Raw genomic sequence first — 105,876 nt, 5'->3', positions numbered from 1 at the left:
AAACGGGCAGCTTCTTAGAGTCGATGTAGTAGTGACTGGTTTTCTCAGAGAGGCTGGCCCGGCACTGGGCCAGCAGGAAGGCGTGGAAGCAGGCCTGGCGGGAGAGGGAGAGGAACTGCGTGTAAGAAACAGCCTTGGGGAAAGAAGCTTTTGAGCTCTCCTAGCACCAGGCGCTCATAGTAGTACTCGAAGCACTTGAAGCCCGAGAGGTGGTAGAGGGTCAAAATGGTGAGCACCTCGCTCTCAGAAAGGGAGGGCCTGCGTCCGGCCAGATGCTTGGGGGCCAGTCCTTTGGGCAAGGGGTGGGAAGCGAAATAAGCCTTTACTTCCTGGCAGAAATCATCGATGAAACAAAACACTTCTACGACCTTGGTAGTATCTATGATAAAGTGCATAAGGCTAAAGGATTAGGTGAAACATCAGACAATATTTCTACCTGGCCTTTAGCCTTCTTGTTTACCTAAAACAGCCTTTTTAAACTCTCGTAATTCCCGAGTTCACGTTAATTATCAAAGGTGTCATATATAGATAGTAAGGCTTTCGCAGAGGAATTCCAGGTGAATTCAGCAGCTCTTTTCAACCCTTTCTCAACAAGACTACTGTAGTATATACTATCAGATAATAGCTTTTGGATGCCTTCCGCAATGTCCTTTTCCTGATAAGGATCTACTAGTAGGGCTGCACCACCGGCTACTTCTGGCATAGAGGAAGAGGTTGAAGAAATAACAGGCGTACCACATGCCATAGCTTCTAAAATAGGCAAGCCAAAGCTTTCACGAAGTGAAGGGTACAGGAAAATGGTGGCAGCATTATACATCATAGGCATCTGCTGAGGCGCTATATACCCAGGAAACACAAAATGTGATATAAGATGCTTTTTATTTATTTCAGTTAAAAAAGTTAATACATATGCCCTGTCATGATCAAGGATAACCATGGGCACGGGTTCATCAGTGCATTGGCAATATTCGACATAGGCTGTAAGTACACCTTTAGTGTTCTTTTTAGGAGCGGTATTGCCCAAAAAGAGCACGAACTTTTCAGGGATTTCGTGCTTCAATCTAAAATTATTCACTTGCTCAACAGGGTAGTTGGAGTGGAATATATCACTTACAGCGTTATAAACTACCTGAACCTTTTCTTCAGGCAAGTGCAGTCTTTCTAGAATGGTATCTCTTTCAAAATGAGAAACAGTTATGATAGAGGTGCTTTTATTTATCACTTTTGGAACCACAAACCTTCTGTACAGGTTGCCAAAATTCTGATACGCAGTACCATTAAAATCTACCTTTTCCAGGTAAATAATATCGTGCAACGTGAGTAGGAGCGGATTAGATTGCCATAGTGCAGAAGTGTTACAGGTAGAGTGCAGAAAATCAATTTTGCTTTTCTTTAACGCTTTGGGTAACTGAATTTGCTCCCAATCTGCGTAACTATAAGCTGGTATGGTTTCTATCTTAAAATTTTCAGTTTCTTTTAAACAATTTATATCAGCGTCTTCTTTTGCAAATATGATGTATTCATTTTTTTTATCAGACTTCTGTAACTGGCGAATTAGTTCCAGGGCCACGACTTCCATTCCGTGCTTTTTGGGCCGGAAGATTCGTTGAGCTTCAATTCCTATTCTCATTGGTACTACTTGACTATAGTTGTCAACCGTTACGGTAATTTGCGATATGAAGTTTGTATACAGAGATCTCTTACAGCTTAGTGATTGGAGAGAGATGTTTCTTTGTTCTTGTTTTACAAGCACTTTTCAGGCTTCTATAGCAGAGCGTTTTTCTGCAAAACGCTGACTACCCTAAATGTGCAGCCCCAGTTCTTGTACTAATGCTATGAGAAGGGGTGGGGAAAGTGTTCTGGCTTACGAAGAGTTGGCTGTTGTTCTGAGTACTTACTCCTTAAAGAGCTTACTTGATGAAAACAATATGCTTTTTTGTAAGGTAGTTGAATACTGCTACCAGGCCTATGGCTAACACTTTGCCAGCATATACCTGTAGTTCCACCTGCTCTACAAAGAGCCATACAAGGTATTGGTTCAGGGCAACACCAACAGCTGAGAAAATAACAAAAGCAATGAACTCCACTCTGCCAGAATATCTCCCTTTCATAAAGACAAACCTGCGTGAAATCAGGTAGTTGAGTACCACGGCTACCAAAAGAGAAGAAAAGTTGGCATGAAGGTATTCAAATTCAAAGCGGTGTACCAGCAGGGCAAAAACCATAAACTCCAGACCTGCGCAGAAACCTCCTACTAATATAAACCGGATGACCTGACTTTGATGAACTCTGCTAAATAAGGACATGTAAGAAGCATTTACTTTTAAAAGTAAAAATATCATTATAATCCGATAGGTACGGATAGAAGGCAAATTAAGATAGGCTTTGTTCTTGATTGAGATAAAAACTATTAAATTATATATATTAATATAATAAATATTATATTAAATAATTTGCCTGTGAGTGGAAAGCAGGGTTAACATAAATTTTATCTAAAATGTAAACTTATATCATCATGCCCCCGTACTTGAACTCCATGTATGTTGATTTGGACTCAAATAAGACAAATATACCCTTATTAGGTTATTAGAGCAGTTTAAATGAGAAAGAATAGGAGAGGGTAGTCCAAGAAACAAAGTTCCTTATGCAAGGTGAGAAGAACAATATAATAGATTGGAAGGGTGTGAAAGCAATCATTTTCGATGTAGACGGAACGCTATACGACCAGTCTAAACTGAGGAAGAAAATGCTGGCTGCTCTGTTGAGCTATTATGTTTTGCGGCCGTGGCGGTTAAAAGAAATGCTGATGCTCTCATACTTCAGAGAGGAGCGGGAAAGAAGAGCAGGACAGGGAGTTGCGGATTTGGAAAATGCCCAGTATCTCTGGTGCGCGGAAGAAAAGGGCTATCCGGTTGCTGAAATAAGAAGGATTGTAGAACGCTGGATTTTTCAACATCCAGTCCGGTATTTGGCTGGCTGCACTTATCCCGGAACACAGGATTTGTTTAGGTTGCTACGGCAGAAAGGCATCAAAATAGGCATCTATTCTGACTATAAGGCACATGAAAAGCTAAAGGCAATGAATCTTGAAGCCGATCTGGTAGTATGTTCTACTGACCCTGAGGTGAATCAACTGAAACCAAACCCCAAAGGCTTGCTCTATGCTGCGAATCAATTGGGTTTTGCTCCGGAGGACTGCCTGTTTATTGGAGATCGGCAGGAGATGGACGGAGATTGTGCTATTCGTGCACATATGCCATACCTGATAATTGATAAGAAACCTTTCAGCCAGTTTGATTTTTACCAGCAGCTAATAAATAATTCTAAATTAAGTTCATATCTATATGGAGCACAACCTGCCTCATTCTAATTCTGCTTCGCAGGCCCCTTTTGTAGCACAGGAGCAAGCTGTGATTCCTGCATCCTTACCTGACTATATCGCCATTGCACGTCCGGATAACTGGATTAAGAATGTGTTCATGGTGCCAGGAATGCTTTTTGCCATGATCGTCTACAATATACCTTTTGATCTGACATTGGTCTCCAGAATCTTTATTGGTATAGGCAGCACCTGCCTGATTGCTTCTGCCAATTATGTAATTAATGAGTATCTGGACGCTGAATTCGATAAATTCCACCCTCTGAAGAAGAAGCGTACCTCTGTTGTGCGGGTCGTAAACCCGGTGTTGGTTTATATAGAGTATGCTGCGCTGGCCGCCATAGGTCTTTCGCTGGCCTACGTTATTTCCACACAGTTCCTTATTATCGCTGCCTTTCTTCTTTTTATGGGCATTATATACAATGTAAAGCCTTTCCGAAGCAAAGACAGGGTTTACCTTGATGTGCTGTCAGAATCTGTGAACAACCCTATCCGCTTCGTATTGGGCTGGTTCATCTTTACGCCGGTAGTGGCGCTGCCACAGAGCGTCTGGGATGTTGAGTGGCTCACATTTCCCCCCTCCAGCATTATTATAGCCTACTGGATGGGTGGCGCCTTCTTAATGGCTACCAAACGTTTTGCAGAATACCGCCTCATTGCAGACTCGAATCTGGCAGGGCTCTACCGCAAGTCTTTCAGGTATTATACAGAAAACAGCCTGTTGATTTCAATGTTCTTCTATGCGCTAACTTCTGCTTTTTTCTTAGGCATATTCTTAGTTAAGAACCGACTTGAACTGCTCATCAGCTTTCCATTTTTCGCTCTTCTTTTTTCCTGGTACCTTCGATTAGGCCTGCTAAAGGACTCGCCGGTGCAAGGTTCTGAGAAACTCTACACCCGAAAGTGGTTTATGCTTTACGTTGTTTTTTTTGCTGTATTACTAGTTACACTAATGTTCATTGACATTCCATGGCTGAAATGGTTTTTACAGCGCACCACTTTTAGTTGATTCTAAATGTTGAGTGATGAGTATTTACCACAATTCTTAAGCTACGCCTACTATTAAATCCTTACACCACACGTGTGATAGAAACATCCTTTTTGAATGAGTGGCTTGCTTTGCTATAGCAGTTTTAAAAGAAGGTTTATTTTCTCTGAGTTCAAAACCTTCATGAAAACAAGTTTTTTGGACTGATTCGTAGACCTTTATCTTTTCAATCCTAAAGTTTGGCGACTAAAGAAGTGTTGAAATAAAGTTGTTTCATTCTGTTTTATATAATACCAATCTATGTCTAAGCTGTCGCTGTTGCTCAGGAACCTGCTGCCTCAAAAGATTGAAAGAACTCTTAGAACTTTTAGAGATACTAGATTAAGGAAGTACCATGTTACCGCACTTCCCGCAGAAATTTATAACCAGAGCCATTATTATTCTATTTCGTTCTGTTCAACCTGTATGAACCGGCTTTTTCACCTGAAGCATACACTGGAAAAGAATATTATAGACAATATGAGTTATCCTAAAGTGGAATTTGTTCTGATTGACTATAACTCACAAGATGGTTTAGAAAATTACGCTAAGAAAAATTTTTCCAGATATATTGAGGCGGGGCTTCTTAATTACTATAAGACGTTTCAGCCTCAGTCTTTTCATGCCTCTAAAGCAAAAAACTTGTCTCATGCCTTAGCGAAAGGGGAGATAGTGTGTAATGTAGATGGCGATAACTTTACAGGTAAAGACTTTTCCTTTTATATCAACTACTTATATAACAGACATGGTGAAGAGACAATCTTTCAGTTTCACAAACCTCCTTATTGGGGCACCGTTGGGAGGTTGAGCTTTCAGAAGAAGGTGTTTATGAAATTGGGTGGCTACAATGAGGCATTTCTTCCTATTGGCCATGAAGACATTGACCTTGTTAACAGAGGTAGTGAAATGGGTTTTCTGTTTAAGCAGGAACAACTGGAAAATTTTCAGCGATACTTAAGTAACACTACTTTTGAAAAATCTGTTAACTGCGTAGAGGAATTAAGAGACTATTATGAACTTGAGGGTTCAAATAGAGTGATTTCTGATGCCAATATCGAAAATGGCATACTGACCGCAAATGCAAGTGGGATGGAAAATTTTACTATCTATAAAAACTTCGGCAGAGACGCCCTCTCTTCAAAAGAGTTAATTATGAAGTACAATGATACTGTGTCATTATAAAAGGTCATTTAAAGCAACCTGCCTTCATCTAGGTTAATTTCGGCAACAAGCAATTAATTTTATGGCGTCGAATTCGATTTGGTTTTCTGGAAAAGCAGTTTGGCTTTAAGACTAGTTTTCTGCTTCTTGCCCTCAGACAAAGGTTCAATCCTGCAATATTCTATGTATAGGATTTGCCAATCGAATGCTTTCCCTCATGGTAGCACCTGTGATAGCCGCCTCCTATTGATGCACATAGGCTAAACTGCAGCTAGAGTTTAGCTTGATAGCTATTTCGCACAGAACACTCTATGAATACTTTTAGAACTGTGCTTTCGTGGCAGGGAAATTAAAATTCTACTTTGTTAGTTACTTAATATTGGAAAAGCGAGATTTTGATGCAGTTGTAGTAGGTTCTGGTCCAAACGGACTTGCAGCTGCCATAACAATGCAGGAGGCAGGGCTATATGTATTACTGCTGGAAGCGAAGGGCACCATAGGAGGAGGTTTACGAACAGCGGAGCTCACCTTACCGGGCTATCTGCACGACATCTGCTCTGCTATTCATCCACTGGCAGCAGAGTCCCCTTATTTCAAAACGCTTCCTTTGGCAGCGCATGGCTTGGAGTATTTTTATCCTCCAGTGTCGGCTGCCCACCCGTTTGATAACGGAACAGCTGCTGTTTTAAGCAAATCAATAGAAGAAACGGCACAGTTGCTCGGCGACGATGAAATGTCATACCTGCGGCTGATGAAGCCTTTAGTAAATGACTGGCCTGATATTGCGAAAGCAGCTTTGGGCCCACTACGTATCCCGAACCACCCAGTAGCCATGGGCAAGTTTGGCTTGAATGCACTTCAATCAGCCGTTTTCCTGGCAAATCATCGCTTTAAAACTAAGAAAGCACGAGGCTTGTGGGCTGGTATGGCGGCACATTCTATTCAGCCCTTAACTAATACTGCTACCTCAGCCATTGGACTGGTGCTGATGGCTATGGGGCACATCAAAGGGTGGCCTATGCCTAAAGGCGGCTCGCAGGGCATTGCCACTGCGCTGGCTTCTTATTTTGTTTCGTTAGGCGGGCAGATAGAAACGGGATTTACGGTGAGCTCCTTAAAACAGCTTCCTTCCTCGCATGCCGTTTTATTTGATGTGACACCGAAACAGCTGTTACAGATTGCAGGGCATAAGTTCTCCTCCCTCTATAAGTGGCAACTGGAGCGTTACCGCTATGGTATGGGGGTATTTAAATTAGATTGGGCACTTGATGGCCCTATACCCTTTACAGCGGCTGAATGTAAGCGTGCAGGCACTGTGCACCTGGGTAATACACTGGAAGAGATTGCTGGCTCAGAGCATAGGACGTCAAAAGGCGGCCACCCTGAAAAGCCTTTTGTTTTGCTGGCGCAGCAAAGCCTCTTTGACCCCACGCGGGCACCTGCCGGTAAACACACTGCCTGGGCTTACTGCCATGTACCAAATGGTTCAGAGTTGGATATGACGGAAGCTATTGAAAAACAGGTGGAGCGGTTTGCGCCTGGTTTTCGTAACAGGATTCTGGCGAGGCATATCATGAATACCACTGAAATGGAAGTATATAATGCTAACTATATTGGTGGAGACATTAACGGGGGAATTATAGATGTGGGACAGCTCTTTACAAGGCCCGCAATACGGCTGTCTCCATACAGAACGTCAGCCAAAGGCCTCTATATCTGTTCCTCTTCCACGCCTCCCGGAGGTGGTGTGCATGGCATGTGTGGGTATCATGCTGCCCGACGCGCTTTGGCTGACGTGTTCAGTCTCCGCGCAAAGAGTCTATGATAACAGGTCATCACAGCAGCCTCTACTCGTCTAAGACGTACTTATCAAAAAACTTAATAAGGTGCTCCCGGGCTTCAGAATGACATCAAATTCAACCTTCTCAGAAATGTTCTTCAAGATACCTGAAAATATCTGCTTCTGTTTTAGCGTGTAGAATAGTTGCCCCCGAAAGAGCCGGGAAGATAGTGGAATACTCTTGAAAATACTGTTCAATCCCTTTTTTGGATAGAATAATATTGGTGCCTCCGAAATAGCTAGCTAGTGCAGCAGTTCCTCCATGCACAGATATAAAATGGCTGCAATTAGCATATACCAGCAGTTGAAGATGATTGAAGTTTTTCAGCGACGCGCTATGGCGCTTGTACAAGTCCTTCAAAACAATCACCTCGGGATGTGTTTCCTGAAGCCATTTGTATTCATTTAAATCCAGTATTTCACTATTGTCAGGTACAATATGTGCGTACAAAGGACGATTGTAGACAATTTGGTACTTGTTCTTGTATTTCGAAATAATCTTGTTTAGAAGCGCTATACTTAGGAAATTCACCGGTGACTCATCCCACTCAACATTATACTTATTGGCAATTACCAATAGGGGCTTATCATATAAGAAAGTCGTGTTTTGATAACGCTCCTTTAACGGCACCCGGGTCCATTTAGCATAACTGAACGAAATGTTATGGGTCATGTTAGGTACCTCAAAGTTTCCATAGTTAGATACCGCGTCTCTTTCAGAATATCTCTCCTCATGATTATCACTAAAGAAGTAAAATTCTTTCGTGTTTTTACAGGAGACTGTTTGTTTCAGGGTGCCATTTAAATGATGCCAGTACGCGAAAGGAAGAATAAAGGATAATTCCTGCTGAAACTCTCCATAATAGTCAACGATCTTATACTTCTCTTTAAGAATATAATCTTTAATGAGGTATTTGGTCTGAAGTAATCTGCTGTAGTAATTATCCCTGATAAAATATCGGTAGCTCTTTTTGATAGAAGGATATTTCAGGAGCGTAACTAATGATAAAATACTGAAAATAAGGCTTCGCATGCATGTACTTAATTGATCATCCTCTCATACAGTTAAGCAATAAGTTCCCAAATAAACTTCGGCGGTAGTTTTTGCTTTCTAATACAGTGATTGATCAATATATGAAAAGATGTATAAAAGGTTGTGCAGTATTATTTAAATTTATTAGTTAGTACATGTCTTATTTCTAGTACCTGTTTGGCTCTTTCTCTGCTTGCTCTACTGGTAAACCAGAGCAAAAGATAAAGTACGGCACCGATGAAAAATCCTGAAGCACAGAGAATTATTTCGTGCAGGCTTTCGAAATAGTAGCGGAAGAAATACATAGCAACTCCACAGGTAATAGAAAACAGAGCAGGAAGAGAAATTTCTTTCAGGAACAAAGGCACCGGAACAGGTGAACCTTGCAAACTATAATATAAAGAAGGAAAAAGGAGGAGGTAAGTTACGGCTACGTAAGCCTTGGCTACACCATCGACGCCCCACTGTACGCCAATAAAAAACGCCGTGACTACTAGAACTGCGTTTATACAACCCCAGATAAAGTATCTTTTGGTGTCTCCGGTGGTTATCATCACCAAACCTATTGTCCCTAAGGTGGGTTGTATAAAAGCGGCAAGGGCTAAAATTTGAAAAATAGAACTTGCTGCTATCCATTGGTCTCCTAAAACTATCAGTATCAGTTCTTCTGAAAACACCGCCATAAAAACAACGGCAGGCATAGAGAAGAAAGCCAGTATAAATAAGAATCTCTTGTAATAGCTCTTATACTTTTCTCTATCATTTTGCAAAGTACTTAGCGCCGGAAGGGCAACACTATTCAAGGGGTTCCTTAACTGGGTTATAGGTAATAAGAGTAATTGGTAAGCCTTTGTGTACAAACCCAAGGCTACAGAACCTATGTATTTACCAATTAACACGTTGTCCATGTTTCTGGAGAAGTAGTTGATCAGATCAAAACCAGTTATTCCCGCTCCGAACTTTACAAATGATTTTACATTATACGCTTTAAAAGTGAAACTCGGCCTCCAGTCGCACGCAATCCAAAATGCAAGTGTATTAAAGGAGGGGAAAAGAACCATTATAGCGACAATAGCCCAGTAACCAAAGCCAAACCAGGCCAACAAAACACCGCATAGTATACTTAAAAATGAATTTATTGCTTGGATCAGTGCCAGGTTCTGAAATTTCATTTGCCGCTTCAAGAGGGCACTGTGCTGAAGGGATAAGCCTGAAATAAAAATGCCGACAGAGAAAACAATTGTCATGTAAAAAAGCCTTTCTTCATCGTAAAAGTGCACTAAAAAAGGAGCAAGCAAGGCCACTATGATAGCTATACCTAAGCTAATAATCACATTAATCCAGAACACGGCACTCACCTGTTGCTGGTTAATGTTCTCCTTCTGGATTACAGCGGATGATAAACCCAGATCGTTGAAAATGGTAATAAAGCCTGTAACAGCGGTAACCATGGCAACAAGCCCATAATCATCCGGTGTAAGAAGCCTTGCTAAGATAATGGTGGAGGAAATATTGATAACAAACGAAAACACCTGTCCGGCAATGGTACTGAAACCACCTTTCACAGACCGGGACTTTAAGTCGGCATGAAGGTGTTTTGTTTCAAACCAACGGGACTGGTTGTTATCTACTACAGTTTCTTTATCTTCTTCTTTAAGGGGAATAAAATTCATTTTATGTTCAAGTAGACGTCAGGTAGAGACTGGTGCTGGTCTTTTAGACTGTACACTTTCGATGGATTTTAGTAGGGCAGAGGCAGCATTCTGCCAACTGAAGTTAGCAGCAAACTCTTTTCTGCGCTGTATGCAGGATGGCTTTTCGTCCCGGAGAGCTTTATCAATTAGTTCAATAAATGTACTTGTGCTATCGGCAAGGTAGGTGTAGCCTCCAAATATTTCGTGCATGGTAGGGGTCGCAGTGGCAACTACCGGTCTTCCCATAGCCAGGTATTCTACGATCTTTAATGGGAAGTTACCACTGGTAATTTTGTTCAGGATCTGAGGATTGATGCACACATCAAAATGTTTAATATAAGCAGGCACCTCTCTGGTATGCTTTTTACCTAAATAGTATATATTGGGTAACGTGTGAAGGGAGCTATTTTCAAATTCTTTATCCTGCCACCCAATGAGAACGAAGCTTAGATCGGGCCTTGCCTGAGCCATCTCTATCATCATTTCTAAATTCAATCGTAGGGTTATCAGTGCTCCCACATAACCTACAATAGGGCCAGGAATATCCTGCAGGTCATCCGGCACAGGAAAATATTCATCATGGTTATACTGCTCCATGTTGAACCCGTTGCCTATATAAAAGCTATTCAAATTATACTTTTTGGCCCTTTTGGTAAAATCGTAAGAGTTACAGACTACAGCATCTGATTTCTGCATGAGTTGGGGCTCCAGTACTACACCATGCTTTTTCCAGTAGTCCATCCCAATCGTATAGTCCCGATCCAGGTAAATGTATTTTGCTGGCTTCAGTATTTCTTTAAGATAGAAGCTTCTGAAAATATCTTTGTCGTTAATCAGGATGTAGTTATCAAGGCCAAGTTCTTCTATTGCTTCTTTTATTTCTTTTGCAAAGCGCAGGTTGTTTTTCCTGTTAAAAAAAGAGAAGATAGAGGTGAAAGGTATCCAGTTAATGGATTCTATTATATTTGAGGGATTCAGTACCCAAAGGTTTTCATCCAGTTTCCTTAGCTTTTCCTCTCCTTGCTTTATGCTGTTAATGTGTGACTTCGTGAAATTATCTATGTTGTTGGAGTAATAGGTCTTTCTATCAATGGGAGAATTGACATATAGTACCCTATGGTTCTTTGCCAACTCCTTTGCCAGACTGGTAGATGTGGAGTCTCTATCGGTGTTTATACGTTGCAGACTGACAAATACAAAATTCATTTAGTTTGCTATAGATTAAAGTACGATCAATAACTTGCTTGCTATTTCCAAAGCTCGGCTCAGCCTATGGGGTAGACTAACTTAAGGTGACGCCACAAATAGGCTTAGGCTTGCATGTTTATTCATTAGTTGATGTTTTTGTATCATGAAGAGGAAGAGGCTTTAGCATAGTGGTAGCCCGCTTCAGTTCTTTATAAGTTCTTGTACGCAAGGCTTCACCAAAGCTACCATCCTGCTGTAGCGTACGGGGTGAGGTCCATATTCGTGCGCGACTGGCTTTCACTTGCTTGACTTTGCCAAATTGCATCAGGTCATAACACATTCTGCCGTCTTCTCCTCTAATCTTATGCATCACATAGCCGACCTTGAGGCCATACTCTTTTACGTATCCCATACTCATTCCATAAGCATTCAGATATGGCCTTTTCAGGTGACGGACTTCTGCTATGGTGTCTTTAAGTCTTTCCATCAGAAAAAGCTTCCAGCGCGGAAAACCAGGCTCCGGAATAAAAGAATACCTTCCGTATACGCAAACTATTCCCGGGCGCTGCAGCTCTTTCATCATTTCGTCTACCCAACATGCAGGATATAAGCAATCTGCATCTGCAAGCAAAACGTATTTTCCTTTTGCATTCTCGAGACCTGCTTGTCTTGCCGGTCCCCAACCTTGTATGTCTTGAAAGGTGCTCTTTACATGTAATCTATCCAGGACCTCCTGCGTTTTATCTGTTGAGTTATTATTAACCACTATAATCTCAAAAGGAATGGAAGTTTTAGTCTTTGATAAACTTGCCAGGCAATGCAGGATATTGGTCTCTTCGTTCCAGGCGGTAATTATGATACTCACTAAAGGATCGTTGCTTTGTACCCGGATCAGGTCACGGTTGATTGCTTCGAATACAGCGGATGGTATCTCCTCAAACCTTTTATAAGGATATCTGAACTGATTTACCCAGGAGGGAAAATTGAAGACATGCATGGTTTTTATTATTGTCAGAAGTATTTTTTAGTTGTCTACAGCTTCTGTGAGTAGATACATTGATATTCAATAGACACAACGTTTGATTAAAGATTACCGGTCGATGACAGGTATGTTTCTCTCTCTGCCTTTTCCCATGTTGCTGGCTGGCTACCGCGGGTGTACCGTATAAAACCCTTGAACACGGCAATATTCATCATAGAGAAGTAGAGAGGTACAAGCAGCAACTTTAGCTTTTTACCTTTCGCCTCTGCATTCCACCCTGCCCAGGCCATCAGGTAAAAAAGGACTTGCATGGCAAAAACAAGTGTATAAATGCCGCCTTGGAACCAGGCCAGTACCGTACTCAGGGGCACTAACAAAGCAAGCAAAGCAGGAGTGAGGCTCCAGCGCAGCACCCGGTGAGACAGGTAAAGAAACGTAACAACCGGCTGGCGGAATGGATTCAGAAGTGAGGTCAGCCGCGCCATAGACTGCCATCCTCCGGCACAGATGCGTATTTTTCTTTTCATTTCCTCCGCCATAGATGCCGAAGGCGCTTCCATGGCATATGCATCAGGCTCATAGACCACTTTATACCCTTTGTCTACAATCCTTAGCGATTGCATAAAGTCATCTAGAATCGTGTCAGCTTCTAGTGGTTGAAACAGGCTTGACCTGAAAGAGACCAGCTCACCAGCAGCGCCCATCAGACTGTGTATCTGCGAATCGCAGCGCTTTAAAAAGGATTCATACTTCCAATAAAGACCTTCTCCTGAACCAGATGATGAACCTTCTGAAAGTATCTTTTTTTCACCGGATACAGCGCCTACTGCTGGGTTTTGGTAGTGTTTTACCAATTCCCGTACTGCGTCCCTGTTCAGGAAGGTGTTGCAATCAGTAAATATGACATAAGAGGTATGCACATATTCCATAGCCCGGTTTTCAGCCAAAGATTTGCCGCCCCTGACAGGTGAGTGCAGGTGGGTTACCTGAGGATAGCACGACAAAACTTCTTCTGAGTTATCAGTAGACCCGTCGGTAATAAAAGTAATCAGTAGCTTGTCTGCAGGATAATCTAACGCTAAACAGTCTGCAATTTTGCTTTCAAGAATACTCCCTTCGTTATAGGCAGGCACCACTAATGTAACTTCAGGCTCATAGGTATCTGAATAGCTCATTTTGTTGTCACTCAGCAAGTTTTTTGCCTTTGCCCATATCCAAACTATCAGTCCATACCCTATATAGGTGTATAGAACAACCGCAAGGGAAAACCAGAAAACAACTTTCAGTATCAGCATAAAGAAAAAGGGGTTAGAGACGTAACTGGCAGGTTTACCCTTCAGTACGTTTGTTCAAGCATAAAACAGTAATCTGCGACTCAATCTATTTACCGGTTTTCAGTCCCCTGATGAAGCCTATAAGCAGGCAAACGAGCGCCGGGAAAGCAAATATTTCAAAAGGCATATTTGTTGTTTTTAGTAAAGCTTATTATTGACATCTGACGTAACGGCTTTGGCTTTATGTGGTGTTGGCAGAAAGGATGACTTTGCGGTATTGATTTTCAAGAGCGCCGCACACATACAAAATAAAGCATAAGGCAACCGAAGCATAGCCGCAAACAGATTGCTATTGTAGAGCCTGCCTGGCAGGGCAAGAAACATGGCAGCGCAGAAAGCTAACAGCAGTGCTGCCCAGAAAGGGCTGGCTGGAGCATAAGGGACAAACCAGGATATAACGAAAAAGAAACCTAAGACACCCGCAAGTAAGGTGCGGGGCAGGATGATAGATTGCAGAATCTTGTCTAAGTAATCCAGATTTTTTAACGCTAGAAGCTGCTTTAAGCCTTCAACAGCATACTTCTGAACGAATTCTACCTGTGTTGCTATCCATCTGGTTCTTTGCTTAGTGAATACCTGTGCGTTTTCAATTTTCTCATCGTACACATACACTTTATCCAGGTAGCAGACCTTTACCTGATCTCTTGCAATGCGGAGGTCTATTTCTTTGTCTTCCCCTACTGTTTCCCCTATACCCACTAATATCTTTTTAAAGTAACCGTATTCGAAGGCCATGCCTGATCCGATGAGGGAGGAGGACATACCCATGGCGAAATGTCCTTTCCGGAAAATGTGGTTGTTTATTTCTTCGTTGCATGCGTCTAGCACGGCAAAGGCTGAATCCATGTTTTTAGCAGTTCTGTGTGCCTGCACCACATAGTACCCGGCTGCAAAGGCTTTATTTACCTCCCCCATAAAATTGGCACCCATCAAGTTGTCTACATCCAGCACTACGGCGATGTCGTACGCGTTAGGAGGCAGCGTATTCATTGCTGTCTCGAGCGCCTTTCCTTTCGTGCTTTTCTCAAAGCTTACTTCAATCACTTCCGCACCTTGGCTTTTCAGTGTTCGGATAGTTTCGGGCTGTAGTCCGTCAGCAATAACAAATACATCAAATTCTCCCAGATAAGTATGGTGTAAGGCAGCTTTAGTGGTTTCAAGTATTACATTGTCTTCTTTAAAGGCAGGAATCAGTATACAGAATCTACGATGGCCTTCCTTAATATCCGGGCGGGGTAAGCTTTTTATACTTTTATGGCCAGCAAGTGAAAAGAATAAGAGATAGGCGCAATTAAACAGCAGGTAAGCACCTATCAAGTAAAAGACTGACTGTAAAAGAAACTGTATTACAAGCATAGTGTAATTAAAGTTAGTTCTGACAAAGGCATGGTGAAAAGCTAGTTCTGCTTTACGTGATACGGTTAATTAGGTAATGTTCTATTCTGGTTCTGCAAATTCCACCATAAGCCGCGCCCAAGGGCAAGCAGGTGTTTCCATTCCCTGCGTAAAGAATGGCTCAAGGCCTTCTTCGGAATGGCAGCCATCAGAAAAATAGTTGTACTGGTCAGAAATGCCCATCCATTAACATTTCTTCTGATAAAGAGCAACCGGTTCCGGTTCATGTAATACGTTTTCAGAACGGAGAATTTTCCCACAGAAACCGACTCTTTGTGATAGACAGTAGCGTCAGCTACATAGTGGCATGTAAAGCCGGCTCTTTTTATCATTTCGCACCAGTCCAGTTCTTCGTAGTACAGGAAATACAGCTCCGGCATCATGCCTACCTGGTCGATAACTTTTTTAGGCACCAGCATGGCAGCACCATCGGCCAGCGCAGTTTTAGTGGAGACATTATATTGCCCCTTGTCTCTTTCCTGATAGCCAATACCTTTACTGCGACCCGTCCACGGGTTCACGCCCATAGAACCGGCATACTGAATAAGGTTATCGGTTCCGTAGAAGATTATTTTGGGAGATGCAATGCCGGCCTGGGGGGTGTTTTCGAATAGTTGCACCAGAGGCTCCAGAAAACCCGGATCCACTTCGGTGTCATTGTTCAGGAAAAGCAAGTATTTACCTTTTGCCTGTAAGATACCGAGGTTATTACCTCCCGCATACCCTAGATTTGATGATGACCTGATCAACTTTACCTCAGGATATGTCTCTAGGATAAGTGAGGGGTTATCGGTAGGCGAGGCATTATCCACTACAATAATTTCCAGGTTCGGATATGTTACCTGGCGCAGAGATGCCACCATCTCACAGGTAACCCCAGCCTGGTTATAATTTACTGAAATGATAGATACTAAAGGCCTATGCATAAGATTCTGCTAACGCTGCTTCTTGTTTTTTGCTGTCTAGCTTTGGACCGAGGAAAATGAAAACCCACGATATATAAACTATCATGGCTGATGGCATGGCGTTGATAATCTCGTTACCATAGCTGCAGAAGAGTATACCTGCCGTGCCTGCCGTAAGGGCCATGAGTTTTATTCTCAGCCGTTTGTCTCTTATCATCCAAACAATGCCACAGCACTTGCCTAATATGTACATCATAATGCCAAACCAGATAATAAAACCCACGATGCCATACATGGCCCAAACTTTTACCCAGTAACTATCGGGCGGTATGGAGGCAAGGTATTTATCTGAGTTGTACTTTGCTCCCCAGAAACCAATCACGCCCATGCCACCACCAAATGGGCTTGTATCAAGGTATTCGGCTAGCCTTTCCTGGTTATAGAGTCTTACACCCAAAGAAGCATCTTCAGGATTAAGTGCCGTTCGAAGCCTTTGAATGTGATAAGAGCCACTGCCTACGGATGTAAACTTCAAAAGGAACAAACCACTGAGAGCAATGGCTGTACCTATGATCATTATTTTGAAACTCTTACTCAGAAAGATGGCAACAGCAACTCCTACTACAAGCGCATACAAGGCTCCCCTTGTTCCGGAAATAAGCATACCATAGAACAAAAGCCCCGCAGCTATAACAAGTAAAATCCTTTTCCAAAGCTTGAACGGGCCTAAAGCCAATATAAGTGCTACCAAACCAATGTGGGCCTGTGAGGCTCCGAAATTTCCTGCATCGCTATAGAAGGAAAACACCCGCAGTTTCCCAAACAATATGTGTGTCTTTTGAGAAGGACCGTTAAGAAACGCCTGCTCACCAGGCCAGGGCCCTATATACAATTGCTTTATACCATTAATAGCGGCAAGTATAGATAAGCCAATGATGAGGTATAGAAAAATGTTCAGGTCTTTGTGTTTGTTGAAGACAACCAAGGTTAAAGGCACCACAAAAAACCAGACTAAGCTGGTGCCCCTAATTTCCTGTAGCCACCCTCTCATACTTACATCAGCGGGATGGAACACTTCTACCAAGTTTATTAGAAACCAGAACAGGGTTAGGAACATAAGGTCGTTCTTGAGATTGCCCCATTCAAACCTGTTAGATGTGTTTGTGAGAACTGCTACCCAAGTAAGCAGTAGCAATGCTTCTCCTGCTATTCCGTATGGGATGCTACTCCCAATTTCTCTTAAGAATATTTGAAGTGTAAAGCAGAAAATAATAAAGGCAACAACGCCGTATTTAGGTTCATAGAAAACAGCCACAACAAACGGAATAGCGAAGGCTAATACCACTAAGAGGGCAGGAGCTGCTATACCCATCAGAGTGGTTAACCAGCCTATACCTATAGCAGCTAGTATTCCAAGAGGTAAAAGAATAGCCTTCGGCCTGTTTGCAGAAGGGTTAATAAATTGACTCATAATAGTTGTTAATGAGTGTTTGTGCAGCTAGTACTTATTAGTGGTTACCATCCAGCTTTTAGCTTAAGCCAGCCCTGTAGTAATACCTAGAAAAGGGCTTAATGGAAAGCACTCTTACGCCTTGCACATAAGCAAGCAGTTAATACGCACAATGCTATATCACTTCCCTTGCTTCTGCTAAAAAGAACTATAACGTATCAGGTGTTTAACACGGCAGGTTCATTTTCCCACTTTCCCACCTGCTTCGGTGCGTCAACCGGGTTAGAAGCTACTGATCTGGCAGGCTTAACCCGCCCACCTACAAAGTCTTCCACATAATCAGGGTATACGCCATTTAATACCAACTCAATTGGTGCTTTGGTAACCTTCTGTATGTTGTCGAACATAACCCTGTCTGCATTCTCCCACGTTCTGTCTGCTTTTACAGCCACCAGAATCATATCAAGGTATTGCAGCAGCGACACCGGGTATGTTTCTTCGAGCAAGGCAGGGAACTCCACGATAATAACTGCATAGTTAAACACTCGGTTTCCGGCAAGGTCGGCCACCGTAGCGCTGGAGCTGACACCCTGCATTGGAGAGTAGAAGGAACTTGTACTACCAGTATACTCTGCTACGTGGTCTGGGCTATTGGGAAGCAGGCTCAAAGTTTTAATCCCCTTACTTGCTAACCTATTCGATAGGGAGTTACTTAAGGTACTCTTTCCTTCGCCATTGTGGCTGCTTAGCACACCTAGCACGAAAGGCCCCTGAGAGTCTTTTTTCTGCTGTATCTTTAAGAGTAGCTGTCTTACAAGCTGTTCTTCAGCCTGGTTTGCTTTATGCCTGTCTTGGGCTTTTAATGCTGCCATGTCAGGCAACACACCCATTACCGGGAAGTTCGTTTCCTTGGCTGCATATTCAGGCTTCCTGAGGGTGCCGTCTACCATATCTGCTGTGAACACACCCGCTCCTGTAAGTAGTAAAGCACCAAAGAAACCAAACAACAGTAGAAGCACCAGACTGGTACTGGAAGAACTGATAGGATAGTAAGGCGGGTCAATGACTCTTAGCTGAGATGACAGCTCAATGTTTTGCTGGCTCAGCTTACTCTTTTTCAAGCCGTCCAGCTGCGCCATGTACTCCTGTTCTGCCACCTGCACTTCTCTTCGTATCTTCCTGATTTCAGCACCTAGAGGAACTAATTTTTCATATTCTCCGCCAAGGTTTTCTTTTTGCTGGCGCAGTAAATCAAGCTGACTTTTCAATTCCTCTACCAGCACAGTGTTTCTTACATAATCATCCAGCAGCGAGGCAATAGGAGCGCCCTGAATAGAGTGGGTATTGGCATAGTAGTTATCTACTGACGCTTTTATCTTATCAGACACTTCAGCAGACTCTCTTTTCAGACGCGCAATTTTTTCAGCATTTCCGCTCTTGTCTGACATCTCAAGCTCCAGTGCCTGATTGTTTATATTAGACAGCCTCGCGCGAAGACTCATGATTTCCTGGCTTTTCAGGTTGGCAGCTCCACGCATTTTCATTGATTCTTCCACTGATTTTAATGCGGAGAATGCGCCAGCGTACTGCATCTCCAATGTGCTCAGCTTATCTAACACCTGAGATTTATTTGTAGATGTAGACGATATCTGTTGATCATAGTCAATGATGTTGTTTGTTTTGTTAAACTCGTATAACTTTTGCTCTGCTTGCTGCAGCCTGTCATATGCGCTCTGAGTTGCCTCGTCAAAATACACCATCACATCCTGATTCTGACCGGAGAAAAGCTCCTTGTTTTTGCGTGTGAACACATCAGTCATTATCTGAAGCGTATGATAACAAACTCCAGGATCGTTCGTCACATAATCCACCTGGACAAGGTCGCTGGTGCCAATGCGAAAAGGCTGTATATAGGAGAGCGCCTCTAATGAATATGCGGGGTCATAAGAATTGATCGTTTCGTAGATAATGTTGTCATTGTCGGATCTGTACAGTTTCACAATGTTTGCAGTGGTCTCTTCTACTGTGGCTCCTCTTAAGGCTGCTTTCAGCGAATCAGAGAACAGTTCGTTCAGCCGCTCATAAGTGTCTTCGCTCATCAGGGCCGGGTCATGTTGCTTCATCATCAAATGAGAAGCCAGTAAACGCATGATTACCTCTTCTTTAGTATCCCTAGACTTGATGAGTGTGATTAGGTTCTCATAGGCGCCTTCAGATCCCCTGCTGTCGGTTTCTTCCCCTGTAACTTTATAACCAGATGTAATACCGGTATAGATGATAGTTTTAGATTTATATTCTTTGTCCTGCCCCAAATTAAAGATGAAAATAGACACTACCGTTAACAAAGGGATTACCAGTAACAAAAGCCAGTTACGGCGCATTAGCTTTATAAATTCTCTGAGTGTCATTTGCCAGATATTAAGGTGTTAATGGTCATTCCTATTCTCTCCTCAAGTAGAAGTAAGTTTGTTGCATATGTGTTTTTTGCTTCCTGTAGCGCTAAGCTTGATGCGTTATAATACTCCATGGCTTCGATTTGCTCAGCTACCTGAATCTCTCCTTCCCTGAATCTTTTATCAGAAATTTCTTTGTTGATGCTGGCAGATTGGTAGGCATCCTGGTAATTCTGAAGAACTGTTCTGGAAAGGGTGAGTTGTTGGTACAAAGCGATAACTTCCTTTCTGATTTCCATTTCAGCAAGCTTACGGTTTGATTCCGCTTGTTTAAGTCCCATCTGGCGAATAGTTATTTCATTACCACGGTTTAAGATATTGAGCAAAGAAAAGCTCATACCCAGGCCCACATTCCAGTTTGAGCGTACCGGCTGACTAAATGCATTCCATTGACTTGGGGTTGTTTCTCCTGCACCAGCAAATTGAAACCAGGTTCCATAACTATAGCCAGAGTTTAAGCTAATACCGCTCAGAATGAGCCTTTTACCAATCTGTATTTCTTCACTGGCGATCCTCTTTGCAGCTTCCGTGTTTTCTATCTCTGCTGAGTGTTGAATGGCAGCATCATATAAAAGCGGGAGAGCATAATCGGAGAAAGAGAAAAATTTTTCCTGCGGACTTAATTGCTGCTCCGTTTGTACCGGATTTACCTGCGCTATTACCATAAGCACATGCATGGTGAAAAGGAGGGTAGTAATTAATTTTTTCATCAAACGTTTTCTTTTTGAAATAAAGCTGGAAGTGTTTTAAGGATTATCTGTAAGTCTTTGAAGAGCGAGTAAGTCTGCGCATATTCTATGTCCAGGGCTTTGCGTTCATCCTCAGACATGTCTTTTTTCCCGCGTTTGCTAATCTGCCAAAGACCCGTGATACCAGCCGGTGCAACAAATCTGGCAGCAAATTGATCTGTCGTTATTTTCTCAGCCTCATAGAGAGGGAGTGGGCGGTTTCCTACAATGGACATATCACCCCGGAGTACGTTGAAGAGTTGTGGTAGCTCATCTATGCTGGTGTTTCTGAGAAACAAACCGATACGCGTTACCCGCGGGTCGTTGGAGATTTTGATGAAGGCAGAGCCGAGCTGCATTTTCCGCGCTTGCTGAAATTGTTTTTCGCATATCATCTGCCCCTTCATATCCACAAGCTCATTCTGACATCCGTTTCCAGCGGCAGCGCATGTATCACATAAGGTGTTTTCCAGGTTGTAAGTCTGGCCCGAAGAAGACTGGTACTGGTTCAGCTCTTTTATAGAGTTGAGTAAATGTTCTGCATCCTGCCGCATCGAACGGAATTTCCAGAACTTGAAGATGCGATAGCCTGTGCCAACCCGATAAGAATAGTAAAAAACAGGTCCTTTGGACTCCATCTTGATTAGGAGCGCAACTACCAGAAACAGCGGTAACAGACAAATGAGGGCTGTTAAAGAAAATACAATATCAAAAAACCGTTTGCCAGTGCGGTTCCGGTAGGTTCCAGCATTTTTCTTAATATCCAAAACAGGTTCTTCTATTTGTATCGAGAAGTAGCGCAATCTGGTGAGCAGCTTCCCTCTAACTGTTGCGCGCTCAAAAATGTCGGAAACACCAGCATTTAATAGTAAAGTCTGCAGCGCAGGACTAACAGGGGCGTCTGATACCCAGAAAACGGGTTTTTGCACGCTTAAATCCTTCTTAATCGCTTTTATCAAGTTGAGGCCCAATTGTGAAGACGGGTTAACCAAGCTAAAAATAATAGCGTCAAAAGCTTCTCCTTTCGACAGCCACGTGAGGAAATGAGATGGATTATCGAAGCCTTGAACCTCTAGATCGTTCTTTAATTCCCTACTGAAGCTGTCAATTTCTTCAGTGTCAGTTGTCAGGTACAGAACTTTTCTAACCATGGCAAAGATTTCTAAATCTTAACTCTTTTAAGCATATTCTTTAGCCTGATATCAAGTTCTTCCGGATTGAAAGGCTTAACCATATAATCGTCGGCTCCATTCTTGAGGCAAAGAATTTTGTTGTTGGTGTCATCTTTTCCTGATAACATGACCAGGGGGATGTCTTTATATAAGGTACTGGAACGGAGCTGCATTATAAATTCAAGCCCGTTCATATAGGGCATATCGTAATCTGCTACTATACCATCTGTAAAGTGACCATCCTGCAGCCACAGCATGGCAGCATGTCCATTTTCTTTTACTACCACTTCGTATTCTTTTGAGAAGAAGTGTTCTAGAATTAAGCCTATAGATGGTTCATCGTCAACTATCAGTAATCGTTTTTTCATAATAAAAGGTATTTAATTGCCTTAAAGATGATATCTATAAAGCAACTTTAAATAGTTATATATATAGATTCATTAGTATTATTAAATATACTTTATTTTATCTTTATATATTTATATTTATGTTGATTCCCATGCTTGGATATGTTATTTCTTTGCCGGGAAATTTTTTCATTGATGCTATACGTACTTATCGACTTGGAAAAAGGTTTTTAAAATAAGACAGGCTACTCCAGAACCTTACAAATCGCATAAGTTTTAAGAAGTTCTTTTGTTGAAACTTAATTAAGTGAAAAAAGGCCACAGCAATTTCTAAACCTGAAAATCATGCACATAATTGATTAAGTACTTTTTCTGTTCGCGAAGCCAGATTGTAATTTTGTTATTTTTATGCCTTTTGACTCAGCGCTGTCGTAAGGTGTTTGAGATCAATCATAAATTTATTACTGTTAAATGTGTAGCTGATTTGAAAAAACCCTTATCACTTTATTAACTTCTTCACGCACAATTTGCATTAGACGTAACATTTCATCCATTTTCGTTTTACTATTAGCATGTTCTTCTATCCTTTTCACAGCTTCTGTAGCTATCATAATCTTAATGTTTCCAAATGTGGACTTCAGCTTATGCGCAATGTGGGCTGCAGTACTAAGTTCCTTTCTTTCAATAGCTTCTTCTAACTCGTCCAGCTGCAGGGGAACGGTTTCAACAAACATTTGCTGCATCCTCCGGATAAAAAGTGCATCGTCCTTAAGATTGCCCAGGCCAGAGAAATCATATAAAGTTGATTCCTCATTTGGAGCCTTATGCGGTGTTGGGTTCTGAGGTGCTGTTTTGCGGCCAGCGTAGCATGCAATAATTTGCAGCAGCTTTGATTCAGGGTAAGGCTTCAGCATACAATCTGTAAAGCCATAGTACTTGTAGCGATCCTCATCAATCTCATGAAAATCAGCTGTGAGCGCTATAATAGGGGTATATTCATTCAGGCTTTGTTTATTTCGAATTTCATAAGTGGCTTTGATGCCGTCGAGCTTTGGCATCTGTATGTCCATGAGAATCAAATCATACTTCGTTTCGTTGGCCTTTACCAGGGCTTGCTCACCGTTATAGGCTATGTCAGTGTCTATGCCGAATGGCTTTAGTTGAGATGTTAACAGCAGCTCATTTAGGTGGTTATCTTCTGCTATTAAAATTCTAAGCCCGTTCAGCTGGTCGGATTTTGTATGAGACGCTACTTTATTTAAAGAACTGTCACTTTTAGAAAGGGTATAGGGGATACTAAAGTAAAAACAATTACCCTGACCAGGTTTATTTTCCAGCCATAACTTTCCTTTCTGCAGTTCAAGCAGCTTCTTAGCGATAGTTAGTCCTAGTCCTGTGCCGTTATAGAGTTGGTTAAGAATACTTTGTTCTTCTATTAATGTATCATGTACTGTTTTGAAATTAGCAGCACTAAAGCCAACATCCGTTTCCTTTAAACAGCAGGATATATGAAGCATGTCATCTGAAATTTCAAGACGCTCTACCGAGACGGTCATTTCGCCATGCCTCATGTATTTGATGGCGTTGTTAATCAGTTTAATCAAGACCTGGCTTAAAAGAAAAGGATCCCCTTCCACCATTGGTATTTTTTCCACCGTTTCGTTATAATGGATTTTCACACCTTGCTCCTTGCAGGCCACTGCCCGCACCGTCTCACCGATAACAGTTGAAATTTCGAAAGGTACAGTGACAGTCTTCACTTCACCTGCCTCCAATTTTGCAACTTCCAGTAGTTCGCTTGGAGGTACTAACAAGTTATCAGCAATGGAAGTGATGGTATCCAGGTACCCTTCCTGGTCCTTATTAAGTAAGCTCTTTTTCATTAGCTTTACGATGCCTGAAATAGCGCTCACAGATATACTAATCTCATTGCTTAAACTGGCAAGAAAACTCTCCTTCGACCTGGCGGATTCTTCTGCCGCCTGCACTGCACTTTTCAGCAAAGTGATATCTGATGAAACAGATAATAAGTAGCGTGTGCCGTCAGGCTGAGTGAATGTTTTTTTTATGGTATTAAACCATTTTTTTTCGCCGTTTTTTAGTTTATATAACTCCTCGATGCTTAATGCCTCATTTTTCCTGAGCAGTTCAAGATCCCTTTCGTAAGAGTAATCAAAAAAATTGGTATCCTTTGTCAGCATTTCTTCTACAGTAAGGCCATGTAAGTCTGCATAGGCAGCATTAGCAAGTACGAACTTGCCATGTTCATTTTTAACATAGGTGGGGTTGGGGTCGGTTTGAATAACCTGCTTGGCGAATTCCATTTTTGATTCTTAAGCTTGTTTTGTGGTATAAGTATCTTATGAGATTCCTTTAAAGGCTAATATGAGTGAAGCAGGTTACTTGCCTATAGCATCCTGCCCCAGTGACAAAAAATAATAGAAGGTGTATCAGTGTTGTTATACATCGCTATTCCCCAAATGTTCGCTGGAAAGCATAACAGGAGTGTAACAGTAAGTTGCTTCTACACTCCTTGTGCAAAAATCAGGACCTTTAACACGATTTATTTGAGACTTCTACAAGAGGGCATTCTAAGGGTAATGCTAATAGCACATCGGCTGCAAATGCTTCAGCATTTTATCTTGCAGTTCCTGCGGTGCAAATGGTTTTGTGATGTAATCATTGCCGCCAAGGGCTAGTATTATTTTCTTTTCATCTTCACAGGCATTGGCAGTCAGGGCGATGATAGGCAAGGTGTAGCCAAGGCTTCGTATTTCCGCCATAGCTTCAAACCCATTCATAACAGGCATATGCAGGTCCATTAAAACAAGATCATAAGCAGTTGTCTTCATTTTTTCAATTGCGGCAAAGCCATCTCCCGCAGTGTCTACTTCTGCCTGCCAACTAATGAGAAGTTTGCTGGCCACCATGTTATTGAAGATATTATCGTCTATCACCAGAACTTTTGCGTCTTTTAAGGTAGATGCTGACTTTTGTGCCGGTTCTATTGCCTTTAGGGACTCAAGGGATATATCCGGTTTCAGGAAACGTAGCCGCACAGCAAATTCTGAGCCTGCTCCCGGCGTGCTAATAAGGTGAATACTTCCGTTTTGCAGTTCTACAATTTTCTTAGTGATGGCCAGGCCCAATCCACTGCCACCGTACTGGCGGTGTGTCGCCGCACTGGCTTGCACAAAGCTTTCAAAAATTTTCTGCTGTTTGTCTACAGGTATGCCTACACCGGTATCCGTTACCATGAATTCCAGTACCCAATCATCGTTTGACTGATACACAACCTCTACAGATAGCGTAACACTTCCAGAGATTGTGAACTTAATGGCGTTGCTTATCAGGTTGTTCAGGATTTGTGTCAGCCTTGCCGGATCTCCCGCAACTTCAGATGGTGTGTCTTCACCCAAATTCAACACGAGATTCAGGTGTTTTTCCGAGGCTCGTGTGGAAAGTGCTCGGATTATTTTTTTTAATAAGTCTGTTAATTGAAAGTTAACCTTCTCAAGTTCAATTTTGCCGGCTTCAATTCTTGAAAAATCAAGGGTATTGTTGATCAGTGTCAGCATGTTTTGCGAAGAGAAGTGGATGGACTGGAGGTTCTCTTTGTGCTCCTGAGCCACGTTCTCTTCTTGTAGAAGCAGGTACGTATGTCCCATGATGGCATTTAAAGGGGTACGAATTTCGTGGCTCATCAGCGAGACAAACTCTGATTTTGCTTTTGTGCTTTGTTCAGCCTTTTCTTTTTCTGCTAAGAGCTGCATTTGAGTCTCTATGCAATCCGTCACATCCTGCAAGGTGCCTATAACTTTCAACAGCCTGTTATCTTTGTAAACCGGCTTCATTATAACTCTAACCCAGGTGTTTTCCTGCAAATGCCCTAAACGGGTAACGCAGTTTAACGCTTTCCCATTACTTAAAGCCTGGCTCCAGCCATGAGTAAGTTTGGGTCGGTCCTCCTCAATAAAATACTGAAGAAAGGAAAGAAAGCTGCTTACTGTTTTTTTTGTCGGGATCCTCAGCAGCGTATACACAAAATCAGTGCAGAAAAAGTTATGTGCTTCTACAGTATACTCCCAACTGCCGATTCTGGCGATCTGCTCAGTTTCTGCCAGTAGTGCTCCCGCTTCACTGTGTTTAGGTTTGGACGTTTCTTCTGCTTTTAGTCTGTGAGGCTCGACAGTTTTTCTATCCTTGTCACGTTGTGTGTAAATGCCTGTTCTAAGCCTTTGATCCTTTTTTCTGGTATCGTGCAAACTACCCGCACCGGCACTTTTCTCGTCAGACGCTTTCAAAGGAAACAGGTGGTTGAACTTTACATTAGCGCCTTTGCTTATTGCTGTGTTAAAGCTTGAATCAAAAGACATAGTCTCATCTGTGTCACTTTCTTTAACAGCCTTCATATTACCTACGCCCGTTGATAGTGAGCGGCTAGAGGCAGTGTCTTTTGTGGTAAAACCGAGGATTAGTTTAAGCCACTGCTTGCAGTAGGCAGCAAAGCATTTGATCCGAACAGAAGGAGAGGTGATCTCAGAAGGTAGTTCTATTGCGTTATGATGATTCCGCTCACTACCAGGTTCACCTATTTTATGAGATAGAGACTTCTTTATATGTGAAGATTCCTCTATAGGGAGAGTTATTATTTTCATAGACAGGTTATGCATGGATACGGCTGTAGCCTTACCTCAAGCCTAATTACTACCTAATCCTAGTTTTTGTTACTTATTACCAGAGGTGTTATTAATATTATAATATATAGATTTTCTTATTTTGGCTATGTTATTCCTATGCGTCTTTATCGCTGTTTTATGCTTCAGGAAGCTGAAAGAGACAAAATTGCTTCAATCTTGCTTTAGTTTGTAGATTATCTTTTTAATTTGTTTAGCAGATGTTATATCCTGTTGCATTAGCACTGGCAAATAACTTTTATATGCAAAAGAGCGGTTTAACATGGCTTTCTTTGCGTTTACCTTACTATTCGATCGCTTCTCAGAGGATAAGAATTTACCTTCGGTCATCCGACAGCACTCTCAGAAGGTGTTGCCGCTGAAATAAGTATATCTATAAAAATCAGTCGGTTTACCGAAATCATTGAAAACAACATGGATAGTTTGATTGCTGCTTAAACGGGTACAGTAGTGTCTTTTTGCCGCTCAATCGTTCTTTCTCTCCTGGTTGTTCGAGCTGCACCTATGCTTCCTAATTCGGAACTCGTACATCTATACTATATCTTTGTAGGCATATAAAACATAGATCATGGCGAAGGCAAAACCAAACGGCAATTTTAATATAACGGTTACTACATTAGCAGGCTTAGAGGAAGTACTGGCAGAAGAGCTCCGCTCCCTGGACATGGAATACATCAAAGTAGGGACACGCGCAGTGACTTGCTCTGGTAATCTCCGGCAGCTGTATGAGGCTAATTTGTGGTGCCGTACCGCCATTCGGGTGCTAAAGCCATTTCGCAACTTTAAGGCCCGCGATGAGAAGGATTTGTATGAACAGGTGCAGAAAATAGATTGGTCTCAGTACCTGAACCTGGACCAGACGTTCGCTATCAGTGCCGCCGTAAGTCATTCTACCTTTGAGCACTCGCTGTATGTAGCGCAATTAACAAAAGACGCTATCGTGGACCAGTTCCGAAAGGCTACTGGCAAGCGTCCATCCGTAGATAAGGTTCATGCAGATGTACGCTTTAACCTGCACATGCACGAGAACATGGTCACCATGTCTATGGATTCATCCGGTGATTCATTGCACCGCCGCGGATACCGCCTGCAGACCAACGTTGCGCCCCTGAACGAGGTGCTGGCAGCCGGCATTATTAAGCTAACAGGCTGGGACAAAAAATCCCCGTTTATAGATCCTATGTGCGGCTCTGGTACATTTCTGATAGAAGCTGCCATGATGGCGCAGAATATAGCTCCCGGCCTTTACCGCCGCGACCCCTATGGCTTTGAGAGCTGGAAGGACTATGATGCCGGTCTGTTTGAAATGCTTTGGAAAACGGCGGAAGCGAAAGCCAGCTTTGACCCCAAAGCAACTATCATGGGCTATGATATTGACCCGGATTATGTGCAGGCGGCACAGAATAATATAGAAAATGCTGGTCTGGAGAATGTCATTAAAGTAGAGGAGGCTGACTTTTTTAAGACAGAGGCACCAGCTGCGCCAGGAGTGGTGGTGATGAATCCGCCGTATAACGAACGTATCGTTTCAGAAGACATCGAATTACTTTACAAAAACATTGGCGATGCACTGAAGAACAATTATCAAGGCTATGATGCCTTTGTGTTCACAGGAAATTTGGAGGCTGCCAAGAATGTAGGTTTGCGTGCCTCCCGCCGTACTCCTTTATACAATGGCCCCATCGATTGCCGTTTACTAAAGTATGAACTTTACAGAGGAAGCCGCAGGAGCGGAGCAGAGAATAATGCATAGGCCTCAATAAAGATGAAATATATCCACCGTTGAGGGTCAACAAGCGTTATGTTGGTAGTTCTCTGATGATACGGCATGGATTGCCAGCGGCAAATACATAAGGCGGCACATCTTTTGTAACCACGCTGCCTGCACCAATGGTGGTGTTGACACCAATGGTTACACCGGGGCAGACAATGGTGCCGCCTCCCAGCCAGACGTTATTGCCGATGGTGATAGGGTATGCCAACTCGGGACCCTTGATGCGCTCTGAAGCCAGAAGCGGATGCGTGGCAGTGTAGATTTGAACGTTAGGACCAAACTGTACATTATCGCCAATTTTAACTGTGGCACAGTCTAGCACCACGCAATTAAAGTTCATGTAGAGGTTATCACCAGCGTGAATGTGGCAGCCATAGTCGCAGTAGAAGGGGGGCTGGATCTCTGCGTTCTGCCCGACCTGCCCGAACATCTGGCTAATTAACTCACGGCGCTTGTCTGTCTGCCCAAAAGGAAGAGCATTGTACTGCGCCAGGAGGGTACGTGCTTTTACACGCATCTCTGTTAGCTGTGGATCTGCGGCAACATAAAGTTCTCCGCTCAGCATTTTTTCAAGTTCAGATGGCATAGCATTTCAGCATGTTGGTTGCATAAACATACGTGTAAAACAAAAGGAGCACCAAGACCGGTGCTCCTTTTGTTTTACTATTAAGTGATAAGACTTTAAATTCTTCTAATCTGTGCGCCAATAGCATTCAAGCGGCCATCAATGTTCTGATAGCCACGGTCAATCTGCTCCACGTTATCGATGATGCTGCGTCCTTCTGCTGAAAGGGCGGCAATAAGTAGCGCTACACCGGCACGAATGTCAGGAGAAGTCATCCGGATGCCACGAAGCGGTATCTGGTTGTTCTGGCCGATGACAGTGGCTCTGTGCGGGTCGCAGAGAATAATCTGAGCACCCATGTCAATGAGTTTATCTACAAAGAACAGGCGGCTCTCAAACATCTTCTGGTGAATGAGCACAGTGCCTTTGGCCTGTGTGGCTGTTACCAGCGCTACACTCAGCAAGTCAGGGGTAAGGCCGGGCCAGGTGTGGTCAGATATATTCAGGATACTGCCATCAATATATGTGTCCACCTCATAATGGTCCTGCTCCGGAATATAGATGTCGTCACCGCGGAACTCCATCTTTACGCCCAGGCGCTGGAAAGTCTCAGGAATAAGGCCTAATTCCGGAATTCTGCAGTTCTTAATTGTTATCTCAGAGGCCGTCATGGCTGCCAGCCCCATAAAAGAACCAATCTCAATCATGTCGGGCAACATCACGTGCTCAGTGCCCTGAAGTTTCTCCACACCATCAATCACAAGAAGGTTAGAACCAACGCCATTTATTTTCGCGCCCATGCGAATCAGCATCCGGCAGAGCTGTTGTATATAAGGCTCGCAGGCAGCGTTGTAGATGGTAGTGGTGCCCTCCGCTAAAACAGCTCCCATCAGGATGTTGGCTGTACCGGTTACAGATGCTTCGTCGAGCAGCATGTAAGCGCCTTTTAGGCGGTCGGCAGTGGCGCTGTAAAAAATATCCGGCGTGTCATAGTTAAAGCGCGCGCCCAGTTTCTCGAGACCTGCGAAGTGCGTATCAAGGCGGCGGCGACCGATTTTGTCTCCACCCGGCTTCGGCATTTTAGCCTGGCCAAAGCGCGCTAGTAAAGGTCCCACAATCATGACAGAGCCACGAATAGAACGTCCTAACTCCACAAACTGCTCTGACTCCAGGTAATCAAGGTTGATGTCGTCAGCACGGAAGAGGTACGTGTCCGGAGCCAATTGCTCCACATGCACTCCTAAGTCGCGCAGCAGTTCTATCAGTTTATTTACGTCCCGGATGTCAGGGATATTAGAAATGGTGACAGGTTCTGCGGTGAGCAATACTGCACATAGTATCTGGAGCGCTTCGTTTTTCGCTCCCTGTGGGTATATATCGCCTTTTAGTTTGTTTCCGCCAATTACTTCAAATGAAGCCATTTAGTATATTTATTTATTTCTTTGATTAGAAGAGGATCTTGTATTTTTTCGGCCACGGTTGTTATCGCCACGGCTTTGTTGCTGGCTGCGCTGGTTTTGGTTATCCTGCTGTGGTCTTACATTTGACTCGAACAGGTTATTCTTTTCAATATAGCTCAGGTCCATGTTTAGCTTGCCTTTTGACAGCTGGCGGATATCGCTTAAAATGACACCGTCTGTAATACTGTCTTTATTGTAAGACCTGTACAGCGTCTTCATCAGTTTACCAATAGAGATGATAGCCGCTTCACGTTCCTGCTCATCTTCCAGTTCTGTTGCACGCTCCACCAGCAGCTCAACATTCTTGCCGTAGTGCTTGTAGCTGGGTGTGTCGAGCGGGTATTCGATTTTCTGGGGCTTGTCGTTCAGGTACTCCATAGCGCTGAGCCTGTAAGGCGCATCAACGTCCAGTGTGGAACCAGACATCACATACAGGTGGTTCCAAAGCTTTTGCTGGTAATCCTGTGCCTCGCGCAGCTGAGGGTTCAGCTTAGCCATCAGGTTAATGAGCAGTTGTGAGAGACGTGTGCGTTCGGCACGATCCTCAACTTTTGTGATATAGTTTACCAGATCCTGCACATTACGGCCGTATTCACGCAGCAACAGGTCTTGTTTAAAAGTGGTACTAGCTTCCATTATCTCTTTTATATGGATTCAAAATTAGAAATTTGAGCGCACAATGGCTCAAAGCTTAAGGAAAAATCTTTCCATACCTCCCGGTTTAGGTGTACGAAAGTTTAGAATAGTAAGATCAGGTTTCTCTCGTATTCCATTTGTGCTATACGGAAGCCCTTACTTTAGTTTGGCACCGTTTGGTACAAGGGTTGCCGGTTGCGCCAGCACTATATCGCCGTTCTCGTTTTCAAAACCTGTCACCAGCACCTCTGACATGAATTTGCCAATCTGCTTTTTACCCAGATTCGTCACACAAATCACCTGCCGGCCAATTAGTTCTTCCCGCTTATACAAAGCCGTAACCTGTGCGCTGGATTTCTTTACCCCTATAGGACCAAGGTCAACAAGTAGCTGATAGGCAGGGCGACGAGCCTCCGGAAAGTCACTGGCCTCTACTATGGTGCCTACGCGAAGGTCTGTCTGTTCAAAGTGCTGCCACGATATTATGTCTGGCTGTTCAGGCTGTGTATGCATTAAAACAACGCGCTGTGTATAGATGATGTTATAAAATAAAGTACAATATAAAGCTTTATTCCAAACATTGTATACTGTGCCGGAACTTGCGCCCTATACATACGGGTAAAGCCGCTTCATGTAGAGCGACTTTAACTGTATGGAAGAACAATTGTCGATGTTTTACTCGCTTTTCAAAGAAATAACAGGGTTAGCCAGTGCTGCCTGAACAGCTTTCGTGCTCATTGTGAGGAGCGCAATCAAAAGCGTGGCAATACCGGCAAGTACAAAAGGCCAGTACCCTATGCTCACGCGGTAGGTGAAATCCTCCAGCCACAGACTGATGATGTAGTAGGCAATAGGAGCGGCCAGCACAAACGCAATCAGCACCAGTTTGATAAACTCTTTCGAGAAAAGCACTGCAATATTAAATATGGACGCCCCCATGACTTTGCGTATGCCCACTTCTTTGGTTCGCTGCGCCGCCATGAAGGCCACCAAACCATACAGCCCCAGGCAGCCGATAAAAATAGCAATAAAAGAGAAAACCTTAAACAGCTTGTTCTGCCTTGCCTCATCGCGGTAAAAATCAGCGATTGTTTCATCCAGGAACTCATAATTGAACACGTCATCCGGATAGGCCATTCCCCACACTTTCTCAAGGTGGCTGAGCGCTTCCTGCTTCTGATTCATGTCTATCTTAGCAGAAAGAAAAAGGTAATGTTCAGGATTGGCAAGCAGTATGCTGGGGTCAATAGGGACATGCAGCGAGTTCTGGTGAAAATCCTCCACTACTCCAACAATGGGCGCTTTAAACGCGCCACCGCCAAGCGTGATGGTTTTACCGATGGCATCTGCTGCACTTTCTATCCCTAGCTTGCGTCGCATGGTTTCGTTGATGAGCACAGCAGCTGAGTCACTGTTTGTGTAGGCACGGCCTTCAGCCAATTGAATATCATATAAGTCCAGATAACTTCCGTCCGCATACTTCATGTTCGCCCCAAATGAAGCATCTTCGCTGGAGTTGTTGAAGGAGAAGTTAGAGCCAAAGGTAAAATTACCAGAGGGTGGCGTACCTGCAAAGCTCACCTGGCGCACGGCAGGGTTGCTGAGCAGTTCCTCCCGCAGTGGTATCAATTTCTGCCCCGCCTGGTTCGGCAGGAAAACCGTTACCACAGCATCTTTATCGAAACCCAGCGGTTTGCTTCTGAAGTACTGCATTTGCTCGTTTACCAGGACGGTGCAAATAATGAGCACCTGGCAGATAGTGAACTGCAGCACTACGAGCCCCTGGCGTATCGGCAGACCAGCCACCTGCTGCGTGTTAATCCTGCTTTTGAGGGCTGCAATGGGCTGGAAGTGTGCCAGTATCATAGCCGGGTATAAGCCTGCAAACAAAGTTACCAGCAACACTTCCGCCGCCAGGAACAGCAGCAGCACCGGGTCTTGCAGAATGCTGAAGTTTATCTTCAACTCCATCAGTTCGTTGAGGTAGGGCAGGGCCAGTTCAACTAATATAATAGAGAAAAATGTTGCCAGCAGCGTAATAAGAAATGTTTCGCCGATGAACTGCAATACCAGCTGCCCTTTGCTGCTGCCCAGCACCTTCCGCACACCTACTTCTTTTGCCCGCTTCATGGCCTGTGCCGTCGCTAAGTTCACGAAGTTAATACACGCTACCAGGACCAGGAATATGCCTATGATCGCCATAGACCAGATGATCTCCTTTGTGATGGTGCGCTGACCATAGTTGCCATAGTCCGGGTTAAAGTGCAGGTCGCTCAGTGGCTGTAGGTTAAATGTTTCTGTTCCCCGTCTGTCCTCTTTCCTGTGTCTGTCAACAAATGCGCTTAATTCTGCAGCTTTGGTTTCCGGCGATGCTCCTTCCGGAAGCAGCACATACAGCTGGTGGTTGCTGTGCAGCATATCAAAACTATTTAAATCCAGCTTGCTGTAGTTCTTGTAAGACGCGTAGGAAATAAACATCACAAACGGAAAGTCTGTGTTAGAAGGTGGGTCTGGTATAACAGAGGTCACCTTCAGATTGAGGATATTGTTGAACCTGATTACCTTACCGAGGGCGTTCCTGTCCGGAAAGTATTTATCGGCGGTGCTTTGCGTGAGCACCACATTATTTGGTTCTGCCAATCCGGGACGGGGATCAGTGGCACCAAATTCATAGTCAAACAAGTCAAAGAACTCTGGCTCCACAAACGCTAGCGGGTTGTCCTCCAGTAAGCGTTTCGGAGCCTCACCATTATCACTGAGGATGTTGATTTGGGCAGTTTCCTCTCCATACAGCTGTGTGAGGTTTTCCAGACCCTGCTTCCCGTTGCTGCGGATGAGCGTGGCAATCGGGAAGCGGATACCTGTATGTTTCTCCACCCCATCTCCATGACCGTAGTTTGTGTTCATACGGTAAATGCGATCTGCCTTGCTGTGAAAGGTGTCGTAACTCAACTCATACTTTATCACCAGAAAGAGCAGGATGCTGCAGGTAATGCCGAGCGTAAGGCCGGCAATGTTCAGAAGGCTGTAGCTCTTGTTGCGCAGCAGCGATCGGAAAGCTGTGAGAAAATATAGCTTTAGCATAGTTTTAAGTTAGGTGGTAAGAACAGCATATGGAAGTATTGATTTTAATTTTTCTTTTACCAAGCCTGTGCCAAAGCCACAAAACCTCTTTTACTCCCCGATTTGGCTTCTTACCGAATGTAGCAGTGTCCAGGAGTGGACATATTTCGTCCATGTATGGACACCTGATATTCCTAATTTGTAAGGAATCCTTTAAATTAAGGCAATATCATACTGGCACAATATTTCGCTATCTGTTTTGCTGAAACCCAAGCCACATAACCGCTCATGGAAGAACAAAATTTAGGTCGTATACTCGTGATTGATGACAATGAGGATGTGCTGTTCTCTGCTAAAATGCTCCTGCGCAAGCACGCTAAAGAGGTGGTAATGGAGAAAAACCCGAAGAAGATCCCGTTTCTTGTCTCCAACGAGGACTTTGATCTGATCCTGTTGGACATGAACTTCAGCCAGGACATTACGAGCGGGCAGGAGGGGTATTACTGGCTGAAGGAGATACTGAAGTATGACCCCTCGGCAGTCGTGATCATGATTACCGCCTACGGTGATGTGGAGATGGCGGTAAGGGCGCTGAAAGAAGGCGCCACCGACTTTGTGCTGAAGCCATGGCAGAACGAAAAGCTGTTGGCTACACTGTCAGCTGCGGCCAGGCTGCGCAACTCCTATAGAGAGGTAAACCAGCTGAAGGAAGTAAACCGCACGCTCACGACGCAGTTAAACTCGCCGCAGAACATTATCCAGGGCCTGAGTGCCTCCATGCGCCAACTCTTTTCCATTATTGATAAAGTAGCCAGAACAGACGCTGACATTCTGCTGCTGGGCGAGAACGGAACCGGTAAGGAAGTGATTGCCCGTACTATCCACCAGCGCTCTTCGCGTGCCGATAAAGTATTTGTAACTGTAGACATGGGCGCCGTAACAGAGTCGCTTTTTGAAAGTGAGCTGTTCGGCCATAAAAAGGGCGCCTTTACTGATGCCAAAGAAGATAGGATAGGGCGGATAGAGGCGGCTAACGGTGGAACGCTTTTCCTGGATGAAATCGGGAACCTGTCGCTGGCCATGCAGGCCAAGTTGCTGACGGTACTGCAGCGCCGCGAGGTAATACGGGTAGGCACAAACAAACCCATTTCAGTAAACGTGCGCCTGATTAGTGCCACCAATATGCCGCTGAAAGAAATGGTGCAGCGGAATGAGTTCCGGCAGGATTTGATGTACCGTATCAATACAGTAGAACTCAACCTGCCTCCACTGCGTGATCGCCTGGATGATATACCGCTGTTTGCGGAGCATTTCCTGGCGGAATACGCGCAGAAGTACAGGCAACCGGTAAAGCGCCTTTCTGATTCCGGACTGGCACGCCTGCGTCGTTACAGCTGGCCAGGTAACGTGCGGGAGCTACAGCATGCCTTGGAGCGAGCCTCCATTATGAGCGAAAACCGGGAACTGCAGGCTGACGATTTCTTCTTTTTAGCTGAGTCAGAACCTGCCCCTGCGGCAACACAATTGGAGGCGTCGAGCCTGGACCTGGATGAGCTGGAGCGTGAGGCGGTGAAACGGGCCCTGCAAAAGCACGATGGCAACATTTCAAAGGCCGCAAAAGAGTTAGGCCTATCGCGCGGTGCCCTGTATCGAAGACTGGAAAAGTATGAGCTTTAAAAATTATAAGCTGCAGTTACTCCTGCGCATACTTCTGCTGGCTGTTTCCATTTATGCCTTTTCGAGAGTAGGTTTCAATCCTGATTATCGTAGCACCCTTATTGGCCTAGCTGTGTTCATCCTACTGCAGATAGGGTTGCTGATCCGGCTCTATGATCGCACGAACAAGTTCTTTCTCCGCTTTCTGAACTCCATCAAGTATGATGATTTTACAGAGCAGTTTTATATTAGCGGAGAGGGCAAAACGCTGCGGGAGCTGTCGCTGCGCCTGAATGAGGTGATGGATAAGTTCCGGGAGGTACGGGCAGAGAAGGAGGCGCACATGCAGTACTTCGAAGTGATTGTGCAGCATATCGGCATCGGCATTATTACGCTTAAACCAGACGGCTCTATACTATTACTGAACAACGCGGCAAAAAAGCTGCTGAAAGTGGGCCAGCTGCGGCATGTGCAGGAACTTAAAGCCGTGAGCCCTGAACTGGCTTTGGGCCTGCAGCAGTTGGAGAATGGCGAGAAAGTGCTGGTGCCTGTGCGGCAGGAGGCTGAGCAGGCAAACCTGTCGGTGCACGTGATAGAGCTATCGGTGCTGGGGGAACGTATACGCCTGGCCTCGCTGCAGAATATTCAGAGTGAGCTGGAGGAGAAGGAGATGGAGGCATGGCACAACCTAATCAAGGTGCTGACCCATGAAATCATGAATTCTGTTACCCCCATTGCTTCACTGTCGGCAAGCGCCTATGAGGAAGTAAATAGTTATACAGACACAGCAGCTGAGGAGGTGACGCTGCTGCGCGAAGAGCTGGCGGATATCGGGCAGTGCCTGCAGACCATCAACCGCCGGTCAGATGGGCTTATTTATTTTGTAAACGACTTCCGCAACCTGACAACTATCTCCGTGCCGCAGCTAACACATTTTAATGTAACGGAGCTGCTGCAGGAAATAAAGATGCTGCTGCGCGGGCAATTTACCGCAAAACACGTAGCACTGCAGCTGGAGGTGCCGCCTGAAGGTCTGATTCTGTCTGCTGACAGAGCCATGATAGAGCAGGTGCTGATTAATCTCGTGAAAAATGCCATGGAGGCAGTGCAGGACCAACCGGAGGGCAAGGTGCTTGTACGCGCTTACCACGACGAGCGAAGCCGCATCAGCATAGAAGTGATAGACAATGGACACGGCATGACGTCCGAAGCCATGGCGAAAATATTCATTCCTTTTTTCACGACAAAAAAGTCAGGCTCTGGTATCGGCTTAAGCCTTTCGCGGCAAATCATGCGCCTGCACAAGGGAACGATATCAGTGCAGTCTGAACTGGAGAAAGGCACTACCTTTATATTGCGGTTTTAGACCACTCCGGAAGGTTTGCTGTTAAATGCTGCTCTTCCCCGTATAACCTGCTTCAACTGCTACAACCTTTCAAGGCGAAATGCTTATAGTATATCAGAAACAACTGAAAAAGGATATGACAAGCAACGAGCTGGAAGAGGGGGTACGGGTGAGCGCAGACAGCACGGCACCGATGGTAGCGAACATCAGGGCAGGTGCCCAGGACATGGTGATGGATGAAACAAGTGTACTGACAGGTATGAAAATAGGGCCTGATCCTTATGATTATATCTTAAGTGCCCTCGGTGCCTGCACTGTAATCACGCTGCACATGTATGCCCAGCGCAAAGGGTGGCCGCTGCAGCGGGCCGAGGTGATCCTGCGCCACGGGCGCGTGCATTCAAAAGACTGTGAGAACTGTGAAGACGATGTATCCAAGCTGACCCAGGTGACAAAGCAACTGCGCTTAGTGGGAGACCTGACACCAGATCAGCGGAAGCGACTGAAATTGATTTCAACAAAGTGCCCGGTGCAAAAAACACTGGAGGCGGGTATACTAATTGTCACTGAAATGGAGGAAGTATAAATCAGGCTGATTTTTCTGTAGCAAGGCCAAAATATTCCTCCAGCGTATATTCGCCCACAAAAGGAGCTACACAATCTTCTGACGAAACGGCTACCAGAAACGCCACTTTATCAAACAGGTTCCGGCTGAATAGCCTGAGCATTGGCAGCATCGTGTTCACTACGCCAAGCGGTACGGACCGTATAGCACCCGGGTAATCAGCTGCCTTACAAGCCAGTTGAATCAATTCCAGGCGGCTGTAGAGGCTTTTGCCTCCGATTGGTATTGTTGCGGCTGCTTGCCCTATACATTGCACGGCTACTTTTGCAAGGTCTCCTTCAAATACCGGGTTTGTTTTATAATGCCCATCTCCCAAAGAGCCAATCAGTCCTTTACGGGCCATGGCCACCACCTCATCGAAGGCAGAAAACAGCGCTGTTGGCTGCAGAATCCTGTAGCTGATGCCAGACTTCCGCAATTCTTCTGAAAAATCAGCATGGGCTTTAAAGTAGGCCAGTTTCGGATACTGTTCCGCTTTAAATGCCGAGATATAAATAAACTGCTGCACGCCCGCCTGTTTTGCCTCTTGAAGCAGACTGTAATTGGCGCAGAAGTCGATGTCGTGAAAACTGCCCCGGCTCTTATCTTCCAAGCTAATGCTTTTGCCTAGCGCTGATACGACCACATCTATACCCTCGCAGCAACCTTTTAGCTGCTCCGACAGGGTGGCATCGGCCAGCAACACAGCATGTGGAGTTGAAGAGAGCGCTGCGGCCCTGGCGGCAGAACGTGCGAGCACTGTTACAGTATATCCCCGCAACTGTAGCTCCCGCAGCAGGTGCTGCCCCAAGTGGCCTGTAGCACCTGCCAATAATACTTTTTTCATAGCTCAATATTATCAAGTATGGTGATAAATATATGTGCTACAGGCTGTTTTTACAATTCACTTTCTGGCAGATTTAATGCAGCAGGGTAAAGAAATTTATTTTGCTATCTTCGTTCAGAAAGAAGTCTGCCATACATCGTGGCTCTTTAGCTTTAAAACTACTATATGCTGAAAAAAATATCCCACACCTACTTTATCGCCTGCCTGCTTGCCTGCGGACTTGTAGCCTGTGTGCCCCTGGAACAGCAGGGCACCACTACCATCGGTGGCACTACCCCGAGTGCGCTACGCTACGAAGATTATGTTTATGATGAAACTGTTACTTCAGTGCAGGCTTATCTGGCCACTGGGCTGGAAGATGAAGTGCTGAACCCAGCAATAACACCTCTTGCGCAGCAGCAGCCCATTGTGCTGGAGTTCGACAGGCTAAATGCACGGCAACAGCGCCTCCTGGTAAAGCTGCAGCATTGCGATGCCAACTGGACACCATCCACTCTCATTGACACGCAGTTTCTGTATGACTTCAATGAGTTCATCATCACTGATGCCCGGATCTCTGTTAATACGCGCATCCCTTACGTGCATTACCGATTTGTGGTGCCCAAGGTAAGATTAAGCGGGAACTACCTGCTGGTGGTGCAGGAGGAGGGAGGCAACCCGCTGCTGACGCAACGACTGATGGTGTACCAGAACGCGCTGACTGTTACTGCAAGACTAGGCGCACCACTCGGGCCGGGCGGCAGGGAAACCCGGCAGCCGCTTGAGTTTAACATCATGTACCCGGACTATGAGCTGGTGAACCCGGCGATGGAGGTAAAGACAATCGTGAGGCAGAACTACCGCTGGGACAATGCCAAAGTCATCAGCAAGCCAACGTTTATTCATGATGCGCAGCGCCGCCTGGAGTATGTGTTCTTTGAGCCGAAAGACCTTTATAAAGGGCTGAGCGAGTTCAGGGCTTTTGACACCCGTAGCCTGAACTTCCGCAGCATTGGTGTACAGAGCATTAACCTGCAGTCTAATCCTGTTGAAGTGAACCTGGAGCCAGACAGGAACCGGCAAACCTTGGCCTATTCGCAGGACCCGGATATTAACGGCATGCGGATTTTTGGGAATAAGCAGTTTGGCAATGGCGACATAAATGGAGATTATACCTGGGTAGATTTCGAGTTACAGGTGGCAGACAAGGCGCCGGGTGAAGTATACATACAGGGAGAGCTAACGAACTGGCAACAGATTGATGAGTCGCGTATGATTTTTGACCCGGAGCGTAACGTGTATGTAGGCCGGATGCTGCTTAAGCAGGGTTATTATAACTACTATTATGCCCTGCAGCAAAATGCTGCTACTCCTCCGGATGCCAGCTATTTTGAAGGGAGCCATTTCGAAACCGATAACATATACGACATCCTGGTATACTACCGCCCACCCGGCACAAGAGCCGACCTGCTGGTAGGTTATGAGCAATTGTTCTTTAACAGGAAGTAAGGAGAGGAGTGCCTAATGTGTACATAGCACCAATAACCGTATGTTTAAGCATATCCGATAGTTGGCAGAAATAAATAATAGAAATATGTTTCAGGCAATCTTTAGTGGTTTTTTTATCGAATTCACTGGGTTATTTGTCCGATGGATTATCATCTTTATAGTTGACACTATGAAGGGGGAAGAGCCAAAATCCTTTAACGCCATAAAGAATATGTATAGAGAGATAAATGCTGATAGCGTGGCTTATAGTCTTGGTAATAAAATAGTCGGGATTGCCTTTTTATTAGCTGTTGTTTTGACAATACTAAAAATAGAAGGCTCTTTTGGGGGTTAAGGTTAAACAGACACACTGTTAACTTGGATAAAATATAATAATTACTTCTGCCAACAAAGCACATGCCCCAGCATGTTGTGCCACATTGAAAAAGGATCCATCCAAAGGTTAGAGAATAGTCTTTTTTTGATCAAAAATGCCGGAAATATCGAGGTTCTACGGAATAGTAATTTACATGTTCTATAATGACCATAATCCACCTCATTTTCATGTGGAATATGGAGAATTTAAAGCAGTAGTCAGTTTTGACGAAGAAATTGTTAAAGGTAATATGCCAAAGCGTGCTCTTAAGTTAGTATTTGAATGGATGGACCTTCATAATGGAGAGCTGATGAAGAACTGGGAACTTGCACGCAGTGGAGAACCGTTAAATAAAATCGAACCATTAAATTAACTAAAATGGAAAATATTTGGATAACTAAGGCTGAATATATAAGAGATTATCACATTGAACTGGAATTCAATGATGGATCCTCTGGGATAGTTGATTTAACGAATGAACTTAATAAGCCTATCTACAAACCTCTTAATGACATCAACTATTTCAAGAATTTTACATTAAACTCTTGGACTATAGAATGGGAAAATGGTGCTGATTTTGCTCCTGAATTCCTTTATGCACGAACAATTAAAAACGTGGCACAACAAACCCTATAAATTAGCTGCGCCACCTTATAACAGACCCGTTAAAACGATCATAGAATCAAAATGAAAATAAAATTAACCCTAACAGCCTTGGCACTTATAGGCTGCAGCTTTATAGCAAACGCCCAATCAGTAAAAGAACATGGCCAGCTCACTGTTGACGGTACACAGTTGAAAGATGAAAACGGAGAGGCCATCGTATTGCGTGGCATGAGCTATGGCTGGCACAACTTCTGGCCCCGGTTCTACAATGCCGGTTCGGTTAAATGGCTGCAGGAAGATTGGAACAGCACAGTTGTGCGTGCTGCGATGGGCATAGAGCCCCGAAACGGATACCTCGAAAAGCCTGAATGGTCAAAGGAGAAAATTAAAGCTGTGGTGGACGCGGCCATTAAAGAAGATATGTATGTCATCATCGACTGGCACAGCCACAACATTAACCTGAAGGAGGCCAAGGCTTTTTTTACAGAGATGGCGCTGACCTATGGCAAACACCCGCATGTGATATATGAAATTTTCAACGAGCCGGATGAGGAGTCGTGGGAGGAGGTTAAGGAATATTCTACTGAAGTAATCGCAGCCATTCGGGCCATTGATCCGGACAACATCATTCTGGTAGGCTCACCGCATTGGGACCAAGACATTCATCTTGTGGCCGATGCACCTATAACAGGCTATGACAACCTGATGTACACGTTACACTACTATGCTGCCACACATAAGCAGTCCCTCCGTGACCGTGGCGACTATGCTCTGAGTAAAGGCCTGCCACTTTTCATCTCCGAATCGGCAGGTATGGAAGCGACCGGCGATGGTCCGCTTAATGTTGAGGAATGGCAGCGGTGGATTGACTGGTCTGAGAAAAACAAAGTGAGTTGGATTACCTGGTCTGTGTCGGATAAAGACGAAACCTGCTCTGTTTTACTACCCACCGCAAATGCGGAAGGTGGATGGAAAGAGAAAGACCTGAAGGAGTCTGGTAAGAAGAGCCGGTCTCTTTTGAGAAGCTATAATGCGAAGCAAAAGTAAGCTTTTAAACGCGTGCATGAATGAAAACCATCCCTAATCTGATGGTCGGCACAGAATCAAAAAGCGGCACAGGAATAGTCCTGTGCCGCTTTTTGATTTAATCTTCTTCTCATCTTTTCGCTACCGGAGGATGACTCTCTTCGTGAAGATTTGGCCCTGCTTCATTGCTTTCAGTAAATATAAACCTGGAGGCAAGGCAGACACATCTATTTGATGAACATTCTGTGTATCAAACTCTGCCTGTAGCACCTGCTTCCCTTTGCTGTTCATGATGCTGTAGGAAGCAAGGGTGGTATTAGCTGAAGGCCAGGCCACTCTTACAAAGCCACTAGCTGGATTTGGGAAAACAATTAAGGCGCCTTTTGGTAAGTCATCTTTAACAGAAAGAACTGTTTTTTTGAGAGGCAGCTTATCCACAAGGGTATTAAAAGTTACATTGGTCTCAATAGCAGGATTATAATCAAAATAAATGAAGGCTTGATTCTCCACTATGGTACTGTCGGGCATTCCGCTCTTGGGCTTTATACTGTACAGAATATAGCCGTGGCTGCCTGGTTCATCGGTCTTGTCATCCGGTAGCTGTATGTTGTTGAAGTGGAAGCTTACCTGGTTTCCATTTACAACAGTGTACATATCATGGCTACTACCAATAACGCTAAAGCTGCTTAAGTCGAATTCCTGTTGTAGTTTGTTCTGCACTACAATGTTAAAAGCTTTATCAGTGCCCATGTTCTGAAATCGTATAAGGTACTGCAGCTCCTGGTTTTTAAGTGTCAGGTGCTTTTCACCTATGCCTGCAGGATTCGCCTGAATGTCGTTTGGATCATAAGAACAGGTAAGTATCTGCTGTAATGTAGTGGTGTCAGCGTATGACGTATGGTTGTCAGGAGATTTAAAGCTTGTGAACAGGTTTGAAATCAATGTATCACCAATATGTTCTACGCCCGGCATAGTAAAGTGGAGAGTGATAGTTCCTTTCTTCCCTACTTCCAGGTCATTTATTTGCCAGATGAGCGTGTCTCCACTAATCCTGGTTGGGGCCGGGGAAGCAGATTCGAAGTTAAACTTTGCCTCTTGCTTCACCTTGATAGTACCGTTTGCTTTGGTAAAGCCGCTGTTACTGTAGTGTAAAGTATAGGGAGTTGGGAAGCCGCAACGTGTTGCATCTGACATGAGGGAAGCATTTACTTTAGTTAAACGCTGCTGAGGAGTAAAACCAAAACTGTAGCTATTCCCATTGTCCTCAGGCAGGTTAACAGTTATCTGCTGCTCCGTTGAAGTAGGAAGCCAGCCTTCCTTGACAACCGGGGTTATGGTATAGGTGCCGTGTTCCAGGTTAACATTGTTTATCTTGTCGCTGGTGTAAATGAGATGGTTTTGTGTTGTCAGGTTGTATGTCATATTGGAGATGTAAGGCTCATCCGGATCTTTCACCCCATTACTATTATAGTCAGCAAAACTGTTTAGCTTTATTTCAGATGCAGTATCAGAAAGCTTGTAAAGATCTATTCTGTTAGTTTCTTCTGTGTGCCGTGCAGTAAAATATAGTTTGTCCTGATAAATGAAGAACTGAGGTTTAAAAAGTCCTGCTGCGCCAGGTATAATGTCCTCAACCAGATAGGCTTTATTTCCATCGTAGCGCCACAATTCTCGCCCATTTACAGCATCATATTTAAAGAAATATAAATACCCCTTATATTCTTTAACAGATTTATTATTAAAAAAGGCGTCCACATTATCGGCAATCAGGTTTGTGCCGGTTGAAGTACCGTTTGTCTCAAACAAGGTCACCAAAGAATCTCCGGATGCAATGGAACTGCTGTTTGCAGAGAAGACTACATTGGAAAAAAACTCTCCTTGAAAAGAAATAAAATTATCTACCTCAAAGAAATTACTGTAGCTGCCATCTTGTGTTTTGACTAATGTTCTAGAGTGCCTATCAAATCCATAAAACACATTATTCCTGCCGTATGTCTGGCCCTCGTAGAGACCTATGTTTGTAACGGCTTCAATCGGTGTGAAGCGTGACTCTCCAAGTTTGTAAAACTGTGTAGCGGTTGGGGTGTGGCCAGCTCTTTCCTGGTCAACACTCACATAGAAAACCTCTTCATTATTGTTCATTAAATAGCCGTAGGTATTGTCGCTATAATCTATTGGTTTTACATCACCCATAAATATTGTACCTTCTCTGCTACCATCAGTCTGAAAAATTTCTACACGTTTTTCCTCCATTTGAATAGTGAAAAACATACGATCTCCCGATTCTAGATAGCTTAATTTTGTGCCATAAACCCACACGTTTCTTTCGAATAAAGTAGTTACTTCCTTCGATACTCTATCAATTGCCACTATTTTCAGTACAGTATCAATAGGGGCTACTATGGCCAGTGTATAGTTCTGTCCTGTACTAATCGAGTAGCTGCGATGGAAGGGAAGAATTTCCTGGCTTTGTGTGCCTTCCGTGAGGTTGATGTTGCCGTTCTCCGTGTTATATACTATTTCATTTCCCACCCTTCCCATTGTTCTGTCTACAAATAACTCAGAGGTTCTAACTTTGGGTATATGAAAGGTATGGCCATCCGATAAGTTGTATACTTCAAAGCTGGAGCTCTTGCTCAGGAAGAGTTTTTCCTCCGCAAGCACAAAATCAGAAAAGCTGTTGGCATCTTCAAAACTATGCAACAGCACTGCCCTTTGAGCATTTGCGGTAATAGAGAATAAAGCCAGAAAAAAGAGTAGGGTAAATGTTTGTCTCATAAGAGCAGGAGGTTATATATTGATAACCAAATATAGCACTAAAACAAAAAGAGACCAGCTGCTAGCCGGTCTCTTTTTGTTTTAGTGCTATATTTAATCTGGAGTGTTACACGTTAAAGCGGAAGTGCATAATGTCACCGTCCTGCACCACGTAGTCTTTTCCTTCTACAGCCATTTTACCGGCTTCTTTTATCTTCGCCTCCGTTTTATACTCCTGGTAGTCCTTTAACTTAATAACTTCTGCACGGATAAAACCTTTTTCAAAATCAGAGTGAATCACACCGGCAGCAGCAGGGGCTTTCCAGCCACGGCCAATCGTCCAGGCACGTACTTCTTTCGGACCGGCAGTAAAGTATGTTATAAGGTTCAGTAACTGGTAAGAAGCGCGGATGAGTTTGTTCAGGCCAGACTCTTTCAGGCCATACTCTGCCAGGAACATTTCTTTCTCTTCCGGGTCTGTCAGTTCAGCAATCTGCGCTTCAATAGAGGCAGAAATCAATACCACCTGCGCATTCTCGTTTTTCACGTGATCTTCCAGCGTCTTAGAGAACTCATTGCCGTCATTCATGGAGTCTTCATCTACGTTGGCAGCATATATTACAGGCTTGGCCGTAAGCAGGTTCAGGTCTTCAACTGCTTCCAAATCCTCCTCCGTTACCTCCAGGCTTCGCGCATTCAGGCCTGCCTCCAGGTGGTTTTTATACTTCTCCAAGCTGGCATGCTCTTTTCTTGCCTTGGCATCACCGGACTTGGCAGCGCGAACAACTTTCAACAGTTTCTTTTCAACCGAATCAAGGTCTTTTAACTGAAGCTCTGTATCGATGATTTCTTTGTCAGAGATAGGATCCACTTTTCCGGCTACGTGCACAATGTTCGGGTCCTCGAAGCAGCGCACCACGTGTATGATGGCATCTACCTCGCGAATGTTGGCCAAGAACTTGTTGCCGAGGCCTTCCCCTTTGCTGGCTCCTTTCACTAGGCCGGCTATATCCACGAACTCGATTACGGTTGGCAGTACCCGCTCCGGGTGCACCAGTTCTTCCAGTGTCTGCAGGCGCTCGTCAGGCACCGTAATCACGCCCACGTTTGGCTCAATTGTACAGAAAGGGTAATTGGCAGATTCTGCCTTGGCATTAGAAATAGCGTTGAACAACGTAGACTTGCCCACATTTGGCAGTCCGACAATTCCGCATCTGAGTCCCATTATAAATATCTTTTAAATCAGGCCGCAAAGATACAAAAAATTGCCAGCATTTCAGATGCAGAAGAATAGAAGGGGCATAAAATGAGATAGCCCATGGCGTTACCATGGGCTCAGTCTGTTTTCTATAAAAGTGAAGGAAGAATTATTCCCACTTCAATTCATTGCTTAAAGAAGGTTCTGCCGCTGCTTCTGTTTCTGCAATAGCAACAGGAGTTTCCTCGAGAGAGGCCAGGGCTTCTTCTGTCAAAAGCTCAGATTTAACGTGATCGATTGTTCCCTGGAGCGCCTCCATAAATTTTGCGAAGTCTTCTTTGTACAGGAAAATTTTGTGCTTCTCGTATGAAAAACTCTCCTCGTTAAACTTTCTCTTGCTTTCCGTGATGGTCACGTAGTAATCATTCGAACGAGTTGATTTCACATCAAAGAAATACGTTCTTTTCCCGGCTCTTACCCTCTGGGAATAAATTTCTGCTTTTTCGTTGTTCTCTTCCACCGTTATAAACGTTAAATTCAACTTTGTGAACCTAAAAGTAAAATTTATTTGTGATATATAAAAGTTTTCGAATTTAAAATTTAAGATAATTTTTTCCCGTTATATTTGCAGTTGGACCAAAATTAATTACTATGAATTTCTGTTCAATAGTGTTCTTAATTTTCCTTTCGCTTCATAATGGCCTGGCAATCTACACTGCGGAGGGCAAAGCCTCTTACTATGCCGACCGCCTGCATGGCCACCGCACTGCCAGTGGGGAGCGTTATGATAAGGAAAAATTTACTGCTGCACATGCTACACTGCCTTTTAACACCGTGGTGCGGGTAACAAACCTTAAAAACGGTAAAGCAGTGGTAGTGACGGTGAACGACCGCATGGCCCGCAGCCGTCATAACATCATCGATGTATCCAGGGCTGCTGCCCTTCAGATTGATTTAATCCGGGAGGGGAGTACCAGGGTGCGGCTCGATGAAGTGAAAAAGGAGGCATTAGAGCAACAAGAGCGGTTGACTGACGTTTCAGAAGCAGAAGCCATCCCGAAAAAATAACGCATCATGAAGAAGCCACTAACTCTTGCCGACGTTCAGAAATTTGAGAACATGGAATTTCTGGCTAAACAACTGGTGGAGGGTTTTATCACAGGGCTTCACCAGTCTCCATACCATGGCTTTTCGGTAGAGTTCTCAGAGCACCGGCTTTACAACAATGGCGACAGCACCCGCCACATCGACTGGAAAGTTTTTGCCCGCACCGATAAACTTTTTGTGAAGCGATACGAGGAAGAAACGAACCTGCGCTGCCACATGCTCCTGGATGTGTCGCCGTCTATGTATTACCCCACCGAAAATAACGGTAAAATCACGTTTTCCGCTCTCTGTGCTGCTGCCCTGGCTACGCTGCTCCGCAAGCAGCGAGATGCTGTTGGCCTGGTTACTTTTTCTGATAAAATAGAGATGCAGACCCCTGTGCGCTCCACAGGTTCGCACCTGCACACGCTGCTGCTGCTCCTTCAAAAGCAACTGGAGCAGAAGCCTGCAGCAAACGACACCAACGTGGCAGAAGTCGTGCACCAGATAGCACAGCAGATACCCAAGCGCTCATTGGTGGTTATCTTCAGCGATATGCTCAGCCGACAGGACGACCTGGAGTTTACTTTTGCTGCCCTGCAGCACCTGAAGCACCAGAACCACGAAGTGCTGATTTTCCATGTGATGGACCGGAAAACAGAGGAGGAGTTTGACTTTGCCGAGCGCCCATATGTGTTCGTTGACGTGGAGACAGGTCAGGAACTGAAACTGCAGCCTTCTCAGGTGCGGGAGCATTACCGCATCGCCGTAGAAAGCTATAAGCGCGAGCTGGAACTAAAATGCGGGCAGTATAGGATAGACTTTGTGCCGGTTGATATCAGCGAACCTTTTGATAAGGTGCTTTACGCCTACCTCGTGAAGCGGGGTAAGGTGAGGTAGTATTATGATTCTTTTTACAGACTTTTCGGCCAGTGCATTACCGCTTTACTTTAGTGTATAGCGCACCAATTCATGGCGCTGCATTACCTTATCTGAGTCTGCATAATGCTTGTCTGTACGTACTAATCCAACGCCGGGGGCAACATAATCTTCCTGGTTGAGCGTGTGCGTAGTACCGTCGAACTGAGATTTATATTGATTTTCTATTCTGAAAACATAGCTGGGATAAGTATCCGAAGCAGTTGTGACAGTGTCCAGCTGCTGGCTTCGTGTGGTCATCACCCTCAAGTCGTAGTCGTGGTGCTTATACATGTAGCCAATGCCGCCGTAGTCGGTGCTCTGATAAATCATGACGGCCTCGCTGCCGGCTTTATTAAAATGAACGTAGCCGTCGCGGCTGTTCTGCACTATCTGTCCGTTGTTTAAAATGTACCAGGTGCTGTTATGGATAATCGTATCTCTCTGAACAGTGTTTTTATAGGAAGATTTGGTTAAAGGCTTTCCGTTGGTGTCATAGTCTGTTACCTCGTACACCCACTCATTTCCTACCTGTAGCGGAACAACTTCTTCTATGGGGGCTATGTCGCTGTCTCTCTCGCAGGACGCGAGTGAAAAGAAAATTGAAATAGATAGTGAGTAAAGAAATCCTTTGTTCATAAGCTGTTTTACATAGGTGCTATAACAAGAAGAGCATTTTGGTATGCAAAGCGTTGCATCCTGAATATCGGTTTTTAGTGTATTTTCTTTGTCAGCCTGTTTTGTTCATCACAAGGAAGCAGGCTGGAAAGAAGAGCCTTGAAACAAATAAAGCCCCATACTTTATTTCGGCATGTTGTCCAGCGACTGCCAAAGGTACTTGCTGGCAATGGTGCGGTAGGGGCGCCAGTCTTCTGCTATTTCCTGCATCCGCAGCTTCAGTGCCTTGCCTGTTTCTTCTATTCCATAATGCCGCTTCATGGCATTCTGTATGCCCAGGTCATCCACCGGAAACACATCAGGCCGCTCCAGGGCAAACATCAGCAGCATCTCCACCGTCCAACGCCCAACGCCCTTTATTTGCGTCAGGTGTTTTATCAGGTTTTCGCTTTCCATGGCGTCAATTGTAGCATGGTTTAGGTTCCCCGCTGCTGCAAAAGCAGCTACGTTACGCACATAGCCAATCTTCTGAAAGGATAGCCCAACGCCTCGCAATGCCTCATCCTGCGCCTCCAGCACCAGCTGTGGCTGCGGGTACTCTTCCGGAAACAAGGCTGTAAACCGTCTGAATATCACGGCCGCCACTTTAGTGCTCAGTTGCTGCGACACAATAGAACTAAGTAACTTATAGTATAGATCCTCAGACTTTGATGATTTGAGTGGCTGCCCCTGCCTAACTATAGCGGCCATAACAGGGTCTTTCTCCAGCACAGCCATTACTTCAGAAGAAGGGGAATCGGGAAACATAGCTTATTTGTATATTAATACAAGTAGCTAAATTTTTCAGACTCTGCCAATATAAAGTGGATGTTCTGTGTTTATCTATATTCGTTCCCGGATTCCTTTAAAGGCGAGCTTACACCCTTTTATAAAAAGAAAAGTGAGCAGCGAAATGCCTGGGAAACCAAGCCTGCTGCTCACTCTAGAAGTCTGCTTACTAGCAGGGGAGGTATAAGTAGGTGTTCTACTTAATTTGTGCTGAACGAATAAATGAATGCAGCTCCGACTGTTGTCTGGCTCTTCTTCGTATTCAATCCGTTTGAATTTTCGAAGAAAGCATCTTTAGACTTGTCGAAACGGACTTCTGGTTTGATGTTCAGGTTGCCGTCGGCTAATTTTAAATCACCTGTTAATGTTAAGGAGGCAACTTCCATGGGGCCAAAGTAACGGACACCTTCCGGATCGGAGAAATACTCAGTGCGCAGGCCCAGCCCAAAGGTAGAACTGGTGGCATAGTTTATATACAATGCGCCACCTCCCCAACTAGCATCATCAGACCATGGATCGGCAGGGTCCGTTTCCGGGCTTCCGGAATAAAAGGCACCGTACGCGGCATTGATGCCCACCTTTAGTGCATCGTTTAGCTGATAGGAAGAGGTGAAATCGTATAGGCTGGTATAACAGCCCCTGGTGCTACCGAAATTCGACAAGGTGTTATACTCATCACCGCCTATCCAGTTTAGGTACATGTCTAAACCGGGCACTGGGGCAATATGCGCCTGCGCCGTAATTGACTTCTTATTGTTGAAATCTGACAGGCAGTCCCAACCGTTCACTACGCCCAGCATCAGGCCAAGTTTCTCGTTGAATGCGCAGTTTAGCTTGGCGCCCGTGTGGTAAAAAGGGCCATTGCCGAAGAGGTAAGAGAGGCTATAGTTATAATTCAGTGGTGCGTCTATCAGTTCATACCCGATGTGTGTGCCGTACTGCCCGATAGTGAAGTTGAGCTTAGGAGTAAGGTCGTAAGAGAGGTAAGCCTGCTTGATAAAACGCGCCGTTCCATCGTTGCCGAAGTTGCCCAGTTCTGCATTAGGCCCAAAGGTGAGGTCTGCCACCACATGTGCGCGGCCCTTGGTGTAGGTAAACATGGTTTGCACCAGGCCCAGTGCAAAATTGTTATGCTTTGTGTCAAATATTCTGCCCTGGTTTAAACCAGACTCCGGTTTGTTCAGGTTATACTGATAATAAGCGTCTACGTAACCGCTTATGTTAAGAGAGCCCTTGGTCTCTTCCGTTGCTATTTCCTGTGCATTTGCTAAATTTGTACCTGCAAGGCATGTAGCTGCGATGAGTGATAAAAATCTTTTCATGTTCTTGACTTTTGGTTTTGGGAGTATTTTTAAGAGAAGTATATGTCCGCTCAATCCTGCTTTTGCCACTTCTCAAATTGCCGTTTTTGAAGTGGTAGCTAATATTTAAAGGAAAGAGTGGTGTCCTGACACCGGAATTATAGACGTGAAAGCTTTGCTTGTTCAGCTTTTCTTGCTTTGGTAAAACAGTGGTAATGCCTGACCGCATTACCACTTGTTTTTTCCATGTCATGCAGGGGAGGAAGTTTATTCGGCCACTACTGGTTTTTCTTTTTCTTTATGATTGCGTGAGTTTGAGGCTATCATCATCTCCTTTTCGTCCAGGCTCATTTCGAAGCCGGTTCCATTGAAATCAGGATAAGCATGCATTTTGTGCTCGTGAATATCGAGGCCTTCAATTTCTTCTCTTGCACTCACACGTATGCCAATCGTTAGCTTCAGCACGTACCACACAGCAAAAGCAAATACAAAACTGAAAACACCGATAGCCCCGATTCCGATAAGCTGGCTTATGAGCTGGTCTATACCTGCCAATGCCCCGAAAATGCCCACGGCCAAAGTTCCCCATATGCCACACACCAGGTGCACAGAAAGTGCGCCCACCGGATCGTCGATGCGAATGCGGTCGAAGAAGGCCACCGCAAGAACCACCAGCGCACCTGCAACCAAGCCTATGATAATGGAATCTGTTACACCCATTTGATCGGCGCCAGCCGTGATACCTACAAGGCCAGCGAGTATGCCGTTCAGTACCATGGTAATATCACTTGCTTTGAACATTATCAGGGAGAACAAGCAACCTCCAATAGCACCTGCAGCGGCAGCTAAGCTCGTCATAACCAACACGCGCGATACAGCGCCAGGGTCTGCAGACAGCACAGAGCCTCCGTTGAAGCCAAACCAGCCTAACCATAAAATGAACACCCCTATGGTAGCCAGCGGAATGCTATGCCCTGGGATTGGCTTTATCTTTCCATCCACGTACTTGCCAATTCTTGAACCGAGCAGCATAATGCCCGCCAATGCGCCCCAGCCACCCACAGAGTGTACAAGGGTAGAGCCAGCGAAATCATAGAATGGGATAGACAGTGTGTTCAGGAAGCCGCCTCCCCACTTCCACATACCTACAATCGGGTAGCAAAGTCCTACAAACAGGATGGAGAAGATAATGAACGCAGAAAGCTTGATGCGCTCTGCCACTGCACCGGAAACAATAGTGGCGGCTGTGGCGGCAAACATGCCCTGGAACAGGAAGTCTGTCCAGAAGGTGTAGCCTTCGTTATAGGCGGATGTCTCACCGCCTTCCGGCAGTGGAATGCCAAAGTTTGAGAAGCCAAAGAAGCCTCCAGCGAAGCTCTCTCCAGGGTACATCATAGAGAAGCCCCAGAGGGCATACGTAATTAGACCGATGGCTGGGATCATGCTGTTCTTAAAAAGCACGTTTACAGTGTTCTTCGATCTGGCCAGACCGGACTCCAGTGTGGCAAACCCGAGGTGCATAACGAAAACCAGGAAAATAGAGACCATCATCCAGACGTTGTTCGTGACAAATAATTCTTGTGACATGGCTTAAAGATTAGAGTTAAAATTGATTTCGTTGTTTGAAGTGAAAGATGGAGTGCGACACTAAAGGGCGAGTTCATCGACATCCCCGGTCCGGATGCGGATGACTGCTTCTACATCCATGATAAAAATTTTACCGTCACCTACTTTGCCAGTGTTGGCAACCTTCAGAATTGTTTCCACCACTTCGTCCACATGGTCTTCGGTTACGGTCATCTCAATCTTCGTTCTGGGTATGAACCCGACATTGTAAGTCGCGCCTCTGTACACCTGCGACGAGCTGTGTTCTAAACCGAATCCCTTTACATCATATGTCGTCATAAAGGCAATACCGATTTCGGTGAGGGCTTCATAAACATCCTCAAATTTGGATGTTCTGATGATGGCTTCAATCTTTTTCATAAAGTTAATATTTATGATTAGGGTATGTTTTTAATGGGGGTGTTGGTTATTTTTTTACTAAAGTATGAATTTACCCCTATATGTCAATAGGGGGTGTGAAAAATATTTGTTAAATATTCAAAATATAGGTGTGATTGATATCAGGGTGTTAGTGAAAGTATAAATTTCTTGAAAAATTGTATTTAGCTAAAGATGTGCATGAGGTGCCAGGCCGATAGCTAGCACAAAGGCACAGAAGTGTCTTTGGGAATTTTGTATAGCTTGTTTTCCCGCTTTAGGTAAAGTGGATAAGGATTATTAAATAGAATGATTAATAGATGCCGGGGGATATTTATTCCGGAAGTGGAAAAGCAGTACTAAGGGTAGCGGGAGCAAAGCTTTTATGTAGTTGTATTCAAAATTACCTGCTCAGAAAAGGGGGGTATGACTTTGAAACACCTGATACAGTTGCTGTCGGGCACCAATGCCTGTTTTATTTGAAGGAGTGGGTGTATTGAGGAGGACTGATAAAAAAATAGCGCGGGAAGAATCCCGCGCTACCACTGTTTAAGCTTCATGTTGTATTTAAGTTGTGGCCACTGGTGCCTGACTCAGGGCTTTGAGTACCTGCAGCGTATGCTGCAGCATTTCCTCTGTTACATCCAGGTGCGTCACAAACCGTATCATCTGCGGGCCAAAGCTGGAAGCGCGGATCCCTACCTTCGCCAAAGCTTCCACAAAAGCTTTATCGCTGTACTTGCTGTTCAGTTTAAAGATAACGATGTTGGTTTCTACAGGCAGCACGCTCTCTACATAATCCGTTTGCAGCAATGTTTCTTCCATGGCTTTCGCCTTACGGTGATCCTCCTGCAAACGCGCTACATGGTTATCCAGCGCATAGATGCAGGCAGCAGCCAGGTAGCCTGCTTGGCGCATGCCGCCACCTAAAACCTTTCGGACTCTGCGCGACCTTTTGATGAAGTCCTTGCTGCCTAAAAGAACGGAGCCAACAGGTGCCCCCAAGCCTTTAGAGAGACAAACGGAGATGCTGTCGAAATAAGTGCTGTAGTCCTGCGCCTTGTCACCGGAGGCAGCCAGCGCGTTAAAAACACGGGCACCGTCCAGGTGCAGGGCCAGGTCGTGGCGCTTACAAACTTCTGAGATGGCTGCAATCTCCTCCAGGGTATAAAAGGTGCCGCCGCCTTTGTTGCAAGTGTTCTCGAGGGCTACCAGCTTTGTTTCCGGGAAGTGCACGTTGTCCAGGGGACGTATGTTCGCTTCTACTTGTTGTGGCGTCATCTTGCCGCGGGTGCCGTGTACCAAGGCTACCGAGGCACCGGAGTTAAAGGAGATGCCGCCGCCCTCATACTGGTAAATGTGTGCTGTCACGTCACAGATTACCTCCGTAAGCGGCTGTGTATGCATTTTAATGGCTATTTGGTTGGTCATGGTGCCGGAAGGGCAGAAGAGGCCGGCCTCCATGCCAAACATGGCGGCAGTTTTAGCCTCCAAGGTGTTGATAGTCTTGTCTTCTCCGTACACGTCGTCGCCCACTTCTGCGCTAAACATGGCCTGCAACATGGCCGGAGTTGGTCTGGTAACAGTGTCAGAGCGTAAATCTGTTATTTGCATGTCAATTTGGTTCTGGAAATACTTTACTTTGTAAAATTAATAACTTACTTTTGCCGTTCAAATTAAATTATTGCAACGATGGGAGTTACTAGATTAAAAAGAAAAGACCGTAAGAATAAGGCAAGAGCAAACAACAGAGTAGCAAGGATTAAGCAACTGTTGGCGACACCTGTTATCAAGAACGTTGACATGGACGAGTTGAGAACTCAGTTCGGTGAGGCTCCGAAAAACAAGAAAGAGGACAACACTGAGGCGCCTGCTGCACAGACAGAAGAAAATTCTACAGAAGAAGAAACTCCTGCTGAGTAGTTCTTTTTAGGGGTACGTAAGCCCATCTGCCTGCCGCTGCTATTTCAGCAAATGGCGGCGGCTTACTAAAAAGATTTCAGAGTGTGTTTGCCGCGGCAGACACACTTTTTTTATGCCCTTTTGCCGAGCTCAATTACCTGCAGGTCCCGCACCTGGCCTTCCTTCACAGCAAAGCGTACCATAGTTCTTATTTTGTGGAAGCCATGCCTGCCTGCTGCCCCCGGGTTAATGTGCAGCAGGTTGTTCAGGTTCTTGTCTGTCATTACCTTCAGGATGTGTGAGTGCCCTGTGATAAACAACTTCGGCGGGTTTTCCTTGATCATGCTTCGCACGTCCGGATGGTACTTCCCTGGGTACCCGCCGATGTGCGTCATCAGCACATCAAGGTCATTCACCTCAAAGCGCTCTACCTTAGGGTGCAGCTTCCGGACGTCCTGTCCATCAATGTTGCCATATACTCCCCGCAGCGGCGCTACCTCACGCAATCGCTCTGATACCTCTGCCGTTCCAAAGTCACCGGCATGCCAAATCTCATCACAGCCAGCGAGCAGGCGCAGTATCTGGTCGTCAAGGTAGGAGTGGGTGTCGGAAAGGAGGCCTATTTTCATGTGTGTTAAGTCAAGCTTTATTTTACTGCAGAAAGGAAAGAGTGGAGTTGTTATGTACCAACTGTACATATAGCTTACAAAGCTGTAGCTACAAGTGAGGAATTAGCGAACGCAACAGCGGACTCCCCTCCTTGGAAAAGGAGGGGCAGGGGTGGTTTGACCCGGAGTTGCTATTCCAAACTTTAATAGAACTATCGAATGTAAAACATATAAGGATGGAGTGGTTTCACTTAGGTTACGTAGCCAGTATAACAAACACTGTCATTTTATATATAGCTTAAGGCTAAGCCTGCCTACTTCCCCCACGTCTCCGGAGACTCCCGCCACTGTGCCAGGGCTTCCATGGCAGAGGCCTGGATGTAGCCATTGGACACTGCGGCCTCTATAAGCGCATTGTAATTACAGAGGCAAAAGAGTGGGATGCCTGCCTGCCGGAAGTTGTCATCAGCCACAGAAAAGCCATAAGTAAAAATGGCAGCCATACCAATTACCTCGGCACCGGCGGCTTTTACTGCTTCAGCGGCTTTCAGGGAACTGCCACCTGTCGAAATAAGGTCTTCTACCAGCACCACTTTCTGGCCTTCCAGAAGCCGTCCTTCTATCTGGTTGCCCATACCATGCTTCTTTGTCTCTGGGCGTACATAGAGAAAGGGCATTTCCAAGAGGTCGGCAACAAGCGCGCCCTGGGCAATACCAGCCGTGGCGACACCGGCAATGGCTTCTGCCTCCGGGTAGTGCTGCTTGATGAGCTCAGCCAGTTGTTGCTTGATATAGCTGCGGATGTACGGAAAAGAGAGGGTCACGCGGTTATCGCAGTAAATGGGGGAGTTCCAGCCGCTGCTCCACTTAAAAGGCTGCGCCGGACTTAGTTTTACTGCCTCGGTTTCCAGCAGGAAAGAGGCTACTTGATGTGCTGTGTTCGTAGAATCCATGGCCGAAATTACATAAATATTCTTCCTTTTTATGCCTGCAAATTTTGTTTCAGGTTATTTATTAATTGATTTGTGTAAATTTAGAATTCTTCATCAGAAGCAGCTAAGCGCATGAATGTTTTCATCAACGATATTCCCCTGATTCTCAAAAAGGCAAACGAAAAGGTGTACAAGCATGAGTACGACCTTATTCTGAAGGCTTCTGATCACTTCACTTCCAAAGATTTGGTCGGGGATGTGCTGGTAAAAGATACCGATGCACTGCTGATTGATCGTATTGTGCGGTTAATGGAGGTAAAGAAGCTGAAAAAGCTGCGCTCGCTTACGCTGGTAACCGACAAAAAGAAGAAACTGATCGCGCATCTCAAAGATCAGTTTAAAATTGTGAAGGCAGCCGGAGGTTTGGTACTGAAGGACGGTAAGATCCTGATGATTTACCGCTTAGGGGTATGGGACCTTCCGAAAGGGAAGCTGAACAAGAAAGAGAAAGTACAAGACGGGGCACTGCGGGAAGTAGAGGAGGAGTGCAACATTCAGGTAGAAGTGGTAGACAAGCTGCCGAAAACCTGGCACTCCTACGCCTTCAAAGGCAAAAAGATCCTTAAGAAGACCAACTGGTACGTGATGAACTGCACCGACGACAGTCTGATAAAGCCGCAGGCCGAGGAGTTTATTGAGGAAGTGCGCTGGATGACTCCGGAGGAGGTGGAGGAAGTGTTACCAAAAGCGTATACTTCCATTGCCTTTATTGTCCGGCACTATCTGCAATCTCTGAAAACTGGAAAGGTATAAACTGATCCACATTGCCCCCGAAGCGGTGAATCTCACGGATAATAGAGGAACTGATGGCGGCAAGCAGCGGTGAGGTAATCAGAAACACACTCTCCAGGTCGTTATTTACCTGACGGTTCGCCTGCGCAATGGTGTTTTCATACTCAAAGTCGGTGGTGTTGCGCAAGCCACGCAGCAGAAACTGGGCTCCTACCTCGCGCGCAAACTCTGCTGTCAGGCCTTTAAACGTCTGCACCTTAATGTTGGGCTGATCGGCAAATAACCGCGTCATGACCTCATACATCTTCTCGACGGGTATATAGCGCTGCTTGCTGCTATTGTTCCCTATGGCCACTATCACCTCGTCAAAAAGCTTCGCTCCGCGCATCACCACATCGTAGTGCCCATTGGTAAAAGGGTCGAAGGAGCCGGGGAACAGGGCAATTCTTTTCATTTATCTAATTGTAAAATTGTTGTAAGTGATGATGTTGTGAAACAGGTATACTCTCCGGTAACCTCATACGCTTACATCCTTTTCTTTGATATAAAGCCTGTGTTGCTTAGGGTTATGATTTAACTATGCAGCCTATAACAATCTAGCAATATAACAATAAATTTTACTCACACAGGTGCAGGCTATAAAGTTCGAAATACCGATGCTCGAACATATCATGGAATTTGTAGCTGTATTCTACATCAGCCGGTTTCTTGCCTAATTTGATATGGCGTACGTATTTCTGCAAGATGTTGAACAGTGAGGAATCATGTGTTATATCGCCCCATGCGGTAAGTGTTTCCTGCTCCGGATTTAACTTCTGTTCCTGCATCACAAAGATGATGTAATAGATGAAGTCTTCCGGGCTATGGTAGTGGAACACATTGCAAAACTCCAGTCCGTTTTGGCTTATTACGAGTATTGTGACATAGTTGCGCTCCACAAAAATATTTATGTTGCGGGCAGAAGTGCGATCCGTGTGGTGCAGCACGCTTCGGATCAGAGCACTGGTCTGGTGCACAATCTGAACAGGTTGTCGGGGGAAAAGCTCCTGAAGTATTCCATAAGATGCTACATCTACCGAGAAAATATTCAGGGCCTCCAGGCCACCGTGGCGGTACGAGAGCACCACATCCTGCAGTGGGTTCAGCTCACTGTGCAGGCGCAGGTAGTCTTCTTTATGGGTAGGGTCGTAAAGTGTTTCCGGAACTAGGGTGAAGTGCAGGTTACTGAAAGACACACGTACCGTGTTCCAGTGCTGCTCCTGAAACAGCAGGTTTTCAGCGGCTATCAGGCGCAGTTGTTCAGCTACCTGCAGCGGCGTAAAGATAGTAATCAGCTCATAATCCTCCAGCACCACAAACTTGTTCCGGACAGTATCGACCACAGCCAGCCTAATTGCCTTCTGGCTAAGCGACAAGTATAAATTACAGTAAGAGGCTTGCGAGAGGCCGAAGGCCTCGTCTTCTATCTTGTGGGAGAGCCGGTAATGAGTGTTGATGGTGTTCAAAATATATAGCTGTAGGAAAGAAGCTGCTTTGCGTATTGGTGCACTTCTGCAAGTATAAAAAAAATATAGCAGAAGGCAGCAAAGCAGCCGCTATGGTATAAAATAATGGTCCATACCCAGCAGATCGTCCAGAGAAAGCAGAAGCTGCAGCACCCTGTGCTTGTCGTTGTAAGGAATGGCCTGCAACTCTTTTAAAGTCAGCCACTGTACCTGCTCAATGAGCTGTTCGCCGGCAGCTGCCTCGGGATCTGAGCCTGTGCCTAAAGTACCTCCAGAAATTTTTGCCTCGAAGAAGAACTCAATCGCGTGCAGGGGAGGCTGCAGGAATTCATTCACAAACAGGAAGCGCTCCACCTGTACTTCCAGTCCTGTTTCTTCCTGTATTTCGCGCTTCAGGCAGGACTGCATTGTTTCAGCATATTGAAGGCCACCTCCCGGTGGCGCCCAGAAGTCTCGATTATCTACGGTGCCGCCGTGGCGCACCAGCAGGAGTTTGTCGTTGTGGATGCAGATGCCACACACGCGCACGCGGGTTTTCCCGGCGTAGGCAGCGGCTTTGGGATTCAGTTCAGGCATATTTTGTGTGCTACAGGTATAGGCAGTACTTTTACTGCATGATCAAAACTTTTAACCCTGACTTTAAGCAGGACATACGTGAAAAATTAGCGCGACAGGGTTTTATGAAGCTCACGGGCTTTAATATTACAAAGATAGAAGTTGGCAGCATAGAAGGCGAATTAACTATGGAAGACCAGCACTTGCAGCAAATGGGCTTTGCGCATGGAGGCCTCATTGCCACAGTCGCTGATATTGTGGCGGGTTTTGCTGCTGCCAGCCTGGTGCCAAAAGGCCATAGTGTGGTAACGGCTGAGCTAAAAGTTTCCTATCTAAATCCGGGGGTAGGAGAGAAACTGTGGGCAAAAGGCTATGTTATCAAGTCTGGCCGCAGGCTAAGCTTCTGCGAGGCTGAAGTCTATGTAATAAAAGAAGATCATGAGCCTTTGCTTATCGCAAAAGCCACTACCACAATGGCTACCATAACCCCAGGCGATATAAAGCGTAGAGATTAAAATTCAATATTTATGTTGTTTCCTTTACCTGAAATTCATAGTTTAGAGCAATGTTTATCATTTAAAAAGACAACAAAGTAAAGAATTAAGAAAATTGTAGTGCTTGGCATTACATTATTATGTACTTTTGAGGAAAATAAAAAAATTATCATGAACAAAGGAGTAGTAAAGTTCTTTAATGAGACAAAAGGATTTGGTTTTATTAAGGATGAAAGCACAGGACAAGAGTATTTCGTACATGTTAGCGGTCTTGTTGACGAGATCAGAGAAAATGACGAAGTAACGTATGAACTTCAGGAAGGAAGAAAAGGACTAAATGCTGTTAATGTTAAAAGAGCTTAGTTCTTAGACTATACATCATTTCAAAACCGAAAAAGCCTTACCACAGCGTAAGGCTTTTTTTTGTGCATAATTTTCTGCTTCCGTACCTTTACTTGTACCCGGGAGCGAAGAAGCAGCACGTGCTTTTGGAATGGGAGTAGTGACAGAAAAAAATCCCTTCTCAATTAAAGTGAATGATTGCTTTTATCGTTCTGTCAGCCTCAAATTATAAGATTAAGCATGCGCCCCTTAGAAGCCTTAAAAAATAATTTTCCATTTGAACCGACCGAAGACCAAGCCAAACTTTTCACGAAGCTTGATGAATTTATCCTGTCAAAGCAGGAGGAGCGGCAGGTTTTTTTACTGAAAGGCTATGCCGGTACAGGTAAGACAACGGTGGTCAGCTCGCTGGTGAAAATCCTGAATACCTTTGGCTATAAGTATGTGCTGCTTGCACCAACAGGCCGAGCGGCCAAAGTAATGGCCAGTTACAGCGGCAAACCGGCCCACACCATACATAAGAAGATATACCGCCAGACGGCGAATCCTTTCTCTGAAGGGCTTTCCTTCACCCGCCAGCCTAATAAATCTGACAATACCATCTACATTGTGGATGAGTCGTCAATGATTTCAGATGAGAGCGGGTATGGTGAAAACGGTCTGTTAGAAGACCTGCTGAACTATGTTTTTGATAAAAAGAACAACAAGCTTTTGCTGATTGGCGATACGGCTCAGCTGCCACCGGTAGGGCAGGCGCTTAGCCCTTCACTGGACGCGGAGTACCTGAAGCAAAACTTCTGGTGCAATGTGCAGCAGGTAGAGCTTCGTAACGTTATGCGGCAGGCAGAGGCCTCTGGCATATTGATGAATGCCACGCAACTGCGTGATCAAATGAAACAGGAGCCGCTTGAGATAAAGCTGTTTACCAAAGGCTGGCGCGATATTTTCCGGATGACAGGCGAGAAACTGGAGGATGGCTTGCGCTACGCTTACGATAAGTTCGGCATCGAGAATACTATCATTATCTGCCGCTCAAACAAATCAGCCAACCTGTATAACCAGCATGTGCGCCGGAACATCTTTTTTTCCGAAGATGAGTTGAACGTGGGAGATTACCTGATGATTGTGCGCAACAACTATTTCTGGCTTGACAAAGATTCTGACATCGGTTTTATGGCCAACGGAGACTTTGTGGAGGTAACTAAAATCATCAGTTACGAGGATATGTACGGCTTCCGCTTTGCCGATGTCCGCGTCCGATTCATCGATTACCCGGAAGCGCAGGAGGAGGAGGTGAAGATTATGCTGGATACCTTGTACACGGATACACCCGCCCTGCCAACTGATCAGAACAAGAAGCTTTACGAAGCCGTGCTGCAGGATTACGCGGACATAAAAACAAAGAAAGAGCGAAGCAAGGAGCTTAAAAAGAACCCTTACCTGAATGCGCTGCAGGTAAAATTTGCTTATGCCTTGACCTGCCATAAGGCACAGGGTGGCCAGTGGAAAGCGGTGTTTGTTGACCAGGGATTCCTGAAAGATGACATGGTGAATGAGGAATTCGCACGCTGGCTGTATACGGCTCTTACCCGCTCGTCGGAAGAACTGTACCTGCTGAACTTTAATCAGCATTTATTAGTTGATTGATATAAGAAAAACCTATATTGTAACGTTTTTCAAAAAAAACAGTATCATAGCTATTGCTTTAACCTTAACCCTAAATTCAGATGAAAAAAGTACTTCTTTCTTTTGCTTTTGCAGCTTTAGTAGCTGGTAGCACTATGGCGCAGGAACAACCAAAAGCCAAGGCAACAGCTCCGCAAGAGCAGGCAAAGAATGGCCCGGCGCTAACTTTTGAGGAAACGGAGCATAACTTTGGTGACATTACCCAAGGTGATGTAGTGGAACACACATTCAAGTTTACGAATACAGGCACACAGCCACTTGTTATTGAGCGCGTGGATGTAACCTGCGGGTGTACTACTCCAAACTGGACAAAAGAGCCTGTAATGCCAGGTAAAACAGGTTTTGTAACAGCTAAATTCAACAGTGCCGGTAAAATGGGGCAGCAGAAAAAAGCTATCACCGTGCACTCTAACGCAGCTGAAGGTGCGAAATATGTGTACATCGTGACAAACATTAAAGATAAATCTACTGCCAGCGCTGCAAAGCAGTAGACATAGCTGTAGTAGTTCAATAGACATAAAAAAAGCCCTCCGAAAGAGGGCTTTTTTTATGCGCAGGCATAGCGCTTCTGTTAATTTTTCTAAATAGTGCACATAAGTTGACCAGCGTATCAGAAGCAGCCACGTTTAAAGTGGCTGCTTCTTCTAATTATAGTGCTTTCAGGATAGCGTAAAACAAAGCACCCCAACCTACTATAAGGGCTGTGCCTCCAATAGGAGTGATGGCCCCCAACCAGGTAATGCCCGTTATACATAGCGTGTAAAGGGAGCCTGAGAAAATAAGAATGCCAAGGAAAAAACACCATGCGGCAACCTGTAGTGCCGGCTGCTCTACTCTGAACAACAGCAGCCCTACCGCCAGCAGGGCCAGCGTGTGGTACATCTGGTACTTTACAGCAGTTTCAAACGTGTCTATGCGGTTTGTTTCCCTTAGCATGGGCCCCAGCGCGTGTGCTCCAAAGGCTCCGATAGCCACAGTCAGGGCTCCAAAAGCAGTGGCTATAAGCAGTATTGATTTTTGAGTCACTGTTATGTAAATTAAGAATGATGATTTTCTTTGTGTCGGGACAAAGGTAAGCCACGAGGCTTAAAGTCTGAACCCATTCATAATTTATAATTCTTCATTCATCATCCACAATAACTATTTGTTGCCATCCAGGGCTTCGAGCACCTGCTCTTCAAATTCATCCTGGCTGTCGTATTGGGTAAACTCAAGTTTTTTACCTTTTGCTTTTAGCTCGTTCACAACATCTAAGGCAACCACTAGCGGTTCTGCTTCTTTGCCGTTGAGGTCTGTGTCCCAATCGGCACCTACCAGTAATTCATCCCCGTACATGCCCACGCACCAGTTCTCCAGAAATTCAACCAATGTAATGCTTTCCGGTGTATAGGTGGCCCACTCATCTTCGGCACAGGCTGCGGCACCTTCCTTTCCGGACCAGAACAGGATAACCTCAGTGTCTTCAAATTCTTGGGAGCTTGACGTTGCCCACGTTTCGTCTTTTGTCAACCCCCATACAGCATTTGTAGCAACAATGCGTTCTACAAACTCCTTGTACTTCTGTTCAACGGTAGATGCATGTTGTGGTGTCATGGTTATCTGTGGCTTTTGATGTTTTTTGTGAGTCTTACTATTTTCTACAATACCTGATTAGTATCAGCTATAAAAAAACAAATCTGATACAGCTTGTCTAGGGTAAGTGGGGCAGGCCTTTACTGCCTTTACGCATGAAACAGTGGATGAGGATAAAACTTGTGGTAATCTTTATAATTTATTGAACAAATCTGGATAATCAGAGATAAGGCCATCCACACCCATCTGCTTTAGCTGCCGCATTTTAACAGGTTCATTTACTGTCCAGGGAATCAGCTTCATCCCTTGGTTATGAGTGGCTTCTACCAGTTCTGGTGTTACTAACTCATAGTCAGGGCTGTAAATGATAGGAGTAAAGCCTAGCTTTTCTATATTTTGCTCCAGGTTCTCCTCGTTTTCCACCAGCAGGGATGTCTTCATATAAGGATGAGTTTTACGCAGCACCTGTAGCGTCCGCACATCAAAAGACTGGATGATTACCCACTCCTTTATTTCTTTCTCTTTTACGACCGTCATTAACAGCTGCACAAACTCTTCCGGGGCTGGGTGATATAGGCCGTCTGTTTCAGGCTTAGACTTGGTTTCAATGTTATAAAAAACCTGCGGCAAACGATGTTTGTTGAGGTAAGCCTGCACTGCGTCAATGACTTCAGAAAGCAGTGGCTTGTGTGCCTTCATGCGCTGCTGTTCCGGGAAACGTCTATAAAATTTTGTACCTACATCATACCTGCGAATATCGCTGTAGTTCATGTTGTACCACACATGCTTTTCAGCGTCTGCTGCAGGTATTTCACTGCCATCGGGCAACAGTTCGTGTTCCGGGTTAATGTGCGGGTCATGGGAGAGCAACACCTCTTTATCCCTGCTGATGTGTGCATCCATTTCCAGGGTAGTAACACTCAGCGAAAGGGCCTTAAGCATGGCGGGTACAGTATTCTCCGGCATCAGACCCCGCGCCCCGCGATGTCCTTGCTTATCGAAGGTAGGTATAGTGTTCGAAACCGCAGAATTTGCCATAGTTGAATCTGGGGTACAGGTGGAGAAATTCAGAGGCTGCTACTTATTATAGTTTCGAGTACCAAAAATGCCGCTGCCTACACGAATAATTGTACTTCCTTCTGCTACCGCTAATTGCCAATCTGAGGTCATTCCCATTGAAATTTCTTTGAAATAGTCGCTGGCAAAGAAGAAAGTGTCCTTCAGGTTCTGGAAGCATTCGCGCAGGTACCTGAACTCCTGGCGCAGCTTCTGCTCGTCTTCTGTGTTGGTAGCAATTCCCATTACGCCGGTGATGCTAACGTATTTCATCTGCCGGTACTCCTCAGACTGCAGTAAGGCCACCGCTTCGTCGTAGTTCATTCCGAATTTTGTTTCCTCATCGGCAATGGAAATCTGAAGCATGCAGTTAATGGGCAGGGTGCGGGCAAACTGCTCGGCGCGCTTGTTTATTTCCTGCAGCAATTTCAGGCTATCCACGGATTGAATGGTATCAATAAACTGGGCGATATACTTGACTTTGTTTCGTTGCAGGTGGCCGATGAGGTGCCAGGCAATGTCATGCGGCAGCATATCCCTTTTATCTACCAACTCCTGTACTTTGTTCTCCCCAAAGAGCCGGTGACCCGCGTCATATGCTTCTTTTATTTTTTCAGGAGAATGTGTTTTAGAGACAGCCACCAAACGGCAGGGCGTGTTTCTCAGTTGCTCATCAAAGTATAGAATGTTATCGGCTATAGACATGGCAGTTTTTTTAGCGTATCACGTAGTTCGTATCATGTATTATGACAATGGCGTTAAAAATCATGATACTCATAGCAAGATCGGACAAAATAATTTTTCTTTCTTACAGCTGTCTTGTCTGCAATGATAAACAAGTAGGCTGGCAAATTTAAGGTGATTATCTAGAGTTACAATATATACCCAAACACTCAGAAGCTGTTTTAAAACCTATTTGACAGTTATTTTAGAAACAGAGATTATAGCCGTAAAGGCGATTTCTACAGTATATAACCTATTCAAGCGAAATATGCTTTTTCCGCTTGAATAGGTTTTAAAACAGTTTCTCAGAACATTTAAGTATAACCCTTAAAGTAGCTCCCAAACTTATTTTTGTCGAAATACCTGATATGGAATACGTGCTTCGGAATTCGTAATACCTGATACGAACTTCGTGATACGTATCTCAATCTTCCAGCACATTGGTGATAAACGTATTTTTCAGGAACATCCAAAGCAGCAGGATCAGGAGTGACCATTTAAGGTATACCTGGTAATAATCCTGGGTATCGCGGAAGCGCTTTTCTGTTACTTCGGTACGTTCCAGTCGGTTAATGTTACGGAAGATTTCCTGTAAGGCATCTTTACTATCTGCCCTGTAAAAGTTTCCTTCACCTATCTGGGCGATCCGGCGCAGGCTGGTCTCATCCATCTGCGTTTCCACAAAAATTGTATTGCCCGTTTCCACCTCTTCGTAAGGCACCTGCCCATCTTTACCTATCCCGATGGTATAAAGTTTTATGGCGTAGGCATATGCCAGTTGTGCCGCCAGTTCAGGATCCAAACTGCCGGCAGTGTTTTCCCCGTCGCTGATAAGAATGACCACTTTACTTTTAGCGTCAGAATCACGCATTCGATTGATGGCCACAGCCAGCGCACTGCCAATAGCGGTGCCATCGTTGGGGATCATTTTATGGTCGATGGAGTTTAGGTGATCCCGCAATAACTGGTAGTCTGTGGTGAGGGGGGAGAGGGAGTAGGCGTCTCCGGCAAAAACTACCAAGCCAATACGGTCTTGCACACGTCCGCGTATAAAATCTAGCGCTACTTCCCTGGCTGCCGCCAACCGGTTTGGTTTAATGTCCTGCAGTTCCATGGATCCTGATACATCCAGCACCAGTACAATGTCAATGCCTTCTGCTGTTTGCTCTACCTGCTCATTTGCCCGCTGTGGCCTTGCCAGGGCCACCAGCACCAGCATCATGAAGAGCATAAAGAGCAGGTTCGGAATGTGCCGCAGTAAACTACTCCACTGCCAGTGCACTTTCCCCTCAAACATCGCCAGATCCAGCTTGTTCCGGGTATTAATAGTAAACAGCCACTTTAACAGGAACAGCAGGGGCACCACAAGCAAAGCATATAGCACCAGCGGGTACACCCAATCAAAAGAGCGCAGGGTGCTGTAGCTGAACCACTCCAGGCTTAGCCAATCCCACAGGTTATCGCTTGTACTTAGCATTCTTTATGAGTTCACGTTGAGTTTTATGTCGGCTTTTGGCAAAGCGGCGGAGCATGCCAAGAGCCAGGTTCGTTTCGCCCTCAGTTTCCGTTTGCACGTTGCCGTAAATGGCTTTATCGCAGATGCGGAGCGCGGTGTTTACTTCCTCGTCATTTTCGTAATACTCTACAATTTCTTTTGTAGTGAAGGAGTTAATGGCGCTTCGCTCCAGTTTTGTCAAGTAATTTTTCCATAGTGATACAGCCTTTTCTAGGCTTTGCATAGCGCCTGTTTTCTTGAAACGGTCTTCATGGGAGTTATAGCGGGAAGCAAAGTACAGGTGGTCCTTCCGCAGGCGATACAGTTTATACTTGCGCTGGATGGCCTGTCCGAAAATAAGCCCTATCAGACTCAGAAAAGTGGCTACAGCAGCGATCCATAACACCATTTCAGGCCAGTTAAAACGCTCTTCCACCGTGGCAAGATTGGTATCTGCCTGTACCTGCAGTGGTTCCTGCACTGTTTTCACCAGTTGGTGCAGCACAATGGCGTCGGCCGCTGCGAACACTTCGGTGGTATCCTGATCTCCCAGCACGTATACCGGAAGCGCCAGCTGCTGTACAGGCTCAACTTCGAAGCTGCGCAAGGTATATACGGCACTGTCCGTGCTGATTCCTGCTTTGGTGGTGGTAGGGAAAAAGTCTTTGCGCACCAGTTCAAAAGGAGCGAAGTTATAGTTCTCTGGGGGTAGTACTACCTCCTGCGCCGCTGGATGATGATGCACCAAAGTATATTGCAGCAACTCACCCAGCCTGGCGGTGTCGCGGCTGAAGGAGCCTTCGGGCCTCGGTACTTGCTGCCCCCACGCGGCCACCGCCTGCAGGAAACACAGCAGTATAGTAAACGGTTTAGACACTTTTCTTCGTCGATTTATTTCTTAGCCTAAATAGGTTTATCAGTTGCGGCACGTAATCTTCGTTTGTCTGGATGGTCAGGTAATTTGCCTGGTACTTCTGGCAGAGCCGCACCAGGCTTTCCTGGTTTTCCTTGTACTGCGCTAAGTAATGCTTCTGGAATTCATCACCGGAAGTGTTGAGCCAGACGGTACGGCCTGTTTCCTTGTCCAGCACAGGCACAATTCCCATTGGCGGCAGCTCATGTTCCCGGACATCCAGCAGGTGCAGCACAATCAGGTCGTGGCGCCTGGCCAGCATGGAGAGCTCCTTCTCATAATTATTATCTATAAAATCGGACAGAAGCAGGATAATGCTGCGCCGCTTGATTATGTCCAGTGTTAGTTTAATACCTGCCGGCAGGCTTGTTCTGGTAGATTTTGGCTGCAGTTCGCTCAGTGCTTTAATGATGCTGTATGCCTGCTGTATGCCTTTGGCTGGCTTAATGTATTTTTCCTTCTGATCTGAGAAACATATCATCCCGATCTGGCTTTGCTGCCTCGCAGCTGATAATGCCAGCACCCCACAGATCTCTTTGCCCACATCTATTTTCTGCTGGGCACCTGTACCAATAGTTTGGGAGGCGCTTACATCCAGCATCAGGAACACAGACTGCTCTTTTTCTTCCCGATAAGTTTTCACAAAAGTACCATGGCCCTTGGCAGATACGTTCCAATCTATAGAACGCACGTCGTCACCATACTGGTATGCGCGCACATCGTCAAACTCCAGTCCTGTTCCTTTGAAAACAGAGTGAAAGTCACCCTGCATTTGGGTGGTGATGGCTTTACGTATCCGTATTTCGTACTTGCGTAGCTTCTTTACAAGCTCTTTCATAGGCTGTGGCCTTCTTGCGTAATTTTAAAATTATCACATATTCTCGTAATTTACACCCGTGAAAAGACTTTTCTATATCCTTATTTGCCTCTTTTTGCTGGGGTGCCAGCAAAATAACGGGGATAAGCCTGATAATATGATACCACAGCCTAAGATGGTGCGCATCCTGGCGGACATTCATACGGTGGAGGCACTGATAGAGCAACATGTTTCATACCCCGATACAGCTTTGATGGTATTCAACAAGGAGCAGGCCGATATCCTGGAAAAACACGGGGTGAAGCAGGAGGAGTTTAAGGCGACTTACGATTACTACCTCAACCATATCGTGGAGATGGATAAGCTGTATGAAATTGTGGTGGATACTCTCAGTGTCAGAGAGTCCAAAGAGCAGGCAGCACAGGGTATACAGCCGCAGGAACAGGAGCCAGCACCTTCTGGACCTGTTCCTGCGACTATCAACTAAGAGTTTAATCTAAAACCTAATTCTTTTGAGCTATGCGTGGATTTTTAACTTCGCGAAACTCAGCAATAGCGTTTTTTCTCCCACCTCTTCAAAATTGATGATCGCCTTGGTGCTGTTACCTTGTGTGTCCATCTTTGTTACGGTTCCAAAGCCAAATTTCGGGTGCTCCACCTTCATACCCGCTGCGAGGCTGGAGGTATCGCTTGCTTTAAAATCGGCTGGGGGGGTGTAGTTGCTGGCAACCTGCTTGCGTGGCGCTGGTGCTACCAGGTTGCTCTTTCGCTGCAACACGCGGTCAAACACATTGCCGCCACTTACTCCACTATCCCCATACTTAAAGTTGATGTACTTCGGGTCAATCTCATCGAGGAAACGGCTCTTCTCACAGGCCCTCAGGTTTCCCCACTGGTAGCGGCTGGTGGCATAGGTGAGGTACAATCGCTTCTCAGCGCGCGTAATAGCCACGTAAAACAGCCGGCGTTCTTCCTCCAGGTCGGCGCGGGAGTTCAGCATCATCTGGCTCGGAAACAGGTTTTCTTCCATGCCCACGATAAACACGTTCTTGAACTCCAGTCCTTTGGCTGAGTGAATGGTCATCAGGGTCACAAATTCCCCATCGTCGTCCGCTTTGGTATCCGCGTCTGTGATCAAGGCAATGTCCTGTAGGAAAGCGGAGAGGCTTTTGTCTTCTTTCTCCGGGTCGTCTACATATTCTTTTATACCATTGAGCAGTTCCTGGATGTTCTCATAGCGCGCCAGTCCTTCCACAGTTTTGTCCTGGTACAGGTCGTCCACAAGGCCGGAGTGCTTGGCTACGTGCTTGGCTACCTCGAAAGCATCGCTGTTTTCAGCAATTCTGGCGAAGTCCCGGATCATAATAGAGAAATTCTCTATGGCTGTGCCCACACGGTTGCCCAGAAATTCGCCCGCGTTCATCACCACTTCCCAAACGGCATGGTTGGTGTCGTTGGCGATTACGAAGATCTTCTGCTCGGTTGTTTCGCCTATACCGCGCTTTGGGTAATTAATGACACGGCGCAGGGCCTGCTCATCGTTGGGGTTCACTGTTAAGCGCAGGTAAGCAATCAGGTCCTTTATCTCTTTGCGCTGGTAGAAAGACAGACCGCCGATAATCTTGTACTTGATGTTCATGCGGCGCAAGGCCTCTTCCATGGCACGCGACTGGGCGTTGGTGCGGTACAGAATGGCAAAGTCGTCGTAGGAGAGGTGGTTGCTCATCTTCTCCTCAAAAATGGTAGTAGCCACCAACTTGCCTTCCTCGTTGTCGGAGTTGGCTTTAATGACCTCAATCAGCGGTCCCTGCTCGTTATCCGTAAAAACATCCTTGCGCAACTGTGCCTGGTTGTTCTTGATAACAGAGTTCGCCGCGTGTACAATGTTTTTGGTGGAGCGGTAGTTCTGCTCCAGTTTAAATACCTGCAGTTCAGGGTAATCGCGCTCAAAGTTGAGGATGTTCTGGATATCAGCCCCACGAAAGGCGTATATGGACTGCGCATCGTCACCCACTACCACAATGTTACGGTTCTGGGCGGCCAGTTTGCGGGTGATGAGGTACTGGGAGTAGTTTGTATCCTGGTACTCATCCACCATTACGTACTTGAAAATATTCTGGTATTTGTTCAGCGCATCAGGATGATCTTTAAAGAGCACGTTTGTATTGAACAGCAAATCATCAAAGTCCATGGCACCGGCCCGGAAGCAGCGGCTCTGATACATCTCGTAGATCTTACCGATCTTTGGGCGCATGGCGGCGTCATCGTCTGCCTGTATCACGGCATCGTTCAGGTACTGCTTTACAGAGATGAGTTTATTTTTTGCAGAAGATATCCTGCCCAGCACCACGTTTGGCTTGTAGAGCTTATCGTCCAGGTTCATCTCCTTCACAATGTTGCGAATGAGTGTTTTAGAATCGTCGGTATCGTAAATGGTGAAGCTTTTCGGATAGCCAATTTTCTCTGCCTCAGAGCGAAGGATGCGGGAGAACACCGAGTGAAAGGTACCCATCCAGATGTTCTTGGCTTCGTTGCCGATCACCTTCTCAATACGGTGGCGCATTTCTTTAGCCGCCTTGTTAGTAAAGGTAAGGGCCAGTATGTTGAACGGATCCACCTTCTGGCTGATCAGATGGGCAATCCTATAGGTTAGTACTCTTGTTTTGCCGGAGCCGGCACCCGCAATGATCATGGCAGGTCCTTCTGTGTGAAGCACTGCTGCGCGTTGCGACTCGTTTAATAAGCTTAAATGATCCATTTCTTCTCTTCCGCGTGCGTCTTAAAATCTACCGCAATTTACGAATACAATTTCGTTTTCTGAACCGGCTTTCCTTTTTTGGCATGGCACGTGCTCTAATACAAAAGATAAATGCCTTCAGATGAACAGGAACAAACTCTAAAGCGTTACATGTAAGCTTTTGTATTGTAAATTTAAATTTCTTTAACTTCAGGGCTGGCATGTTTTTGATTTACAGCCGCAGAGTTGGTTTCTTTGCATGAAGTTTGCTAGTGAAGAATATTAACATCGCACATATACTACCTCACATACCTATTATGAAGCACTTGCTACTCATCTTGTTATTAGGCGGCGCAAGCCAGGTTGGGTTTGCACAAAGTGTGCCTGAGAAGACTATAGACAAAGCCGATTCGACAGATGCACCCAAAGTAACTGTTACTGCATCTGCTAAAGCTGCAGCTGCCCCTGCACCCATTGTAGTTACCAAGAAGATATGGCGTACACCGGCAATGGACGAGGCGATGGCTTATTACAAGCTGCTGCGTTATGAGGAGGCTTACAATAAGTTTAAGGAAGCCATTGCACAGGGCGACAACGATGCCTATTACTTTATTGGCCGCATGCACCAGTTCCGGGAGCTGAAGTATGATTCGGTGCAGATAGATACAGTTCAGCAACTGCAGAATGCGGAGAAGTACTTTGCTGCCAACAGTGATTCAGCCTACCATTATTATAAACTGGCGGTGGATGAAGGAAGCCTTCTTGGCCACTTAGGCATGGCTGAGACAATGGTGTTGCGTAATAAAGACGATGAGCGTCGGTTCGTGCAGCGTATGCGCACAGCAGGTATAGAAATTCGAGAGAAAGCTGTGGCGGGTGATGCTTTTAGCAACCGGATGCTGGGGAGTATGTACTATACCGGTTTTGGCGAGATGGTAGACAAGGGCTTAGCCTTTAACTATCTTATCCGTGCTGCAGAGGCGAACGATGTGGCAGCCTATGCGTCTCTGGCTAACCTGTACCTGAACGGTGAAGGCGTAGCCAAAGACAATGAAAAAGCCTTATACTGGCTTAATAAGGGAGTGGAAGCAGGGGATAGGCAGGCGTCTTATACCCTGGCGCTGCTTTATGAAGAAGGCACCCTGGGCGAAGTGAAAATAGACAAGGCGCGCCAGTTATACCGCAAGGCAGTAGAAAAAGGCAGCATCAGTGCCTACGAGCAGCTACTGTACATCAACCAGACACCAGATCAGAAAGTAGTAATTGCAGCCATCACCCGTGACCCGGAGATGTTGCAGCGTGCTATTGCGGCGGGAGGTAACGTAAACTCGCTGGCAGTTCCGGAAGAATATACCGCAAACTTACATGGCCGTACACCACTGATGCATACGGTGTATGTGCCCATGCTGCTGGAGGATTATGGCGTGTCATACGAGCCGGAAGTACGCTTTAAAACAGTGGCGCAGCTCCTGAAGAATGGTGCCGAGGTAAATGCGCAGGACAAAGATGGCAAAACAGCCCTTCATTACGTGGTTAGCAGTTCCCGAATCAGATCTGAGTACTATGAAATGGAGCAGGTAATGTTGCTGGATACTCTCCTTAATAATGGTGCTGACCCGAATATACAGGATAAAGAAGGCAACACTGTGCTGACGCAGGCCCTGCAGTCCACGATTGGGCAGCACATTGGTATTATGGAGCTGGAAAAACTGCTGCAGGCAGGCGCCAATCCGAACATCAAAAACAACGAGGGAAAGACTCCGCTCATGCTGGCCTGTGAAATAAACGCTAACTTCGAAATCATCCTTGCGCTGCTGCAGGCTGGGGCAGATGCCAAATTAGTAGATAATAAAGGCAAAGCAGCCATAGATTACACAAAACAGCATAACGTGAAGAACATCCTGATGGCTTCGGGCTCACCAAAGAGGCAGGAGTAGAGCATCTGTTATGGCGAGAGGTAGCCGCTTTACATTTTTCTAAGTTTAAACCAATTTGTCTCTACCGTTTATAAGCTGGGTTGGAGATGAATCTTGCCGATTACCTGTTGGTCATCGAAATTGCTTATCCAAATCAAGTGCATGCCTTCTTGCAGCCGCTTTAAACTATTTTATGGCTACCTTTGTCTTCCATTAATATTGGCAATTGGATTAGATTCTACATCTATATCTATTTTATCCATTGCCGTAAGTCCTTTTAAAAATGATAGTCCTACAGAATACAGTCATCAGTGATGACGTACGTGATCAGTTTTTTGTTTGTAACCTTGAGAAATGCAAAGGAGCCTGCTGTGTAGAAGGTGATCTGGGAGCCCCCTTAGAAGAGGAAGAATTAGCTATTCTGCAGGACAGCTATGAGCAAATAAAGCCTTACATGACGGGTGCCGGAAAGCACGCTGTGGGGGAGCAGGGGCTTTACATCAAAGACTGGGAAGGTGATTTCTCTACCCCAACCATCAACAACCGGGAATGTGCCTTTGCCATTTACGACGAAGACAAAACGCTGAAATGTGCCATAGAACAGGCTTACAACGATGGCAAAATTAACTGGAAGAAACCGATCTCCTGCCATCTATACCCGATTCGCGTGACAAAGTATGACGATTTCGAAGCACTGAATTATGATAGGTGGAGCATCTGTGCCCAAGCCTGTAGCTTTGGTGTGGATTTAGGTGTGCGTGTATACCAGTTTCTGAAAGAGCCGCTCATCCGGAAGTATGGCGAAAGCTGGTATAATGAATTGGAGCAGGTGATAGCAGAAGAGGAGAAGCCTGCTAAAGTTTAGCATTGAACGAATTATACAACAAGAGCCCTTTACCTATACCAGGTGGGGCTCTTATTATTTTATGAGAGCTTATAGGTAAAATCTCAATACAGATCTAAGTCAGAAAGCAACAGCAGCGCAAACTTGTTGTTTTTGCCTGAAGCTATGTTAGCCCAATATTTCGCCTCTTCTATCTGGCCCATGGCTTCATAAACTACGGCCAGGTTATAGGCAGCCTTGGCGGCTTCTTTCTTTTTTTGAATTTCAGTCAGCGGCTTTAGTAAAGTTATAGCTTCCGTCCAGTTACCTGCAGCCATTTGAGATGCCGCGGGCGCAAAGGCTTTGTTTGAGTAGTAGGGACGAATGAAAGAAACTGACTGAGGTGATAGGCGCTGCCAGTAATCCATGCCGGTCTGGTATGCTAGGTCATTTACTACGGGACCTGCATTACTAATGGCGGGGCCCACAGCCAGCAAACCACTGATGACGCCTCTGGAGTCATACAACTCATCCCGTTTTAGCGACACACGATCCAGCACTATACCAGTGCTATCATACAGGGTCCAGCTGGATTTGGAGAATAAAGTATAGTATGCTGTTTTGGTAACATCTCCATCTTCTTCTTGTACCCGTTCTACTTCCTGCTCCATATAAGTATCGAAGATGTCGAGAGTTAGGAGAAGGTGGTGTGGGTGCTTATAATATATATGCTGTACCTGTGTGGTAGACAGAACCGTTCCACTGCCATAAGTAGTATAGGCTGCTGTATCTGTAGCAACGATGCTATAGGTCATGTCACTGTCTATGGCATCCAACACACCGGCAAAGGCATGCATGGCTCCATCAGCGTATACATCTACCTTTTTCTCCCGCTTGTAGGGCAATAAGTCAGCATTATAACGGTTCAGGACCACCACCTTCCATTGGTTCGCTGTAACCGGAACCTCTGCCGGCAAAGTACGCTCAATAAAGAGCTGTGAAACACAGCTTGCCTGCGTGAGAAGAATGACAAGCCACAGGCACCATATAGCTTTTATCGATTTCATATAGTAACAAGATGCAAAACAGAGTATATTGATTACACACATAAACAAAAAAGCCCCAACTCAAAAGTTGGGGCCTGTAATTTATAAAGATTGCGTTTAGTCCAGAGACTTAAAGTCAAAATTATCAAGATAAGCTGTCGTGAAGTTACCTTCTTTGAAGCCTTTATCATCCATTAACTTAAGATGGAAAGGCACGGTTGTCTTGATGCCTTCAATTACAAACTCGCTCAGCGCCCGCTTCATTTTTACCAATGCCTCCTCACGTGTCTGCGCACTTACAATCAGCTTCGCAATCATGGAGTCGTAGTTTGGCGGAATGGTATAACCAGAGTAAACGTGTGAATCCACGCGCACGCCATGGCCTCCAGGCAAGTGCAGGTTCACGATTTTGCCTGGAGAAGGACGGAAGCCGTTTTTAGGGTCTTCCGCGTTAATGCGGCACTCGATAGCATGCTTCTTAGGGAAGTAGTTCTTACCAGATATTCTTTCACCGGCAGCTACTTTTATTTGCTCCTTTATCAGGTCGTAGTCAATTACTTCTTCTGTAATAGGGTGCTCTACCTGGATACGCGTGTTCATCTCCATAAAGTAAAACTCGCGGTCTTTGTCTACCAGGAACTCAATAGTACCCACGCCTTCGTAGTTGATGGCTTTGGCACCTGCAATGGCTGCCGCACCCATTCGTTCGCGCAGATCGTCGGTAATGAACGGAGAAGGTGTTTCTTCCACCAGTTTCTGGTGGCGGCGCTGAATAGAGCAGTCACGCTCTGAAAGGTGCGCTGCGTTTCCGTACTGGTCACCGATCAGCTGAATCTCGATATGGCGCGGCTCTACCACAAACTTCTCCAGATAGATGCCGTCGTTACCGAAAGCAGCCTTCGCCTCGGCGCGGGCATCGTTCCAGCCCTTCTCGAATTCGGCATCATTCTTGGCAATGCGCATACCCTTGCCACCACCACCGGCAGTTGCTTTCAGAATAACCGGGTACTTAATCTTGTTTGCTAACCTGATGCCTTCTTCCATCGACTTCAGCAGTCCTTCTGAGCCTGGTATAGTAGGCACGCCAGCTTTTCTCATGGTTGCCTTTGCCGAAGCTTTGTCGCCCATGGAGTTAATCATCTCAGGAGAGGCACCTATGAATTTGATATGGTTCTCGGCACAGATACGGGAGAATTCTGCGTTCTCAGACAAGAAGCCATAGCCAGGGTGAATGGCATCCGCATTTGTGATTTCTGCAGCAGCTATAATATTAGGGATGTTCAGGTAAGATTGCGCGCTGGCAGGAGGTCCGATACATACAGCCTCATCAGCAAAGCGCACATGCAGGCTTTCCTTGTCGGCGGTAGAATACACGGCCACCGTTTTAATGCCCATCTCTTTGCAGGTACGAATGATGCGTAATGCAATCTCGCCACGGTTGGCGATTAGTATCTTCTTAAACATGGTGTTAGTGTGCTAATTAGTAAATGTGTTAATGTGCTGATTTAAAAGTCACTAAAACAAAGTGCTAATATTGAAATTATTTAAGCAGTTTAACTAAGTAAGCTGCAAATAATTAGAACATTAGCACATCAAGTAATTAGCACATTAGCTAGGGTCCACCAGGAACAGTGGCTGATCATATTCTACCGGGGAGGCATTGTCTACCAGCACCTTCACGATTTTACCTGATACTTCAGATTCAATCTCGTTGAATAACTTCATAGCTTCGATGATGCAGATCACTTGGCCTTTTTTCACTTCGTCGCCTACATTCGCAAAAATAGGAGACTCCGGGCCTGATGCACGGTAGAAGGTACCAATCATAGGGGCCTTAATGGCCACGTACTTGCTCTCTTCGTTGGCTGGTGCAGCGGCGGCGGCAAGTGCCGGAGCTGCAACGGCTGCCGGGGCAGCGGCCTGAGGAGAAGGTAGTGGAGCGGCAGGTGCAGCAGCATGCGATGCGCCTGAGTCTTTCACATACTTAATCTTCTGGTCCGGATCACGTTTTACCGAGATTTTGAACTCCTCTGTTTCAATGTTTACTTTGTTCAGGCCGGATTTGGCGATGAAGTCGATTAGTTCCTGAATTTCTTTAGCTTTCATGTGTTATTTAACTCTCTCTGCGTATGAATATGTACGAGTGTCCACTTTAATTTTTTCATCCTGACCAATGAAAAGGGGCACCTGAATGGTAGCGCCTGTTTCTACAATGGCTGGCTTGGAAGCATTGGTTGCTGTATCTCCTTTCAGGCCCGGCTCAGTGTAGGTAATCATCAACTCCACAAAAGGAGGAATTTCGCAAGTTAGCGGCGACTCAGTTTCTGCATGGAAAAGGATGGTTACTTCCTGACCTTCTTTCATCAGGTCAGCAAAAGGCACCATGTGCTCTTCTAGTGAAACCTGCTCAAAAGTATTCATGTCCATAAAATTATAGCCCAGGTCGTCTTTATAAATAAACTGGTGTGGGCGTTGCTCTACACGGGCTGTAACAATCTTATGGCCGGAAGAGAAAGTGTTGTCAATCACTTTGCCGGTTTTGATGTTTTTAAGCTTTGTTCTAACAAAAGCAGGGCCTTTGCCAGGCTTTACGTGCTGGAACTCTGTTACAACATAAAGGTCATTGTTGAACTCCATGCAAACTCCGTTTTTAATATCAGCTGTGGTTGCCATACAGATTAACTCTTTAGCGTGTCGTGAATTCGGGGTAAAAGTAATTTTGTTTTAGTTGTCTTGCAAAGCAAAGTTAGTGATTCTGATGGAAATATAGCGAAAGAATATAGCAGCTATATGATTGTTAGGGTCTTTCTCAGGAGCATATCCAACTGTTATGCTCTGTGCCTGCCTGCATTTTTACGCAACCAATAAGGCCTTGTTTTTACTGCCAGGCAGCTGCTGCTTTTACCTTAAAAAAGCTAAACTCTTATCCATCAGTTGGGTAGGAAAAGGTAAATAAGTAGGATAAACTTTACTGTTAAAACATTAAACAAAAACGTTAAAAGGTGGTTGTTCGTCAATTAAAGTACTATTTACGCTAAATAAAAAATGCAGAATAAAACGATATTATTAGGCAGTCGCCCGAAAGGAATGCCTGCGGAGGATAACTTTGAGTTCACACAAACTGATGTGGCTGCTATACAAGAGGAAGAGGTGCTGCTAAAAGCACTATACATATCTGTTGACCCTTACATGCGTGGCCGTATGAGCGATGCTAAGTCATATGTAGCGCCTTATGAGGTAGGCAAACCCATTATGGGTGGTGTTGTGGCTGAAGTAGTGGAAAGCAAAAACGAAGGGCTGCAAAAAGGAGCTGTGGTTGTGGGCAACCTGCCATGGCAGCAGTATGTAGTGCACAATGGCAAAGGCCTGAATGTGATTGACCCGGATATGGCGCCGCTGAGTTACCACTTAGGTATTTTAGGTATGCCCGGCCTTACTGCTTACTTCGGACTCCTGCATATCGGGCAGCCAAAAAAGGGCGAAACAGTGGTAGTATCTGGTGCAGCAGGAGCGGTGGGCACTTTGGTGGGGCAAATAGCCAAATTAAAAGGTTGCCGTGTAGTGGGCATTGCCGGTTCAGACGATAAAATAGATTATCTCAAAAATGAACTGGGCTTCGATGAAGGCATTAACTATAAAACTACCGGTAACATAAACGAAGCAGTAGCAAAGGCTTGTCCGGATGGCGTTGACATATATTTTGATAATGTGGGCGGTGAGATTTCTGATGCTGTGTATCATTCGCTGAATAAGTTCGGTCGCATTGCCATCTGTGGTCAGATTGCTTTTTACAATAATACCAGTCCGGCTACAGGGCTGCGGGTAGAGCCGATTCTGCTGAAGAAAAGCGCTCAGATTAAAGGCTTTATTGTAAATGATTATGCCAGCGAGTTCGGCCATGCGGCAAAAGAACTGGCTAACTGGCTGCAGGAAAGTAAACTGCAGTACCAGGAAACCGTGAAAGAAGGCTTTGAGCAGCTGCCAAAAGCATTCTTAGGGCTCTTTTCAGGTGAAAACACAGGCAAACAGTTGGTAAAAGTTGCGGAGCGGAAAGCCTGAATTTTGCCAAATTGCAGCATCGTCTCCTTTTTACTATCTGCGCATCGGTTTAAGCAAATTGCTGTTGCCGTTCACCACTTTTACTTATAAAATTACTTAACATTAAAATGAATAACTTCACTTTTTATAATCCGGTTAAAATAATTTTCGGCAAAGGACAAATCAGTACAATAGCCAAAGAAATATCTGCCGACGCACGCGTAATGGTGACGTACGGCGGGGGCAGTATCAGGAAAAACGGTGTATACGAACAGGTGATGAAAGCCCTGGAAGGCCACACTGTCATCGAATTCAGTAACATTGAACCTAACCCACACTACGAAACACTGATGCAGGCGGTGGAAATAGCAAAACGCCAGGAAATAGATTTTGTACTGGCAGTAGGTGGTGGTTCTGTGATTGACGGAACAAAATTCATTGTGGCCGCGATGTCATATGAAGGAGAAGATCCCTGGGATATACTTGCAAAGCGTGAACAGGTTAAAGGAGCAGTTCCTTTTGGATCAGTGCTGACATTGCCTGGTACAGGCTCGGAGATGAACTCAGGTGCCGTGATTACAAGAGTATCAACGAAAGAGAAGTTATCCTTTGGCAGCCCTTATACTTTCCCGAAATTTTCAATATTAGACCCGGAAACAACCTTTACGTTGCCATTACGACAGATAAGTAACGGTGTGGTGGATGCCTTTACGCATGTGCTGGAACAATACCTGACCTATCCGGTAAATGCGCCGCTTCAGGACCGTATGGCAGAAGCCATTCTACTGACTCTGAAAGAAGAAGGACCGAAGGCGTTGCTAAACCCACAGGACTACGACACGATGGCCAACATTATGTGGAGTGCTACGATGGCGCTCAACGGAGTAATTCGGGTAGGAGTGCCTACCGACTGGGCCACGCATATGATAGGCCATGAACTAACGGCGCTGCATGGCATTGACCATGCCCGAACCCTGGCTATTGTGCTGCCATCTTTGCTCCGTTACAAGAGCGAATCTAAAAAAGAAAAGCTGCTCCAGTACGGCAGGCGAGTATGGGGTGTAGATGCCGGAACAGAAGATGAATGCTTAGAAGCCACGCTACAGGCTACCATCTCTTTCTTTGAATCTATGGAAATTAGTACCAGCCTGTCAGATTACGAAGTAGGGGAAGACACTATTCAAAACATTGTGCAGCGTTTTCAGGACCGGGGCGTGAAGAACCTGGGTGAGCGTGCCGATATACAGGTGGATGACGTAAAAGAAATTCTGATGATGAGCCTCTAGGTAGCATCTTTAGACTAAGAGCAAAAGCCCGCTACACTTCATCGTGAAGCGGGCTTTTGCTCTATAAAGTTCTGATGTTTTACGCTTATTCATTTAAATGTATTGAACACCTTTAGTTTGTTAGCAAAATAAGAGAGAATAGATGCTGCACCTGCTGGGGTAAGATTTCTAATGGTCTGTAGAAAGTGGCTTTCAACGTGCTGTTGACACTTCATTTTAAAAGCTGGAGTGAAATGAGTAGTTAAAAATTGCACTGTTCTTATCAAACTCTCTATGCTTTTTGTTTTTCTATAGAGTAAAGCATGCTTGTCTAAAACATTTAAGGCGAGAGCGGACTAATAGATTTTTTGCAGCTATGAGAAGAAATGGGAGGGAAAAATTAAATATTTTTCCTGTTTTATGATTTATTTTCAAAGGCTAATGATAAAATAATATTTTGTTAACAAAGCTTGCGATTTATGTGCTGGCCTCTTAAATTGCACTAAGCTGTTTTGTTAAAAGAAAGATTTTAAAAGAACAATCAGGTTCATCGTGAGGTTGGCTTTTAACATTAAAGCTTTAAAAGCTTACTTGTACTAAACAACCTGACTATACCTTTTAGCCAATGTTAGATATTATCAACTTCGTAGCGCTTTCCGGCATATTCAATGTCTTGTTTTTCTGGTATGCCTCCACCAAAATGAGTTCTAAGCCCGATCCGGTGAAGACACTTATTATATCCTTCATTTTTTCTGTCCCGCTAAGCTTTCTTCTGATTGGAGTATACACTACCATGTTGATTTACGCAGCAAAGACAGGCGCAAGCGAAGATGCCATGTGGGAGTACATGGAGCAGGAAGAGCTTCAGTAAGCCATTTGCAACTGAAACAGGAAAGCCACCTTACATAAGGTGGCTTTCCTGTTTCAGTTGCAAAAAACTGTAAGATTCATTTGAGTCTGGAAGAGAGCCAGAAACACTCTAATTTATTTTAATGACTTCCGGCGCTGCTTCCAACATCTTCGCCACCGTCCTGTACGTCAGCGCTACCCCGGCTACCGCTTTTCTGCGATGGGGCTCCACCAACTTTACCTTTCATAACCTCTTCGTTGTCAACTATCTCTCGATCCTTGCCGGTAGGGTGGATGTTGGGCACGCTGTTGCCTTCGTTCACGGTTTTGTTAAGGTTTTCATTTTTCAGTTGATCTTTACTGCTGTAGTTATCTTTCTTTTCCTCTTTATTCTTATCGTTCGTGCTCATCGTTTTTAGTTTTAGGTTTTAAAAAGGGTAGAAAGGGCAAAGCCCTTCTACCATAAAGTGTAATTTATTTTACCGGTTGCTAATACCAACCACTATCATTTTCGGTATTTCTTTTACGGCTTGTGCTGCCTCTGTACTGGCTGCGATCAAGTTGCCTGCTTTGATAGTCGCCATGATAGCTGCGGCGCTCTCCGCTGAGCGGGTCATAATGTCTGTTCCGGTCAGGGTCGGAGTTTCTGTCGCCGTCGTAGCCGTAGCTTAAAGAACCCGCCATGTTTCCTTCGTTAGCGCCACTTCTTCTGCCTCCGTAATTGTCGGGGCTGTAATCCGTGTTAAAGTTGTCCCAGCCGGAACGATCTCTCTCATCTATACGGCTGCGGACACTGTCGTGTCTGTTTTCTCTGTCATATCCACCACTGTTGCCGCTTTGGTTACCACCGAAGCGGGAGTTGTAACCACCGCTGGTTGACTGGTACCGCTCGCCCATGTTGCGGGTGCTGCCTCCGCGGTCCTGCTGTTGGTAACGGTTGTCGCGGTCATAATCGAAGTTTCCGGCAGTGCTGCCGCCACGGTTATCTTGCTGGCCACTGTTGTAATTCCGGTTATAGTCGTTGTTATAGTTTCGGTTATAGTCGTTGTTGTAATTGCGGTTGAAGTCGGTGCCCTGGTCGCGGTTTTCTTCGCCTCTGTCAAATCCGTTCCAGGTGCTTACATTTCGGTGGTCGCTGGAGGTGTCCAGGCGATAGGCACCACGATAGCTGTCCACGTCTGCACGGCGCTGGTTGCTGCGGTTCTGGTTTCTGTCGTTGCTGTATTTGTTCCTATTATTCCAATTGTCTCTTTCCATAGTCATTTTATGTTTGGTGTTATACATTTTTAACGCATCAAAAGGCCTGAGGTTTACTTATAGTCGGCCCTGTTGCTAACCTCTAGGCCCCTTGCACCCGTAATAAGATGTATAATAGATAGTCAAATCAAACCTAAAAAAGCTATGAGAGACGATAGAAGTGACAATAACAGAGGAAGAGATAACAACAGAGAAAGAGGTAATATTAGAGATACCTACAGAGACGATAGAGGGAGTGGACCACGCCCACTGCATGGCCATCACCATGGGCAGAACTCAGACCGTGGTAACTACGCCAGAGACAGCCACTTTAACCGTGGCTACGGCGACAATTCTTTTAGCCAGTACGGGGACGACTCCAGCTTTAACAGCAATGCAGACCATAGCCAGATGTACCCGCAGGGGCGCTTCCAGTCTGGGGGAGCTCAATATAGCGGAGAGGACTATACCAATCGCGGCAACTTCAGCCAGGATAATCCATACGGAATGACGTTTATTGAAGACGAGGACCGGAATTCGCACCGCCAGTACGATGACCGTGGCGACTACAGCAACCAGGATTATAGCGACAGGGCCTTAGGCAACAATGACAATTCGGATTACCGTTATGGAATGGCGGATGAGAAGTTTGGTCACGATGTGCGCCGTGGCAATGATGATGGCAACTGGGATCGCGGTTCACGCGGAGACTACGAGTCTTATCGCCGCTACGAGCATGGCAACAGAATGTATGATAATGACTACAGCACCGGTTTTGCCGGCCGCAACTATGCCCGTGGCGAAGATCACTACGGTGAAGATACCCGATACAGCAACCTGGAGCGCTGGCAAGGTGAAAGCAACCAGCGCCGCGACCGTTACGATGACTACATGCGCGACAGAGACAGACGTTAGTCACTGGGAAACACTTCTGAGTAAACACACAAAAAATAAAAGAAATCAAAGCAGCACCAGTTGTGAAACCGGTGCTGCTTAAAACTTAAAAATTTAAAGCTATGAGAGACGAAAGAGAAAAAAACTACGGCAACTTTAGCCGTAATTACAGACAAGAAGGCCATGGAGGCCACCGCCACGGGCGTTTCCACGGGCGCGAGAATGCGCATCTAGGTGACACCCGGAATGAAGAAGGACAGAACTACAGGCTGCAGCAAAGTCCTGAGTATGGCCGCGAAGGAGGACGGGAAGGTACACGGGATGATAAGTACCAGGAAATGTACGGCATTTCAAACTATAGCGGTCAGTCCAGGCAAATGGATTACGGTCTTCCGTATGGCGCAGAAAATGATTTAGACAGGGTAGAGCGTTTCCCATACGGTGAAGGACCCTATGCGAGACAGCCTAGACACTACAGCTATAGCCAGGGATACAACCCGAACTATGATAACCCTGAGGAGGGGGACCGTTACCGCGATTTTGACAGCCGTGGTAACCATGGCTTTCGTCACGATACAGGCTACGGCAACTCAGACTCCTTCCGCGAGTTTGGAAATGACCGGTTTGGTGACAGAAACAGAGATGATAACAATTACTATGGGCACTTCGGGGGATACAACCGCTAAGCGCTATTTTTAAAAAGCATATACGTATACAGGAAGGTACATTAGTATCCTTTATACCATCAGAGAAAAGGCCGCAGCATTTAGTTGTGGCCTTTTCTCTTGAGGTGGAAACGGTATTGCAACAAGTCTCATTTTCTTACTATACCATAAGTGTTTCAGGGGTTGTGTAATAATTTGCCTGAAGGCAAAAACAAACAGCCCCTGCAACCAATGAAGCAGGGGCTGTTTGTGCATACAATGAGAAAGGTCATGGCTAAAAGCCGTGGCTTTTACTATCTATTTTCAACTAACTATTTCTCTTATAAATGGAGGCACTGAAGCCTTTAAGGCATAGCAGTACTGAACCTTCCCACAAGTTTCTCATATTGTTGCACTCTTTTATTTAACATAAAATATCAACTGGTTGCTTGTGACAGGAATGGAAAAATCTACCTCAGTTTTTACGAGCTCAACTATACAGCTACCGGGGCGGCAGGTTTATTTAATTTACTGTTACGGTACCCGTAAAAGAAGTATATGACTAAGCCCAATACCAGCCATGCCATAAAGCGACTCCAGTTGGTGATGCCAAGTTCAGTCATCAGGTATAGGTTTGTCAGGAGGCCGAGCACCGGTATCAGCGAAAGGTTGCGGGTGAAGGTGAGCAGTGTTAGTGCGATGGCCACCAATATAAAACCCAGCAGCGGCAGTTTGTGCTGAAGATTTCCCCAACCGCCTTCCATACTGAAAAACTGCGTCAGGCCCTCCTGGTTGTAAACATAAAGCAGTGAAAGGCAGCACAGCAGAAGCAAAGGTAGAATAAACTTTCCGTTGATATAAGGCACTCGAAACCCTTTATTTGTGGCAGGCACACCTTGCTGCTGCTCCATAAGTAGTATACCGCCGCACACAAGCACAAAAGCAAATAAAGTACCGATACTCGTCAGGTCCGTTACCTCTGTCAGGTTCATGAAAAGGGCAGGAACCGCCACTACGAAGCCTGTCACAATGGTGGCAAAGGAAGGGGTTCTGTGCTTTGGGTGAATGCGGGAAAAAGCCTGCGGCAGCAGGCCGTCACGGCTCATACTCATCCAGATACGAGGCTGCCCGTACTGGAACACCAGTAACACACTAGCCATCGCCACAATCGCACTAACGGCTACTATACCCGCAATGGCATCCAAGTTTACTCTTGAAAACACAAATGCCAGCGGGTCGCCCACAGCTAACTCCTGGTAAGGTACCATGCCGGTTAAAATCAGTGCCAGAATCACATACAGGACGGTACAGATGATGAGCGCAAAAATCATGGCTCGCGGCAAATCGCGTTGCGGGTTTTCGCACTCTTCGGCGGTAGTGGAAATGGCATCAAAACCGATGTAGGCAAAAAACACGGCCGATACACCTTTCATGATGCCGGATATACCATTCGGAGCAAACGGCGTCCAGTTGTCAGTGTTTACATAGAAGGCTCCCACCGTTATCACCAGCAGGATAACCAGCAGCTTAAGCAACACCAGCAGGTTCGCTGTTCGCTTCGACTCTTTAATACCAATGTAAACGAGGTACGTAATCAGCACCGTAATGCCTAAAGCAGGGACATCCGCAACCAATCGGATTCCCGCTATAGAAGGAGCCTGCTGCCAGGCCAGGTATGCTTCCTGCATGTTCGCTGGTAACGTTGCCAACAGATTGCCTTGCGCCAGTAGAGCAGAGGCTGCCTCAAAGCCCCGGGAGGCGCTTAAGTAGTCCATTGTCAAGTACTCCGGCAGGCCAAGACCTACGCCATGCATCACAGCCGTAAAGTAATCGGACCAGGAGATAGCCACGGCAATATTCCCGATGGCGTACTCCATGAGCAGGTCCCAGCCGATAATCCAGGCAACTAACTCTCCAAAAGAAGCATAGGCATAGGTGTAAGCGCTCCCTGAAACAGGTATGGTGGAGGCAAATTGGGCATAGCAAAGGGCCGAAAAGCCGCATGCTATCGCTGTAAATATAAAAAGCAGTGATACTCCTGCTCCGCCAGCCGCGCTGGCGTTCCCGATAGTACTAAAAATGCCCGCCCCGATAATGGCGGCAATCCCAAATGATATTAAATCCTTCAGACGAAGGGTGCGCACCAGGTCAGTGCCATGGATGTTACCATCTCGTTCGTAATCAGCCAGTAGCGCCGTAGCACTTTTGCGGCGGGTAAGGTTCTTCAGCAAATTGCTCATAAAGCGGCTGCTATACAGCCATAGGTTGGGTGTTTAAAGATTCAGGTTGTTCTGGTATTAAAAGCTTTGCCTCATCAGCGGACTCACTGCCACTGAAAACGCGTGCTGCCCAGCGCGGGAAAATAATGGCTCCCAACACGAGGTACAGGTAATGCGTCAGGAGACGGTACAACAGCACAACAATGGTGGTAAAGCTTCCCAGGTATGCTCCGAAGAAGGCCGGGAAAGCGATTTCAGCTATGCCTGCCGCCCCCGGTGTTACCGACATAAACAGGACAATCTTATAAATAAGGTTGCGTGAGAAGATAAGCAGGTGGTCGTGCAGGTTTAGTTGTGTGAAAGCGGCAATCAGGCAGCCGATGATAATGTAGCGGGCAGTCCAGACAAAAGCGGTGGAAATACCGGCATGTAACCAGTAAGTGGATTTTTTGCTGCGCAGGTGCTGCGACGCGATCAGGAGTTCATTGGCATGGCGGAACATTTGCTCCCGCCACTTTCTGAATGGCCTTAACTGGCCTAGCCGGATGAACAGGTGTTTTACAGCTTTTGGGTTAATGATGAGCGCATAAAACATAGTGAAAGCATACAAGGAAATCAGCAGATAACTGATGATAAAGGCAATAGCGAGGCTTTCGCGTAACGTTTCGCTCAGGCCGAGCATCTCGGGCAGCACATTTTCTTTTGTAAAGTAAAGCACCAGTGGTACAGCCAGCACAAAGTACAGGTTGTCGAGCAGCGACGTCACCATAACCTGTGCAATGGCTTTGCCCAGCGGAATCTTTTCTTTGAAAAGAATATAAGCGACCACCGTAGTACCACCCATTACAGAAGGCAGAGCACAGGAAGCGAACTCCCACAGCATGATAATGTTAAAGCTCTGCTTCCAACTCAGTACTTTATCTGTGATATAACGCATACGGTAGATGTACCCGAAATCCCTTACAAGGAGCACCAGCAGGGCCATGCTCACCCAGAAAGGGCTTACCTGCAGCAGCGTGTTCAGTTGCCCCGGCTCATAGCTGGTGTACAGCATATAGCCTATCACCCCAAAGCCCAGCAACATCGGCAGTACGAGCTTTCGGGTAGAGAAATTTTCCTGTAGTTTCTGTTTAGTTAAGGCCATGGTTGCTGTGAGTCTACTGTCATACCATCACTCTTTTCATCTGCGGCAATTGTGCAGAGAGGTACTTTTCTGCTTTTACTGAGCTGGTGTCGAGGCCAGGCCACTTGCTTTCGGAGCTGGTAAATTCTTTTGCTATTTAAAGCCTTGTACTTTGGCCTGCCTTCTTGTCGCCAGGCGCTGCTTTGCCACCGTGATAACTGGCGGGAGCATTGACACCCCGATAATGCCCAGCACCAGCAAAGAAAAGTTTTCCTTTACCGTTGGCATGTTACCAAACATGTAACCAATCAGCACGAAGAACAACACCCAGACAAAGGCACCTGCTATGTTGTAATACAGGAACCTGCTGTAGTTCATCTTACTCATACCTGCCACGAAAGGAGCGAAAGTGCGCACAATAGGTATAAAGCGGGCGTAAATGATTGTGCGGCCACCATAGCGGGTGTAAAAGCGCTCCGCCTGCTGCAGGTGTTCCTGCTTCAGAAACCAGTAGTTCTTTCTGTATACCCTGCTTCCCAACTTCATACCTGTAAGGTAATTGAAAGAGTCTCCTAAAATAGCAGCAATGCAGAGTAGTGCTAACAGCAGCAAAAGATTTAGGCCCGACGCCGGTATGGCGGCCAGCGCTCCCAAGGCAAATAGAAGTGAGTCTCCCGGCAGGAAAGGCGTCACCACCAGGCCCGTCTCGCAGAAGATGATAAGAAAAAGGATCAGGTATATCCAGCTTTCATACTGCTGTAGCAAGCTGACCAGGTGCAGGTCTATGTGCAGTATAAAGTCAATCAGGTGCTGTAGTAGCTCCATAAATGTAATCGATAAGAAATGTAAAAGAGGCAAGAATGAACGGAGTGCTTCTTTATATTTCCAGAACAGGAAATACAGAGCGCATCATCTAATACTATAGATGGGTTCAGAAGAAGGAGGGCAAACTAAGGTCCTTTGGAGAGGATGGAGTGGAGTATGTTAGCTCCAGAATGGAAGGAAAGGTGCGAAGGTACTGCTTCTGTAATTGGAGGCTGCGGGTATAGGAGTTGTAAAAATACTTTTGTGAATGGAGGCCACAGCGTTTTTTGGGCCTTCTGAAGTATGCCTTCAGAATCACCGGCGCTAACCTCACCAGCTACAACTGGAAAAGCCGCTTCATCAGAAGTGTAAGCACTGTAACTGTAATCTACAGTTGAGGGAGGAGTAGCCGTAGCAGGCACCGCAAAGGCGAAAGCACTGCATAGCAGCATTGCCAGCAGAAGGCTCAGCTTCTCAAAAATCGATACCATTGTCGCTTTCACAGCAGCAAAGGAATGCAGTTGTAGCATCCAAAACAATAGGGGAGAGCAATTATATTTTTTTAAGGTTCGGGAAGTGTGCTTGTGTCAGCCTATCACCTCAAACACAGCTAGTTTCTGGTATAGCATACCTTGTTCTGTCTCAAGTTAAGTGAGGGTGTAGCGGGCTTTAATATGATTGTTTTTCAGTCTGGCAGCAGATTCGCTACATTGTTTCATCTATATGGCTGAAGACAGAAAAGGCTGGCATCAAGCCAGCCTTTTCTGCTGTACTATCAATATCTATAACAGCTTGAAAAGCTTATCACGTAAGCCAGCCGATGCTTCCACTAGCGGGAGCCGTACACTGGCAGCACATACACCAAAACGCTCCAACAACACTTTAACTCCTACAGGGTTGCCCTCTTCATACATGAGTGGGTTGATATCCACGAAGCTAAACAACAATTCAGTGGCTTTTTTAAAGTTTCCGTCCAGTGCCTGCTGCACCATTGTACTGAATTTATCTGGGAAGGCATTGGCAAGAACAGAAATAGAGCCCTCTGCACCAAACGAAATCATCGGCACTGTCAGCATATCATCACCGCTAATCAGCATGAAATCTTCCGGTTTATGTTTGGCTATCGCCATACATTGCTCCATGCTTCCGGAGGCTTCTTTTATACCAATAATGTTCTCGTGTAGCGCGAGGTTCAGGGTAGTTTCGGTTGTCATGTTACTGCCTGTACGGCCGGGCACATTATACAGTACCACCGGCACCGGCGAAGCATCGGCTATCTGCAAAAAGTGCTGGTAGATGCCCTGCTGCGAAGGTTTGTTATACGCCGGGCTTACGGAAAGTATGGCCGTGATGCCTTCCAAATCAGTTGCAGCAAAGTTTTCAATAACCTGTTGTGTGTTGTTGCCACCTAAGCCATAGACCATGGGCACCTGGTCTTTTACATGTTCCTTAACAAATTGGAGTATAGCTGCTTTCTCAGCAGTTGTTGTTGTTGAAGATTCAGCAGTAGTGCCGTTTATTACAATATAATTTACTTCACCCTCCAGTACGAAATCCAAAAGCTTTTGAAGTCCGTCGTAATCTATAGCCAGTTCTTTTGTAAAAGGCGTCACCAGGGCTACCCCTGTTCCACTTAATTTCTCTCTTACCATGTTCATTCTTTACAACGCACGAAGTTCGAATTAAGAATCCTTTTCTGCAAATGCATTATATGAAAAAGGATTATCGAGAAAAGAAGAAGGACGAAAGAAACGGTCTGTAATATATTTCTTTCTGAAACTGCGGAAGAAGAGAAGCAGCTGTAGCAAAAGCATAGCCTTGTTTGGCTGTTCTCATATCTTTTATTGGATGTTGTTTTCCTCTACCCATTTCAGGAACTGCTCTTTGTATACTTCTCCAATTGGGATTTCTTTGTTACCAATGCGGATGCGGCTTTTCTCAATGCTGTCAATCTTCTGGAGCGATACGATGAAAGACCGGTGCACGCGCAGGAATTTAGCATCTGAGAGTTTCTCCATCATCTTGTTCATGGAGAGCAGCGTAATAATCTTCTGGTCCTTTGTCTGTATGATGATATAGTCTTTGAGTCCCTCAATCCAGAGGATGTCTTTAAAATCTACCCGTATGGTTTTATAGTCGGCCTTCACGAACATAAAATCATGCTCCTGTGGTGCGTGGGCAACCGGGGCAGCAGGAGTCGCTTCCGAGGCCTTGCCATTGCGCTGCAGCCGTTCCTGCGCTTTGGTTACGGCCTTCAGAAAGCGGTCGAAGGGGATGGGCTTGAGCAGGTAGTCTACAGCGTCCTGGTTAAAGCCTTCCAAAGCGTAGTCTGGGTAAGCGGTGGTGAAAATGATGAGCGGCTGGTTCTTCAGGATATTCAGAAACTGTATACCTGTCAGTTCCGGCATTTCGATATCCAAGAACATCAGGTCAACCTTTTCCTCCTGCAGCACCTGCATGGCCTCCGTGGCGCTGGAGCAGGTTCTGATGAGTTGAAGAAAAGGCAGTTTACTGATATAGCTCTCTATAATATCCAAAGCCAAAGGTTCGTCGTCGACGGCGATGCAGCGTAAATTCATAGTTTTATTTAGGGTTAGAACTGAAGTAAATTTTTAAAGTAGCGTAAAACGTCCCTTCCTTTTCCTCAAAAGAAAGCTGGTGCTGATTATGATACAGCAGGTTCAGACGGCGCTTCAGGTTTTCAAGGCCGATGCCGCCAAACTCCCGCTTTTTGTGCGTACTGGTATTGTTTATGGTGCTAAAGAGCAGTGAATTATTTTTTACGACCAGGTTCATGATGATGCCGATTTCATTTTTACTCACAAGGCCATGTTTGAAGGCGTTCTCCACCAGTGTCATCAGCAGCATGGGAGCAATCTGCTTGCCCTTTAAATCGCCTTCGATGTTAAACTTTATACCTGTCTGCTCCCGCAGGCGCAGTTTCTGAAGGTCTATAAAGTTCCTGATGTGCTCCACTTCTTTCTCCAGGCTCACTAGCGTATCGTTGCTCTCGTACAGCATGTAGCGCATCAGCAGCGAGAGTTTCATAATGGCATCAGGCGTCTCCGGGTGTTGTTTATAAGCCAGTGAGTATATGTTGTTTAGAGTGTTAAACAGAAAGTGAGGGTTGACCTGTGATTTGAGGTAAGCCAGCTCCGCCATCAGCTTCTGCGTTTCCAGTTCTTTGTTGCGCCGCTCGTTGCGTATGTAGTTGCCTGTTACCTTCAGTGCTGAACTGATAAAGGTGGTTACCAAGCCTCCCAGTACGTATTGCAGCAGGCGCTCATAGCTAAAGAGCATTGTCATGCCCGGGTTATACTGCCTGAACAAATAGTAATCGAAAGGGGCCTGTAAAACAGCTACTGCTATCAACATGGTTAGTACAGAGGCCACATACAGCAGAATACGGTTGCGGGCCAGGTAGTTTGGTATGAGCACATACCAGTTAAAGTAAAAGATTAGCAGATGGAATAACAGCCCAAATGTAATATCAAGCCCTTTGCCAAATGTAAGCGTGCGGTTGGCATATACAAAATAAAAAATCCAGGCGATGAATATTAACCAACCGGCAATATGCAGCGCTATTTGGTAGCGCTTTTTCATAGTCACCTCTGGTAGCGTTAGATTCATGATGTACGGGGTGCAGCTAAGGTGTAGGGTGTAAAGAGACAATTACGGCAGCGTGTTTCATTCTCTTAACTATAAAGTTAAGGAATTTGTGGCATTTTATCCCGCTGAACATCCTAAGTATATACAAAGGACTATTTTGTGCCTATGAAGCGCCTATTTTAAATGATAAACCCCTGATGAAGCGTGTATTGGGCTTGGTCTATTTTATCCCGCAGTTAGTATAGTTTACTTTTCAATAGCAAAAATTAAGTGCAGCTTAGCGTAAGGTTTTCAATAGACACTGTCTATACAGGTAAACATCATCGGCACACTCGGGCTGAGTTAGAGTTTTAGGAGGCGGGAAGTGCGGTTGTGGGATGATATCAGTTTGAACTATTTGTTTTAAGTTAGCTGATAAATGATTGGTTACAAACCTTATATGTTGTGAGTATAAACCAGTTCTTACTTATAAAAGTGACTCGCGGAAAATTCCTTTCTTCCGCTATCTGCTGTCATAGCTAACAAAAGCAGCGACGGAGGAATTTGGGTAATAGTACTGGGTGAATTACTATCTCTAAACAAAGAATTGCCTGATGAAGATACGTTTGTTGTTTGTTTGAGTGTTTGTAGAAAAGGCGCCGCTGTTTTGCAGTCGGCGCCTTTACACTTTTAATTGTTTAGTATTGTGGCTACTCCTGGATTAGAGCCAGAAACTCATCCTCCGTCAGAATTTTTATACCCAGCTTACCTGCTTTCTCTAGCTTGGCAGGTCCCATTTTGTCTCCGGCCACCAGGTAAGAGAGCTTGGCCGATATAGAAGATACCACTTTGCCGCCGTGGCTCTGGATAAGCTGTTGCAATTCTTCCCGGCTCACGCTCTGGAAAACGCCTGAGATAACAAAGGTGCTGCCTGCAAGCTTCTCGCTTTCCATTTCAGGAGCAGTGTTCTCTGCTTTAAAATTCAGTTCTGATGCCTTCAGGCGCTCCACCAACTGCACATGCTCAGGGTTTTGGAAGTACTGCATAATGGAGTTGGCAATTCGGTCGCCGATTTCATTAATGGCGAGCAGTTCTTCATAAGTTGCCCCACGTAGCGCCTCTAAATCCGGTAATTGTTCTGCTAACTTCTTGGCCACTGTGCTGCCCACAAACCTGATGCCCAGCGCAAACAGTACACGGGCATAAGGCGTCTCTTTTGATTTTTCGAGACTAGCCAGGATGTTGTTAGCCGATTTCTCGCCCATTCGCTCCAGGCCCACCAGTTGCTCGAAGGTCAGGTCGTAGAGGTCTGCTGCGTTGCGTACCAGATTCGTTTTGTATAGCTGCTCGATAGTCTCAGGCCCCAGGCCATCAATGTTCATGGCTTTGCGCGAGATAAAGTGCTCCAGCTTTGCTTTTATCTGTGGCGGGCAACCTTCATCGTTCGGGCAATAAAAATGCGCTTCGCCTTCTGTGCGCACAAGCGGTGTTCCACAGGCAGGGCATTCGGTAGGGTATACGATTGGCTGGCTGTCTGCTGGACGTTTATCAAAATCCACCCCGGTGATCTTCGGGATAATCTCGCCTCCTTTTTCAACAAATACAGTGTCTCCCAGGCGCAGGTCCAGCCGCTGTATTTCGTTGGCGTTGTGCACCGAGGCGCGCTTCACAACAGTACCGGCCAGGAGTACTGGTTCTAAGAGGGCTACGGGTGTTACAGCGCCCGTACGGCCCACCTGGTACTGGATGCCCTGCAGTTGCGTGGCCGCGCTCATGGCGGCATACTTATACGCGATAGCCCAGCGGGGGCTTTTGGCAGTATAACCAAGCTCCTCCTGCAGGGCATAGCTGTTCACTTTCACCACCACGCCATCTGTGGCAATCGGTAAATCAAAGCGCTTTGTCTCCCATTCGTTGATGTATGCCAGCACAGCCTCAATGCCGCTGCACTTCCGCCAGGTATCGGAAACCTGGAAGCCCCATTTCTGCACAGCCTGCAGGCTCTCAGAGTGCGTGTCGAAGGGATTGGAGGCGGAATGGAAGGAGTAGGAGAAGCATCCAAGTTTCCGGTTGGCTACGATAGCTGAATCCTGTTGTTTCAACGTGCCGGAGGCGGCATTCCGCGGATTTGCCAGCAACTGCTCGCCGGCTTCCTCGCGATCTGTGTTTAGCTGTTCGAATACCTGCAGCGGCAAAAACACCTCTCCCCGCACTTCAAACATATCCGGGTAGTCCTTCCCTTGTACTTGTAGTGGCACGTCATGTATGGTGCGTACGTTAGGAGTAATATCGTCACCTCTGGTACCATCGCCCCGGGTGGCGCCTTGTATAAACTGTCCGTTCTCATAGGTCAGGCTGATGGCTACGCCATCGAACTTCTGCTCGCACACGTACTCGATTTCTTCGCCTATCGCTTTGCGCACGCGCTGGTCGAACTCACGCAGGTCTTCCTCTGAGTAAGTATTGCTGAGCGAGAGCATCGGCCATTTGTGGTAAACGGTTTTAAAGTTCTTGGTGATGGTGCCTCCCACGCGCAGGGTAGGGGAGTTGGGCTGGCGCAGGTCCGGGTGCTTTTCCTCCAGCTCCTGCAGTTGCTTCAGCATCCTGTCAAATTCAACGTCCGGTACTTCTGAAATGCTGTTCTGATAGTATTGGTAGTTGAGGTAGTTTATGCGTTCTGTCAGCTGCTGCATCTGCTGCGCTGTATCTTTTTCTGGTGTCATGCCGGGGCTTTTGGTCTATCCGTAAAAATAGGAAAGAGAAATCAGATTAAGAGACGCAACGGAGGGGAAATTAAGCGCCTGTAATGTATGGCCGCAGGCAACGCCAACGAAAAAAAAGCCTGACATAATCGTATCAGGCTATAGGTATAAATGAAGTGAATTGTCCTATCAGGTTCTTTTTTAATGTATTGAGAGCTATTTAAGAATCACGCCATCTGCAACAAAGCGCAGTTCTTCTTTAGGTGTAGTGATGGCTGCTATTTCCGCTTCCGGCTTGCCTGCGTCTGTAGCGTAATGGCGTTGGTCTTCTACGGATATCACTTCGCGTTTCGCTATACCAGTAAATATAACCTGCCTGCCTTTGAGGTCTTCCACCGGCACAAAGAAACCATAGTCGCGGAAAGTTACCTTCATGGTGCTGTTATCGTCCAACTTCACATCCATCCAGCAGCCTTTCGCCTGGCAACTTTCTACTACCTCAGCGGCAACTGTAGCCTGAACAGAGTCTTTGCCGGCGACTTCTTCAGATAGTTGAGTGGCTGGTATAGTCTCTGCCTCCGGAACTGCTGCGCCATACGTAGTTCCGGTTGTGGCCGGTGTGGTAGCAGAGCCAGTACCGGGAGCCTCGGTAGCTGGTTTTGTTTGGTTACAGCTTAACGACGCAGCTGCTAAAAACAGTAAAAGGAAAGCTTTATTCATGACTCCAATATTATGTTAGCCTACGCAAATATAGATATTACGACAGCTTTATCTACAGGTCATCCCCTGATAAAGAGATAGAAACCCTAAAGTCACTAGAAGTGCTATAGGTTTGGGAGGGCGGTTATGAAATTTCTGTATTGTGTATAATGTGTGTAATTATGTATCATAACAATTTAATAACCAGTTGATAAGATGGTGTTGTTAAAGATATTGTTTAAAATATTTACCTTTGTGCTATTGCTGTCTTAGATTGTACCACTGGGCACGCTCAATACTGAAAAGGACCCTACCTGTAAGCAGAGGTAGATACTTGGCCGGCATAGAGGCCTGAAAGTTTCCTAACATCAGATCAAAATTTGTAGAAAAGAAGAATGTGTCTTTGTCTGGCTGGAAAGCAACTGGAATAATTGTTTCATTATTTACACCTTGCAGATTAATGGAGGTGGTGCGGTTCCTGTTGGCGGGCGTAAATCTTCCCGTACTGGCCTGCTGTTCTGGTGCCTCAATCATAATATACAGTTCAGGGTATTTTGCTCCAAACAATACATCATAAGCCATGGCAGGTGGCGTAGTGCTGTGAAGGGGAACCAGGCTGGCAATAGGCAGGACACATTCCAGCCTGTGTGTAGTTTTGTTGTGGCGCACCAGCAGTTGATCTGATACAAACTCGTAACGTTGCCCTATGCCCTCCAGTGAAACAAGGATGGTGTTGTTGCCTGTGTAGGGGGCGCGGTTTTCCTGCGCCAGGGTCTCCAGGGTTATTGATGGCAATAGTAGCAAGGTGAGAAAGAGGAATAGAAGGTGTTTCTTCATAAAAGCCCATTTAGTATAGCGATTACCTTTTAAACGCAAATTCCCGATTTAGGATGTTATAGTAATGGCTTCAAATATGGTGGAGGGAGAGTATGGGATGGTGAATTACGATATAATACACTTTTCAACGTGCTAAGGAGAGTTAAACTAGTCGTTAAATTAATTAGGAATATGTTAAACTAAATACGGTCTCAGCGGTATAAATATAATAGATAAACACAAATGTATAAGTGACTGTGGTCTTTGCTGTTCCGCAGATTGATACATTGCTGAAAAAGAGGCTGAGGATGGATTCAGATAAGAAAAAACAAATAAACGCAACGCAAAGCTTTGCCTTCCGGAGGATTGAGAAAATGCACCCTATCCGGATGTTGCTCTACCTGAGCATGATCGGTATTGGGGTGTTATTTTTTATTCTAACAGTGGCTTTTGCCCGCACCGGAGGATTCAACGGTGACCAATTTGCTTTGCCAAAATTTTTTAGTGTAAGTGCTATTTTGCTACTCTTCAGTAGCTACACGATGTCTAAGGTGCCAGGCTTGTATAAAAAGGAGAAGTTGAAGAAGATGTCGCGGTACCTTGCGCTCACACTTGTTCTCGGTATTTTGTTTATCGGGGCACAACTTATTGGCTGGAATGAAATGTCTAAAACCGGCGTGTATTTTTCTGGCAAGGCCTCCGGGACTTACCTGTACCTGATTTCGGCATTGCATATTCTACACTTGCTCGGAGGTATCATCTTCCTTTCCTTTATGCTTTTCAAAACTATATATGTGGCTTCTGATGGTGTCAGGAGCCTGATTTTTATACGTGACCCTTTCAGGCATTTGCAGTTGTCTATGTTAAACAGCTACTGGCATTTTATGGATTTTTTGTGGCTGGGACTTTATTTCGTCTTCCTGTTTTTAGCCTGATGATTTAACACCTGCATCAAAGTTCATACGAAAACATTAAGAGGCAGCCCCTCCCGGAATTTAAATTCCGGGAGGGGCTGCCTCTTAATAATGGGAGAAAGAACTATTTTACAATGGTAACGGAGCCTTTGTATTTGCTTGTACCATAGTCAATTACATAAAAATATACGCCAGGGTTTACTCCTTCACCATTCCACTTAAAGTTACTGCTCGTGTTGGAGTACACTTGTTTGCCCCAGCGGTTAAATATCTGAATACTGGAGAACACAGCCGTGCAGAACTCTGAAGGTAAGCCAGGAACCTCGAAGAAATCGTTCTTGCCGTCTCCGTTGGGTGTAAAGATGTTGGGTGGTATATAATCTGCAATGCTTGGTGCTATTATCCTAAATTCCATTGTCAGTTGCTGTGGCGACGGGTCGCAGGCATCTTCTGCCAGTGTAAAATTTACGCGTACCACCTCCTGCTCTGTTGCTCTACAGATAGCTTGCATATTAAATACGCCATTGGCACTGCCTGCACCTCCTGTGCTCTGGAAACTCATGCCATAGTCAGCCAGATCAAAGCCATCACCGGTTGCAGTGAGTATAAGGTTGTCTGCGTCTAAATCAGTTCCTGTAAATTTTGCCTCAAACGAATCATGCAAGTTTAAGTCAAATGAAAGCACGTTTTGGTCAGAAGTGAGCACCGGAGTGTTATTCGGGGCTTTCAATCTGAATTCCAGCACAAGCTCCTGGTCGGTGTCAGGGGCACAGGCATCTTCTGTGAGAATGTATTTCACACGGAGGGTACCCTGGTTGAATGCCTCGCAGGTAGGTGTCCACTGGAAGTTACCTGTAGCCTCGCCATTGCCGCCTGTGCTGGTAAAGGCCATGCCATAGTCGGCAAGGTCAAAGCCCTCGCCCTGGGCCAGCAGTGCTAGCAGGTCAGCATCAATGTCGTTGCCGAACAGGTTGGCTTCGAAGGGGGTGCCTACCTCCAGTTCAATCACCTGGACAGGCTGGTCTGAGGTGAGGACAGGAAGGTTGTTATTGCTCTCCGGCTGCACGTCTATGGTTACCGTTCGCGTGACGGGCTCTTCGCAGACAATGGAGGTCACAATGAAATCTAACTTATAGGATTCATTCTTCAGGGCATCACAGTTTATGTTCCAGTTAAAAGCCGACTGCACTTCGCCGGTTCCGCTTACTCCGGAGAAAGTGATGTCATGGTCGCTGATAGAAAATCCCTGCCCTTCAACATTTAAAGAAACCACGTCTTCGTCCGGATCTATACCCAGTACATCAAAATTGATTTTGTCTCCATCTTTTACCCTGAACACTCTGTCGGTGGTAGATAGAGAGACTGTGGGCGGAGCGTCCGGAACTGGTTCCACCACCAGGCTGAGGCGTACGGTATCCTGGCGGGGCAGGCTGCAACCATCGTCCTGCACAATCAGGTCCAGCTCATACACTTTTCCGCCTGTGTCAAAGCAATCAGCAAAGCAGATGGTGGCCTTAAGTGAGTCCAGTGCAGCGCCTTGGTTGATCATGCCGCTTGTGGTGCCCGTAAAGGTATAGTCCTCTCCGGAAAAATTCACAGGCCTTGCGCGCATCGAAACAAATTCACCCAGGTCAGGGTCAGTGACAAAGATATCAATACAACGGCTGTCAGCGGGGTTGATGCGCAATACTGTCCCTCTTTCATAGTATTCCTTTTTTCCCTGTTCACGGGCCACCACCTGAGGTGTTTGGTTTCGGGGGCACTCGAGAACCAGCACCTGGAAATCGCGGCGCACTTCGCCAATCTTTCTTCCATTCCGGAACTCCTGCGCCCGGACACCGAAAACAAACAGGCCTACCCGGTTAGGGCGCATGGTTAGCTGACCGGTATTACGGTCTACGTTGATAGACGGGCTTCCCTGCACCTGTACATTGCTGCTGTACCCCGGGAGCCACCTTACCTCCGGGTAAGGAGCGGGTTGAGGCGGAACAGTGTAAACCGGCATGTTGGTGGTGGTATAGCCATTCAGGGGCGTTACCATATCATAAACAACAGAGTCACCGTCCGGGTCAGTGCCATTAAAATCGAAATAAAATAGTTCGCCTACGCAGGCATAGTCGCTCAGCGGCGGGAACAGAATGGGTGAGGAGTTGCGAAAGGCTGCTCCGTTCAGCACTACCGGAGGAAACTCCATATAGAACGTCTGAGCTGCATCCTGTGGTCTATCAATGTTGTTGATGGTGTTGTTGCGGCAGCAGCGCTCCCAGGTAACATAGTAACCCTCTGGGTGATTAAATATGGCAGGATTCAGGTAAATATTCTGGTAGTAGACAATCTTTCTTGTTACCAGTTCCCCTATGGTGCAGTCGATGTTAGTATACTCTACCAATGATTGCTCCATGATTGACATCATCTGAGACGCGATTCGCTGGTTTGTAGCTTTGCTGAAGATGTTGACGGTAATGGTCTGGTCAAGGGCTCCTGGGTTTCCATTCACAACATCGAAGTATAGGTTGAGTTTGAGCCTGTAGTCGTAGTCCTGCAGGTGCTCTAGCTCAAACTCACCACCTACAATATGGGTAGCGCGTGCGCTTACAGAAAACAATAGTACACAAACTAAAAGAAGAAAACATTGCCGCATACGCAAACAGGTAGTTTAATAACATCTATTTATGATTTAAATGTATCTAAAAGAAATGAAAGTTAAAACAGTTACCCCTTTGTATATATTCTGTTAATGCGGCAGTTAGCCTGCTTTAGTTCAATTAACCTGCACCTCATGTGGTTGTAATACTTTTTCAAGCAATTCATCAAAAGGGAGTGGCTTAGAGAAATATGGGTCGTTGTACACGTTTGTCACAAACCGGATGTAGCCAGGTTGACTGTTTACCTTTATATAATCCAGGAGGATATTTCCGTACAGCTGGTTGCAAAGACTGGTCCCTGACACATCAGCGGCGGGTGGTGTGAGCACATGTTTCTCTACCATTTCAGTGTAACGCTCATGCCGCACCTCTAACTTGTCGCAACTGTGCAGGGTATAGCCTTGCGCCTGCACTCTGTCTTTCAGTAAATCAAAAAAGTATGTAAAGTTGTTTGCCCCTATACTTGGGTCGTAGAAGAAGATAATTCCCCTAACATACTCATCCTGTGTAATCTGAACCCGTAATTGGCTTGGCAAATCTGCCTTCCTGTAATGGTAAGCTTTGAAAAAAGGACCGGTCCAGTTCAGGTACACCTGCTCTTTCACCCAGGTGGTGTAGGCAGCCACGTGCTTTCCGGATCGCTCCAGCCTGGTGCAGGTGGTTTCTCCTGTATTATGACCCAACAATCGCTTAAAAATTTCGTTAAATGACATTTGATAATTTACCCATAAAACATAGTTTGCTTTAAATAGTTTAAGCCTTGCTAAATGGCCTTTTGTCTTAGGCGCGGGTTACCCGGAAATAGCAAATTTTAAATTTAACAAAATTTCACTTACGCTCACAAGTCGTACTTTGGGTTAAGAGCTAAAGTCCGCTGCTTAAGATAAGAAAACCGTGCTAACGCTATTTTATACATAACTATTATGGAAATTCTAACACAGGATCTTGAAACAAAGAAGCGGCTGCTTCAGGAATGCTCTAAAATTCTGAGCGCTCAGATCCAGGCTGCCAAAGATGCTATGAACCAGGCACAGGAAAGCGCCAACGAGCACCAGGGAGCCATGGAAGATAAATTTGAGTCTTTTAGGGAGAATTGTCAGATACAACGAGACCTGTATGCGCGGCAGTTAGACGAGCTGATGAGAACAATGGGTGTATTGAGAAACATCAACGCTACTAAATTAAATAAAGAGGTATCACTTGGAGCGGTAGTGTATACCTCCTCCCAAAACTACTTTATAGGTGTTAGTCTGGGAGAGGTAAAGCTGGATGGGGAGTCTTTTTACGCTATTTCCGGAATGTCACCACTGTATAAGGTAATGGCGGGTAAAACCGGTGGCGATGAATTCTCATTCCGGGATAAAACTTACAAGGTGCTACAGGTTTTTTAATAGCATCAGGAGAAGAACTCAGATAAAAAGAGGATAGCAGCTTAAGCTGCTATCCTCTTTTTATCTGTATCGTTAAATTAGCTTTGCCTATTTAATACGCGTCCAAGTTTGGGTTCTGCCTATCAGCGAGATACCAATATACCCTTTTACCTCCATTTTGTTTTTGTTGAGCATTTTCATGTAAGAAGAGTATGTCTTGCCGCTCTCCGGGTCATAGATAGTGCCGTCGTCCCATTTGTTATCCCCATCATACTCAAACCCTTTCATAAAAACCAGTCCCTTCAGTGGTTGCGTGCGTTGCTTTTGGTTAGGATTGTTTTCGTCGACTTTCGGCTTGCCGTTCTTGTTTGGCTCTTTCAAGGTTACAATTTTAGCACACAATTTGTCGTTGCCACACTCGTAAATTTCGAACTCAGCTTTCTTGTCCTCGTTAGTCCAGACTCCAAGGGGTGATAAGCTTTGCGCCCAGGCACCGGTTGAGAACAGCATGAGCACAGCAAAGGATAGAAGATACTTTTTCATATTTAGGAATTGTTTGTTTGAATATGCAACGAAATATAAGTAAAAAATAAGGATATACTAAACCCTTAATGCTTATCGATGCAAAAATTCAACCAGAAAGTATTTTTGTTCGAAAAAAGTCCAGCCGAGCAGTAATTTCTTTCTTCACCACCTAATTTCCTTTTTTCTGATGCAACTTCTTGTCTCAGTCTGTATTTCGAACCTACGCCAATTACAGGAGCTGATTTTATTGTAGGAGACTGCATTCTGTAATTTTACATTCAGTCAAAAAAATTTTTTAGAATTGCTATGCTGCTGAGTTCTTCTTAATTAATCCATAGTGAATTGATTTTGAAGGAGTTGTTTTTAAGAGGTGCGTTCTTTTAGTCTGCCTAGCAAATCTGAAGGCTGCTGTCCGGAAAAAGTCTAAAAATAAAGTGCAAAACCTTGTGAACTTTCAGGCGTTGTTTTATCTTTATCATAATGTTATAGTAGCGAGTGCTACGACTCTGGTCTAACAACCTAATACATTAATTGGTCGAAGGTTCAGGGTTATGTTGGACTAATGAGAAAGGAGGTGCTGATGTCTAATCCCAAACAAGTGTTATCAAGCCTAAGTAATAGTATTCACCTAAACCGTGAGTCGGCTTCATAAACGGGATTCTGCTGTTTATGCAGCAAGCATTACAACTGGTCTTCGGATGGTAACCTGAAACACAGGAAGCCGCTTGGTAAGACTTTTTAGGATTCTGAAACACCTGGTGTAACTTGACGGGCTACACCAGGTGTTTCTTTTTTTGCCCCTCCCTGACTTATAGGTCGTCCTTGTATATGGTATTGTTTCGCATCCGCCGCTCTCTTATAAAAGTACCAACAAAGAATGCCGCCGAAACAAAACAACTCAGGCCCATAACCACAAACAGGATGTTTCTCCTGTTCCATTCAAATGTATCAGGGTCTATTCGCATCACTACCAGGAAACCCACCAGAAGCGTGAGAGCCGTTACAGTATTAAACACAAAGCGGTTATGTTTACGCAGGTGATAGGTGCAGGCAAGCAGCAGCACACCAAAAAAGGGAGCGATAAGCGCTGTCAGGGGTCTGGCGGGATTCGCGAAGTAGCCAATTAAGCCCGCTATGATTAATACAAGCGCGTTGATGGTGTTAATAATGTAAGGATGTACCATGACAGTATTGATTAAGTGTCTTTCGGCCTTTATTAGGCGCGTCATGGTGTTGTGTACGTATAATACGGCAAGTGTTTTCTGCCCTTGCCGCTACAGGAACAGTTGCTATAATATACGCCTGATTTCCATGAAACGTCTACTGTAACCTGTACCTTCTACCTTACTTACTTTTACCCCTCCCACAGAAGAGGAGTGAACAAACTCAATGTTGTCATCATCAGTTGATATGATGATACCTACATGCCCTGGGGTGCGCTTTTTGGGGTTAGTACCCGTGAAAATCACTAAATCACCAATTTTGGCTTCATCACGCGCTATATGTTCTCCTTCCTTTGCCTGAAGAGCAGATGAATGCGGCACTGCAACATCAAATTTCTGGAATACGTGTGTGATAAAACCGGAGCAGTCAAAGCCCTTCGGGCTAACTCCAGCCCAGACGTAAGGTGTGCCTAACAGGCTCATGGCGTAGGTAATCAGCCTGTTCTTGTTATTCTCACCGCCTTTGTCTTCTGCTATAGCGGAAGGGCTTTCTTCAATAACAGCTAAACTATTTTCGAAGTCATATGCAACTGTGTGGGGTTCAGTTGGGGTCTCTGCTAGCATAGGAGAATCGTTGTCGGCTACTATCAAGAGGGTTTGCTGTGGCGCTGCCGATAGCAGCATTGTTAGCAGTGAAAAGGGGAACAACATAAGCATCTTCGTGTTTTTCATAGCGTCTGATCGGTAAGTATGATGTACTGCATGGAAATTTCATGCCAACTAAGCCTCAAAATTAATAAATTATTACCAGGGTTTGCACAAGATCACAATTTGATAAACACAGCAGGGGTGAGGCTGACTTTTGAACCTGATTTTCGCATGCTGTTTAAGGGCTTTCACTTATTGTATACATACGCTTACTTATTATTCATATTTTTTGTAACTTTTTAAGATTGTTATATTAATTTGTATAAACAGAATGATATATTTGTAAAGGATGTGTAACGATTAGGAGAATATGGAAGTGTATAGCACAAGTTCGGTGGCGGTTAAATACGTTCAGGGGCAGGGGAGGCTTTATCTGCAGTGTTGTGGGAATTTCAATTCCAGGGAGTTCCGGGAGAGCCTTTTAGTGGCTTTGCAGTTTGCGGCTGATTACCACGTAAAACAGTGGCTGCTGGATTACCGTGCAATTGGGGCACTAAGCGAAGAGGAGGAGACATGGCTGCACACGCATCTCTTCCCCCGCATCATGATGACAATGGGTACTGATAATTATGTGGCTGTTGTTTTGGCAGAGAAATGCTACCAGGCCCTGTTGAGCGAAGCGGGCTTGTATGGCCTCCAAAGTTTTAACTCTTTCATTATCATGAACACTTTTTCACAAACATCTGATGCGGTTGCCTGGCTGGATTCAAGCATGATATCGCATGCCTCCTGACGCTACAGCGTCTACTTTATAGCATGCAGGGATTTTGATAAGCACGGTATTTGTTGTAAAATGCCAAAGCTTATATAAACTAATCCTTAACATAAACATGCTCAAACAAAACCGATTTAAATTATCCTTCTTACTTGTTGCCTTTATCACCCTTGGCAATGCAGCCGCTGCGCTTGCAGCAGATTTACGTTATACCTTATCTATGCCTCAGCCACATACACACTACTTTGAGGTAGAGGCGGAGTTGAGTGGCGCGAAGAAAAAATATGTAGATTTTACGCTTCCTGTATGGGCTCCGGGGTCTTACCTGGTGCGTGAGTTTGCAAAAAACGTAGAGGGCTTCGAAGCCACCGACAAGTCAGGTAAACCCCTTCGTTCTGAGAAAATAGATAAAAACACCTGGCGCGTGTACAGCAATAAAGCAGATGTGGTACGCGCGAAGTATAATGTGTATGCCTACGAGCTAAGTGTGCGGACCAGCTACCTCGATGCCTCACATGGGTATGTGAATGGTACCAGCATTTTCATGTATCCGGAAGGCTACGAGAAAGAGAACGGAACGCTGGTGGTGAAGCCTTACAACGGCTGGGACAAAGTATCTACCGGTCTGAAAAGCACAGGTAACTTTACCTACACTTTCCCAAATTACGATATTCTGGCAGATTCCCCGCTTGAGATTGGCAATCACGAAGTTTACACTTTTACGGCTGCTGGTGTACCCCATGAGGTGGCTATGTACGGAGAAGGCAACTATGAGCCGAACCGCCTGATGGCGGATATGAAGGAGGTAGCGGAAGAAGCCGTGAAGGTAATGGGAGAGTTACCTGTAGAGCGTTATGTGTTCATCGTGCATAACCTGAACCGTGGTGGCGGTGGTTTAGAGCACCTGAACTCCACGACTCTGCAAACCTCCCGCTGGAACTACGGCACTGAAGCCGGCTACAACGGATTCCTTAGCTTGGTGGCACATGAGTACTTCCACCTCTGGAACGTGAAACGCCTGCGCCCGCTGGCGCTGGGGCCGTTCAACTATAATGAAGAGAATTATACTGACTTGCTTTGGGTGTCTGAGGGTATCACAAGCTTTTATGATGATCTGATTGTGCGTCGTGCAGGTTTCATCACACCGCAGCGTTACCTCGATGTGGTGGCAGGAAGCATCACCTCAGTGGAGAACACACCGGGAAACAAAGTACAGACAGTGGCAGAAGCAAGCTACGATGCCTGGATCAAGTACTACAGACGCAGCGAAAACTCAAACAACGCAGAGGTTTCTTACTATACCAAGGGAGGCGTGCTAGGGCAACTGCTGAACATGGAGATAATGGAGGCAACAGACGGTGAAAAGAGCCTGGATGATGTGATGCGCTACATGTACAACCGCTACTATAAGCAGCTGGGCAGGGGCTTCAAAGAAGCAGAGTTTAAAGAGGCTCTTGAAAAAGTATCTGGTCGTAACATGGATGCTTTTTTCCGTAACTATGTGAATGGCACTGCAACGCCGGACTATAATGAATTCTTTGACGCAGCTGGTTTGCGCCTTGTAAATACCAGCGAAGGAAGCAACCTGCCCAACTGGGGTGCCACTACCGCCGTTTCGGATGGTAAAGTTCTTGTTCGGGGTGTGAGCCGCGGTAGCTCTGCCTATGAAGGTGGCTTGAATGTGAATGATGAGATTATTGCCGTAAACGGATACCGTGTTGATGATGATATCAATCGTATTGTAAGTGGACTGGGGATAGGAGATACAGCTGAAGTGCTGGTAACACGCGATGGAAAGCTACAGACGCTGCGCATACCGATGCTGAAGGACGAAAGTGTGCGCTACCGATTTGAGCGTGTACAGAACCCTACAAGTGTACAGCAGAAGATTTTTAACAAATGGTTAGCAGTTGACCAAAGCTAGTTTTCTTTGGTTTGATATATAGAAAGTGGGAGTGAGGCAAAGCCTTCTCCCACTTTTTTTATGTTTTAAAAATTAATTTCTGTAAGTGTTAAGGTCATAGCCGTCAGGCTAAGGAGTTGTGCAAAGCTATAAGTAGCTGTAGCTTTGCAGGATGGAGGTAAGTGTAGAAGGATTATTAGAAGGCAAGGAGGAGTTGCTCGAGCAGCTGCAGTCCTTTTTCAA

At 45.5% G+C, this 105,876-nt stretch carries 98 protein-coding genes and 1 pseudogene; 33 read left to right on the top strand and 66 right to left on the bottom strand.

Features of this window, described 5'->3' with window-relative positions:
* The 3 genes and pseudogenes from E1919_RS28265 to E1919_RS18255 all read right to left on the bottom strand — a co-directional run.
* Window positions 1–395 (bottom strand): annotated as a pseudogene (locus E1919_RS28265) (IS982 family transposase); the annotation flags it as partial.
* 107 nt (window positions 396–502) lie between these two features.
* Window positions 503–1,630 carry a glycosyltransferase family 4 protein gene (locus E1919_RS18260; RefSeq protein WP_162054852.1) on the bottom strand — a complete coding sequence of 376 codons (1,128 nt, stop codon included), beginning with the start codon at window positions 1,628–1,630 and terminating at the stop codon, window positions 503–505.
* Window positions 1,631–1,910: 280 nt separating this feature from the next.
* Window positions 1,911–2,306, bottom strand: a complete 396-nt coding sequence (locus E1919_RS18255) for a GtrA family protein (protein WP_162054851.1) — start codon at window positions 2,304–2,306, stop codon at window positions 1,911–1,913.
* Window positions 2,307–2,644: 338 nt separating this feature from the next.
* Between E1919_RS18255 and E1919_RS18250 the strand changes: the two genes are divergently transcribed.
* From E1919_RS18250 to E1919_RS18235, 4 genes are all read left to right on the top strand, one after another.
* Window positions 2,645–3,370, top strand: a complete 726-nt coding sequence (locus E1919_RS18250) for an HAD family hydrolase (RefSeq protein ID WP_162054850.1) — start codon at window positions 2,645–2,647, stop codon at window positions 3,368–3,370.
* The gene (locus E1919_RS18245) at window positions 3,345–4,388 is read left to right on the top strand and encodes a UbiA prenyltransferase family protein (RefSeq protein WP_162054849.1); all 1,044 of its coding nucleotides are present in this window, start codon (window positions 3,345–3,347) and stop codon (window positions 4,386–4,388) included. Before E1919_RS18250 ends, E1919_RS18245 begins: the two co-directional genes overlap by 26 nt.
* 279 nt (window positions 4,389–4,667) lie before the next feature.
* Window positions 4,668–5,588: a glycosyltransferase family A protein gene (locus tag E1919_RS18240; RefSeq protein ID WP_162054848.1), complete on the top strand. Its 921-nt coding sequence runs from the start codon at window positions 4,668–4,670 to the stop codon at window positions 5,586–5,588.
* Window positions 5,589–5,946: 358 nt separating this feature from the next.
* On the top strand, window positions 5,947–7,392 hold the full coding sequence (locus tag E1919_RS18235; RefSeq protein WP_162054847.1) for a phytoene desaturase family protein: 1,446 nt from the start codon (window positions 5,947–5,949) through the stop codon (window positions 7,390–7,392).
* A 100-nt stretch (window positions 7,393–7,492) separates the two neighbouring features.
* On the opposite strand, the gene E1919_RS18230 is transcribed toward E1919_RS18235, so the two are convergent.
* From E1919_RS18230 to E1919_RS18165, 14 genes are all read right to left on the bottom strand, one after another.
* Window positions 7,493–8,440, bottom strand: a complete 948-nt coding sequence (locus E1919_RS18230; RefSeq protein ID WP_162054846.1) for a hypothetical protein — start codon at window positions 8,438–8,440, stop codon at window positions 7,493–7,495.
* A gap of 131 nt (window positions 8,441–8,571) precedes the next feature.
* Window positions 8,572–10,005 carry a lipopolysaccharide biosynthesis protein gene (locus tag E1919_RS18225; protein WP_162054845.1) on the bottom strand — a complete coding sequence of 478 codons (1,434 nt, stop codon included), beginning with the start codon at window positions 10,003–10,005 and terminating at the stop codon, window positions 8,572–8,574.
* A 126-nt stretch (window positions 10,006–10,131) separates the two neighbouring features.
* Complete coding sequence (locus E1919_RS18220) at window positions 10,132–11,340, bottom strand: glycosyltransferase (protein WP_162054844.1); 1,209 nt, start codon at window positions 11,338–11,340, stop codon at window positions 10,132–10,134.
* Between the two features lie 118 nt (window positions 11,341–11,458).
* On the bottom strand, window positions 11,459–12,319 hold the full coding sequence (locus E1919_RS18215) for a glycosyltransferase family 2 protein (protein WP_162054843.1): 861 nt from the start codon (window positions 12,317–12,319) through the stop codon (window positions 11,459–11,461).
* 86 nt (window positions 12,320–12,405) lie between these two features.
* The gene (locus tag E1919_RS18210; RefSeq protein ID WP_237144595.1) at window positions 12,406–13,599 is read right to left on the bottom strand and encodes a glycosyltransferase family 2 protein; all 1,194 of its coding nucleotides are present in this window, start codon (window positions 13,597–13,599) and stop codon (window positions 12,406–12,408) included.
* A 177-nt stretch (window positions 13,600–13,776) separates the two neighbouring features.
* Entirely contained in the window at window positions 13,777–14,994 is a 1,218-nt protein-coding gene (locus tag E1919_RS18205) for a glycosyltransferase family 2 protein (RefSeq protein ID WP_162054842.1), read from the bottom strand.
* Window positions 14,995–15,059: 65 nt separating this feature from the next.
* Window positions 15,060–15,959, bottom strand: coding sequence for a glycosyltransferase family 2 protein (locus tag E1919_RS18200; RefSeq protein ID WP_162054841.1), 900 nt, complete (start codon window positions 15,957–15,959; stop codon window positions 15,060–15,062).
* The gene (locus E1919_RS18195; protein ID WP_162054840.1) at window positions 15,952–17,409 is read right to left on the bottom strand and encodes an O-antigen ligase family protein; all 1,458 of its coding nucleotides are present in this window, start codon (window positions 17,407–17,409) and stop codon (window positions 15,952–15,954) included. Before E1919_RS18195 ends, E1919_RS18200 begins: the two co-directional genes overlap by 8 nt.
* A 197-nt stretch (window positions 17,410–17,606) precedes the next feature.
* Window positions 17,607–19,796, bottom strand: coding sequence for a hypothetical protein (locus E1919_RS18190; RefSeq protein ID WP_162054839.1), 2,190 nt, complete (start codon window positions 19,794–19,796; stop codon window positions 17,607–17,609).
* Window positions 19,793–20,551, bottom strand: a complete 759-nt coding sequence (locus E1919_RS18185; RefSeq protein ID WP_162054838.1) for a TolC family protein — start codon at window positions 20,549–20,551, stop codon at window positions 19,793–19,795. The genes E1919_RS18190 and E1919_RS18185 overlap by 4 nt, the downstream gene beginning before the upstream one ends.
* Window positions 20,551–21,720: a sugar transferase gene (locus E1919_RS18180; protein ID WP_162054837.1), complete on the bottom strand. Its 1,170-nt coding sequence runs from the start codon at window positions 21,718–21,720 to the stop codon at window positions 20,551–20,553. The genes E1919_RS18185 and E1919_RS18180 overlap by 1 nt, the downstream gene beginning before the upstream one ends.
* An 11-nt stretch (window positions 21,721–21,731) precedes the next feature.
* Window positions 21,732–22,109, bottom strand: a complete 378-nt coding sequence (locus tag E1919_RS18175; RefSeq protein WP_162054836.1) for a response regulator transcription factor — start codon at window positions 22,107–22,109, stop codon at window positions 21,732–21,734.
* A 446-nt stretch (window positions 22,110–22,555) separates the two neighbouring features.
* The gene (locus tag E1919_RS18170) at window positions 22,556–24,412 is read right to left on the bottom strand and encodes a response regulator (protein ID WP_162054835.1); all 1,857 of its coding nucleotides are present in this window, start codon (window positions 24,410–24,412) and stop codon (window positions 22,556–22,558) included.
* Window positions 24,413–24,691: 279 nt separating this feature from the next.
* On the bottom strand, window positions 24,692–26,746 hold the full coding sequence (locus E1919_RS18165) for an ATP-binding protein (RefSeq protein WP_162054834.1): 2,055 nt from the start codon (window positions 26,744–26,746) through the stop codon (window positions 24,692–24,694).
* Window positions 26,747–27,353: 607 nt separating this feature from the next.
* Between E1919_RS18165 and E1919_RS18160 the strand changes: the two genes are divergently transcribed.
* Window positions 27,354–28,538 (top strand): THUMP domain-containing class I SAM-dependent RNA methyltransferase, encoded by a 1,185-nt coding sequence (locus E1919_RS18160; RefSeq protein ID WP_162054833.1) that lies wholly within the window; start codon window positions 27,354–27,356, stop codon window positions 28,536–28,538.
* A 46-nt stretch (window positions 28,539–28,584) separates the two neighbouring features.
* Here the strand turns inward: E1919_RS18160 and E1919_RS18155 are convergent, their stop codons facing one another.
* The 5 genes from E1919_RS18155 to E1919_RS18135 form a co-directional block, all read right to left on the bottom strand.
* Window positions 28,585–29,145, bottom strand: a complete 561-nt coding sequence (locus E1919_RS18155) for a sugar O-acetyltransferase (RefSeq protein ID WP_162054832.1) — start codon at window positions 29,143–29,145, stop codon at window positions 28,585–28,587.
* Between the two features lie 95 nt (window positions 29,146–29,240).
* Entirely contained in the window at window positions 29,241–30,545 is a 1,305-nt protein-coding gene (murA, locus tag E1919_RS18150; protein ID WP_162054831.1) for a UDP-N-acetylglucosamine 1-carboxyvinyltransferase, read from the bottom strand.
* 9 nt (window positions 30,546–30,554) lie between these two features.
* Window positions 30,555–31,220, bottom strand: a complete 666-nt coding sequence (locus E1919_RS18145) for a DUF4290 domain-containing protein (protein ID WP_162054830.1) — start codon at window positions 31,218–31,220, stop codon at window positions 30,555–30,557.
* 156 nt (window positions 31,221–31,376) lie between these two features.
* Window positions 31,377–31,733, bottom strand: coding sequence for a tRNA-binding protein (locus E1919_RS18140; RefSeq protein ID WP_162054829.1), 357 nt, complete (start codon window positions 31,731–31,733; stop codon window positions 31,377–31,379).
* 162 nt (window positions 31,734–31,895) lie between these two features.
* Window positions 31,896–34,304 (bottom strand): ABC transporter permease, encoded by a 2,409-nt coding sequence (locus E1919_RS18135; protein WP_162054828.1) that lies wholly within the window; start codon window positions 34,302–34,304, stop codon window positions 31,896–31,898.
* 267 nt (window positions 34,305–34,571) lie between these two features.
* Here E1919_RS18135 and E1919_RS18130 point away from each other — a divergent pair, with 267 nt between their 5' ends.
* The 3 genes from E1919_RS18130 to E1919_RS18120 all read left to right on the top strand — a co-directional run bounded on the left by E1919_RS18130 (window position 34,572) and on the right by E1919_RS18120 (window position 37,870).
* A complete protein-coding gene (locus E1919_RS18130; protein ID WP_162054827.1) occupies window positions 34,572–35,960 on the top strand; it encodes a sigma-54-dependent transcriptional regulator in 1,389 nt (462 codons plus the stop codon).
* Window positions 35,950–37,305 (top strand): sensor histidine kinase, encoded by a 1,356-nt coding sequence (locus E1919_RS18125; RefSeq protein WP_162054826.1) that lies wholly within the window; start codon window positions 35,950–35,952, stop codon window positions 37,303–37,305. The genes E1919_RS18130 and E1919_RS18125 overlap by 11 nt, the downstream gene beginning before the upstream one ends.
* A gap of 115 nt (window positions 37,306–37,420) precedes the next feature.
* Window positions 37,421–37,870 (top strand): OsmC family protein, encoded by a 450-nt coding sequence (locus tag E1919_RS18120; RefSeq protein ID WP_162054825.1) that lies wholly within the window; start codon window positions 37,421–37,423, stop codon window positions 37,868–37,870.
* 1 nt (window position 37,871) lies between these two features.
* On the opposite strand, the gene E1919_RS18115 is transcribed toward E1919_RS18120, so the two are convergent.
* The gene (locus E1919_RS18115) at window positions 37,872–38,735 is read right to left on the bottom strand and encodes an NAD(P)H-binding protein (protein ID WP_162054824.1); all 864 of its coding nucleotides are present in this window, start codon (window positions 38,733–38,735) and stop codon (window positions 37,872–37,874) included.
* Between the two features lie 165 nt (window positions 38,736–38,900).
* On the opposite strand from E1919_RS18115, the gene E1919_RS18110 reads away from it, so the two are divergent.
* From E1919_RS18110 to E1919_RS18090, 5 genes are all read left to right on the top strand, one after another.
* Entirely contained in the window at window positions 38,901–40,223 is a 1,323-nt protein-coding gene (locus E1919_RS18110; protein ID WP_162054823.1) for a type IX secretion system plug protein, read from the top strand.
* 61 nt (window positions 40,224–40,284) lie between these two features.
* Window positions 40,285–40,557, top strand: a complete 273-nt coding sequence (locus E1919_RS18105; RefSeq protein ID WP_162054822.1) for a hypothetical protein — start codon at window positions 40,285–40,287, stop codon at window positions 40,555–40,557.
* Window positions 40,558–40,693: 136 nt separating this feature from the next.
* Complete coding sequence (locus E1919_RS18100; RefSeq protein WP_162054821.1) at window positions 40,694–40,951, top strand: DUF4160 domain-containing protein; 258 nt, start codon at window positions 40,694–40,696, stop codon at window positions 40,949–40,951.
* A 5-nt stretch (window positions 40,952–40,956) separates the two neighbouring features.
* The gene (locus E1919_RS18095) at window positions 40,957–41,214 is read left to right on the top strand and encodes a DUF2442 domain-containing protein (RefSeq protein ID WP_162054820.1); all 258 of its coding nucleotides are present in this window, start codon (window positions 40,957–40,959) and stop codon (window positions 41,212–41,214) included.
* 51 nt (window positions 41,215–41,265) lie between these two features.
* Complete coding sequence (locus tag E1919_RS18090; RefSeq protein WP_162054819.1) at window positions 41,266–42,231, top strand: glycoside hydrolase family 5 protein; 966 nt, start codon at window positions 41,266–41,268, stop codon at window positions 42,229–42,231.
* Window positions 42,232–42,351: 120 nt separating this feature from the next.
* On the opposite strand, the gene E1919_RS18085 is transcribed toward E1919_RS18090, so the two are convergent.
* The 3 genes from E1919_RS18085 to E1919_RS18075 all read right to left on the bottom strand — a co-directional run bounded on the left by E1919_RS18085 (window position 42,352) and on the right by E1919_RS18075 (window position 46,685).
* Window positions 42,352–44,988: a DUF7619 domain-containing protein gene (locus E1919_RS18085; protein WP_162054818.1), complete on the bottom strand. Its 2,637-nt coding sequence runs from the start codon at window positions 44,986–44,988 to the stop codon at window positions 42,352–42,354.
* A 106-nt stretch (window positions 44,989–45,094) separates the two neighbouring features.
* Window positions 45,095–46,192, bottom strand: a complete 1,098-nt coding sequence (gene ychF / locus E1919_RS18080; RefSeq protein ID WP_162054817.1) for a redox-regulated ATPase YchF — start codon at window positions 46,190–46,192, stop codon at window positions 45,095–45,097.
* A gap of 142 nt (window positions 46,193–46,334) precedes the next feature.
* On the bottom strand, window positions 46,335–46,685 hold the full coding sequence (locus E1919_RS18075; protein WP_162054816.1) for a DUF3276 family protein: 351 nt from the start codon (window positions 46,683–46,685) through the stop codon (window positions 46,335–46,337).
* A 131-nt stretch (window positions 46,686–46,816) separates the two neighbouring features.
* Between E1919_RS18075 and E1919_RS18070 the strand changes: the two genes are divergently transcribed.
* Both E1919_RS18070 and E1919_RS18065 read left to right on the top strand, forming a co-directional pair.
* Window positions 46,817–47,233: a septal ring lytic transglycosylase RlpA family protein gene (locus E1919_RS18070; protein ID WP_162054815.1), complete on the top strand. Its 417-nt coding sequence runs from the start codon at window positions 46,817–46,819 to the stop codon at window positions 47,231–47,233.
* Window positions 47,234–47,239: 6 nt separating this feature from the next.
* The gene (locus tag E1919_RS18065) at window positions 47,240–48,151 is read left to right on the top strand and encodes a DUF58 domain-containing protein (RefSeq protein ID WP_162054814.1); all 912 of its coding nucleotides are present in this window, start codon (window positions 47,240–47,242) and stop codon (window positions 48,149–48,151) included.
* Between the two features lie 45 nt (window positions 48,152–48,196).
* Here the strand turns inward: E1919_RS18065 and E1919_RS18060 are convergent, their stop codons facing one another.
* From E1919_RS18060 to E1919_RS18035, 6 genes are all read right to left on the bottom strand, one after another.
* On the bottom strand, window positions 48,197–48,808 hold the full coding sequence (locus tag E1919_RS18060) for a hypothetical protein (RefSeq protein WP_162054813.1): 612 nt from the start codon (window positions 48,806–48,808) through the stop codon (window positions 48,197–48,199).
* Between the two features lie 162 nt (window positions 48,809–48,970).
* Complete coding sequence (locus E1919_RS18055; RefSeq protein ID WP_162054812.1) at window positions 48,971–49,594, bottom strand: DNA-3-methyladenine glycosylase family protein; 624 nt, start codon at window positions 49,592–49,594, stop codon at window positions 48,971–48,973.
* A 221-nt stretch (window positions 49,595–49,815) separates the two neighbouring features.
* Window positions 49,816–50,937, bottom strand: coding sequence for a porin (locus tag E1919_RS18050; RefSeq protein ID WP_162054811.1), 1,122 nt, complete (start codon window positions 50,935–50,937; stop codon window positions 49,816–49,818).
* A gap of 246 nt (window positions 50,938–51,183) precedes the next feature.
* A complete protein-coding gene (locus E1919_RS18045) occupies window positions 51,184–52,503 on the bottom strand; it encodes an ammonium transporter (protein WP_162054810.1) in 1,320 nt (439 codons plus the stop codon).
* A gap of 60 nt (window positions 52,504–52,563) precedes the next feature.
* Window positions 52,564–52,902: a P-II family nitrogen regulator gene (locus tag E1919_RS18040; RefSeq protein WP_162054809.1), complete on the bottom strand. Its 339-nt coding sequence runs from the start codon at window positions 52,900–52,902 to the stop codon at window positions 52,564–52,566.
* A gap of 564 nt (window positions 52,903–53,466) precedes the next feature.
* Window positions 53,467–54,513 (bottom strand): threonine aldolase family protein, encoded by a 1,047-nt coding sequence (locus E1919_RS18035; RefSeq protein WP_162054808.1) that lies wholly within the window; start codon window positions 54,511–54,513, stop codon window positions 53,467–53,469.
* Window positions 54,514–54,591: 78 nt separating this feature from the next.
* On the opposite strand from E1919_RS18035, the gene E1919_RS18030 reads away from it, so the two are divergent.
* On the top strand, window positions 54,592–54,822 hold the full coding sequence (locus E1919_RS18030; RefSeq protein WP_162054762.1) for a hypothetical protein: 231 nt from the start codon (window positions 54,592–54,594) through the stop codon (window positions 54,820–54,822).
* Window positions 54,823–54,932: 110 nt separating this feature from the next.
* Here E1919_RS18030 and E1919_RS18025 read toward each other — a convergent pair whose 3' ends face one another.
* Window positions 54,933–55,430 (bottom strand): metallophosphoesterase family protein, encoded by a 498-nt coding sequence (locus E1919_RS18025; protein ID WP_162054807.1) that lies wholly within the window; start codon window positions 55,428–55,430, stop codon window positions 54,933–54,935.
* Between the two features lie 293 nt (window positions 55,431–55,723).
* A complete protein-coding gene (gene pyrE, locus E1919_RS18020) occupies window positions 55,724–56,362 on the bottom strand; it encodes an orotate phosphoribosyltransferase (protein WP_162054806.1) in 639 nt (212 codons plus the stop codon).
* A 111-nt stretch (window positions 56,363–56,473) separates the two neighbouring features.
* On the opposite strand from pyrE, the gene E1919_RS18015 reads away from it, so the two are divergent.
* Window positions 56,474–57,154, top strand: a complete 681-nt coding sequence (locus E1919_RS18015; protein ID WP_162054805.1) for an NUDIX hydrolase — start codon at window positions 56,474–56,476, stop codon at window positions 57,152–57,154.
* On the opposite strand, the gene coaD is transcribed toward E1919_RS18015, so the two are convergent.
* The 3 genes from coaD to E1919_RS18000 form a co-directional block, all read right to left on the bottom strand.
* Entirely contained in the window at window positions 57,108–57,587 is a 480-nt protein-coding gene (coaD, locus tag E1919_RS18010) for a pantetheine-phosphate adenylyltransferase (protein WP_162054804.1), read from the bottom strand. The two genes, E1919_RS18015 and coaD, sit on opposite strands and share 47 nt — an antisense overlap.
* A gap of 163 nt (window positions 57,588–57,750) precedes the next feature.
* Complete coding sequence (locus E1919_RS18005) at window positions 57,751–58,638, bottom strand: DUF3822 family protein (RefSeq protein ID WP_162054803.1); 888 nt, start codon at window positions 58,636–58,638, stop codon at window positions 57,751–57,753.
* Window positions 58,639–58,728: 90 nt separating this feature from the next.
* On the bottom strand, window positions 58,729–59,214 hold the full coding sequence (locus E1919_RS18000) for an NUDIX domain-containing protein (RefSeq protein ID WP_162054802.1): 486 nt from the start codon (window positions 59,212–59,214) through the stop codon (window positions 58,729–58,731).
* A 38-nt stretch (window positions 59,215–59,252) separates the two neighbouring features.
* On the opposite strand from E1919_RS18000, the gene E1919_RS17995 reads away from it, so the two are divergent.
* The 4 genes from E1919_RS17995 to E1919_RS17980 all read left to right on the top strand — a co-directional run bounded on the left by E1919_RS17995 (window position 59,253) and on the right by E1919_RS17980 (window position 62,206).
* Window positions 59,253–59,708 carry a PaaI family thioesterase gene (locus E1919_RS17995; RefSeq protein WP_162054801.1) on the top strand — a complete coding sequence of 152 codons (456 nt, stop codon included), beginning with the start codon at window positions 59,253–59,255 and terminating at the stop codon, window positions 59,706–59,708.
* A 150-nt stretch (window positions 59,709–59,858) separates the two neighbouring features.
* The gene (locus E1919_RS17990; RefSeq protein ID WP_115564124.1) at window positions 59,859–60,050 is read left to right on the top strand and encodes a cold-shock protein; all 192 of its coding nucleotides are present in this window, start codon (window positions 59,859–59,861) and stop codon (window positions 60,048–60,050) included.
* Between the two features lie 219 nt (window positions 60,051–60,269).
* The gene (locus tag E1919_RS17985) at window positions 60,270–61,676 is read left to right on the top strand and encodes an ATP-dependent DNA helicase (RefSeq protein WP_162054800.1); all 1,407 of its coding nucleotides are present in this window, start codon (window positions 60,270–60,272) and stop codon (window positions 61,674–61,676) included.
* Window positions 61,677–61,756: 80 nt separating this feature from the next.
* Entirely contained in the window at window positions 61,757–62,206 is a 450-nt protein-coding gene (locus E1919_RS17980) for a DUF1573 domain-containing protein (protein ID WP_115563918.1), read from the top strand.
* A 157-nt stretch (window positions 62,207–62,363) separates the two neighbouring features.
* Here E1919_RS17980 and E1919_RS17975 read toward each other — a convergent pair whose 3' ends face one another.
* From E1919_RS17975 to E1919_RS17945, 7 genes are all read right to left on the bottom strand, one after another.
* Window positions 62,364–62,741 (bottom strand): DUF423 domain-containing protein, encoded by a 378-nt coding sequence (locus E1919_RS17975; protein WP_162054799.1) that lies wholly within the window; start codon window positions 62,739–62,741, stop codon window positions 62,364–62,366.
* A gap of 114 nt (window positions 62,742–62,855) precedes the next feature.
* A complete protein-coding gene (locus E1919_RS17970; RefSeq protein WP_162054798.1) occupies window positions 62,856–63,308 on the bottom strand; it encodes a DUF2750 domain-containing protein in 453 nt (150 codons plus the stop codon).
* A gap of 171 nt (window positions 63,309–63,479) precedes the next feature.
* Entirely contained in the window at window positions 63,480–64,325 is an 846-nt protein-coding gene (locus E1919_RS17965; protein WP_162054797.1) for a glycerophosphodiester phosphodiesterase family protein, read from the bottom strand.
* A gap of 39 nt (window positions 64,326–64,364) precedes the next feature.
* A complete protein-coding gene (locus tag E1919_RS17960) occupies window positions 64,365–65,048 on the bottom strand; it encodes a YggS family pyridoxal phosphate-dependent enzyme (protein ID WP_162054796.1) in 684 nt (227 codons plus the stop codon).
* A gap of 442 nt (window positions 65,049–65,490) precedes the next feature.
* Window positions 65,491–66,543, bottom strand: a complete 1,053-nt coding sequence (locus E1919_RS17955; protein ID WP_162054795.1) for a VWA domain-containing protein — start codon at window positions 66,541–66,543, stop codon at window positions 65,491–65,493.
* Complete coding sequence (locus tag E1919_RS17950; RefSeq protein ID WP_162054794.1) at window positions 66,524–67,438, bottom strand: hypothetical protein; 915 nt, start codon at window positions 67,436–67,438, stop codon at window positions 66,524–66,526. The genes E1919_RS17955 and E1919_RS17950 overlap by 20 nt, the downstream gene beginning before the upstream one ends.
* Window positions 67,431–68,312 (bottom strand): DUF58 domain-containing protein, encoded by an 882-nt coding sequence (locus E1919_RS17945; protein WP_162054793.1) that lies wholly within the window; start codon window positions 68,310–68,312, stop codon window positions 67,431–67,433. The genes E1919_RS17950 and E1919_RS17945 overlap by 8 nt, the downstream gene beginning before the upstream one ends.
* Window positions 68,313–68,448: 136 nt before the next feature.
* Between E1919_RS17945 and E1919_RS17940 the strand changes: the two genes are divergently transcribed.
* On the top strand, window positions 68,449–68,778 hold the full coding sequence (locus E1919_RS17940; RefSeq protein WP_162054792.1) for a DUF4296 domain-containing protein: 330 nt from the start codon (window positions 68,449–68,451) through the stop codon (window positions 68,776–68,778).
* A 30-nt stretch (window positions 68,779–68,808) separates the two neighbouring features.
* Here E1919_RS17940 and E1919_RS17935 read toward each other — a convergent pair whose 3' ends face one another.
* Window positions 68,809–71,049 carry an ATP-dependent helicase gene (locus E1919_RS17935; RefSeq protein ID WP_162054791.1) on the bottom strand — a complete coding sequence of 747 codons (2,241 nt, stop codon included), beginning with the start codon at window positions 71,047–71,049 and terminating at the stop codon, window positions 68,809–68,811.
* A gap of 296 nt (window positions 71,050–71,345) precedes the next feature.
* Here E1919_RS17935 and E1919_RS17930 point away from each other — a divergent pair, with 296 nt between their 5' ends.
* Together E1919_RS17930 and E1919_RS17925 are read left to right on the top strand one after the other, a co-directional pair.
* On the top strand, window positions 71,346–72,965 hold the full coding sequence (locus tag E1919_RS17930) for an ankyrin repeat domain-containing protein (RefSeq protein WP_162054790.1): 1,620 nt from the start codon (window positions 71,346–71,348) through the stop codon (window positions 72,963–72,965).
* Between the two features lie 262 nt (window positions 72,966–73,227).
* A complete protein-coding gene (locus tag E1919_RS17925) occupies window positions 73,228–73,809 on the top strand; it encodes a DUF3109 family protein (RefSeq protein ID WP_162054789.1) in 582 nt (193 codons plus the stop codon).
* Window positions 73,810–73,892: 83 nt separating this feature from the next.
* On the opposite strand, the gene E1919_RS17920 is transcribed toward E1919_RS17925, so the two are convergent.
* The 4 genes from E1919_RS17920 to efp all read right to left on the bottom strand — a co-directional run bounded on the left by E1919_RS17920 (window position 73,893) and on the right by efp (window position 77,486).
* Entirely contained in the window at window positions 73,893–74,834 is a 942-nt protein-coding gene (locus E1919_RS17920; protein WP_162054788.1) for a DUF6340 family protein, read from the bottom strand.
* Window positions 74,835–74,930: 96 nt separating this feature from the next.
* Window positions 74,931–76,277 carry an acetyl-CoA carboxylase biotin carboxylase subunit gene (gene accC, locus E1919_RS17915; RefSeq protein ID WP_162054787.1) on the bottom strand — a complete coding sequence of 449 codons (1,347 nt, stop codon included), beginning with the start codon at window positions 76,275–76,277 and terminating at the stop codon, window positions 74,931–74,933.
* 144 nt (window positions 76,278–76,421) lie between these two features.
* On the bottom strand, window positions 76,422–76,919 hold the full coding sequence (accB, locus tag E1919_RS17910) for an acetyl-CoA carboxylase biotin carboxyl carrier protein (protein WP_162054786.1): 498 nt from the start codon (window positions 76,917–76,919) through the stop codon (window positions 76,422–76,424).
* Between the two features lie 3 nt (window positions 76,920–76,922).
* Window positions 76,923–77,486: an elongation factor P gene (gene efp / locus E1919_RS17905; protein ID WP_162054785.1), complete on the bottom strand. Its 564-nt coding sequence runs from the start codon at window positions 77,484–77,486 to the stop codon at window positions 76,923–76,925.
* A 372-nt stretch (window positions 77,487–77,858) separates the two neighbouring features.
* Between efp and E1919_RS17900 the strand changes: the two genes are divergently transcribed.
* From E1919_RS17900 to E1919_RS17890, 3 genes are all read left to right on the top strand, one after another.
* The gene (locus E1919_RS17900) at window positions 77,859–78,872 is read left to right on the top strand and encodes an NADP-dependent oxidoreductase (protein ID WP_162054784.1); all 1,014 of its coding nucleotides are present in this window, start codon (window positions 77,859–77,861) and stop codon (window positions 78,870–78,872) included.
* A 107-nt stretch (window positions 78,873–78,979) separates the two neighbouring features.
* Window positions 78,980–80,137, top strand: a complete 1,158-nt coding sequence (locus E1919_RS17895; RefSeq protein WP_162054783.1) for an iron-containing alcohol dehydrogenase — start codon at window positions 78,980–78,982, stop codon at window positions 80,135–80,137.
* A 604-nt stretch (window positions 80,138–80,741) separates the two neighbouring features.
* The gene (locus E1919_RS17890; protein WP_162054782.1) at window positions 80,742–80,987 is read left to right on the top strand and encodes a hypothetical protein; all 246 of its coding nucleotides are present in this window, start codon (window positions 80,742–80,744) and stop codon (window positions 80,985–80,987) included.
* A 118-nt stretch (window positions 80,988–81,105) separates the two neighbouring features.
* Here the strand turns inward: E1919_RS17890 and E1919_RS17885 are convergent, their stop codons facing one another.
* Both E1919_RS17885 and E1919_RS17880 read right to left on the bottom strand, forming a co-directional pair.
* The gene (locus E1919_RS17885) at window positions 81,106–81,375 is read right to left on the bottom strand and encodes a hypothetical protein (RefSeq protein ID WP_162054781.1); all 270 of its coding nucleotides are present in this window, start codon (window positions 81,373–81,375) and stop codon (window positions 81,106–81,108) included.
* A gap of 79 nt (window positions 81,376–81,454) precedes the next feature.
* On the bottom strand, window positions 81,455–82,222 hold the full coding sequence (locus E1919_RS17880; protein WP_162054780.1) for a hypothetical protein: 768 nt from the start codon (window positions 82,220–82,222) through the stop codon (window positions 81,455–81,457).
* A 144-nt stretch (window positions 82,223–82,366) separates the two neighbouring features.
* Between E1919_RS17880 and E1919_RS17875 the strand changes: the two genes are divergently transcribed.
* Both E1919_RS17875 and E1919_RS17870 read left to right on the top strand, forming a co-directional pair.
* Complete coding sequence (locus tag E1919_RS17875; RefSeq protein WP_237144593.1) at window positions 82,367–83,116, top strand: hypothetical protein; 750 nt, start codon at window positions 82,367–82,369, stop codon at window positions 83,114–83,116.
* Window positions 83,117–83,217: 101 nt separating this feature from the next.
* On the top strand, window positions 83,218–83,781 hold the full coding sequence (locus tag E1919_RS17870) for a hypothetical protein (RefSeq protein ID WP_162054779.1): 564 nt from the start codon (window positions 83,218–83,220) through the stop codon (window positions 83,779–83,781).
* Window positions 83,782–84,233: 452 nt separating this feature from the next.
* Here the strand turns inward: E1919_RS17870 and E1919_RS17865 are convergent, their stop codons facing one another.
* From E1919_RS17865 to E1919_RS17820, 10 genes are all read right to left on the bottom strand, one after another.
* Window positions 84,234–85,979 carry an amino acid permease gene (locus E1919_RS17865; protein WP_162054778.1) on the bottom strand — a complete coding sequence of 582 codons (1,746 nt, stop codon included), beginning with the start codon at window positions 85,977–85,979 and terminating at the stop codon, window positions 84,234–84,236.
* Between the two features lie 10 nt (window positions 85,980–85,989).
* Entirely contained in the window at window positions 85,990–87,102 is a 1,113-nt protein-coding gene (locus E1919_RS17860; RefSeq protein ID WP_162054777.1) for a lysylphosphatidylglycerol synthase transmembrane domain-containing protein, read from the bottom strand.
* Window positions 87,103–87,234: 132 nt separating this feature from the next.
* The gene (locus E1919_RS17855; protein WP_162054776.1) at window positions 87,235–87,906 is read right to left on the bottom strand and encodes a DedA family protein; all 672 of its coding nucleotides are present in this window, start codon (window positions 87,904–87,906) and stop codon (window positions 87,235–87,237) included.
* 125 nt (window positions 87,907–88,031) lie between these two features.
* Window positions 88,032–88,376 carry a hypothetical protein gene (locus tag E1919_RS17850; protein ID WP_237144591.1) on the bottom strand — a complete coding sequence of 115 codons (345 nt, stop codon included), beginning with the start codon at window positions 88,374–88,376 and terminating at the stop codon, window positions 88,032–88,034.
* A gap of 291 nt (window positions 88,377–88,667) precedes the next feature.
* Window positions 88,668–89,543, bottom strand: a complete 876-nt coding sequence (gene dapA, locus E1919_RS17845) for a 4-hydroxy-tetrahydrodipicolinate synthase (RefSeq protein ID WP_317168238.1) — start codon at window positions 89,541–89,543, stop codon at window positions 88,668–88,670.
* A gap of 183 nt (window positions 89,544–89,726) precedes the next feature.
* Window positions 89,727–90,464, bottom strand: coding sequence for a LytR/AlgR family response regulator transcription factor (locus tag E1919_RS17840; protein ID WP_162054774.1), 738 nt, complete (start codon window positions 90,462–90,464; stop codon window positions 89,727–89,729).
* Window positions 90,465–90,468: 4 nt separating this feature from the next.
* A complete protein-coding gene (locus E1919_RS17835) occupies window positions 90,469–91,515 on the bottom strand; it encodes a sensor histidine kinase (RefSeq protein ID WP_162054773.1) in 1,047 nt (348 codons plus the stop codon).
* A 668-nt stretch (window positions 91,516–92,183) separates the two neighbouring features.
* Entirely contained in the window at window positions 92,184–94,196 is a 2,013-nt protein-coding gene (gene ligA / locus E1919_RS17830; protein WP_162054772.1) for an NAD-dependent DNA ligase LigA, read from the bottom strand.
* A 195-nt stretch (window positions 94,197–94,391) separates the two neighbouring features.
* Complete coding sequence (locus E1919_RS17825) at window positions 94,392–94,895, bottom strand: DUF4920 domain-containing protein (RefSeq protein ID WP_162054771.1); 504 nt, start codon at window positions 94,893–94,895, stop codon at window positions 94,392–94,394.
* Between the two features lie 237 nt (window positions 94,896–95,132).
* Window positions 95,133–95,711 carry a hypothetical protein gene (locus E1919_RS17820; protein WP_162054770.1) on the bottom strand — a complete coding sequence of 193 codons (579 nt, stop codon included), beginning with the start codon at window positions 95,709–95,711 and terminating at the stop codon, window positions 95,133–95,135.
* Window positions 95,712–95,998: 287 nt separating this feature from the next.
* Here E1919_RS17820 and E1919_RS17815 point away from each other — a divergent pair, with 287 nt between their 5' ends.
* Window positions 95,999–96,625, top strand: coding sequence for a cytochrome c oxidase subunit 3 (locus tag E1919_RS17815; protein WP_162054769.1), 627 nt, complete (start codon window positions 95,999–96,001; stop codon window positions 96,623–96,625).
* 103 nt (window positions 96,626–96,728) lie between these two features.
* Here E1919_RS17815 and E1919_RS17810 read toward each other — a convergent pair whose 3' ends face one another.
* Together E1919_RS17810 and E1919_RS17805 are read right to left on the bottom strand one after the other, a co-directional pair.
* Entirely contained in the window at window positions 96,729–99,245 is a 2,517-nt protein-coding gene (locus tag E1919_RS17810) for a gliding motility-associated C-terminal domain-containing protein (RefSeq protein ID WP_162054768.1), read from the bottom strand.
* Window positions 99,246–99,365: 120 nt separating this feature from the next.
* The gene (locus E1919_RS17805) at window positions 99,366–99,962 is read right to left on the bottom strand and encodes a hypothetical protein (protein WP_162054767.1); all 597 of its coding nucleotides are present in this window, start codon (window positions 99,960–99,962) and stop codon (window positions 99,366–99,368) included.
* 210 nt (window positions 99,963–100,172) lie between these two features.
* Between E1919_RS17805 and E1919_RS17800 the strand changes: the two genes are divergently transcribed.
* The gene (locus E1919_RS17800; protein WP_162054766.1) at window positions 100,173–100,640 is read left to right on the top strand and encodes a hypothetical protein; all 468 of its coding nucleotides are present in this window, start codon (window positions 100,173–100,175) and stop codon (window positions 100,638–100,640) included.
* A gap of 87 nt (window positions 100,641–100,727) precedes the next feature.
* Here E1919_RS17800 and E1919_RS17795 read toward each other — a convergent pair whose 3' ends face one another.
* From E1919_RS17795 to E1919_RS17785, 3 genes are all read right to left on the bottom strand, one after another.
* Window positions 100,728–101,162, bottom strand: a complete 435-nt coding sequence (locus tag E1919_RS17795; protein WP_237144589.1) for a DUF2147 domain-containing protein — start codon at window positions 101,160–101,162, stop codon at window positions 100,728–100,730.
* A 791-nt stretch (window positions 101,163–101,953) separates the two neighbouring features.
* Window positions 101,954–102,328: a hypothetical protein gene (locus E1919_RS17790; RefSeq protein ID WP_162054765.1), complete on the bottom strand. Its 375-nt coding sequence runs from the start codon at window positions 102,326–102,328 to the stop codon at window positions 101,954–101,956.
* 105 nt (window positions 102,329–102,433) lie between these two features.
* On the bottom strand, window positions 102,434–103,039 hold the full coding sequence (locus E1919_RS17785) for a C40 family peptidase (RefSeq protein ID WP_162054764.1): 606 nt from the start codon (window positions 103,037–103,039) through the stop codon (window positions 102,434–102,436).
* Between the two features lie 286 nt (window positions 103,040–103,325).
* Between E1919_RS17785 and E1919_RS17780 the strand changes: the two genes are divergently transcribed.
* Together E1919_RS17780 and E1919_RS17775 are read left to right on the top strand one after the other, a co-directional pair.
* Entirely contained in the window at window positions 103,326–103,748 is a 423-nt protein-coding gene (locus E1919_RS17780) for a hypothetical protein (protein WP_162054763.1), read from the top strand.
* Window positions 103,749–103,845: 97 nt separating this feature from the next.
* Window positions 103,846–105,654, top strand: a complete 1,809-nt coding sequence (locus E1919_RS17775; protein ID WP_237144587.1) for a M61 family metallopeptidase — start codon at window positions 103,846–103,848, stop codon at window positions 105,652–105,654.
* Window positions 105,655–105,876 lie beyond the last annotated feature (222 nt).

The organism is Pontibacter pamirensis, assembly GCF_010015475.1.
Taxonomy (GTDB): domain Bacteria; phylum Bacteroidota; class Bacteroidia; order Cytophagales; family Hymenobacteraceae; genus Pontibacter; species Pontibacter pamirensis.
Note: the sequence above shows the minus strand (reverse complement) of the source record. Positions and strands in the feature narration are given on the sequence as shown.

Bases quoted from the DNA above. Each gene is read 5' to 3' on its own strand.
- E1919_RS18260 (WP_162054852.1), bottom strand. From the start codon at position 1,630: ATGAGAATAGGAATTGAAGCTCAACGAATCTTCCGGCCCAAAAAGCAC.
- E1919_RS18255 (WP_162054851.1), bottom strand. From the start codon at position 2,306: ATGTCCTTATTTAGCAGAGTTCATCAAAGTCAGGTCATCCGGTTTATA.
- E1919_RS18250 (WP_162054850.1), top strand. From the start codon at position 2,645: ATGCAAGGTGAGAAGAACAATATAATAGATTGGAAGGGTGTGAAAGCA.
- E1919_RS18245 (WP_162054849.1), top strand. From the start codon at position 3,345: ATGGAGCACAACCTGCCTCATTCTAATTCTGCTTCGCAGGCCCCTTTT.
- E1919_RS18240 (WP_162054848.1), top strand. From the start codon at position 4,668: ATGTCTAAGCTGTCGCTGTTGCTCAGGAACCTGCTGCCTCAAAAGATT.
- E1919_RS18230 (WP_162054846.1), bottom strand. From the start codon at position 8,440: ATGCGAAGCCTTATTTTCAGTATTTTATCATTAGTTACGCTCCTGAAA.
- E1919_RS18220 (WP_162054844.1), bottom strand. From the start codon at position 11,340: ATGAATTTTGTATTTGTCAGTCTGCAACGTATAAACACCGATAGAGAC.
- E1919_RS18215 (WP_162054843.1), bottom strand. From the start codon at position 12,319: ATGCATGTCTTCAATTTTCCCTCCTGGGTAAATCAGTTCAGATATCCT.
- E1919_RS18210 (WP_237144595.1), bottom strand. From the start codon at position 13,599: ATGCTGATACTGAAAGTTGTTTTCTGGTTTTCCCTTGCGGTTGTTCTA.
- E1919_RS18205 (WP_162054842.1), bottom strand. From the start codon at position 14,994: ATGCTTGTAATACAGTTTCTTTTACAGTCAGTCTTTTACTTGATAGGT.
- E1919_RS18200 (WP_162054841.1), bottom strand. From the start codon at position 15,959: ATGCATAGGCCTTTAGTATCTATCATTTCAGTAAATTATAACCAGGCT.
- E1919_RS18195 (WP_162054840.1), bottom strand. From the start codon at position 17,409: ATGAGTCAATTTATTAACCCTTCTGCAAACAGGCCGAAGGCTATTCTT.
- E1919_RS18190 (WP_162054839.1), bottom strand. From the start codon at position 19,796: ATGACACTCAGAGAATTTATAAAGCTAATGCGCCGTAACTGGCTTTTG.
- E1919_RS18185 (WP_162054838.1), bottom strand. From the start codon at position 20,551: ATGAAAAAATTAATTACTACCCTCCTTTTCACCATGCATGTGCTTATG.
- E1919_RS18180 (WP_162054837.1), bottom strand. From the start codon at position 21,720: ATGGTTAGAAAAGTTCTGTACCTGACAACTGACACTGAAGAAATTGAC.
- E1919_RS18175 (WP_162054836.1), bottom strand. From the start codon at position 22,109: ATGAAAAAACGATTACTGATAGTTGACGATGAACCATCTATAGGCTTA.
- E1919_RS18170 (WP_162054835.1), bottom strand. From the start codon at position 24,412: ATGGAATTCGCCAAGCAGGTTATTCAAACCGACCCCAACCCCACCTAT.
- E1919_RS18165 (WP_162054834.1), bottom strand. From the start codon at position 26,746: ATGAAAATAATAACTCTCCCTATAGAGGAATCTTCACATATAAAGAAG.
- E1919_RS18160 (WP_162054833.1), top strand. From the start codon at position 27,354: ATGGCGAAGGCAAAACCAAACGGCAATTTTAATATAACGGTTACTACA.
- E1919_RS18155 (WP_162054832.1), bottom strand. From the start codon at position 29,145: ATGCCATCTGAACTTGAAAAAATGCTGAGCGGAGAACTTTATGTTGCC.
- murA (WP_162054831.1), bottom strand. From the start codon at position 30,545: ATGGCTTCATTTGAAGTAATTGGCGGAAACAAACTAAAAGGCGATATA.
- E1919_RS18145 (WP_162054830.1), bottom strand. From the start codon at position 31,220: ATGGAAGCTAGTACCACTTTTAAACAAGACCTGTTGCTGCGTGAATAC.
- E1919_RS18140 (WP_162054829.1), bottom strand. From the start codon at position 31,733: ATGCATACACAGCCTGAACAGCCAGACATAATATCGTGGCAGCACTTT.
- E1919_RS18135 (WP_162054828.1), bottom strand. From the start codon at position 34,304: ATGCTAAAGCTATATTTTCTCACAGCTTTCCGATCGCTGCTGCGCAAC.
- E1919_RS18130 (WP_162054827.1), top strand. From the start codon at position 34,572: ATGGAAGAACAAAATTTAGGTCGTATACTCGTGATTGATGACAATGAG.
- E1919_RS18125 (WP_162054826.1), top strand. From the start codon at position 35,950: ATGAGCTTTAAAAATTATAAGCTGCAGTTACTCCTGCGCATACTTCTG.
- E1919_RS18120 (WP_162054825.1), top strand. From the start codon at position 37,421: ATGACAAGCAACGAGCTGGAAGAGGGGGTACGGGTGAGCGCAGACAGC.
- E1919_RS18115 (WP_162054824.1), bottom strand. From the start codon at position 38,735: ATGAAAAAAGTATTATTGGCAGGTGCTACAGGCCACTTGGGGCAGCAC.
- E1919_RS18110 (WP_162054823.1), top strand. From the start codon at position 38,901: ATGCTGAAAAAAATATCCCACACCTACTTTATCGCCTGCCTGCTTGCC.
- E1919_RS18100 (WP_162054821.1), top strand. From the start codon at position 40,694: ATGCCGGAAATATCGAGGTTCTACGGAATAGTAATTTACATGTTCTAT.
- E1919_RS18095 (WP_162054820.1), top strand. From the start codon at position 40,957: ATGGAAAATATTTGGATAACTAAGGCTGAATATATAAGAGATTATCAC.
- E1919_RS18090 (WP_162054819.1), top strand. From the start codon at position 41,266: ATGAAAATAAAATTAACCCTAACAGCCTTGGCACTTATAGGCTGCAGC.
- E1919_RS18085 (WP_162054818.1), bottom strand. From the start codon at position 44,988: ATGAGACAAACATTTACCCTACTCTTTTTTCTGGCTTTATTCTCTATT.
- ychF (WP_162054817.1), bottom strand. From the start codon at position 46,192: ATGGGACTCAGATGCGGAATTGTCGGACTGCCAAATGTGGGCAAGTCT.
- E1919_RS18070 (WP_162054815.1), top strand. From the start codon at position 46,817: ATGAATTTCTGTTCAATAGTGTTCTTAATTTTCCTTTCGCTTCATAAT.
- E1919_RS18065 (WP_162054814.1), top strand. From the start codon at position 47,240: ATGAAGAAGCCACTAACTCTTGCCGACGTTCAGAAATTTGAGAACATG.
- E1919_RS18060 (WP_162054813.1), bottom strand. From the start codon at position 48,808: ATGAACAAAGGATTTCTTTACTCACTATCTATTTCAATTTTCTTTTCA.
- E1919_RS18055 (WP_162054812.1), bottom strand. From the start codon at position 49,594: ATGTTTCCCGATTCCCCTTCTTCTGAAGTAATGGCTGTGCTGGAGAAA.
- E1919_RS18050 (WP_162054811.1), bottom strand. From the start codon at position 50,937: ATGAAAAGATTTTTATCACTCATCGCAGCTACATGCCTTGCAGGTACA.
- E1919_RS18045 (WP_162054810.1), bottom strand. From the start codon at position 52,503: ATGTCACAAGAATTATTTGTCACGAACAACGTCTGGATGATGGTCTCT.
- E1919_RS18040 (WP_162054809.1), bottom strand. From the start codon at position 52,902: ATGAAAAAGATTGAAGCCATCATCAGAACATCCAAATTTGAGGATGTT.
- E1919_RS18035 (WP_162054808.1), bottom strand. From the start codon at position 54,513: ATGCAAATAACAGATTTACGCTCTGACACTGTTACCAGACCAACTCCG.
- E1919_RS18030 (WP_162054762.1), top strand. From the start codon at position 54,592: ATGGGAGTTACTAGATTAAAAAGAAAAGACCGTAAGAATAAGGCAAGA.
- E1919_RS18025 (WP_162054807.1), bottom strand. From the start codon at position 55,430: ATGAAAATAGGCCTCCTTTCCGACACCCACTCCTACCTTGACGACCAG.
- pyrE (WP_162054806.1), bottom strand. From the start codon at position 56,362: ATGGATTCTACGAACACAGCACATCAAGTAGCCTCTTTCCTGCTGGAA.
- E1919_RS18015 (WP_162054805.1), top strand. From the start codon at position 56,474: ATGAATGTTTTCATCAACGATATTCCCCTGATTCTCAAAAAGGCAAAC.
- coaD (WP_162054804.1), bottom strand. From the start codon at position 57,587: ATGAAAAGAATTGCCCTGTTCCCCGGCTCCTTCGACCCTTTTACCAAT.
- E1919_RS18000 (WP_162054802.1), bottom strand. From the start codon at position 59,214: ATGCCTGAACTGAATCCCAAAGCCGCTGCCTACGCCGGGAAAACCCGC.
- E1919_RS17995 (WP_162054801.1), top strand. From the start codon at position 59,253: ATGATCAAAACTTTTAACCCTGACTTTAAGCAGGACATACGTGAAAAA.
- E1919_RS17990 (WP_115564124.1), top strand. From the start codon at position 59,859: ATGAACAAAGGAGTAGTAAAGTTCTTTAATGAGACAAAAGGATTTGGT.
- E1919_RS17985 (WP_162054800.1), top strand. From the start codon at position 60,270: ATGCGCCCCTTAGAAGCCTTAAAAAATAATTTTCCATTTGAACCGACC.
- E1919_RS17980 (WP_115563918.1), top strand. From the start codon at position 61,757: ATGAAAAAAGTACTTCTTTCTTTTGCTTTTGCAGCTTTAGTAGCTGGT.
- E1919_RS17970 (WP_162054798.1), bottom strand. From the start codon at position 63,308: ATGACACCACAACATGCATCTACCGTTGAACAGAAGTACAAGGAGTTT.
- E1919_RS17965 (WP_162054797.1), bottom strand. From the start codon at position 64,325: ATGGCAAATTCTGCGGTTTCGAACACTATACCTACCTTCGATAAGCAA.
- E1919_RS17960 (WP_162054796.1), bottom strand. From the start codon at position 65,048: ATGTCTATAGCCGATAACATTCTATACTTTGATGAGCAACTGAGAAAC.
- E1919_RS17955 (WP_162054795.1), bottom strand. From the start codon at position 66,543: ATGCTAAGTACAAGCGATAACCTGTGGGATTGGCTAAGCCTGGAGTGG.
- E1919_RS17945 (WP_162054793.1), bottom strand. From the start codon at position 68,312: ATGAAAGAGCTTGTAAAGAAGCTACGCAAGTACGAAATACGGATACGT.
- E1919_RS17940 (WP_162054792.1), top strand. From the start codon at position 68,449: ATGATACCACAGCCTAAGATGGTGCGCATCCTGGCGGACATTCATACG.
- E1919_RS17935 (WP_162054791.1), bottom strand. From the start codon at position 71,049: ATGGATCATTTAAGCTTATTAAACGAGTCGCAACGCGCAGCAGTGCTT.
- E1919_RS17930 (WP_162054790.1), top strand. From the start codon at position 71,346: ATGAAGCACTTGCTACTCATCTTGTTATTAGGCGGCGCAAGCCAGGTT.
- E1919_RS17925 (WP_162054789.1), top strand. From the start codon at position 73,228: ATGATAGTCCTACAGAATACAGTCATCAGTGATGACGTACGTGATCAG.
- E1919_RS17920 (WP_162054788.1), bottom strand. From the start codon at position 74,834: ATGAAATCGATAAAAGCTATATGGTGCCTGTGGCTTGTCATTCTTCTC.
- accC (WP_162054787.1), bottom strand. From the start codon at position 76,277: ATGTTTAAGAAGATACTAATCGCCAACCGTGGCGAGATTGCATTACGC.
- accB (WP_162054786.1), bottom strand. From the start codon at position 76,919: ATGAAAGCTAAAGAAATTCAGGAACTAATCGACTTCATCGCCAAATCC.
- efp (WP_162054785.1), bottom strand. From the start codon at position 77,486: ATGGCAACCACAGCTGATATTAAAAACGGAGTTTGCATGGAGTTCAAC.
- E1919_RS17900 (WP_162054784.1), top strand. From the start codon at position 77,859: ATGCAGAATAAAACGATATTATTAGGCAGTCGCCCGAAAGGAATGCCT.
- E1919_RS17895 (WP_162054783.1), top strand. From the start codon at position 78,980: ATGAATAACTTCACTTTTTATAATCCGGTTAAAATAATTTTCGGCAAA.
- E1919_RS17890 (WP_162054782.1), top strand. From the start codon at position 80,742: ATGTTAGATATTATCAACTTCGTAGCGCTTTCCGGCATATTCAATGTC.
- E1919_RS17885 (WP_162054781.1), bottom strand. From the start codon at position 81,375: ATGAGCACGAACGATAAGAATAAAGAGGAAAAGAAAGATAACTACAGC.
- E1919_RS17880 (WP_162054780.1), bottom strand. From the start codon at position 82,222: ATGGAAAGAGACAATTGGAATAATAGGAACAAATACAGCAACGACAGA.
- E1919_RS17875 (WP_237144593.1), top strand. From the start codon at position 82,367: ATGAGAGACGATAGAAGTGACAATAACAGAGGAAGAGATAACAACAGA.
- E1919_RS17870 (WP_162054779.1), top strand. From the start codon at position 83,218: ATGAGAGACGAAAGAGAAAAAAACTACGGCAACTTTAGCCGTAATTAC.
- E1919_RS17865 (WP_162054778.1), bottom strand. From the start codon at position 85,979: ATGAGCAATTTGCTGAAGAACCTTACCCGCCGCAAAAGTGCTACGGCG.
- E1919_RS17860 (WP_162054777.1), bottom strand. From the start codon at position 87,102: ATGGCCTTAACTAAACAGAAACTACAGGAAAATTTCTCTACCCGAAAG.
- E1919_RS17855 (WP_162054776.1), bottom strand. From the start codon at position 87,906: ATGGAGCTACTACAGCACCTGATTGACTTTATACTGCACATAGACCTG.
- E1919_RS17850 (WP_237144591.1), bottom strand. From the start codon at position 88,376: ATGGTATCGATTTTTGAGAAGCTGAGCCTTCTGCTGGCAATGCTGCTA.
- dapA (WP_317168238.1), bottom strand. From the start codon at position 89,543: ATGAACATGGTAAGAGAGAAATTAAGTGGAACAGGGGTAGCCCTGGTG.
- E1919_RS17840 (WP_162054774.1), bottom strand. From the start codon at position 90,464: ATGAATTTACGCTGCATCGCCGTCGACGACGAACCTTTGGCTTTGGAT.
- E1919_RS17835 (WP_162054773.1), bottom strand. From the start codon at position 91,515: ATGAATCTAACGCTACCAGAGGTGACTATGAAAAAGCGCTACCAAATA.
- ligA (WP_162054772.1), bottom strand. From the start codon at position 94,196: ATGACACCAGAAAAAGATACAGCGCAGCAGATGCAGCAGCTGACAGAA.
- E1919_RS17825 (WP_162054771.1), bottom strand. From the start codon at position 94,895: ATGAATAAAGCTTTCCTTTTACTGTTTTTAGCAGCTGCGTCGTTAAGC.
- E1919_RS17820 (WP_162054770.1), bottom strand. From the start codon at position 95,711: ATGAAGAAACACCTTCTATTCCTCTTTCTCACCTTGCTACTATTGCCA.
- E1919_RS17815 (WP_162054769.1), top strand. From the start codon at position 95,999: ATGGATTCAGATAAGAAAAAACAAATAAACGCAACGCAAAGCTTTGCC.
- E1919_RS17810 (WP_162054768.1), bottom strand. From the start codon at position 99,245: ATGCGGCAATGTTTTCTTCTTTTAGTTTGTGTACTATTGTTTTCTGTA.
- E1919_RS17805 (WP_162054767.1), bottom strand. From the start codon at position 99,962: ATGTCATTTAACGAAATTTTTAAGCGATTGTTGGGTCATAATACAGGA.
- E1919_RS17800 (WP_162054766.1), top strand. From the start codon at position 100,173: ATGGAAATTCTAACACAGGATCTTGAAACAAAGAAGCGGCTGCTTCAG.
- E1919_RS17795 (WP_237144589.1), bottom strand. From the start codon at position 101,162: ATGAAAAAGTATCTTCTATCCTTTGCTGTGCTCATGCTGTTCTCAACC.
- E1919_RS17790 (WP_162054765.1), bottom strand. From the start codon at position 102,328: ATGGTACATCCTTACATTATTAACACCATCAACGCGCTTGTATTAATC.
- E1919_RS17785 (WP_162054764.1), bottom strand. From the start codon at position 103,039: ATGAAAAACACGAAGATGCTTATGTTGTTCCCCTTTTCACTGCTAACA.
- E1919_RS17780 (WP_162054763.1), top strand. From the start codon at position 103,326: ATGGAAGTGTATAGCACAAGTTCGGTGGCGGTTAAATACGTTCAGGGG.
- E1919_RS17775 (WP_237144587.1), top strand. From the start codon at position 103,846: ATGCTCAAACAAAACCGATTTAAATTATCCTTCTTACTTGTTGCCTTT.